100 protein-coding genes, 5 pseudogenes and 1 other annotated feature (2 of these 106 cut by a window edge) are annotated in these 115,343 nt (G+C 41.0%); of the genes and pseudogenes, 19 read left to right on the forward strand and 86 right to left on the reverse strand.

Annotated features, from left to right (window positions below; translation table 11 throughout):
• From AC04Q6_RS05480 to AC04Q6_RS05530, 11 genes are all read right to left on the reverse strand, one after another.
• Positions 1–538: the 5' portion of a VWA-like domain-containing protein gene (locus AC04Q6_RS05480; protein ID WP_476389572.1), read on the reverse strand. 833 nt of this gene lie to the left of the window's left edge; 538 of the gene's 1,371 nt are visible here — the first part of the coding sequence; it begins with the start codon at positions 536–538; its stop codon lies beyond the left edge, outside the window.
• A complete protein-coding gene (locus tag AC04Q6_RS05485) occupies positions 535–1,545 on the reverse strand; it encodes a leucine-rich repeat protein (RefSeq protein WP_476389573.1) in 1,011 nt (336 codons plus the stop codon). The genes AC04Q6_RS05480 and AC04Q6_RS05485 overlap by 4 nt, the downstream gene beginning before the upstream one ends.
• A gap of 188 nt (positions 1,546–1,733) precedes the next feature.
• Positions 1,734–3,143, reverse strand: coding sequence for a serine hydrolase domain-containing protein (locus AC04Q6_RS05490; RefSeq protein WP_110102971.1), 1,410 nt, complete (start codon positions 3,141–3,143; stop codon positions 1,734–1,736).
• On the reverse strand, positions 3,136–4,515 hold the full coding sequence (locus AC04Q6_RS05495) for an APC family permease (protein WP_110102972.1): 1,380 nt from the start codon (positions 4,513–4,515) through the stop codon (positions 3,136–3,138). The genes AC04Q6_RS05490 and AC04Q6_RS05495 overlap by 8 nt, the downstream gene beginning before the upstream one ends.
• Before the next feature lie 176 nt (positions 4,516–4,691).
• A complete protein-coding gene (locus AC04Q6_RS05500) occupies positions 4,692–5,336 on the reverse strand; it encodes a GntR family transcriptional regulator (protein ID WP_173739759.1) in 645 nt (214 codons plus the stop codon).
• Positions 5,337–5,478: 142 nt separating this feature from the next.
• A complete protein-coding gene (locus AC04Q6_RS05505) occupies positions 5,479–5,871 on the reverse strand; it encodes a VOC family protein (RefSeq protein ID WP_015526181.1) in 393 nt (130 codons plus the stop codon).
• A gap of 1 nt (position 5,872) precedes the next feature.
• Positions 5,873–6,148, reverse strand: coding sequence for a PfkB family carbohydrate kinase (locus AC04Q6_RS05510; RefSeq protein ID WP_476389574.1), 276 nt, complete (start codon positions 6,146–6,148; stop codon positions 5,873–5,875).
• Positions 6,149–6,325: 177 nt separating this feature from the next.
• Entirely contained in the window at positions 6,326–7,489 is a 1,164-nt protein-coding gene (locus AC04Q6_RS05515) for an RNA-guided endonuclease TnpB family protein (protein ID WP_476389575.1), read from the reverse strand.
• On the reverse strand, positions 7,419–8,075 hold the full coding sequence (locus AC04Q6_RS05520; RefSeq protein ID WP_288720047.1) for an IS607 family transposase: 657 nt from the start codon (positions 8,073–8,075) through the stop codon (positions 7,419–7,421). Before AC04Q6_RS05520 ends, AC04Q6_RS05515 begins: the two co-directional genes overlap by 71 nt.
• A gap of 81 nt (positions 8,076–8,156) precedes the next feature.
• Positions 8,157–8,624, reverse strand: a complete 468-nt coding sequence (locus tag AC04Q6_RS05525; RefSeq protein WP_476389576.1) for a PfkB family carbohydrate kinase — start codon at positions 8,622–8,624, stop codon at positions 8,157–8,159.
• A gap of 36 nt (positions 8,625–8,660) precedes the next feature.
• Positions 8,661–10,277 (reverse strand): mannitol dehydrogenase family protein, encoded by a 1,617-nt coding sequence (locus AC04Q6_RS05530; protein WP_476389577.1) that lies wholly within the window; start codon positions 10,275–10,277, stop codon positions 8,661–8,663.
• Positions 10,278–10,684: 407 nt separating this feature from the next.
• Between AC04Q6_RS05530 and AC04Q6_RS05535 the strand changes: the two are divergent.
• From AC04Q6_RS05535 to AC04Q6_RS05545, 3 genes and pseudogenes are all read left to right on the forward strand, one after another.
• Positions 10,685–10,819 (forward strand): annotated as a pseudogene (locus AC04Q6_RS05535) (hypothetical protein); the annotation flags it as partial.
• Positions 10,782–11,879 (forward strand): RNA-guided endonuclease TnpB family protein, encoded by a 1,098-nt coding sequence (locus AC04Q6_RS05540; RefSeq protein WP_119248409.1) that lies wholly within the window; start codon positions 10,782–10,784, stop codon positions 11,877–11,879. The pseudogene AC04Q6_RS05535 and the gene AC04Q6_RS05540, both read left to right, overlap by 38 nt.
• Positions 11,880–12,072: 193 nt before the next feature.
• Positions 12,073–13,206, forward strand: a complete 1,134-nt coding sequence (locus tag AC04Q6_RS05545; protein WP_476389578.1) for an ROK family protein — start codon at positions 12,073–12,075, stop codon at positions 13,204–13,206.
• A 112-nt stretch (positions 13,207–13,318) separates the two neighbouring features.
• On the opposite strand, the gene udk is transcribed toward AC04Q6_RS05545, so the two are convergent.
• From udk to AC04Q6_RS05585, 8 genes are all read right to left on the reverse strand, one after another.
• Positions 13,319–13,939: a uridine kinase gene (gene udk, locus AC04Q6_RS05550; protein ID WP_021976352.1), complete on the reverse strand. Its 621-nt coding sequence runs from the start codon at positions 13,937–13,939 to the stop codon at positions 13,319–13,321.
• Positions 13,940–14,114: 175 nt separating this feature from the next.
• Positions 14,115–14,747, reverse strand: coding sequence for a methylenetetrahydrofolate reductase (locus tag AC04Q6_RS05555; protein ID WP_256137233.1), 633 nt, complete (start codon positions 14,745–14,747; stop codon positions 14,115–14,117).
• A 10-nt stretch (positions 14,748–14,757) separates the two neighbouring features.
• Positions 14,758–15,309, reverse strand: coding sequence for an MATE family efflux transporter (locus tag AC04Q6_RS05560; protein WP_118071783.1), 552 nt, complete (start codon positions 15,307–15,309; stop codon positions 14,758–14,760).
• A 135-nt stretch (positions 15,310–15,444) separates the two neighbouring features.
• A complete protein-coding gene (locus AC04Q6_RS05565) occupies positions 15,445–17,763 on the reverse strand; it encodes a PfkB family carbohydrate kinase (RefSeq protein WP_118071784.1) in 2,319 nt (772 codons plus the stop codon).
• Positions 17,764–17,767: 4 nt separating this feature from the next.
• Positions 17,768–18,610 carry a carbohydrate ABC transporter permease gene (locus AC04Q6_RS05570; protein ID WP_118071785.1) on the reverse strand — a complete coding sequence of 281 codons (843 nt, stop codon included), beginning with the start codon at positions 18,608–18,610 and terminating at the stop codon, positions 17,768–17,770.
• 2 nt (positions 18,611–18,612) lie between these two features.
• Entirely contained in the window at positions 18,613–19,488 is an 876-nt protein-coding gene (locus AC04Q6_RS05575) for a carbohydrate ABC transporter permease (protein WP_118071786.1), read from the reverse strand.
• Between the two features lie 66 nt (positions 19,489–19,554).
• Complete coding sequence (locus tag AC04Q6_RS05580) at positions 19,555–20,895, reverse strand: ABC transporter substrate-binding protein (protein WP_118071787.1); 1,341 nt, start codon at positions 20,893–20,895, stop codon at positions 19,555–19,557.
• 13 nt (positions 20,896–20,908) lie between these two features.
• Positions 20,909–23,374: a GH116 family glycosyl-hydrolase gene (locus tag AC04Q6_RS05585; protein ID WP_118071788.1), complete on the reverse strand. Its 2,466-nt coding sequence runs from the start codon at positions 23,372–23,374 to the stop codon at positions 20,909–20,911.
• A gap of 63 nt (positions 23,375–23,437) precedes the next feature.
• On the opposite strand from AC04Q6_RS05585, the gene AC04Q6_RS05590 reads away from it, so the two are divergent.
• Positions 23,438–24,979, forward strand: coding sequence for an extracellular solute-binding protein (locus AC04Q6_RS05590; protein WP_144093697.1), 1,542 nt, complete (start codon positions 23,438–23,440; stop codon positions 24,977–24,979).
• 276 nt (positions 24,980–25,255) lie between these two features.
• Here the strand turns inward: AC04Q6_RS05590 and AC04Q6_RS05595 are convergent, their stop codons facing one another.
• The 15 genes from AC04Q6_RS05595 to AC04Q6_RS05665 all read right to left on the reverse strand — a co-directional run bounded on the left by AC04Q6_RS05595 (position 25,256) and on the right by AC04Q6_RS05665 (position 43,474).
• Positions 25,256–26,134 carry a methylenetetrahydrofolate reductase gene (locus AC04Q6_RS05595; RefSeq protein WP_118071790.1) on the reverse strand — a complete coding sequence of 293 codons (879 nt, stop codon included), beginning with the start codon at positions 26,132–26,134 and terminating at the stop codon, positions 25,256–25,258.
• 41 nt (positions 26,135–26,175) lie between these two features.
• Complete coding sequence (locus AC04Q6_RS05600; protein ID WP_021976351.1) at positions 26,176–26,796, reverse strand: methylenetetrahydrofolate reductase C-terminal domain-containing protein; 621 nt, start codon at positions 26,794–26,796, stop codon at positions 26,176–26,178.
• 1 nt (position 26,797) lies between these two features.
• On the reverse strand, positions 26,798–28,762 hold the full coding sequence (gene rsxC / locus AC04Q6_RS05605; protein ID WP_118168771.1) for an electron transport complex subunit RsxC: 1,965 nt from the start codon (positions 28,760–28,762) through the stop codon (positions 26,798–26,800).
• A gap of 419 nt (positions 28,763–29,181) precedes the next feature.
• On the reverse strand, positions 29,182–29,706 hold the full coding sequence (locus tag AC04Q6_RS05610) for a hypothetical protein (protein WP_118752731.1): 525 nt from the start codon (positions 29,704–29,706) through the stop codon (positions 29,182–29,184).
• A 113-nt stretch (positions 29,707–29,819) separates the two neighbouring features.
• A complete protein-coding gene (locus AC04Q6_RS05615) occupies positions 29,820–30,446 on the reverse strand; it encodes a response regulator (protein WP_476389579.1) in 627 nt (208 codons plus the stop codon).
• Positions 30,394–31,737 (reverse strand): sensor histidine kinase, encoded by a 1,344-nt coding sequence (locus AC04Q6_RS05620; RefSeq protein WP_476389580.1) that lies wholly within the window; start codon positions 31,735–31,737, stop codon positions 30,394–30,396. The genes AC04Q6_RS05615 and AC04Q6_RS05620 overlap by 53 nt, the downstream gene beginning before the upstream one ends.
• Positions 31,734–33,401, reverse strand: a complete 1,668-nt coding sequence (locus tag AC04Q6_RS05625; RefSeq protein WP_216419231.1) for a histidine kinase N-terminal 7TM domain-containing protein — start codon at positions 33,399–33,401, stop codon at positions 31,734–31,736. Before AC04Q6_RS05625 ends, AC04Q6_RS05620 begins: the two co-directional genes overlap by 4 nt.
• 145 nt (positions 33,402–33,546) lie before the next feature.
• Positions 33,547–34,449 (reverse strand): DUF4428 domain-containing protein, encoded by a 903-nt coding sequence (locus tag AC04Q6_RS05630; protein ID WP_476389581.1) that lies wholly within the window; start codon positions 34,447–34,449, stop codon positions 33,547–33,549.
• Between the two features lie 344 nt (positions 34,450–34,793).
• Positions 34,794–35,729, reverse strand: a complete 936-nt coding sequence (locus tag AC04Q6_RS05635; protein ID WP_476389582.1) for a hypothetical protein — start codon at positions 35,727–35,729, stop codon at positions 34,794–34,796.
• Positions 35,730–35,740: 11 nt separating this feature from the next.
• Positions 35,741–36,832, reverse strand: coding sequence for an AAA family ATPase (locus AC04Q6_RS05640; RefSeq protein WP_118655925.1), 1,092 nt, complete (start codon positions 36,830–36,832; stop codon positions 35,741–35,743).
• A gap of 12 nt (positions 36,833–36,844) precedes the next feature.
• Positions 36,845–38,104: a DUF262 domain-containing protein gene (locus AC04Q6_RS05645; RefSeq protein ID WP_118655923.1), complete on the reverse strand. Its 1,260-nt coding sequence runs from the start codon at positions 38,102–38,104 to the stop codon at positions 36,845–36,847.
• A 110-nt stretch (positions 38,105–38,214) separates the two neighbouring features.
• Entirely contained in the window at positions 38,215–39,777 is a 1,563-nt protein-coding gene (locus tag AC04Q6_RS05650; RefSeq protein ID WP_237998333.1) for a recombinase family protein, read from the reverse strand.
• A complete protein-coding gene (locus tag AC04Q6_RS05655) occupies positions 39,770–41,425 on the reverse strand; it encodes a recombinase family protein (protein WP_055282411.1) in 1,656 nt (551 codons plus the stop codon). Before AC04Q6_RS05655 ends, AC04Q6_RS05650 begins: the two co-directional genes overlap by 8 nt.
• Complete coding sequence (locus tag AC04Q6_RS05660; RefSeq protein ID WP_055282408.1) at positions 41,426–43,099, reverse strand: recombinase family protein; 1,674 nt, start codon at positions 43,097–43,099, stop codon at positions 41,426–41,428.
• Positions 43,100–43,228: 129 nt separating this feature from the next.
• Positions 43,229–43,474 (reverse strand): DUF6870 family protein, encoded by a 246-nt coding sequence (locus tag AC04Q6_RS05665; RefSeq protein WP_008369874.1) that lies wholly within the window; start codon positions 43,472–43,474, stop codon positions 43,229–43,231.
• A gap of 645 nt (positions 43,475–44,119) precedes the next feature.
• Here AC04Q6_RS05665 and AC04Q6_RS05670 point away from each other — a divergent pair.
• On the forward strand, positions 44,120–44,695 hold the full coding sequence (locus tag AC04Q6_RS05670; RefSeq protein ID WP_055282406.1) for a helix-turn-helix domain-containing protein: 576 nt from the start codon (positions 44,120–44,122) through the stop codon (positions 44,693–44,695).
• A gap of 150 nt (positions 44,696–44,845) precedes the next feature.
• On the opposite strand, the gene AC04Q6_RS05675 is transcribed toward AC04Q6_RS05670, so the two are convergent.
• The 11 genes from AC04Q6_RS05675 to AC04Q6_RS05725 form a co-directional block, all read right to left on the reverse strand.
• Positions 44,846–46,312: an RNA-binding domain-containing protein gene (locus AC04Q6_RS05675; protein ID WP_173906617.1), complete on the reverse strand. Its 1,467-nt coding sequence runs from the start codon at positions 46,310–46,312 to the stop codon at positions 44,846–44,848.
• A 15-nt stretch (positions 46,313–46,327) separates the two neighbouring features.
• Entirely contained in the window at positions 46,328–48,211 is a 1,884-nt protein-coding gene (locus tag AC04Q6_RS05680; protein WP_237998329.1) for a UvrD-helicase domain-containing protein, read from the reverse strand.
• 3 nt (positions 48,212–48,214) lie between these two features.
• Positions 48,215–50,110, reverse strand: coding sequence for an ATP-dependent nuclease (locus AC04Q6_RS05685; protein WP_237998328.1), 1,896 nt, complete (start codon positions 50,108–50,110; stop codon positions 48,215–48,217).
• Positions 50,111–50,140: 30 nt separating this feature from the next.
• Complete coding sequence (locus tag AC04Q6_RS05690) at positions 50,141–53,242, reverse strand: type I restriction endonuclease subunit R (protein WP_237998327.1); 3,102 nt, start codon at positions 53,240–53,242, stop codon at positions 50,141–50,143.
• On the reverse strand, positions 53,239–54,519 hold the full coding sequence (locus tag AC04Q6_RS05695) for a restriction endonuclease subunit S (RefSeq protein ID WP_182438918.1): 1,281 nt from the start codon (positions 54,517–54,519) through the stop codon (positions 53,239–53,241). The genes AC04Q6_RS05690 and AC04Q6_RS05695 overlap by 4 nt, the downstream gene beginning before the upstream one ends.
• Before the next feature lies 1 nt (position 54,520).
• Positions 54,521–56,281, reverse strand: a complete 1,761-nt coding sequence (locus AC04Q6_RS05700) for a type I restriction-modification system subunit M (protein WP_022358511.1) — start codon at positions 56,279–56,281, stop codon at positions 54,521–54,523.
• On the reverse strand, positions 56,274–58,004 hold the full coding sequence (locus tag AC04Q6_RS05705) for an N-6 DNA methylase (RefSeq protein ID WP_243107303.1): 1,731 nt from the start codon (positions 58,002–58,004) through the stop codon (positions 56,274–56,276). The genes AC04Q6_RS05700 and AC04Q6_RS05705 overlap by 8 nt, the downstream gene beginning before the upstream one ends.
• A gap of 111 nt (positions 58,005–58,115) precedes the next feature.
• Complete coding sequence (locus AC04Q6_RS05710; RefSeq protein WP_476389583.1) at positions 58,116–58,847, reverse strand: DUF6040 family protein; 732 nt, start codon at positions 58,845–58,847, stop codon at positions 58,116–58,118.
• The gene (locus AC04Q6_RS05715; RefSeq protein ID WP_243865948.1) at positions 58,762–60,003 is read right to left on the reverse strand and encodes a relaxase/mobilization nuclease domain-containing protein; all 1,242 of its coding nucleotides are present in this window, start codon (positions 60,001–60,003) and stop codon (positions 58,762–58,764) included. The genes AC04Q6_RS05710 and AC04Q6_RS05715 overlap by 86 nt, the downstream gene beginning before the upstream one ends.
• Positions 59,952–60,332 (reverse strand): plasmid mobilization protein, encoded by a 381-nt coding sequence (locus tag AC04Q6_RS05720; RefSeq protein ID WP_016286647.1) that lies wholly within the window; start codon positions 60,330–60,332, stop codon positions 59,952–59,954. Before AC04Q6_RS05720 ends, AC04Q6_RS05715 begins: the two co-directional genes overlap by 52 nt.
• 752 nt (positions 60,333–61,084) lie before the next feature.
• On the reverse strand, positions 61,085–61,348 hold the full coding sequence (locus tag AC04Q6_RS05725) for a hypothetical protein (RefSeq protein ID WP_055158244.1): 264 nt from the start codon (positions 61,346–61,348) through the stop codon (positions 61,085–61,087).
• Between the two features lie 106 nt (positions 61,349–61,454).
• On the opposite strand from AC04Q6_RS05725, the gene AC04Q6_RS05730 reads away from it, so the two are divergent.
• A complete protein-coding gene (locus AC04Q6_RS05730) occupies positions 61,455–61,688 on the forward strand; it encodes a helix-turn-helix domain-containing protein (protein ID WP_015540886.1) in 234 nt (77 codons plus the stop codon).
• 53 nt (positions 61,689–61,741) lie between these two features.
• Here the strand turns inward: AC04Q6_RS05730 and AC04Q6_RS05735 are convergent, their stop codons facing one another.
• From AC04Q6_RS05735 to AC04Q6_RS05770, 8 genes are all read right to left on the reverse strand, one after another.
• Entirely contained in the window at positions 61,742–62,194 is a 453-nt protein-coding gene (locus AC04Q6_RS05735) for a hypothetical protein (RefSeq protein WP_250842533.1), read from the reverse strand.
• Positions 62,191–63,135, reverse strand: coding sequence for a ParM/StbA family protein (locus tag AC04Q6_RS05740; RefSeq protein WP_055303559.1), 945 nt, complete (start codon positions 63,133–63,135; stop codon positions 62,191–62,193). Before AC04Q6_RS05740 ends, AC04Q6_RS05735 begins: the two co-directional genes overlap by 4 nt.
• Positions 63,136–63,331: 196 nt before the next feature.
• Complete coding sequence (locus tag AC04Q6_RS05745) at positions 63,332–65,170, reverse strand: DNA primase family protein (protein ID WP_243040587.1); 1,839 nt, start codon at positions 65,168–65,170, stop codon at positions 63,332–63,334.
• A 149-nt stretch (positions 65,171–65,319) separates the two neighbouring features.
• Positions 65,320–65,667, reverse strand: coding sequence for a TnpV protein (locus AC04Q6_RS05750; RefSeq protein ID WP_129258605.1), 348 nt, complete (start codon positions 65,665–65,667; stop codon positions 65,320–65,322).
• 195 nt (positions 65,668–65,862) lie between these two features.
• Positions 65,863–66,705, reverse strand: a complete 843-nt coding sequence (locus AC04Q6_RS05755; protein WP_476389584.1) for a S8 family serine peptidase — start codon at positions 66,703–66,705, stop codon at positions 65,863–65,865.
• A gap of 107 nt (positions 66,706–66,812) precedes the next feature.
• A complete protein-coding gene (locus AC04Q6_RS05760; RefSeq protein ID WP_005428244.1) occupies positions 66,813–68,405 on the reverse strand; it encodes a recombinase family protein in 1,593 nt (530 codons plus the stop codon).
• Positions 68,402–69,991 (reverse strand): recombinase family protein, encoded by a 1,590-nt coding sequence (locus tag AC04Q6_RS05765; protein WP_009245397.1) that lies wholly within the window; start codon positions 69,989–69,991, stop codon positions 68,402–68,404. Before AC04Q6_RS05765 ends, AC04Q6_RS05760 begins: the two co-directional genes overlap by 4 nt.
• A gap of 76 nt (positions 69,992–70,067) precedes the next feature.
• Positions 70,068–70,235 (reverse strand): hypothetical protein, encoded by a 168-nt coding sequence (locus AC04Q6_RS05770; protein ID WP_009245398.1) that lies wholly within the window; start codon positions 70,233–70,235, stop codon positions 70,068–70,070.
• Between the two features lie 343 nt (positions 70,236–70,578).
• Between AC04Q6_RS05770 and AC04Q6_RS05775 the strand changes: the two are divergent.
• Positions 70,579–72,435, forward strand: a pseudogene (locus AC04Q6_RS05775) (ATP-binding protein); the annotation flags it as partial.
• Between the two features lie 95 nt (positions 72,436–72,530).
• On the opposite strand, the gene istB reads toward AC04Q6_RS05775, so the two are convergent.
• Positions 72,531–73,307 carry an IS21-like element helper ATPase IstB gene (gene istB, locus AC04Q6_RS05780; protein ID WP_055057938.1) on the reverse strand — a complete coding sequence of 259 codons (777 nt, stop codon included), beginning with the start codon at positions 73,305–73,307 and terminating at the stop codon, positions 72,531–72,533.
• Positions 73,304–74,848, reverse strand: a complete 1,545-nt coding sequence (istA, locus tag AC04Q6_RS05785) for an IS21 family transposase (RefSeq protein WP_118071978.1) — start codon at positions 74,846–74,848, stop codon at positions 73,304–73,306. Before istA ends, istB begins: the two co-directional genes overlap by 4 nt.
• 84 nt (positions 74,849–74,932) lie before the next feature.
• Here istA and AC04Q6_RS05790 point away from each other — a divergent pair, with 84 nt between their 5' ends.
• A complete protein-coding gene (locus AC04Q6_RS05790) occupies positions 74,933–75,412 on the forward strand; it encodes a tetratricopeptide repeat protein (protein ID WP_476389585.1) in 480 nt (159 codons plus the stop codon).
• A 238-nt stretch (positions 75,413–75,650) separates the two neighbouring features.
• Here AC04Q6_RS05790 and AC04Q6_RS05795 read toward each other — a convergent pair whose 3' ends face one another.
• The 6 genes from AC04Q6_RS05795 to AC04Q6_RS05820 form a co-directional block, all read right to left on the reverse strand.
• The gene (locus AC04Q6_RS05795) at positions 75,651–76,508 is read right to left on the reverse strand and encodes an ABC transporter transmembrane domain-containing protein (RefSeq protein WP_015526198.1); all 858 of its coding nucleotides are present in this window, start codon (positions 76,506–76,508) and stop codon (positions 75,651–75,653) included.
• Positions 76,509–76,533: 25 nt separating this feature from the next.
• On the reverse strand, positions 76,534–77,628 hold the full coding sequence (locus tag AC04Q6_RS05800) for a S8 family serine peptidase (protein ID WP_009245400.1): 1,095 nt from the start codon (positions 77,626–77,628) through the stop codon (positions 76,534–76,536).
• 115 nt (positions 77,629–77,743) lie between these two features.
• Entirely contained in the window at positions 77,744–79,264 is a 1,521-nt protein-coding gene (locus AC04Q6_RS05805) for a DUF6034 family protein (protein ID WP_005428257.1), read from the reverse strand.
• Between the two features lie 401 nt (positions 79,265–79,665).
• A complete protein-coding gene (locus AC04Q6_RS05810) occupies positions 79,666–80,307 on the reverse strand; it encodes an ABC transporter ATP-binding protein (protein ID WP_009245407.1) in 642 nt (213 codons plus the stop codon).
• A gap of 12 nt (positions 80,308–80,319) precedes the next feature.
• Entirely contained in the window at positions 80,320–81,213 is an 894-nt protein-coding gene (locus AC04Q6_RS05815; protein ID WP_005428264.1) for a hypothetical protein, read from the reverse strand.
• Positions 81,206–81,961: a hypothetical protein gene (locus AC04Q6_RS05820; RefSeq protein ID WP_005428267.1), complete on the reverse strand. Its 756-nt coding sequence runs from the start codon at positions 81,959–81,961 to the stop codon at positions 81,206–81,208. The genes AC04Q6_RS05815 and AC04Q6_RS05820 overlap by 8 nt, the downstream gene beginning before the upstream one ends.
• Positions 81,962–82,498: 537 nt before the next feature.
• On the opposite strand from AC04Q6_RS05820, the gene AC04Q6_RS05825 reads away from it, so the two are divergent.
• The 6 genes from AC04Q6_RS05825 to mobQ all read left to right on the forward strand — a co-directional run bounded on the left by AC04Q6_RS05825 (position 82,499) and on the right by mobQ (position 87,634).
• Positions 82,499–83,416, forward strand: coding sequence for a ParM/StbA family protein (locus AC04Q6_RS05825; RefSeq protein WP_009245410.1), 918 nt, complete (start codon positions 82,499–82,501; stop codon positions 83,414–83,416).
• A 3-nt stretch (positions 83,417–83,419) separates the two neighbouring features.
• The gene (locus AC04Q6_RS05830; RefSeq protein ID WP_005428271.1) at positions 83,420–83,803 is read left to right on the forward strand and encodes a hypothetical protein; all 384 of its coding nucleotides are present in this window, start codon (positions 83,420–83,422) and stop codon (positions 83,801–83,803) included.
• Positions 83,804–83,827: 24 nt separating this feature from the next.
• A complete protein-coding gene (locus tag AC04Q6_RS05835) occupies positions 83,828–84,544 on the forward strand; it encodes a replication initiator protein A (protein WP_005428274.1) in 717 nt (238 codons plus the stop codon).
• A complete protein-coding gene (locus AC04Q6_RS05840; RefSeq protein ID WP_005428275.1) occupies positions 84,541–85,398 on the forward strand; it encodes an ATP-binding protein in 858 nt (285 codons plus the stop codon). The genes AC04Q6_RS05835 and AC04Q6_RS05840 overlap by 4 nt, the downstream gene beginning before the upstream one ends.
• Before the next feature lie 169 nt (positions 85,399–85,567).
• Complete coding sequence (locus tag AC04Q6_RS05845) at positions 85,568–85,789, forward strand: hypothetical protein (protein WP_005428277.1); 222 nt, start codon at positions 85,568–85,570, stop codon at positions 85,787–85,789.
• 135 nt (positions 85,790–85,924) lie between these two features.
• Entirely contained in the window at positions 85,925–87,634 is a 1,710-nt protein-coding gene (gene mobQ, locus AC04Q6_RS05850) for a MobQ family relaxase (RefSeq protein WP_476389586.1), read from the forward strand.
• Between the two features lie 411 nt (positions 87,635–88,045).
• Here the strand turns inward: mobQ and AC04Q6_RS05855 are convergent, their stop codons facing one another.
• On the reverse strand, positions 88,046–88,711 hold the full coding sequence (locus AC04Q6_RS05855) for a PBECR4 domain-containing protein (RefSeq protein WP_005428282.1): 666 nt from the start codon (positions 88,709–88,711) through the stop codon (positions 88,046–88,048).
• A gap of 309 nt (positions 88,712–89,020) precedes the next feature.
• Positions 89,021–89,401 (reverse strand): TnpV protein, encoded by a 381-nt coding sequence (locus AC04Q6_RS05860; protein WP_005428283.1) that lies wholly within the window; start codon positions 89,399–89,401, stop codon positions 89,021–89,023.
• Between the two features lie 156 nt (positions 89,402–89,557).
• Here AC04Q6_RS05860 and AC04Q6_RS05865 point away from each other — a divergent pair, with 156 nt between their 5' ends.
• Positions 89,558–89,728, forward strand: a complete 171-nt coding sequence (locus tag AC04Q6_RS05865; RefSeq protein WP_005428285.1) for a hypothetical protein — start codon at positions 89,558–89,560, stop codon at positions 89,726–89,728.
• A gap of 54 nt (positions 89,729–89,782) precedes the next feature.
• Here AC04Q6_RS05865 and AC04Q6_RS05870 read toward each other — a convergent pair whose 3' ends face one another.
• The 5 genes from AC04Q6_RS05870 to AC04Q6_RS05890 form a co-directional block, all read right to left on the reverse strand.
• Positions 89,783–90,619 carry a S8 family serine peptidase gene (locus tag AC04Q6_RS05870; protein ID WP_118071798.1) on the reverse strand — a complete coding sequence of 279 codons (837 nt, stop codon included), beginning with the start codon at positions 90,617–90,619 and terminating at the stop codon, positions 89,783–89,785.
• A 26-nt stretch (positions 90,620–90,645) separates the two neighbouring features.
• Entirely contained in the window at positions 90,646–92,160 is a 1,515-nt protein-coding gene (locus tag AC04Q6_RS05875; RefSeq protein WP_476389659.1) for an alpha-L-rhamnosidase-related protein, read from the reverse strand.
• Positions 92,081–93,415: a family 78 glycoside hydrolase catalytic domain gene (locus tag AC04Q6_RS05880; protein ID WP_476389587.1), complete on the reverse strand. Its 1,335-nt coding sequence runs from the start codon at positions 93,413–93,415 to the stop codon at positions 92,081–92,083. The genes AC04Q6_RS05875 and AC04Q6_RS05880 overlap by 80 nt, the downstream gene beginning before the upstream one ends.
• 73 nt (positions 93,416–93,488) lie before the next feature.
• Positions 93,489–94,877 (reverse strand): MFS transporter, encoded by a 1,389-nt coding sequence (locus AC04Q6_RS05885; RefSeq protein ID WP_118071800.1) that lies wholly within the window; start codon positions 94,875–94,877, stop codon positions 93,489–93,491.
• Positions 94,878–94,888: 11 nt separating this feature from the next.
• On the reverse strand, positions 94,889–97,180 hold the full coding sequence (locus AC04Q6_RS05890) for a glycoside hydrolase family 3 C-terminal domain-containing protein (protein WP_118071801.1): 2,292 nt from the start codon (positions 97,178–97,180) through the stop codon (positions 94,889–94,891).
• Between the two features lie 217 nt (positions 97,181–97,397).
• On the opposite strand from AC04Q6_RS05890, the gene AC04Q6_RS05895 reads away from it, so the two are divergent.
• Positions 97,398–98,600, forward strand: a complete 1,203-nt coding sequence (locus AC04Q6_RS05895; protein ID WP_178087528.1) for a helix-turn-helix domain-containing protein — start codon at positions 97,398–97,400, stop codon at positions 98,598–98,600.
• A gap of 107 nt (positions 98,601–98,707) precedes the next feature.
• On the opposite strand, the gene AC04Q6_RS05900 is transcribed toward AC04Q6_RS05895, so the two are convergent.
• From AC04Q6_RS05900 to AC04Q6_RS05945, 10 genes and pseudogenes are all read right to left on the reverse strand, one after another.
• Complete coding sequence (locus AC04Q6_RS05900; protein WP_118071803.1) at positions 98,708–100,405, reverse strand: carbon starvation CstA family protein; 1,698 nt, start codon at positions 100,403–100,405, stop codon at positions 98,708–98,710.
• Positions 100,406–100,500: 95 nt separating this feature from the next.
• Positions 100,501–100,749: a binding site (T-box leader), on the reverse strand.
• A gap of 326 nt (positions 100,750–101,075) precedes the next feature.
• Positions 101,076–101,438: pseudogene (locus AC04Q6_RS05905) on the reverse strand (macro domain-containing protein); the annotation flags it as partial.
• A 336-nt stretch (positions 101,439–101,774) separates the two neighbouring features.
• On the reverse strand, positions 101,775–101,996 hold the full coding sequence (locus tag AC04Q6_RS05910) for a hypothetical protein (protein WP_092069892.1): 222 nt from the start codon (positions 101,994–101,996) through the stop codon (positions 101,775–101,777).
• Between the two features lie 126 nt (positions 101,997–102,122).
• On the reverse strand, positions 102,123–102,728 hold the full coding sequence (locus AC04Q6_RS05915; protein WP_021977529.1) for a hypothetical protein: 606 nt from the start codon (positions 102,726–102,728) through the stop codon (positions 102,123–102,125).
• Between the two features lie 109 nt (positions 102,729–102,837).
• A complete protein-coding gene (locus tag AC04Q6_RS05920) occupies positions 102,838–103,335 on the reverse strand; it encodes a nitroreductase family protein (RefSeq protein WP_118061831.1) in 498 nt (165 codons plus the stop codon).
• A gap of 177 nt (positions 103,336–103,512) precedes the next feature.
• Positions 103,513–103,836, reverse strand: a complete 324-nt coding sequence (locus AC04Q6_RS05925; RefSeq protein WP_242997127.1) for an MATE family efflux transporter — start codon at positions 103,834–103,836, stop codon at positions 103,513–103,515.
• A complete protein-coding gene (locus tag AC04Q6_RS05930; RefSeq protein WP_178087529.1) occupies positions 103,776–104,471 on the reverse strand; it encodes an MATE family efflux transporter in 696 nt (231 codons plus the stop codon). The genes AC04Q6_RS05925 and AC04Q6_RS05930 overlap by 61 nt, the downstream gene beginning before the upstream one ends.
• Before the next feature lie 215 nt (positions 104,472–104,686).
• Positions 104,687–105,820 carry an SGNH/GDSL hydrolase family protein gene (locus AC04Q6_RS05935; protein WP_118071806.1) on the reverse strand — a complete coding sequence of 378 codons (1,134 nt, stop codon included), beginning with the start codon at positions 105,818–105,820 and terminating at the stop codon, positions 104,687–104,689.
• 44 nt (positions 105,821–105,864) lie between these two features.
• Positions 105,865–106,446, reverse strand: coding sequence for a hypothetical protein (locus tag AC04Q6_RS05940; RefSeq protein ID WP_118071807.1), 582 nt, complete (start codon positions 106,444–106,446; stop codon positions 105,865–105,867).
• Positions 106,447–106,472: 26 nt separating this feature from the next.
• Complete coding sequence (locus AC04Q6_RS05945) at positions 106,473–106,784, reverse strand: hypothetical protein (RefSeq protein ID WP_118071808.1); 312 nt, start codon at positions 106,782–106,784, stop codon at positions 106,473–106,475.
• A gap of 670 nt (positions 106,785–107,454) precedes the next feature.
• Between AC04Q6_RS05945 and AC04Q6_RS05950 the strand changes: the two genes are divergently transcribed.
• The gene (locus AC04Q6_RS05950) at positions 107,455–107,892 is read left to right on the forward strand and encodes a MerR family transcriptional regulator (protein ID WP_021975878.1); all 438 of its coding nucleotides are present in this window, start codon (positions 107,455–107,457) and stop codon (positions 107,890–107,892) included.
• Here the strand turns inward: AC04Q6_RS05950 and AC04Q6_RS05955 are convergent, their stop codons facing one another.
• From AC04Q6_RS05955 to tnpA, 8 genes and pseudogenes are all read right to left on the reverse strand, one after another.
• The gene (locus AC04Q6_RS05955) at positions 107,893–109,206 is read right to left on the reverse strand and encodes an MATE family efflux transporter (RefSeq protein ID WP_021975877.1); all 1,314 of its coding nucleotides are present in this window, start codon (positions 109,204–109,206) and stop codon (positions 107,893–107,895) included.
• 142 nt (positions 109,207–109,348) lie between these two features.
• A complete protein-coding gene (locus AC04Q6_RS05960) occupies positions 109,349–109,621 on the reverse strand; it encodes a hypothetical protein (protein WP_118071809.1) in 273 nt (90 codons plus the stop codon).
• Positions 109,618–110,586, reverse strand: coding sequence for a phosphodiester glycosidase family protein (locus tag AC04Q6_RS05965; protein ID WP_242997128.1), 969 nt, complete (start codon positions 110,584–110,586; stop codon positions 109,618–109,620). The genes AC04Q6_RS05960 and AC04Q6_RS05965 overlap by 4 nt, the downstream gene beginning before the upstream one ends.
• A 12-nt stretch (positions 110,587–110,598) precedes the next feature.
• A pseudogene (locus AC04Q6_RS05970) lies at positions 110,599–110,680 on the reverse strand (DNA-binding response regulator); the annotation flags it as partial.
• Positions 110,681–110,743: 63 nt separating this feature from the next.
• Positions 110,744–111,106, reverse strand: a pseudogene (locus AC04Q6_RS05975) (sensor histidine kinase); the annotation flags it as partial.
• The gene (locus AC04Q6_RS05980; RefSeq protein WP_021975873.1) at positions 111,091–111,801 is read right to left on the reverse strand and encodes a histidine kinase dimerization/phospho-acceptor domain-containing protein; all 711 of its coding nucleotides are present in this window, start codon (positions 111,799–111,801) and stop codon (positions 111,091–111,093) included. The gene AC04Q6_RS05980 and the pseudogene AC04Q6_RS05975, both read right to left, overlap by 16 nt.
• A 209-nt stretch (positions 111,802–112,010) precedes the next feature.
• On the reverse strand, positions 112,011–113,267 hold the full coding sequence (locus tag AC04Q6_RS05985; RefSeq protein WP_243003898.1) for an RNA-guided endonuclease InsQ/TnpB family protein: 1,257 nt from the start codon (positions 113,265–113,267) through the stop codon (positions 112,011–112,013).
• Positions 113,268–113,284: 17 nt separating this feature from the next.
• On the reverse strand, positions 113,285–113,695 hold the full coding sequence (gene tnpA / locus AC04Q6_RS05990; RefSeq protein WP_202030833.1) for an IS200/IS605 family transposase: 411 nt from the start codon (positions 113,693–113,695) through the stop codon (positions 113,285–113,287).
• Positions 113,696–114,095: 400 nt separating this feature from the next.
• On the opposite strand from tnpA, the gene AC04Q6_RS05995 reads away from it, so the two are divergent.
• Together AC04Q6_RS05995 and AC04Q6_RS06000 are read left to right on the forward strand one after the other, a co-directional pair.
• A complete protein-coding gene (locus AC04Q6_RS05995; protein WP_021975815.1) occupies positions 114,096–114,311 on the forward strand; it encodes a FeoA family protein in 216 nt (71 codons plus the stop codon).
• 51 nt (positions 114,312–114,362) lie between these two features.
• On the forward strand, positions 114,363–115,343 hold the beginning of the coding sequence (locus AC04Q6_RS06000; protein WP_118070916.1) for an EAL domain-containing protein. The gene runs 1,005 nt beyond the window's last position; the window shows 981 of its 1,986 coding nt (coding positions 1–981); the start codon lies at positions 114,363–114,365; its stop codon lies off the right edge, out of view.

Consider the following 115,343-nt stretch of genomic DNA (forward strand, 5'->3'; position numbering starts at 1 on the left):
CTTTTTCTTTCAGAAATTCTTCTTTCAGAATCTTGTAGATTCTCTCTGCATTCAGCGTCTTCTTTTCCTTTTCCAGAAGACGGTAGGTTTCCCTCCGGAGAAGACTTCTGGAATATCGGACTGAGCGGTGGTAGATCCCGTCGATCATATGCTCCACTGCAATATCGCAGCTTAAATTCCACAAACGCTTCTCTATTCCCGGCTTCCCAAAGTGCCGGAAAATGCAGTGAAATACCATATGGAGATATCCTCGATTCACAAGAATCCTGTTTTCTTTATAAAGCCCGCCAAGCTGTGCCGGATGGAAGTACATCACAGCCCCGTCTGTTCCAAACGGACTGACCGAACCATCCATCTGATAAATAAAGCTGCTCAGCGCCACATCCAGAAAACGCATGCCAAGATACAGCTCGTCTCTTGCCGCCCGGAGGATGCTGCTGCCGATGTCCTGGAGACGCTGGGCCGCCTCCTGGGGATTGGATCCCTGACCGGGCAGGAAGTTATTTTTATTTTTTTCAGTTGTTTCTATATCACTCATAACTGAAACTTCTTTCTCCTTTTAACAGGGCACCTCTCATTTTCTGTCTCCCCGGCAACCTTCTGCTCTTCCTTCAGCATCCGGCTGCGTTCATTCATCAGAAATGCGGAAATCTCCATATCCTTCTTCCCGGCCGCCACATCAATACTATGTTCCAGGCCCTCTCTGTTCCAGAGTTTTTCCCGAGAAAGCAGCTCCAGACCATTTAAGCTTCCGCTTTCCACCAGAAATCCCCCGATATCCTTAAGATTTCCCCGGATATAATCCTCATACTGCTTCTTCGCCTTTTCGCTCAGCTGCCACGGATAACGAAGCCGCCCGAAGCTCATATCCACCAGGACCTCCAGCTTATCCATCACCACTGCCATATCAAACAGGCTGTCATACTCCGCGAAATCCAGTTCTTTATTATAGAAGCATTGCCGGTAATTAGTCCCTGAGCCATGATACTCCGTAAACAAAATTCTCGCAGGCGTGTTCTCCACCGCCTCATCGTAATGCTCCGGAAAAACCATATGCGCACGTTTTCCACCTGCCTCACCATTTTCATACAGAAAATCCACATCGATCTTCTGCCACAGCTCCCCAAGGATTTCCTTTGCACAGGATTTGATCCCCTTTTTCTGATGGATTACAAGCTCCTTCAGCCCGCTGCAGCCCGTAAACGCCCCGGTTCCCACCTGCATCAGCGTATCCGAAAATTCCAGCCGTTCCAGTTTTTTGCATCCATAAAAAATATATCTTCCGATTTCCTTCAGCGTATCCGGGAAAACGATCTCCTGCACTTCCTCTCCGGCAAGAAGTCTCTCTTCTCCGAACGAAATTACATCTTCGCTCTCCCAGGTTTCTGCATCTTCTTCTCCATCCTTATGTGCAGAAAACGCATACGGCGCCGCACTGACTACCGGAAGACCATTGATCTCTTCCGGCAGCACGATCCGGTCATCGGTACCATAACACCGAACGATCTCTATTGCATTATTTTTAATTCTGTAATGTATTTTCATCGTACACTTTCTTCCCTATGTCACAATAATAAAAATTTCTGTTTCCTATTGTAGACTTATTCCAAACAAAAAACAACCCGTCGGACCACTGATGGCAAGTCAGTATCCTGCGGGTTGTTCGTTTCTTTTATCATAAGGTTGGAGGAATTGCTATATTTTTATCGGTCTATACTTTGAGTTTTTTCTCTTCAGGATTTAAAGTTTCCTGTAAACTTCCATACCATATCCGGCTGTTCCGGAAGATAGGTAACGTTAGGTCTCCAGGTCGCGATCACGGTATCTTTAGAATTGACCCAGAAGGAATACTCTTCCCTGTAGGAAGTGTTGAGCAGTCCCACAGACAGATATAACGTTTCCTGATCCATTCCATAAGCAATGCTGTGATATCTCTTTGTAAAATCATCCGGATAAAGATCGTTCTGTTTCCAGCTCTTAAATCCTGCATAAGCAATCTTTTTCTCACCCTGGACTATCATTTCCAGACGCAGTTTACATCCTTCCGGAATGATCTTTGCACTTTCAATGTTTCTCGGATTTTCTGTAAAAATAATCTCCCGGTTAAATAATCCACTGAGTTCTTTTTCCGCAGTTTTCAGTCTGCCTTCCGGCTGTGGCAGAGAAAGGCTTTTTATTTTTGCTTCCAGATATTTCTCTCCTTCTTCCCGTTTTTCTTCCGGGCAAGGTATGGAAACTGCTTCCTTCATATATTTAAGGCAGATATCTGCCGCAAGATATTCTCTCGCACCTGCGGTAATGCCAATGGCAACCGGAAGTTCCCGGAAGCACACCAAATACTGTCCAAATGCTCCTTCTGCCGCAAAGATCTCTTTTCCTGCTTTGATGTGATATGCATAATGAGTCAGTGCTTTTTTCTCATCTCCGGGAATTACGACTCTTGACTGTCCCATCTCTTCGATCCACCACTGTGGCACCAGCTGCTCACCCTTCCAGTTTCCTTTCTGGAGAAGGAGCTGTGCCAGTGTGGAAATCTGATCTGCGGTCAGATACATGCCCCAGCCGCCGGTATTATGTCCCTCAGGACTTGTAAGCCAGTTGATCTTTCCAAAACCAAGTTTGTCAAAAACACGTTTCTGCATAATGGACAGACAGTTTTCACCCATAACTTTGGTCACGATCCTGGAAAGTGTATAGCTGCATCCGGAATCATAATGAAAAACTTTTCCGATATCTTCTTTCAGCTTAGGCTGTCCAAGCCAGTTCTTCTCCCAGTCTTTTTCCAGTCTGGAAAACCATACATTATTACAGCATTCCGGGGAACCGGCCTGCATGGTAAGAAGATCATATACGGTAATATTTTCCAGGGCTTCATCATATTCATCCGGAAGATCTTCTCTCACATAATCCAGAAATTTATCCTCCAGATGAAGTTTTCCCTCATCCACCGCAAATCCAACACAGATACTTGTTCCGATCTTTGATAAAGAATGCATCATCTGCGGCTCTTCCATTGAGAAAGGTGCCCAGGCTCCTTCAACAACCTTTTCTCCTTTATACCGTACAGAAATACTGTGTAATTCTACGGTGTTCTCAAGTTCCTCAAGCATTTTTGCCAGCTTGAACGGATTTAATTCATTCATTTTTTTCCTCCTCTGCAGGCTGCCATATGGATGTCTCGATACGGATTCCACCTTTTCTGGTGAGATATACACCAATCAGGATCAATGCAACCATAACTATAACAGCAGATACTGCATATACAAGTTTAATACTGAAAATTCCTTTTATAAAAATAATCGTGTAAATGATGATACTGATGGTACAGAATACGTAAAGTCCTGCACTGGAAAGGTGAAATTTGTTCTTCTTCCAGGTATCCGGATATTTCTTCGGAAGACGTGAAATTGCATACACAACTGTAACATTCATAAAAAATGTGATCACCTGGAAAATATTTGTGATCGTCACGATACTCATATCAAAAATGATCGGAAGCAACACTACGATCAGTGTGTAGGTATAGATCAGGTACGGTGCTCCGAAACGGTTTTCCTTCAGAATTCCTTTCGGCAGCCATCCATCCTTGGCAGCCTGAGCGATCGGATATCGTACATCATTAAATACACCATTCAAAGTAGTGATGATTGCCATGATCGGTCCGCCGATCATAAAAAGTTTATACACAATACCAGGAAGGATCTCCTGTGCTGCCGGAAGGATTGTTTCCACACCTGCAACCTTATCGTGAGGAAGCACCCCACCTGTAACCATCGCAAGGCCCACATAAATAAAAAGCAGACATGGCACGCAGGACATTGCCGCAAACGGAACATCTTTCGTTGCTCTTTTCGCGTCTTTACCATACCACAGAACATTGTAGTAACCATTTGCGGAATTGATAAGAAGAAGTGCCGCCAGCATAAAGCCTTTAAAGCCGCCGGTAAACATCTTATCTCCTGAAAAATCAAAGATCGGCTGTCTGATCTGTGTAAGTCCGAAAACAACATACAGAACCATTGTGATCAGAAGAACCGTTGATAATATCTTGCTTACCTTTGCAAAAATATCCATTCCCAGAAGATTCAGAACAAACAGAATAACAACACCTGCGATTGCCAGTGCTTTCACTGTAATTCCCGGGAGGAGATTATTCAAATACAATCCCAGTGCCAACGCAAAAGAACTGTTGAGGATCGGCGTTACCAGTTTCGTATAAGCTACCAGACCTCCGGTGCTGACTCCGGAAAGGTTCGTTACGATGGAATACGGGCCTCCTGCCACGCGCATGGTCCCACCAAGAATAATATACGGAAAAACCATAAAGAATCCCATGACAATCGCTGTCAGATAAGCAAGCCATACAGAATAACCGGTATAAGCCATTGCCGGTCCGATCAGAGTTACCATTCCGGAGCCGATTACCATTCCTACTGCGATTGCAAAAAGATCACCACGCTCAAGTATACCCGGTTTCGGTTCCGGCTTGTTCACAATTATGTTCTTGTCGTTCATTTCATTGCGCCTTTCTTTACTTTTTTACTTTTTATTTTTTATTTTTTATATTGTATACATAAAGAATAGTGAAAAACGCCGTAACTGTCAATAACAATTAACAATTTCGGCGTTTTGTAAAAATTATCTGTTCTGTTTTTGTATACTTTTTACAGAAAAATGGTAATTTCTACAGCCTAATTATACCGTTGCACAAAGTTCTCACAACTGCTTTTTATATGTTTCTGCATACGCAGATAACATTCCATAGCATCACCTTTTCGAATACTTTCTACAATTTCCTCATGCTCTTTCAGAGATTTTCTTACGTACTCTTCTTCATTTACCAGTACGCCTCTGGACAGTCCGTTCCACAGTTCTGACAGCATATTTTTAAGTTTATCATTTCCTGCTGCTGTCCATAATTCCATGTGCAAAGTCTGATTGAGACTTGAATAACTTTCAAAATCACCTTTTTCTATCTCTTCTCTGGAAACCTTGAGGATCTGATCAATCCTCTGAAAATCGATCTTATTTTCACAACACAAAACACAGGCTTCACTTTCCAGTGCCGCCCGCACCTGAAAATGTTCGCGGATCGTTTTTTCATTCACTCCAAGAACTACTGCACGTTTATTTCGCTCCAGTTCCAGAAGTCCATCTCTTGCCAGAATCTGAAAGGCTTCTCTTGTAGGTGTAATGGACACTCCAAGTTCCTGCGCAGTACTTTCCAGTGTCAGAATTTCCCCCGCCGGAATTTTTTTTGAAAGAATTGCCTCTCTAAGATTCGCCGCAATCTTTTCTCTTATGGGTAAAGTCTTTATTGGTTTAAGTCCCAGCATGTATATACTCCTGTTCTTATAGATCTTTTTTATTTAGATGAATATTAACAGTATTCTATTCTAGCGTATTTTTACTGTATTGTAAATTCCCATTAAGACAGGTACCCACATTCTTGCAGGAGACTTAACTGACTTACACATTTTATAAATACTGGCTGAACTCCACCTTCTCCTTATTCGGTCCCTCAATAGTAAAGAACTTCACACCATTCTCCCAGAACGGCAGGAAATGGACTTCATCATTGGTAGTATTCAGTCCGGCTGCTGTCACCAGCTCGTGGACTTTCTCCACATCCTTCACATCAATGGCAACATGGTCAATGGCGCCGGATTCCATTTTTGCTGCTTTGTTCTCGTAAGTCTCGATCACAAGATTTCCAAGCTTCAGGAAAGCAACCTTCTCATTGGCAGCCTCGTTCACCGTCTGGAAAGCGATCTTAAATCCCAGTGCCTCATAAAATTTAATGGTTGTCTCAATGTCATTGGTCGGCACACCTACGTGCTGAACTCCGTTCATCTGATCTTTTAAATTCATTTCAAAACCCCATCCTTTCTTCCACCTGTGCAAGCTCCGGCATTGCCGGGATCGCACCTTTTTTCTCCACGCAGAGACTGGCCACTGCATTGCCGAAACGGGCAAATTCCTTCAGATCCTCCTGGGTCAGCTCGTCCAGATGTTTCTCTGCTGTGCTGACTTTGTACAGGAAACCGCCCCAGAAAGAATCTCCGGCTCCGTTCGTGTCTGCGATCTGTCTCACTGTAAATCCCGGTACCATACAGCCGCCATCCTTGCCGTAAAGATATGCTGCCACTCAAAATGTGATTAAACATACTCACATCGAGATAATGCGGATTCTCACGAATACCGCTTACTGTTTCTTTGTGTATGCTTTTGAGTAACCGGAGTTATCTCTACTCACAGATCCTAAGTACACTCCACAGCCGTTAATTCCCGAAATAGCCTTCGGTACATACTTACGTTTGCGGGATCATGCAACTTCGTAAGTCTCTGCATCTCTCAGATTCCGTGCTGCATTGAGATCTCTGTCCTCAATATATCCACATGTGCATCTGTAGATCCTGTCTGAAAGTTTCAGATCTTTTTTAATACAGCTGCAGCAGTGGCAGATCCTGGAAGATGGATACCATCGGTCAACTACCCTCAGTTCGATTCCATATTCAGCACATTTTGTTTTCAATTTTGTCCGGAATTCATAGAATTTCTGGGACGCAACTGCTTTTGAGAGATGCCGGTTCTTCATCATCCCGGATATGTTCAGATCCTCAATCGTTATATGAGACGGCTTGGTTTTCACTATCTCAGATATTACCTTGTTGATATGGTCTGTACGGATATTTTCTATCCGATGATGAAGTTTCTGTACTTTAAGCTTTTGTTTGCATATATTTGCTCCTTGAGTGGTCTCTCCTTTCTTTAAGTTCTCATATTTACGGGAAAGCTTTCGCTGTGCCCGTCTTAATTGTTTCTCAAGTTTTCTGATCCGTGCTGTTTTATTGATATTTCTGTATACAGTTCCATTTGACACAACTGCAAAGTCTTTCAGCCCCAGATCAATTCCGATCCCATCAGTGAAATTTCCATCTGCTTCCGGAGCAGGTATATCGACAAGTGCAGACACATAATATCTGCCTGCTTTCATGGAAACTGCCCCGCTTCGGATCACATATCCATCCTTAGAGGCCGGAATGTAACCTTTTTCTTTCAGCCTTACCCAGCCAAGTGTTGGGATCTTGATCCTGTGACGTTCACAGAGACAGTCTTTGAGATTATTCTTTACAAAATACATTTTTACATCAGATCTTCCTTTTTTCTTATATCTCGGGAAACTACTCTGATGATGAAAAAATCTTGAAAAAGCGGTACAGGCATTTTCGATTGCATTCTTTACCGATTTGGAACTGACTTCTCTGATCCAGAAATATTCCGGATGCCTTGGAAGGTATTCATTGTTCAGCCATACACTGAACGACTTGCCGCTCATAAATCTTTCACCGGCATCATAACGTTCTTTATTATGAAACAGGTAGAAATTATAAATATATCTGCATGTGCCGATTGTCTTATGTATTTTGATCTTCTGCTCTTCTGTAGGATTGATCTCTGTCTTGAAGCTCTTCAGCAATCTCCTCATCCTTTTCTATCTGTTTTTTATACTTACGAAGTCCATATAATCTACAGGAAAACACATGAAGGATGGAAATAATATCCTGTACAAGTTCTTCCTGTGGTGACAGTTCTTCATTGTTCACCACCAGTATCGTTGTGTGGAATTTCATGCAGAATCTTTCAAACCAGTCGTATCCAAAACGGATAAATCTGTCTTTATGCGTGATCACTATGGTTTTGACCTTCTGCTCCATGACTTCGTCCAGTAATCCATTCCATTTCTTGCGGTTATAATTAAGTCCGCTTCCATAGTCTTCAATGCACTGGTCTACGATCATTCCTCTGGCATTACAGAACTGACGCAGAAATGCTGTCTGATTTTGAAGATCATCCCTTTGGTTTTTGGTAGATACTCTTGCATAAATAACAACTTTTCGTTTATCATGTTCTATATTTATACCTTTAAATTGAAGATACTGATCATATGTGTAATAACGCCTGTCTGTTGGAGTTCGGTTTGCTTTTAAGATTCCCTCTCTGTCCCATCTCTGAAGCGTTTTTACAGAAACACCTAATAATTCCGCAAAATCTTTTGGTTTATAATTTGTGATATTTGATGTGTCCATAATATACCTCCATAAGTATATTTAAACACATTTAATATCTTTTTACAATATATTTAGTTACTTATATCATCCTCCTTCGCCGCCACGAGTAACTGCCACAACTTTCACGCCCTGGCTGTACAGTGCTTCTGCTGCTTCCCGGACATCCTTATGATCTGTCAGAAGCTCCGTTTCCTCATCTGAAATCTTCATGAGATCCACATAGGGTACCAGACTTCTCATATGCCTCTTCGCGGTCGCTTCATCCGGCCACAGAGATGCACGGTAATTGGGATCGTAAGAAATCACGCTGCCCTTGTTTTTCGCTCTTTTTACCGAATAAAACGTGGTATCTCTTGCAGGCTGATCCGTCAGGGACAGGGATCCGACATGAAAAATATGGGTATTATCCAACACATCCACGTCCACTTCTTCCTTCTGGATCTTTGTATCTGCTCCCGGTTTTCTTGCAAAAGAGAAGCTGCAACTGCAACATTGGCAGGTGCCCCGCCCGGATGTCTGACTGATTCCATGTCCAAAACTCTTATCGTGCAAGTACGAACGACTGTCTGACTTTTGAACTCTGATGTTTCATTTTACATATTTATGAATAGTCGCCTTTACAGCTCCAGATCCTGCGATCATCTCACGGAACATATCCTCGATCTTCTCTCCGACACCATCTTTATAAAGGTCTGTGAAGAACAATCTCTCATTGGAAAGGATCGGCTTCAGCTGATCCTTGAAGGTTTCCGGTTTTCCGATCACGATATCGCCAAGCTGCTCTGTGATCTCCTCATTCATCGGGTCCGGTGCAAGCTCAAATTTGTTTCCTTCGTCATCTACAGCCAGCATGTATCTCAGCCAGCCTGCGATTCCCAGCGGGATTGCTGTCAATCTGGAAGCATCTCCAAATTTCTTCACATATGCTTTTACAGTCTCACCGAAACGGATACCTACCATCTGGGACACATCTACAGCCAGACGAAGGTTTGTATCTCCAAGATACTCATTCGGGAAACGGTCATTGAAAAGCTCATCCACAAATGCCTGCGGGGAAAGGATTCCAGGATCTGCAACTACCGGAAGTCCCTCGTCATAAGCAACCATACGGGCCATTTTCATCATATCTTCGTTGGTGTTCAGCATGTGTGCAAAGAGATCATATCCAAGTACCACACCAAGAGGGCCGGTTGCGGAATGTACAGGATTCAGGCAAACGGTTACTTTCATTCTCTCGGAGAGATTGACGGTATTTCTGTCCGCCATATATACGCCGAAGCCTTTTTCCAGAGCAGGGCGTCCGTTAGGGAAGCTGTCCTCGATAACAAGATACTGTGGCTTCTCAGCATTGACAAATGGTGCAATGTATGTTTTCTTTCCTGTGATCACCGGCTGCATATCTTCAACGCCAAGCTTCTCAAGGTCTGCTGCGATCTGCTCACTTGGACGAGGTGTGATCTTGTCGATCATGGTCCACGGGAATGCAACCACCTTCTCATCCGTTACATAATCTACAAATCCATCATCTACAAAACCTGCTTTATGCCATTCCTCTGTCATAGTCAGCACGGACTCACGAAGCTTGGCGCCGTTCTGTGAGCAGTTATCCATAGATACCAGAGCGATCGGATATTTCCCTGCTTTATATCTCTCATTCAGCATAGCCACAAGAACTGCCATTGCTCCCGTTGCCTTATCCGGTCCGTTTTTAATATCTGCTTCCACAAACGGGAACAATGTTCCGTCTGCTTTCTGGAGTGCATAGCCCTTCTCTGTGATCGTGAAAGAAACCAGCTGCAGAGATTTAGCCGCAAAAATTTCTTTCAGGCGGTTCCATTGTTCAGCATCAGAAGACTGTGCTTTCACTGCTTCTGCAAGTGCCCCGAGAACTTTGTACTCACGGGTTCCATCACCGTGAAGAATGACATTTAAGCCAAGGTTGTCATATGGCGCGTAAATCTTATCTACTACATCATAATCAAAGGTCTCTACACATGTGATGCCTCTGTCAAGAACTCCCCCTTCCAGAAGACCATCTGCAATACCTCCGATAAATACACGGAAGATATTTCCGATTCCGAAATGTACCCAGCCTGGCTCCTTCTTCGCTTTCTCAGTAACTGCCTCTACATCGTATCCTGGAAGATTGATGCCTGCTTTCTCCCATGCTTCACGCTCTTTGATTCCTTCTCTTGTTAATTTCATGATAGAACCTCCTTTTTTTCGTTCATTTCGTTATTTATGTCTTTTACTTATGTTTATGTCTTAACTGTAAGTAGAGTATAAAACTTTCCTTTTTAAAAATCTATTGGCAAAGCGTCTAATTTTACTCTTATTTTTTTGTTTACTTTTACCCGTTCTCCCCTACATTGTATTTCCCGCAAATTTATACTAAAATACATTTAACAAATGTAGCAAGAATTCTCTCACCTCTTCAGGTGGTGAGATGAATTGCACATCGGAGCATGTCTGCTCAAAAAAATCTCTATAGTATAAAAGAAACACTTGTTCTCCCTTCCCTGATGTAGTATACTGAAAAGAACAATTAGTTCATAAATACATATCCGTTGATATAAGAAAAAGGATGATAAATATAATGGAGTTAGACCATGAAAGATGCATTCTGGGGTCAGATATTCTGTCTGCTCAGTGCAGGCGGAGCAACGATTGAAACGATACGGCAGTATATAGAAAGCCAGGGTGAGAAGAATGAACCGCGCCGTAAAAATAAGGATCTATCCAAATAAAGAGCAGAGAGTTCAGATAGAGCAAACAATCGGCTGCAGCCGCTTTATCTATAACCAGATGCTTGCAGATAAGATCAGCTATTACCAGAAAGAAAAAAAGATGCTCCGGAACACACCGGCCGGATATAAAAAGGAATATCCATGGCTGAAGGAGGTGGATTCCCTTGCCCTGGCGAATGCGCAGCTGCATCTGGAAAGTGCGTTCCGGAAGTTTTTTCGGGAACCAGCCTGCGGATTTCCACGTTATAAATCAAAGAAGCATGCAAGAAATTCATATACGACCAATGCACTAAACGGAAATATCCTTTTGCAGGATACCCATCTGAAACTTCCAAAGATGTCCGTCATAAGGATAAAACTTCACCGTCAGATTCCATCAGACTGGAAACTGAAGTCTGTAACTGTGAGCCGTGAGCCATCCGGGAAATATTTTGCCAGTCTTTTGTTCTACTGTGAGAACCAAACAGTGGAAAAAAGACCGGCAGAGAGATTTCTTGGGATCGATTTTGCCATGCAGGGAATGTGTGTATTTTCTACAGGAGAAAGAGCCGGGTACCCTATGTTTTACAGAAAAGCAGAGAAAAAACTTGCAAGAGAACAGAGAAAGCTCTCCCACTGTGAAAAAGAAAGCCGGAACTATCAGAAACAGAAAAAAAGGGTAGCTTTATGTCATGAAAAGATAAAGAACCAGAGAAAAGATTTCCAGCATAAGCTCAGCAGGGAGCTTGCGGAAAGATATGATGCAGTATGTGTGGAAGATCTGAATCTGAAGGGAATGTCCGGAAGGCTGCACCTTGGGAAAGGTGTGCAGGATAACGGGTACGGGCAGTTTCTGTTCATGCTGGGATACAAGCTGGAAGAATGTGGAAAACATCTTATAAAAGTAGACCGTTATTTTGCATCCAGCAAGATCTGCAGTCTATGCGGACATAAGAAAAAGGAACTGGCATTGTCGGATAGAATGTATGTTTGTGAATGTGGAAACAGGATGGACCGGGATGTGAATGCAGCAGTCAACATCCGTGAAGAAGGAAAAAGAATCTATAAAGAATGTGCCTGACGGCACAAGAAAAAAATCCGTAACCGGATAAACATAAAAAACAAAACCGCGGGACACGCGGGGATAGCCTGTTTTAGCTTTGCCCTAAAGGGTAATCGAGCAGGAAGCCCCCACTTCAAAATCGTAAGATTTAAGTGGTGGGAGCATGTCACGACTTAAACATATCTATAATTACTTTTATCAGGAGAATCTCATGAGTGAAAAAGGATTAACCACCATCAATTTAAAGAAAATAAACCGCTCCAAGGTTTACCAATATATATACCAAACACACCAGACTTCCAAAATGCAAATCGTCCAGGATCTTCAGATGGGGCTTTCCACCGTAAGCCAAAATCTGAACCTACTGGAAAAAGAAGGGCTTATTGACAGAAACGGATATTTTGATTCCACAGGCGGAAGGAAGGCACAGGCCATCCAGATCGCCTCGGATTTTCGGATTTCCATTGGCATCGGGATCCTGAAAAACATGTTCCATATCACAGCCATCGACTTATATGGAAATGCTTTTTATACAGAAACCATTGCTCTTCCCTATTCCAACACAGAAGAGTATTACAGACAGCTGACCGATAAAGTACGGGAATTCATCGCAGAGAATCACTATCCGGAAGAAAAGATCCTGGGTATTTCCATCGCCACACAGGGGATCACTTCTCCGGATAATTCCACTGTGATCTATGGAAACATCATGAACAATACCGGAATGAAGCTGGAGGATTTTTCCCGGCATCTTCCTTACCCCTGTCATCTGGAACACGATTCCAAATCCGCCGCTTTTCTGGAGCTGTGGAATCACCCGGAGCTCGACAGTGCTGTCGTGTTCCTTCTGAACCGGAATCTGGGCGGTGCCATTATCACCAATCATCAGATCCATCAGGGAAGCTCCATGCACAGCGGAACCCTTGAGCATATATGCGTGAACCCGGACGGCCCTTTATGCTACTGCGGAAACCGTGGCTGTCTGGAGACCTACTGCTCTGCCAATGCTCTGGAACAGTCTGCCGGGATGCCTGTGAAGGAATTTTTCCCGCTGCTCCGCAAAAAAAAATCTCCCCGGCTTGCTGAGCACTGGGAAGATTACCTGAACCATCTGGCCTTTGCCATGAAAAACCTGAACCTGATCATCGATGCGCCGATCATCATCAGCGGATATCTGGCACCTTATTTTACGGAAGAAGACATCACTTATCTGCTGGAACACATCAACACAGGCGCACCCTTTACCCTGGATAAAGATCAGATTCTGGTCGGTACCCACGGACAGTATACACCTGCCATTGGTGCAGCTTTATATTATGTAGAAAAATTTATACAGAGCGTGTGAATACAGGCAGCTTCACCTGAACCGCTCAAAAAAGCATGTCATACACAGCCAGACGGATATAACTTGATCCGCTCTGTCCTAAGGTATGACATGCTTTTTTTTATTTTACTTATTATTTTTTCAGTTCTTTCAGCAGCTGCCCGATCTTTGACACAAACAGATCAAAGGCCACATTATTCTTACCGCTGTTGATCACAATATCTGCTTTCGCCCGTGTAGGCTCCACGTACAGATAATGCATCGGTTTTACTGTGGTAAGATACTGATCGATGATTCCGTTTAAATCCCGTCCACGTTCCTCCACATCTCTGGAGATCCGTCTTAAGATCCTCTCATCTGCATCTGCTTCCACATAAACCTTGATATCCAGAAGATCTCGGATACGGGGATCTGCAAGAAGCAGGATTCCCTCTACCAGAATGACCGGTCTTGGTTCGATCTTCAGCACTTTGTCGGAGCGGTTGTGCTGACTGTAATCGTATACCGGACATTGGATAGTTTTGCCCTCCTTGAGTTCTTTGAGATGCTCGACCAGAAGATCGGTTTCCAGTGAATCCGGGTGATCGTAATTCACCTTCACACGTTCTTCAAAAGGAATTCCGTCCTGTCTGCGGTAGTAATTATCATGATAGATCACCACCACATCGTCTCCGAAATGCTTCTTCAGTCTGTTTGTAAATGTAGATTTGCCGGAACCTGATCCTCCGGCGATCCCGATAATAATACTTTCCATCGTCTCTTTACCTCTTAAGCTAGAATTCTTCCGCTGTGGATCCCGCAGGCTTCCCGAAGAGTTTTTCCGTATAGAGAAGCTTTTTCTTACACAAAAGCTGCCCGGTCGGTGTGCATCTCCTGCACCCGGTTCCGGACAGCTTTTCTGGTTATTTTTTATAAAGCAATCGTTCTGATCAGATCTCAGCCTGCTCCAGAAGTGCCGGGATCTTGGACTCCCATCCAAGTGCCATGATATGTACACCCTGGCAGTATGGCTTGCACTCTTTGATGATACGTGCAGCGATCTCAACACCAGTGATACCGGCTTTTGTTTTCTCTTTGTCTGCTTTCAGCTCCTCGATCATCTCATCCGGAACATGGATGCCGGCTACGTTGTTGTTCATGAACTTAGCCATTCCGGCAGATTTCGGAATGATGATACCAACCTGTACAGGTTTTCCGAACTGTTTTGCTTTTTCCATAAATTTGATGAATTTCTCCGGCTCAAATACAGCCTGTGTCTGGAAGTAGTCTGCACCTGCAGCAACCTTTCTTTCCATCTTTGCAAGCTGAGCGTCAACGGAATCGCTGCATGGAGATACAACGGCACCCTTGGAGAATTTCGGAGGCTCTCCAACCAGCTGGTTTCCTCCAAGATCTACACCGGACTCAAGAAGCTGTACTGTATGAAGAAGAGATACAGAATCAAGATCGAATACCGGTTTTGCCTGCGGATGATCGCCCATCTTCGTATGGTCACCTGTCAGACAGAGGATGTTCTCAATACCAAGCATCGCAGCACTTAAAAGATCAGACTCCAGTGCGATACGGTTTCTGTCACGTCAGCACTTTCATAAACAGCAGATCCAGGCTTAAATTTGTGACAATAACCCCAGCTGAAGAAATGGCAGCCAGCTTTGGCGCGCCGTCTGTCCGCACTGCAATAGAGAGAATATTATATAACACATAGATCGGGGCAAAGGCAAACACCACGTTCAGATACTGCAGTGCCTGTGGCAAAAGCTCCGGTGTGGCACCAAGCAGACTGCATAATGCGCTGCGAAATACGAGAGATACAGCTGCGAAAAGCACACCTGTTATCAGTCCTACACTTAATACGGAGCCGAAAACCCGATTTACACCTTTCAGATCTGCTTCGCCGAGTTTTTTCCCAATTAAGACGCCTGCACCGCCGCCTAAGGTGATTCCCATAAGTAAATAAAGCAGAAATACCGGTGTTGCAATGTTCGCCACAGCCAGGCCGGTACTGCCTATAAAATTTCCTACCAGAGTAGCATCCACAAGGGTGGATATGGTAACCCCAAGAGAAGAACATACTCCCCAGAATAAAAAGGTTCTGTATGCACTTTTTGCATAGTTTGTTTCCATATGATTTTCCTCCTGCCTTCAGCTGACTTTTTCATCAAAGCCAGGGGCTTTTGACCCCGACATCATTATATCAAAAAGGAGCAACTCCCGGTACTGCAGAGTTGCTCCTTCTTGCTGTCAATCGATCGGATTATGTTAGCTATTGATCCTCTTAATCACTTCTTCCATTACAGGCATCGCAGGTATTGCTCCTTCTCTCTCAACACATAGGGAAGCCATCGCATTTCCAAAGCGGACACATTCTATCATTTCCTGTAAAGAATATTCTTCTATACGCTTACCGGATTCACAAATCTTATATAAAAAGCCTCCCATAAAAGAATCTCCGGCACCGGTGGTATCCACAACTTTGCTGGAATAACCTGAAACATATGCTTCCTGCTGATCCTGCAGATATACAAACGATCCTTTTTCGCCTAAAGTAATGAGTACTATTTTTGCACCATACTCTGTTATGCTCTCTGCTGCTTTCCGAACATCCGTATAACCTGTTAAGAGCTCAATCTCTTCTTCTGATACTTTAACGATATCTGCATATTCTAAAATACTTCTCATCCATTTACAGGCTTCTTCCTGTGAATCCCACAAACTGGCTCTGTAATTCGGATCATAAGAAATAATTATTCCATTATTTTTCGCAGCTTTTAATGCAATAAACTCTGCATTTCTGGATAGTTCATCTGTTAACGACAAAGATCCTACATGAAAAATACGGCTTTGGCAGATTATATCTTTCCGTACTTCCTCAGCCTTCAGTCTGATATCTGCTCCGGGTTTTCTGGCAAACGCAAAATTTCGTTCTCCGTTATCTGCCAGTTTAACAAAAGCAAGTGTTGTAAAATAGTCAGCATCACTTATTAATCCTTCGGTTGATACACCGCATTTATCCAGTGTTTCCTTTAAGAAATCACCCAGGAAATCTTCTCCTACTTTTCCGATAAATGCTGTTTGGGCACCCAGCCGTTGTGCCGCGACCACAACATTAGCAGGTGCACCTCCCGGATTTTGTGTATAAGACAATGTTTGTCTTTCACTCTCTTTTTTCCCGGTAAAATCAATCAATATCTCTCCCAGAGAGGTAATATCATAATGCCGTTTTGCCCTATATTTTATATCTACGCCTATATTTCCTTGTGGGTATAATTTTCCTGTATAACGATACAGACCATGCTCCCACAATAATGTAAATGTATTTCCGTCTATGAGGATATCAATATCTGTTTCTTTTTCCATCATTTCACAGGAAACAGTTCGTATACCATATCTGGAAGCTGTGTCTGCCCGGTTATAATTCACGGTCATTTCTTTCTTTGAATAATCAAAGCATATTGTCACGGTATGTCTATCTGTATCATATAGATCAATGCACAATAACTCTCCATCTCCCGGCAGCTTTCCCTTCAATTCCACCATTACTGGCTGACTTTGCGGTGGTATGTTTTCACCGGTCCAATGTTTTTCCAATGTTCTGCGGAAGAGCTTCATCTCATCTTTCACTTTATCAGCCACTTTTGCACACAAACGCCTGTTATCATCTAAATACCATACTCGTGATACATCCAGTATTCCACGATACCCTTCCTTGGGACCGAAATCCCGGATCCAGGGCATCCACAACCAGCCTCCCAGCCAGGCAACAGACCGAATTTCCCCATTCAATACCGGATATGTCTGTGCTGCATAATAATGAGTTCCAAGATCCAAGGTTCCGCTTATCTTTTTATGGAATTCACATTTGTCAAAATCCACCTGTCCGGACAGATATAGCGTCGTTGCACTGTCTTTTTCATACATCGGCGAAGCTGTCAAAAACCAGACATCGTCAAGGCAGAAGGCATCCGGACATTCAAACATTCTGCCCTCACCAGGCTCTGCTTCGTACAAAATTCCGCTATACGTCCAATGATACAGATCGGTAGAAGAGAAAAGATAAATTCTTCCGCGGCTCTCTGGATGTTCAATTCTTCCGGTGGATCCTCCGCAGATCATTCTCCATTTTCCTTGCGCGAAAAACACCTTGGGATCTCGAAAATCTCTTCCTCCCTTTTCCGGGACTTCATTTATCAACGGGTTTTCTTCTATCTTTACGAAATGTCTCCCATCCTTTGACACCGCAAGATTTTGCGTCTCAAAAATACCGGTTTCATCTTCCGTTCTTCCTGTATAGAATAAAAATAGCTGATTATCCTGTACAACAACCGATCCGGAAAAGCATCCACCGTTTTTATCGTTATCATAGGGCATATCGGGGACCAGTGCCGGTTCCAATTCGTCCCAGTGTATCAGGTCCCGGCTTACCGCATGCCCCCAGTGCATACTGTCCCAGCTATCATGGTACGGATTATACTGATAAAATATATGATATTGTCCTTTAAAAAACACTAATCCATTAGGGTCATTGATCCAGCCTTTCTGTGGTGTAAAATGTAGGGATGGTCTTACGATTTCTCTCATTTTCTTATCCTTTCACTGCTCCTGCAGTCATACCACTTATAATATACTTCTGCAAAATGACATAAAATACTAATTCAGGAAGTATGATCATCAGACTCGCTGCAATGATCCCACTGTAATCCATGGAATATTGTCCTTTAAACATAGATGTCATTAACGACACGGTGTTTAAGACATTATTCTGAATAAAGGTTGATGCAAACGGGAACTCATTGTAAATATAAACTGCATTAAAAATAATGATCGTCACGAACGTGGGTTTCATAACCGGAATCACCACTTTGGTACATAGGTTAAATAGATTGCAGCCGTCGATAATTGCTGCTTCTTCCAATTCTCCGGGGATATCTCTCAAAAACCCGGTAAACAGTAAGGTATTGAACGAGATATTCACTGCAACATACGGTAAGATCAGTCCCAACCGTGTTCCAAGGATTCCCATCAGTGAATCAATCCGATATACCGGAAACAGCAGTACATAAATAGGGATGCCAATCCCGATCAGCAGGAAAAGATACAATGTTTCTGATGTCTTGTGGTTTCGAAAAACCATTCTGGAAATTGCGAACGAACTCATAAAAGTAAATAAAATACTGAAAAAAGTAGATACTACTACCAGTAAAATCGTGTTAAAATACATTCTGGAAAAATCAATAGTATCAATCGCACGCTGATAATTCTCAAATCTTATTGTCTGCGGCAAAGAAAGTGGGCTGTTGACAATCTCATTATTTGTCTTTAATGAAAGCAACATAGCCCACAGTATGGGCATGACCAAAAGAATAATCAATCCCAGCAGACATATGTAAAAAATGACTTTTTTTATCGATATTCTCTTGTTTCTCATATTTAACTCCTTTGCTTCCTCGTTGTGATCTTAATATAGGAAAACGAGCCCAGAATTGAAAGCAACAGAATTGCAACCGCAATTGCCATTCCATATCCATACCTTCTGGATGTAAATACTGTAAAATACATATATGAGGTAAGCAGCTCCGACTCATGAGCAGGTCCTCCGCCTGTCATCTGATATACCAGTTCATATATTTTAAATACGCCTGTTACCGCCAGAACAATATTAATAATAAAAGTCTCTTTCAGCATAGGAATTGTCACATAAAACAAGCGTTGTAACAAATTGGCTCCATCCATATCACAAGCTTCGTAAATATCTCCCGGTATTGCTTTGATTCCGGATAAAAAAATAGTTCCATGGAAACCCAGTACCTGCCATGTGAATACCATTGCCAACGACAATGGAGACCATTTAGTTCCACCGATCCATTCAATCGCAAGCATATCCAGTCCTATTTTACGCAATACACTATTTACCAGCCCATAATTAGGATTCAGGATATATCCCCAGATAATTCCTATGATAATAGGTGCTATGACGTAGGGAGCAAAAATCACCATTTTAAAAAATGCGTTTCCATGAAAATTCTTGTTCATCAATAATGCTGCCATAAAAGATCCAATGATCAGGAATATCACACTGAACAACAATACCAAAAATGTATTTTTCAATGCGATCAGAAATAGCTTATCATGGAACATAGCAATATAGTTTTTTATTCCCACAAAGGATGCTTTTCCAAGACCACTGTAGTCCGTAAAGCTATAATAAATTGCGATAAACACAGGAATAATAATAAATACTGCATAAATCATAAGAGTCGGAAGCAGCATAATGATTTTTGCTTTCTTTGTACTCAACCAATACATAGCTTTCTCCCTTTCCATTTTATAGAGAAGAACGGTATTACTTAATTTCATACCGTTCCTTTGATTTTATCTTTCAGCACTTTGTAAATTTTCTACATAATCAGCTGCTTCTTCCGGTGTGTAAACGCCGGTCATAACACCGAAGGTAGCATCAAAATATCCATATGCCACATTGGATGAAAGTGAATTAAACGGCTCCGTTACTGCTTTCCAATCATCATTTAATGCCGTGATCATCGTGGAAAGTACAGGATGCTGGCTCTCATCAATCTGTCCATTATATGTAGAGCACGGTAATGTCGCAGTATCCTCAGCAATGATCCTGGTTCCCTCTTCGCCGTAATAGAACTGCCAGAACTGCATAATTGCATCTAACAACGCAGGATCTTCTGCTGCCTTTGAAGATACTACATAAACACCGCCGGATGCCTTGATTCCGATCTGCTGCTCATACTGGCTGTCGGAAAAGGTAGGTCCCCAGAAGAATCCGATTTTAGAAGCCATATCACTTTTCTCAAATTCACCGATATCCCATGCTCCGGAATTGAACATTGCTGCATTTCCACCCAGGAACTGCTCTTTTGCTTCAAAATATCCCATATTGGAAATGTCCTTTGTGAAAGTTCCCTTTTCACGCATTTCTTCTACTTTTTCAAAATAGTGAATAAAATCTTCGTTATTCCAGGAAATGCTTCCGTCCCTCAGGCCGTCAAGCTTTTCAAAGAATCCATATCTTGCCAGCATTGTCTCAAATGCCCAGATACTGTAATTATCCTGCGCCCCCACGGTCAGCGGTGTGATTCCGGCTGCATTGAGCTTATCTACCACATCCAGGAACTCTTCATAGGTAACAGGCGCTTTTTCGATTCCTGCCTGCTGGAAGAGATCTTTGTTATAATAAAATCCTACCATCATAACTTCACTGGGCATTCCCATATCTTTGCCATCAACGGTACATGCATGCACCAGTCCGGGAAGAAGGCTGTCATTGATACCATACTGATCCAATGCATCCGTCAGATCATATAAATACCCATTCTGTGCAAACTCCTTTGCGGTTGCCTGCTCCAGCCAAAATACATCCGGAAGCTTATTTTCTCCTGCCAGTAAAGTCATCTGTGTCTTATGCTCGGACACTTCTTTGCCCGTAATATCAATTTTAATCCCCGGATGGCTTTCTTCAAAGGCGGTGATAATCTTCTGCAGATGCGGCTCCTGTGCCTGAATATCAGCAACATGCTCTGCAAACTCGATCGTAATCTGTCCGGACTCATCTGCGGTCGTAGAGCTTTCCATCGTCTCTGCACCGCCTTCAGTCCCTTCTGCATTTCCGCATCCTGCCATTGTAAACAGCGTAGCGGCCGCACAAGTCAGTGCCATCATTTTCCTCCAAATACTTTTCATCATAATTGTACCCCCCTTATTCTTGTAGATGAATATCATCTAACGTCCCATATAGGATGTCAATATGTTTGCACATTTTCCCATTCTCTTCCTTCTGACTGTAGATACCCCATGCTTTTCCACAAATGAAGAAGCTGGACATTTCACCTTCTATTGCAGGATGGAATGACAAGGTTCCGCGATACATATCACTTTGCAGTCCCAATAATGCATTCAGCACTCCCCAGCTTGCCATTGCCCTGCAATAATGATGACCGGACTCGATCTCGCTGAACGGATTCCTCTTGTATCCGTCATAACGATCCCGAATTGACTTTACCACCGTCAGACCCTCTTCTACACAACCTGAATAAATCAGATTAACGGCTACTTCATACTCTACTCCTGTCCACACCTCTCCGGCATAGGATAACGGGAATTTAGGCCTGCCGCCTTTCGGCCAGGTAGCTACTACCATTCCATGCTCTTCATTGATTGCATATGCTCTGTGCACACTGTCCGTATGATAAAAATCCGTTTTGTAATTATACTTGAATACGGATTCCATCGCAGATTTTACATGCTCTTTCGGTAAAATTTCCCCGATTCCGGCCATATATGCCAGAAACTGTCCGAGAAGCTGATCTGACAGGCAGCCTTTTCCGAATTGATATTTATATTTATCAATCTCCTTCTGTACCTGAATATAATATTCCCCGTCAAACATCAGTTCATCGGCTCTTGCAGCTCCTTTTGCGTAAGCATCTGCGTATAACTGATGATGTTCTTCATCCCCTACGATCTCAGCCATTTCTTCACAGCATTTCAGTGCTGCCAGGAAGATACTGTCCGTCATAGGATTCGGCCCGTAGAATTCAATATCATAGGTTGTATTCTGCTGACCATCCAGTACATCGTCTCCATCCAGATCCCATTGTTTCAGGGCATATTCCATTGCCAACACTACTTTGGGCCAAATGGTCTTTAAAAATTCCACATCCCCGAGATTCTTGAAATCCCGGTAGACACGAACAACACTTCCAAGTTCTCCATCACAGGCCGGAACCATTGCATACCGTTCCTGATCAAATACGGAAAACATTCGTGTAGACATACATCCTGTCTCATCTGTTTCTCTCAAAAATTCTACATTACGCATTGTTTTTTCAAGATCCGGGAACAGAAATGCAACCGTCTGTGCATAATTCCATACATGAGGCACACTACCGTAACCGCAGCCTATATAGTCTCGTATCCCTTCAAATCCGGCAAAGGTTCCATCTTCCAGCCGGAAACATAAATTACTTCGAAGATTCGTAATGTTTGCAGTCAGAGCATCCACCACATAATAAGGTAATGTAGTCTTATGGAACATAGCATCGGCAAATTTTCTGCTGTCGGATTCCAGTCGTTCCTTATTATGGTATACATATTTTGCTACATCCCATGCATCTGTAAATTTTGTTGCATAGTAATTTCTCACTGTTCCGTATTCACCGCGCTGGAATTTCTCGTAGTCCTCATCAAATTCAATCCATGCCTTTACTCTGTTAGGAAAATACCATGTAATGACAAATTCAAAAGTTCTTTCTTCTCCTGGCTGAAGTTCTTCCCAGGCTCCGATGGATCCGATCTTTTCTCTTCTTTTCAGGAAACTGAAATTATGAAATTGTGCAAATTCACACCCCACACTGTCAGATACGGTCTCTTTTTCCAATCGTCCATCACTGGTAAAGTCATCCCAGAAATCCTGTATTCCATCCACCCATTCGCCGTCAAACCATTGTGTTTTATAGGTTACTTTGGATCCACTGGTCAGAATCGCCATGTTTCCATACCGTAGATGATCCTCTTTCAAATGTTCGGGTGAATAATACAATCCCTTCACATCATCAAATTCCCGATATTCATTTTTTACGCTGTCGGCCAGCTTCAGGTTCTCAATAACATCATATCCTTCAAAACCAGATGCATTGGGAAGTGTGCCTACCAGGCTTACTTTGGTCGGACAGTCTGCAATATTTTTCACCGTGTATCGGATAATTGCACAGGGAATACTGGAATCATCTGTATTTAAAGGAATAAACGGTGTATATGCTTCCATTGACACTTTTACGGGCAATTCGGAATCTTTGAAATTCACTCTTGCAAAAGGATATTCACAAATCAGTTCCGAATCTTCCATTCTTGGCAGATTTACTAATTCAGCCTGAAGGTATCCGTGCGAGCTGGTATATGGCGGAACCATTCTCGATTCCAGAATTTTCGATATAGGTCTTTCCAGTTCTTTGTTTTCCGTACGGATTGCAAAAAAGGAAAGGGGAAATTTCGTATTTTTCGAAGGCCAGTTAAAGATTTCCCAGTCAAGGAACTTTCCTCTTGAATTTACAGAGAAATTACCTGTTCCGATTCCGCCCAGCAAAAAACGGACTTCCGTTGCATCCCGCTTAAAGACCCGCGGTGTTCTGTCAAACAATATCTCTTTTGAAAATGTTTTTTTCATCTTCTCCTCCTTTTGGTTGTTCGGTTGTTCGACTAACCAGTTTTATTTTTTAACTCTCCGCTTTTGCAGAGAGTTTTTTTATTTGTTCTTGTTTGTTCGAATAACTTATGCTATGATATTAGCATAGCAAAAATATATTGTCAATCACTTTTTCAAAATGCGAGGGATTTTATGAACACCAGAACACCAAAATACATGCTTATAAAAAATGAATTTGTCCAGAAAATCGAAAGCGGATATTATCGTCCCGGCGATCTCATCCCTTCCGACAATGAATTAATGCGTACTTTAAATGTAAGTAAAAGCACTGTTACACAAGCCCTGAAATGTCTGGAATCTGAAGGATATATTATACGTCAGCAAGGAAAAGGCACTTTTGTAACAGACCGCTCCAAAGATAAAATAAACCTATCAATTTATTTATGTCCTATGGAAGATAATGAGAAACATTTTTGGGTCTCTCTGATCGAACAATTTAATCTGACCTCTTCCGAATTTTCCGTAACACCGACTTTTCTCACCAACGATAAGGTTCCTCTGCGTGACTCGCTATTGCAGAGCTTTACTAGTGGAAATGCCCCGGATATTCTGTCTCTGGACGGTCCTGATGTCCCCTATTGGGCATATATGAATTCTCTGCTGCCGTTTGATGGATATATGGATTCGTCTTTCCTATCCTCTTTTCTGTCTCCCATTGTGACACAGGGAACCTATCAGGGAAAGCTATATCATCTGGGTTATACGGAATCCACTTTATGTATTCTGTATAACAAGGAGTTGTTCCATTCCCTTGGTATCCGCATTCCGACTTCTGCGGAAGATGCCTGGAGCTGGGATGAGTTTCTGAATGTCTGCCATACAATACAGGCCAAAACCTCTTTTCCCTATCCTTTGCTTATGGACTCCGGACGTGGTCTTTCTCCAAAATCCGGAGAATGGAACAGCTATGCAGGATTGCCATTTATCGTGCAAAACAATGGCAGTTTTTTTAACGATACGCTGACGGCAACCTCTGGATATATTAACTCTCCAGCCTCCGTCGCTGCCATGAATTGGCTGGGCGAATTATTTCATAAATATCATTATACCCATGTGGAAAATCTCAGTGCTCATTTCCCTGAACACTTTGCCATGAGTCTTTCCCTGCCCAGTGCTTATTTTCAATCGCGGAAAAGAAATAGCAATATCGGCATAATTCCTCTTCCCCATGGTATAAAAGCAGCTTCGCCCCATGGAAGCTGGGGATTATGCATGTCCAGACAGACACAATATCCCAAAGAATGTTGTGAATTTATCCGTTATGTTTTCAGTCTGCAGAACCAGTTGAAGATCAGTCAGTTAACGGGTATTCCCGTTTTAAAAGAGATTTATGACGTAATGGACAGCTTTCAGGCCGGTTCCGGCAACAGCAATATTTTATTTTCCCAATTACGGAATACCTCTTTTACCAGACCGCAGACCCCCGCATATCCTTTCTTCAGTAAGCAGTTTTCCTATGCGTTTTATAATGTTGCCATGGGTGCTGATGCACAAAAGGAAATGGACCACCTGGCGCAGCAGGTAGACGATCATCTTTACCGGCATAATTATTATCAACAAAGCTAATAATTTAGGCTAAGGATAAATAAATTCATTTACCCTTAGCCTATTTCTCATCATATTTTACTTTTTTCTTATAATCATAGATCTTAATATCCGCACAGATTTCCAAAGGGATAATCTTTTCCATCCCGGTACCTCCCGTTCACTTCCCAATAATAAAATTATATCGTTTATTTCTGTTTAAAACAATACTATTTTCATAGTAAGCAAAAAACGAGCCATCCTCCACAAACGCAGATTCCTGCATTCATGGTTCAGACGGCCCGTGTAATTTTAATTTTAGATTTCAGCTAATTTCAGCAGATCCGGAATCTTGGACTCCCAGCCAAGTGCCATGATATGAACACCCTGGCAGTATGGCTTGCACTCTTTGATAATACGTGCAGCGATCTCAACACCGGTAATTCCAGCTTTTGTCTTTTCTTTGTCTGCCTTCAGCTCCTCGATCATCTCATCCGGAACATGAATGCCGGCAACATTGTTATTCATGAATTTCGCCATTCCAGCGGACTTCGGAATAATAATTCCAACCTGTACAGGTTTTCCGAACTGTTTTGCTTTTTCCATAAATTTGATAAATTTCTCCGGCTCGAATACAGCCTGTGTCTGGAAATAGTCAGCGCCTGCTGCAACCTTTCTCTCCATCTTCGCAAGCTGTGCATCAACAGAATCACTGCATGGAGAAACAACAGCACCCTTGGAGAATTTCGGAGGCTCTCCAACAAGCTGGTTTCCACCAAGATCTACGCCAGACTCCAGAAGCTTCACTGTGTGAAGAAGAGATACGGAATCAAGGTCGAATACCGGTTTTGCCTGAGGATGATCGCCCATTTTAGTATGATCACCGGTAAGACAGAGAATATTGTCAATACCAAACATAGCTGCGCTGAGAAGATCAGACTCCAGAGCGATACGGTTTCTGTCACGGCATGCAAGCTGGAAAATGGGATTCATGCCTGCATCTTTAAGAACCTTACACATTGCAAGAGATCCAAGACGCATAACAGAAGACTGGTTATCTGTTACGTTAACTGCATGAACACCTGTAAGGTATGTTTTGGCTTCTTCTACCAGCTCATCTACATGGATTCCTTTCGGCGGTCCTACTTCTGCTGAAACTGCAAATTCACCACGATCGAATAATTCTTTCATTTTCATATTATATTTGCTCCAATCATTAAAAATTTAGGATTAACCTGTTATTTCACTTCATCATCTGTAGCAAAATTGTGGATCTGTGTCGGGCATTTCAGTGCGTCAAGGCGTCCGATCTCTTTCAGACGTCTGTAGATGCGTTCCCATCCACACTCCATGTCACTGTCCACTTCGCATTTACCATTCTTGGAACCGCCGCACTGGCCGTTGACAAGACTCTTGGAGCATGCTGTGATCGGGCAGATCCCGCCAGTAAGGTTCAGATAACACTCACCACACTGGTCACATTTATATTCTAACGGTGTTACACCCTGGAAACCAGGTACCGGGTATGTATCGCAGGCTGCGCATACCATTTTGTCTTCCAGATATTCTGCGATGGTCTGTACACCAACGCCACAGGAGAATACCAAGACCAGATCCGCTTCCCTGATCTTATCCATATGTTTCTGAAGACGTAACTGCATATTTTCCGGATTACAGATATAATCCGTTGTCATGATCCCTGTCACATTTCCTTCAGCGGAAAGCTCCTTCTGAAGTTCAACAGCTTCTTTTTCCGGAAAACGAACTTCCTTGCATCCATGGCAGTTGATGATAAAAACTTTCTTTCCGGCTGCCAGTGATACGATAGTTTCTTTTGCTTTTAACTGGGTAATCAACATATCACTTCATCCCCCTTACTGCATTTTTTCCGGCTTTGATACTGTTAATGATCGGAATCTTGGAAGAACAGATATACTGACAGCATCTGCACTCAACACAGTCCATGACATTCATGTCTTTCATGCCCTGCCAGTTCTCTTCTTTCGCATATTTAACGAAATACAGAGGAGAAAGTTCCATCGGACATACATCCACGCAGCGTCCGCACTTGATACATGGCTGCTCTTTGGTCTCGTCTGTATCAATGGCGATGATACCGTTGGAGCCCTTCATCATAGGTACATCCAGAGTGTTCAGAGGGAATCCCATCATAGGTCCGCCCATCTTGACCAGAACATCGTCATCTGTAAATCCGCCGCAGTAATCGATTAGCTCTTTTACGCTGGTACCGATCTTGATGATAAAGTTGCCAGGATTCTTGATCTTCTCGCCTGTTATTGTTGTAACACGCTCGATCAGAGGCATACCCTTCTGGATTGCATCGGAGATTGCTTTTACGGTACTGATATTATCTACGATAACGCCAACATCTGCCGGGAGACCGCCACTTGGAACTTTTCTGCCCATAACGCGCTTGATGAGAGTCTTCTCAGCGCCCTGCGGGTATTTGGTTCTTGCGACAAATACTTCCATGTTTCCGATATTGGCAACTTTTTCCTGCATTAATTCGATGGCATCCTGCTTGTTATCCTCAATGACAATGATACCCTTCTCGGCACCTGTTGTCTTCAGGATCGCTTTCAGACCAAAAATAATGTCATCTGCAAACTCAAGGAGAACCTTGTGGTCTGCTGTTAAATATGGCTCACATTCGCATCCATTGAGTAGAATGGTATCAACTGGTTTGGCTGGTTTCAGTTTGACACAGGTCGGGAAGCCTGCACCACCCATACCAACGATTCCTGCTTCTTTTACAATCTCAATGATCTCATCCGGAGTCAGATTATCAAGGTCACCATGTGGCTGTACGGATTCGTGCAGAGTATTTTTTCCATCCGATTCAATGACAACAGCCATGACTTCACTGCCTCTTGTGCCATGCATACGTGGCTCAACGGCAACTACGGTTCCGCTTACGCTGGAGTGTACCGGTGCGCTGATAAATCCGGCAGCTTCGCCGATCTTCTGTCCGACTTTTACAGTGTCGCCTACCTCTACGATCGGGTTGGCAGGTGCACCAAGATGCTGGGACATGGAGATCACTACAGTCTTCGGATCCGGGAATTTCTTCAGTGCGATATGCTCGCTGAATTCCTTGTGCTCTGACGGATGAACGCCGCCATAGTATCCGTTCAGTCTGTCTTCTCTGATAGACTTCACGTAATCGTTGATCACCTTGAAGTTAACCTTGGAGTAATCACGTACCTGTACCGGCTGGTTCAGGAACTCTTCCAGACGGCCCTGTTTTGCCAGTCTCTGGTAGATCTTTTCCCATGCACAGTCTTTATTCGGGTCTACTTCACATTTACCGTTCTTTGCTCCGCCGCACTGTCCATTCACAAGACTCTTGGAACAGTCGACGATAGGACAGACGCCTCCGGTAATGTTCAGATAGCACTGTGCACATGCATCACAGCTCTTTTTGGTAAGTGCCATGCCGTGATGGCCTCTGTAGTTAAGGGTATTACTTGCTGCGATCACCGGCTTACCGGCCAGATCTGCAACAGTCTGGATACCAAGACCACAGGAGATCACAACTACATTCTCTGTACCTTCCGGAAGCAGATCCTGTAATTTTCTTTCTGTGTGCATCTTGTTACACAGAAAATCGAATTTCGCACTGCCTGTGACGGTTTTTCCCTGCTCCGCAGCAAATTTCAGGAATTCTTCGCAATCCGGTTCGTCAACGGTCTCAAATTCCTTGAAACACTTGTTACAGGCGATTACAAACAGATTGTCCCTGCCGTTCAGCACTGATGCAAGCTCATCACTGCTTTTCAGCTTGTACTTAGTATAGTTTTCCAATTGCTCACCTTCCTTATAAAGATTATATCCTTATGATTATCTGCTCTTATCCGTTCCCTCCTTCTCTGCACTCCCAGGAAAGAAACAATAAAACCAAATAAATAAGTTCTATGTTATTTGTTCAGCCCCTCCGGAAATCCCGACCACAAAAAGGCCGCAGTATTTCCTCTGACTGCTATAATAAATGTAACATAATTTGAACATATTATCCAGTTTTATTAGCCATTTTTATAAAATTATTCTATGATTTCATCCCAATCGTCTATGGGTGTACGGATATTTGTACAACTTCTGTTATGCCGTATGCGTTAGTTATATGCAACTTATATAATTTTGTTTATAAAATATCCTTTTTATGCATTGAGCATATTGCACAAGGATTTTATCTTTAACAGGGCAGATCCGAAAGGTGTCTTTTGTCATGGGGTAAGACGCTGTCCGCAATATTCACAGGTGCTCAGACGACCTTTTATTACCTGATTCTTTGCACCGCAGCTGGGGCAGGTAACTGTAATATAGATCTTCTCATTTACGCGTCTGTTCGGTGCAGTGATCATAATATAATTTCCTTCTCTGTCTATCTGGATATTCCGGATATATCCCCCGGCAATAAATTTTTCCAGCTTTTTCACTGCACCTTTTCCCAGTTCCTGCTCAAGCTTTTCAAATGAGACGGTATTCTGAGCATAGGATTCAAACCAGCAGGCGATTTCTCCGGCTTTTTTCTTCTTTAATGTTTTTTGTATCTCCCGGAAGGTCGGATACAGAAACAGCAATCCAAGTATGATCTCTGTTGCTGCCATTCCCCAGCGCCCTTCACGGATATACTTCTCCGATGCGCCAATAGCTCCCAGGGAAAAAAGTATAAAAAAGCCACAAAGAACCCATTTCAGTTTCCCCAGTATTCCTGTTTTTTTATTTTTTTCTGTCAAAAAATCACTCATGTCTGTTTCCTCTTTCTTCTATTATTCAAAATTTTATGATGTATTTATGAATGCTCCGTCAGCTCACGCCAAATTTCCTCTGTCTGAATATGTTTCTGCATTCTGTGGATCTTCTATTTCAGTGTGGTTACGATCAGTTTACTTTCCAGTGCAGCTGCTATCAGATCCTCTTTACAGCTGTATCCCGCCTTGGCGATCATTTCCTGAAAATTCCATCTCACCCCAGAAGCAGAACAGTCCATTTTCCTTGCGATCTCGGAATATGACATCCCGTGAATATACAGGCGCAGCATCTCCAGCTGTCTGGGACTGATATCACCGCTTGTGATCCAGTTAAGTTCCACCTCCGGTGCCACATCCGGAAATACATGCTCCCCATTTAACGTTCTGTAGATCACACTCCGTATTTCCTCTTCACCGTGATCCTTATACCATAGACTGTCTGCACATCCGCTCTTTGCTCTTTCCAGCACCTTGGGATCGATCAGCGAAGTAACAACCAATACCCTTATATATGGATATTTTTCCCTGATGATCTTTCCGGCACTCAGCCCATCATGATTATGAAATGTCTGCACATCCATAAGTACAAGATCAATTGCCGAGTAAGAGCAGATCTTTACAGCTTCACAGGCATCCGAAACTGTCTGGACATGTCGGAATTCCGGTTCCCGCATAATAATACTTTCAAAATACTTCTGCATGATCCTCTGATCTTCTACTATCAGTATCCGTACCATAGACTCCCATCCTTTCTGTCAGTGGCATTTTCAACACCAGACAAAACTCCGGCGAAAAAGAAACCTGCATAATACATTTCTCTGACTCCGCAGCTTTTCTCAGTGCAGACAGACCACCACCTTCTTCTGCATTTTTTTCAGGTGCATCTCCATCATTCGTTATCCGGATGCTGTATTCATTTGCACCTTTTTCTATCTTCACCAGAACCGTACTTCCATGGGCATGTCTGGCACAATTTGTCACACATTCACGGATCGCTCTGTCTGTCAGCAGCCTGTAGGAGGGATGCTGAGGGAAATTCCCGCTGATCTGAACATAAATTCCAAGTTCTTCTGCATGCCTGATCGTATCCGCGCATAATTCTTCCATATTCTCAACAGAAGAATCTGTAAGAATATAGACCAGATGCTTTAGTGCAGATAGCTGTTCATCCATTTTATCCTGATTTTCTTTTCTTTCCAATATCCTGCGTATTGACAGAAGGCTTCGGCCAAAATTGTCATGAACCTGCATTTTCATGACAAGTGTCTCCTGCTCTCTTATTTTATCTCCGATTTTTTCATACATTTCCTCCAGCTTATGATTCAGGATTTCCAGCTTTTCATTATTTGCTCTGATTTTTTCACCATTGTAATAAATTTCTGATACATTAACTGCCACTGTCTGCAGATATCCTGCACAATCCGGCTCCTGCAGACGATATTCCTGAAACATCCAGACGGAATCATCCGGAAAATAAAATACATTACTGTCACTATTTAATCTGCGAAGTCCCTCTGCTTCGGATCCTCCATTTATTACTTTCCGCAATGCTTCATAATCCTGCAGATAGGAGCCTGTCATTATCCTGCTCAGTTCATGCATCTTGGTGTTGCATAAAACAATCCTTCCAAGAGGATCCGAAAAACACACCCCACAGGGAACATCATCAACAGCTTCATTCACAGACCAGTAAGACAGAGAATGATGATATCTACGTCTCTCTCTCCAGATTGCCCAGCAAAGATAAAGCAACAATACCACCATCGCTGCCATCAAAACACTGACCGGACACCCCCGGAGCATTGGCTGATATGCGCTTTCCCCATGACAATATCTGTGATCATTCATCAGGAACCCCATAAGCATAAAAGAAACTGCAAAAACAGTCACTGCTGTTATAATTTTCTTTTTCCCGTAAAAACAGGTTATCCTGATCAACAGAAGAATCAATTCCAGAATCAGGCAGATTTCAAGAAGGATCATCAAAAAATCCTGCATTGCCATACTGCATTCCGCAAAATCAGTCATCTTCCGCCTCTCTTTCTGAATACGATGCATCCGATAAACCATTCGTTTTCATCTTCCTGCTGCACATTTAATTCCGGTCTTTCTGACATTAATCCCCGAAGATCTGCTTCTGCTACAATATGAACCGAAATCCGCAGAGCATCATCGATCTGCGACACACGGTAAAAAACAGACTGCATTGTATCAAACAATCGTTCCACAAGCCATTCAAAGGTATCATAGCATTTTAGTATATCATCTGCATTCAGCTGCACTTCACCATTTTCTACATAATAAGCTGCCCGGATCTTACATAATTTTAAGCTGTCACAGGATTCCGCAAGACTCTGTCTGAGATCCTCCATTGTAAGCAGATTTCCGTCTGATGCATATTGTGTCAATACCAGATTTTTTCTTCTCTTTAAATATGTACCAACAACCACGATCTTTCCCAGGATCCGGTCATAGTGTTCCCTTGACTCCGTTCTTTCCAGCTCATCCATCAGCTGTGACAGCAATTCCAGCTGCCCAGCTGTCTGATTCTGTATCATGTTCAGCAGCCGGTTCTGTTCTTCTGTTTTTCTCCGCTCAGCCTCTTTCTGATAGGTTTTCTGCAGCAGACGATTTCTGGCAGTCAGCTCCTCCTGCTGTTCCCTGATATCCTGATACTGATCCAGAAGCACCGAAATATCTTCTGACCAGAACAAATGTCCTCCTCTTATAGGAATATGGTTGATCCGGATTCCCTGTTCCTGTACAGCTGATCTGTTTATTACAATTTTACGCAGTTCCGGTGACAGCTCCGGAAAATCACCGGAATGATAATATCGCTGAAAGGAATCATCCGTAATCTCTGCATCCAGTCCTCCGGAGGTCTGGAATAATTCAAAATATCGATTATTTGTCTGTATCAGGCCGCATAATATACACCCCTGATAAATTGCCGCCATCAAAAGGCAGCATACTGCTGTCATATCCCCGGCAATTGTTTTGATCAGGGGCAGACGGAGTAAATTCCCGATATTCCATCCCAGCAGCAATATTCCCGGAATGACAGGCAGCCAAAATTGCTTCCTTCCCGGAATCCTGCTTTTTCTGATCAGCATAATTTCCATCCATATCAGGCAAAATATGATCCATCCCTGGATCACTATAAAAAGAATACCATAGCTGTAATCTCTGTCCGAAAACGGAGGCCGCCCGGAAAACCGAAACACCAGCTGATGCAGGTCATTTGTAAAAACACAGACGATCATAATCACCGCAAAAACCAGCAAAACAATAATTTTTCTGCCCGTTTTCTCGCCGTCCTTTTCACCAAGAAACATCGCTGCTGCCAGTCCAAGGACCGGTATCAGGATCATCGGGATATAATACAGATACCAGCAGATATGTTCTCCAAGCGGATCATGAAGAATATGAAATTTTACCGTCCGCACAAAGAACCAGAATACCATCAGACAGCCAATTGCAGTCAGGCATCTGCGCGTTTTTCTATGCACTACATGCTTTTCCAGATAGATCACCCAGGCACAATACATTCCCAGATAAATACAGTTACGACACTGATCTGCCAGATTTCTCATAAAAACATTTTCCGGTCTTACCAGCCTGCAGAAATACGCCAGCAATACACTTATCAGGATTCCTCCATACGACAGTGCCCTTTTTTTATTGTATGTCATGAAAATTCCTCTCTCATTAATACATCCCTGTGACAAGTATACTATAAAACTCTATTTTATTATATAGTTTTCAGAGAAATCATCCATTCTCAACCCTGTTGTCACAAACAGAGTGAACAATTCTGTCCACTCTGTCTATCATCCCTCAAAATGGTCTTGGCTGGCCACAGTATTCGCAGAACCTTCCGGTATTCTCTGCACCGCACTGACATTTCCACAAACCGCCGGGCTGCTGCATTCCCGACTGCTGCATTCCGTTGTTCATATTCATTCCCGACTGCTGCATTCCACTATTCATGTTCATTCCGGACTGCTGCATTCCGTTGTTCATGTTCATTCCGGACTGCTGCATTCCACTGTTCATGTTCATTCCGGACTGCTGCATTCCATCGTTCATGTACATCCCGGACTGCTGCATTCCGTTATTCATCTGCATTCCGGGCTGCTGCATTCCAGCCGCATTTGGTGTCAAAGCGGCTATGATCTGATGACCTGTCTGCTCCACTTCCATCAATTCGCCTCTGTTATCGCTGCTTATGGAAAAAGTATTCAGACGAAAATCCATATCATCAAACCATGGAGTTTTTACTTTAATACGCATAGTATAATCAAATTCATACTTATATACCGGTGGCTGATAGCTTACGGTTTCTCCATCCTTTGTTGTATATGTTTCCTCGTTCTGCTGTCGCTCTACATCAACTCTGCACTGCACAACAGCGGATAAAGGAACTATGTCCGGATTTTCATTGACATCCAGCTTCCGTGCAACAGTAAAATTCCCCTTATTATCATCAATAAAAACATTATAATTTCTGGTATTGATCTGACGGGTTATACAAAAATCCATTACGGCTTTTTTGTTTTTTTCACGATATTCCAGTTGACGTTTGATATCCTCTACCGTACTGTGCCGCCGGTCTTCAAACCATGGTGATAATTTTTTTGCACAATCCTTACACAGATTTCCGTCATCCAGTTTTCTGTTTCCCAATAAACCTATTTTCTCTCCGCAGATATCACAGATCTTCTTATCAAATAAACCCATACCCAATCCTCCTTCTTTTTATATTTGTGTTTTTGTTTATCTACATTATGCGTGAATGCTTCGCCATTTGCACTAGCATCTCTGACAGTAACTGAATTCATCTTCATATCAATGTCAGGATCATAAGGCTCGTATCTAAAAATCCTGTCTGTTTCTATATGTTCAGGATATGCCGTATGGGATACTCTCTGCCAGACACAACCGTCCCGAGGATGTCAAGTCATTGCTACAAAAAATATGCGGCTTTTTTGCCACGAAAATGGCTTAAAACCGCATATTTCTGTATAGAGGACGTTATATAATTGTCACAAAATAGGTGGGGAGGATGTAACATAATTGCTACATTAAATGGTCGAAAATTTGGAGGTTGGCAAATGCTTTCCTATATATCCAACAATCCCCACTCTATGTTCCGGGTCTGGTAAAAAATGTATTCTGCTTGGATAATTTCCCGGAAAACTTATATGCCAATAAAAATATTCTTCTTTTCCATATGGTGTTACAAATTTTCTATACTCATTTAATTCTTTATCTTTCTTCACCGACTCGGATTCTGTCCTGCATCCAAAACCAACTTCATTTTTATCAAACACTCCTTCATATGTTGCGAAATAATCCTCTAAAATCTGAATTCTTTTCATGATAGTTTGAATTTGTATTGAAACACGAGCTTCTTCTAATTGCCTTTTCACCTCTTTGCAAAAAATTAAATGTGGATATAATTGTTCTCTTTTTTCCCATAGCTCAGCTCCTGAAGAAATAATTAATGACTGTCGTTCCCTTTCATTTGTAATCAATTGATCTACATGATCCAAAATCCCACAATTTCTTACTTTGACTGCTTCATCTTCTTCGTCATTAATGGATACATATTTTCCCTCCATCCATTCCTTTTCCCATAATTCAGATGATAACAAACTAACTATGTAGCTATCCCATTCATATGCCATTAAAGCACCCTTAGCAGAAATAGAACCTTCATTTTCTAGTTCTACAATCAGTTCACTCTCAAGGAAATCTCCTGTTTCTATTCTATGTCCTCTCTGAATCAGAGATCTAAAAAACTGCTTATCTTTTTGAGGCACATTTCGATCTTTCAACCAATCATGTATCGTATATTCATTAGCAATTTCTTCTGTCATTAATTCATCCGTATAATAGAAGTCATTGTCCTTATTCCTATGTTTCAATTCTTGACACACTTTTAAAAAGCCCGAAAATTGCTCAGTTAATGGTAATTTTGCAACCTGTTGTTTCAAAGAAATCTCATTAAATACCATTTATATTCCTCTTAAAATAATTCATCAATTGCTTTATCCCACTCATCAAAAAATCCCTCCGGCCAATTCGATAAACTGCCATCTTCTAAAATCTCCGGAGATGTTTTTTCATGTTTTTGAATTCCTTCTTCTGATAAATATTCATAAAAATAGTTTATTTTTACCTTATCAGATGATATTTTTTTATTGCGAACACTTAATCGAATTCCATTTAAAACATGATCGCTATGTGTTTCCATAAAAATTTGGACACCATTAGCAGCAGCTAAAGCAACTAATTCACCAATTTTTCTCTGACCACGTGGATGTAAATGTGCTTCTGGATTCTCAAGCACAAGTATGTCTCCCTCCCTTGCACTTAATAATGCAACAATAATAGGTAACGAATATGAAACTCCAAATCCCATGTTTAATGCATTTGTAGACTCTTCTCCTAAACTGTTACTTGTCGAATATCTCACTCCCATTAAATTCACATCTAAATAAGGAATTACATTTACCTTTATGTTTGGCGAGATTTCTGATAACCACGCATTTATCTGCAATTCAAGTCGTTCACTTGTTTCCGAACTATGCTTCATATTTGGATAAACTTTTACATCACTCCCTTTCTCATACAAGCATACTGCGGTTTTTTCACCTTTCACTCCAATTTCCGAATGCAAAGAGTTTTCATTTTCTATCGTGTCATAATAACGGCGAGGTCCTAATCTTTCTGCCGATATATACTCAAATTTTTTTGTAAGAAATGAATCTCTTTCAGATAAAGGTCCCTGACTTTCTGAAATCAAATTTCCAACTTTATCATACTGACACATCCATTTATGATCATTTTCCTCTACTTCTATAGAAAGCACATCATCTTTTCTAAACCAATACATAATATCAGTCTGAGTACCCAGTTCGACATATGATCCATTAAGAATTAAACGCTGATTTTCCAAACAATTATTTTTTTCATATGTTTGCCGCAATAATAATAATGCCTGAATCAATGTCGATTTTCCCATGCCATTAATACCTGTAAATAAATTCAATTCCCGACATGTAACATCAATTTTTTCAAAACATTTAAAGTTTTTTAATGAAATTTTTTCAATCATTCTAATTCCTCTTTAAATAAATTTATGGATTAATTCATCAACTGCTCTGATACGTGCGTATAATGCTTTTTTATCTGGAACTTTTAATAAATATAAATACTCTTGAGAGGCACATAACTGCATATATTCTTTTTGCACTTTTTCTTTTTTCTTTTCTAATAGTCCTACTGCCTCTGGTGTCAGTGTTTTAAATACATAACACCATGACTCAAAGATCACCTTATTAATTGGTCTTCGCCTTCCATCCTCACATATTTTTCTAAAACTGTTATTTCCCATTACTGCAAACATAGCCTTCATAACAAAGGTAAACTCATTCTTAATTTCTCTAATATACATTTCGTCAGCATGATTAAGAAATTTCATTCCTTCATTTAAGAACTCATCTATATTTCCATTATATAATTGTAAATCCAAATAACAAAATGAAACATATCTAAGGACAAATTCTCTGTCCAACATTCTTTCGCTTTTTATGCTTCCTGCGGTTGCCTTAATAAAACACTCTAATTTGGAACACTCTTGTAAAAATTTTGTTGCTTGACCTTGAAATAAAGCATTTCTTATTTCCTGCGGTTCAAGTGTCAACCCTCCTGTGTTAATTCTCTTAAAAATATTAAATTTCACATTTTCTGGTGTAGATGGATTAACTAGATAAACATTGATGACCGTTTCATCTATTCTCCTTTGAAACATTCTTGGTAATTTATCATAATTACAACCATTCAATTCCGGGAAAAATTCTAATTCTTGTAACTTTAAGCTTTTATCTACAACAAATTCTTTTAAAGTTGATACTCGCTGTAAACCATCAATAATTAACCACTCATCCTCATCAGTAGCATCAAAATAAAATGCCGGCAAAGGAATTCGCAAAAAAATCGACTCCAGCAATTGGCTTTTTTGTCTTTTACTCCACAATCCAGCTTTTCTTTGAAACGATGTATCAAATTCAATTTCTTCATTTTGTATTCTCTTTATTAATGCATCCAACGTCATAGGTTTCATGGTAATGCTTATTTTAGAAGGATCAAAAGGTCTAATCCGTTCACCTTCACATGAATATGCCGTAATATCTGGTTCAACATCCCCTTCTATCATTGTAATTCCTCTATTTTCAAAATATTTCATTACTTCTGCAAAATTTATTTTTTCCGAATCTATTATCATATATACTAGATTCAGATTAATATTATTCCCTTGTTCTTCAGCTATTTTTACTAACTTTTCTAATTCTTCAATATCCTTTTTTTTAAGTGTAGTATCTTCCATTTACTCGCCCTCATTCAACCATCAAATTCTATAATGTATGGCATATTTCCAATTTTATACACAATATTTTATCTTATATAACTTTAAAGAGCAATCAAATCCTTCTATATTTAATAACTATTTTTCCACTCCACCTCCACTCTCCCGTCATCATACACATATATTCCCTGCACATATTCTTCCAGCATCTCTCGTGTCATCTTTTCATAGCCTAAATACTTCAACATCTGCTCCACTGGAACATTCTTTTTCATCAGGATTTCTTTCTCACCATTTATCAGTTCTTCCAGTTCCTGTACACGTTTCTGCAGTCGTTCTCTTTCTTCTTCCAACTGCTTCTTTGCTTCCATAAACTGGTTCTGGTTCATCTGTCCCTCGTGATACTTCTCATAGTTCTGGCGGTTCTGGATTTTTATTTGTTCTTGACACTTTTCACAATCTGCACTTTCCGTCTTATAGGCTTCTATACTATCCTCATGCTGTTTTCTCATGGATTGCTGCATCTGTTCTTGGCTGATATTCTGACGTAAGTAAGCCTTTATTTCTGCCAGCACGATATGCTCCAGCATTTTGTTATCCGCTTTCCCGGCAAAACAACCTGTATCTTCTTTTCCTTTACTGTAAGCGCAGCTATAAAGGATATGACCATGAACCGGACTGCTTGAAGTCAGACTTCTGCGACAATTTCCACACTTCACATAGCCACCTAACAGTGTTGTTTCCCTGTCAAATTTACTTTTCTTTGTGTATCTGATCTGCAGGGACTGTGCTTTTTCAAAAACTTCTTTTGATACGATCGGCTCATGGTGATTTTCCATCACTTTCCACTGATTTCTCGGCACTGGTACTTCTTTCCCTGTTCCGGGATCTGGAATCTTTGTCTTTCCATAGACCATACAGCCTATATAAGTCTTATCATCCACAATCTTCCGTATCATATCACTCGTCCACTGCAATCCTCTTGATGCAGCTTTCTTGCTGTCTGATTTCTGTCGTCTGCTCATAGACTGCAAGGGAGTCAATACACCCTCTTCATTGAATAACTTACAAATCTCTATCTTGGAATACCGCTGATTGGTCAGTTCAAATACTCTGCGGATTACTTCCGCTTCGTCCTCTACAATCACCAGTTCTTTCTTATTTTCAGGATTGATTCGATACCCATACGGTGCAGAACCACAGCAATACTCACCTTTTCCTCGTCTGGTACTGACTGCCGCTTTTACCTTTACGGACTGGTCTTTCACATAAAAGTCTGCTATCAGTCCTTTAAACTGTACTTCAATATCCGAACTCTTTCCCTTATAATCTTTAGAATCATATCGGTCTGAGATAGAAATGAATCGTACTCCCAGGAATGGAAAAATCTGTTCCAGATAAGTTCCCATCTCAATATAGTTTCTGGCAAAACGGGAAAAATCTTTTACCACAATACACTGAACTTTATTCTCTCTGGCAAGTTCCAGAACCTGCTTAATTGCCGGGCGCTCCATACTGGAACCAGAATATCCGTCATCGTAAAACTCCTGAAATGGCATAGCAGCAAGCTCCGGAATATTGGAAATATAATCTTTTACCAGTTTTCTCTGATTGATAATGCTGTTACTTTCTCCCTCTGAATCATCTTCCATGGAAAGACGGTAATATCCAATAATCAGTTTCTGATCACTCATGTTCTACCGCCCCCTTAAACCCGAAGTTGATTTCCAGTCTGCCATCACCATACAGATACATACTTTCAATCAAGCCCTCTGCAAGTTCCGCATTGATTCTGGTTGTCCCATCCAGTTCCAACAGACTTCGTAAAAATCTGGCTTCTTCTTTCTGCTGTTTTTCCAGTTTTCGTATGGTCTGCTCCAGAGACTTCTTTCTCTCTTCACAAAACTCTTTCCAGTTATTACGGTCATCTTTCATTTCTATATAAGCTTCTTTGGAAAGTTCACCCTCTTTATATTTCATAAATGCCTGTGCCAGTTTTTCTGAACGTCTTTCCATATCTGCATCCAGTTTTCTGATCTCAGTTTGAATCTCATTGATTTTGGAAAGAAATACCGCACTGCTTATAGCAGACATATCCTTTTTCCGCAATCCAGATAACTGAAACTGTCTGGTCAGCTCCGAACGGACAATTTTCTGCAGCTTCTCCTCGGAAATAGATTTATGACTACATTTTCTTTCATCCCGATACCAGGCAGCATTGCAAAAGTAATACACATTGCCTTTGCATCTACGTGTACACATTTTCCGCTTACAATCACCACAATAGAATACATTGTAAAATGCTCTTTCATCATCCTCCCATCCTTCTGTAGTTTTTGTTGCTTTCTGTTGTGCTGCTTTTAACCTGATCTGTGCTTTGTCAAACAGTTCTCTGCTGATAATCGGCTCATGAGCATTTGGCGTAATAATCCACTGACTTTCGTCCAATATGTCACACCATTTTTCACCTCTTTGAAATCTGGATTCGTATTTTCTCTGAACCAGATCACCATAATAATTATTTCGATTTAAAACCGCACGTATCGAAGAATTTCCCCACTGATGAAGATTCTCTCCATCCTGACAGTACACATGATGATATTGGTTATAGTCCGAAATCCGATGTACCCCATCTTCAAACAGCCTGTCAATAATACTCTGTATACCATCTCCAGAAGCATATTCTTCAAAAATCCTACGAACAATCTTTGCAGATTCCGGTTCCACAATCAGCTTATAAATCCCATTTACCTTTTCCACACAATATCCGTATGGAGCTGTAGATCCCACATACTCACCGTTCTTCTGTGCAATACGTTTTGCTGCCCGTTCCTTTGCAGAAATGTCTTTTGCGTAAGCATCATTCACCAGATTCTTGATATTCATGGATAACTCCTGATTCTTAGCACCCAGTGCATAGGAGTCATAGTTGTCACATACAGAAACAAACCGCACTTTCATAAAAGGGAGAATCTTTTCCAAATAATTTCCGGTTTCGATATAATTTCTTCCAAATCGTGAGAAATCCTTTACCAGAATACCATTTATTTTACCTGCCCTGACATCATTCATCATCCGTTCAAATCCCGGTCTGTCAAAATTTGTTCCGGTTTTTCCCAAATCAGAATAAATATCATATACAGCAATCTCATACTCTCTGTCTGGATTTTCATTGTGCTTCTGAATGAATTCTTTTATCAGCGTAACCTGTGTTTCAATAGATTCTGACTTTTTTTCATCACTATCTACGGATAATCTGGCATAAATTGCAGCCATACATACCGGAATACCAGAAACTTTCTTCTCTGTGTTTTTCTTATATCTTTTTGCTGTTCTTGCCATTTATCCCACCTCTTTCCTGTACTCTGTCCTGTGTTCCGCATAAAACCGTCTTATGACTTTCATCTTCTCAATCATATCCTGATAGCGGATGTGAATTTTAATTTGCTTGTTCTCATAAATATAGATTTTATCTACAGTCAGTGCCAGCAATGTGCGATCCAGTTCTTTGATTTCCAGTGATTTCTTCCAGTCCTCCAACTGAACAGTTGCAGACACTCCACCCTCAAACATTTGCTTTACCAGTTTTTTCTGGTTTTCAATCATCTGCTCCAGTTCTTCACATTTTCTTCCGTAACTTTCCCGAAAATCATCGAACTCCTCTTTGCTGATCAATCCCTCTTTCAAGTCATCACCCAAAGATGCTTTCAGGCTGTAATAACGGTTATATTCTTCCTGCAACTTACTAATCTGCGTATCATAACCGATTACCTGATCGTAACTGACTTTCATTTCACAAAGTTCTTCCATAATCATCTGATAGTCTACGAAAAGTGCCGTATATGCCTGAATCTCTTTCAATACAATCCTTTTCAGCACCTCTTCCGGAATACTGTGTCTGGTGCAATCTCCACCTTTATTTTTTGTCTGGCAAATATAAAAGGCTTTTTTCTTTCCCTTATACTGATTTACCCTGCGTATCATCGGTGTATGACAATCTCCGCAAAATACAAAACCTGAAAAAAAGTTTGCACTGTCCGATGTTTTCGATGCCCTGCCATCATACTGAAGTAGCTTCTGCACCACATCAAAATCATTCTGCCTGATTATTGCCGGATGCGTATTTTCTACTTTCACCCATTCTGATTCTGGCTTATCCAGACGTTGCTTTACCTTATAGCTGATTCGTTCCTGCTTACCCTGTACCATGTTTCCAATGTAGACCTCGTTGGTCAGAATCCTTTTTATCTGCACTGCTGACCATTTCGGTGTGTCTGAACTATGGAATCCGGAATTGTAATTTTCACCATTTGCCTTTTTATATTCTTTTGGTGACTGCACATGACGTACATTCAATTTTTCTGCGATTGCTCCAAGACTGAACCCATCAATTTTCCATGAAAATATTTTTCTTACAATATCCGCTGCATAAGAATCAATCACCAGACAATTCTTATTCTCCGGATCTTTGCAGTAACCATACGGGGCAAATGCTCCAATAAATTCACCTTTTTCACGTTTGATTTTCTGGTGGCTTCGCACTTTACCGGAAATGTCCCGGCAATAGCTTTCATTTACAAAATTTTTGATTGGAACAACAAATGACTTTTCTGAAAAATCTGCTGTTTTACTGTCAAACTGGTCTGTAACTGAAATAAAACGCACATTTAAAGCCGGGTAGGTCTTTTCGATCCATCGCCCGGCTTCTATATACTCTCTTCCGAATCTGGATAAGTCTTTTACAATCACGCAGTTTACTTTTCCAGCTTCTATATCAGTTGTCATTCGTTTAAACTCAGGTCGGTCAAAATTTCCTCCTGAGTATCCGTCATCCACATATATATCAAAAATCTGAATATCCGGCTGGCTTTTTACAAAGCTCCGAAGTAACTCTCTCTGATTTGCAATGCTGTTGCTCTCTGACTTCGCATCGCCCTCTTCCATATCATCTTTCGATAATCGAAGATACAATGCAGCATCGTATATATCTGGCATATTCATTTGCATCTGTTCCATTTTACATCGCTCCCAACTTACTTATTCCATTGAATAGAAGTCAGAAACCATGTATCACGTTCATTTTCCCTGACCTCACATTAACATAACATCTGTAGCTTCGCAAGATGTTTTTTTCAAGACTTGCATCTAATACATCAACTCCGTTCTTTTTCTAAGATAATCGCTAATGGCATCTGTGGCATCCATTTCTCCTGTCATCTCCACAACCACTACATATCCTTCATTCATGTGGGCATACGGCTGATCGCCGGATTTATCCAGAAAAGTTTCCACTTTCTCAGAAATAGCTTTATCCATATCAGGAATTAAATCTTCAATGTCCTTTAACTGCTCCAGATCAACACTGGAGTCTATTACTGACTGATTCACCATGATGCTCACCTCTTTTCCAACATATTCTTTGTATCAGTTGTCCTATACCTGCAATTTTCTCAATTGCATCACCTTACCTTTTCGTATTTTGTTCTCACAGTTTATCTATTGTTATAGCATTGCATATTCCGTTCGGCGTGTTGGCTTCCATTCGTATAATCTGCTGTCAGCGTTACTGCCAACCTCTATCAGAATATTTCTGAATGCTGGTAGCTTCTTCGCAAACTTACCAGCCGTTTCCGGAGTATCTTTGACGCTCGCCCGTAAAATCCTTTACAGGGTTATGGCATCTGTGGAATCAGATTATACAGCTCATGTAATTTTCAAGGTACAAAAGAGAGTTTTTTGAATATCCTTTCACTTATTACAGCCTAGAAACACCAAAATGTTGTTCTCTTCAAAAAAATCCTCTCACTAATAAAGCCTGACAGAAGGATTTTACAACCTCATTTTGCAATAATTTGCAAATAGTATTTATCCTCATCTGTACATTCGCTTTCATGCGAACCTTTATCGTACTGTCATTTTAATTCGCATTCATGCGAATGTCAAGTGTTTTATTCGCTTCAATGCGAATCTTTCTGTTTACATTCACTGTTTTTGGTAGTAAAATGGATTTATCAAAAAGAAAGTGGGAAATCTGATATGACAATCGGTGATAAAATAAAAAAAATCCGGACATTCCGGAATATGACACAGGCAGAACTTGGTGCTGCCCTCGGCTGGGGCGATAAAGGTGCAAACCGCCTTGCCCAATATGAAACGAATTACCGGGTTCCCCGCAAAGATCTGGTAACTGAAATGGCTAAAATTCTGGATGTGAATCCACTGGCACTGCATGAGCCTACTACTATGGATGCTTCTGAACTTATGGAAATCCTGTTCTGGATTGACGAATTTAATCCGGCAGCTATCAATCTCTTTCAGTTAGAAACTTATCCCGGAGAGAAATGCAATTCCAGCGAAGATACCTCTGTCCGTTACCATGATTCAGATAACTGGCCTGCTCATCCACCTGTTGGTATGTGGTTCAATTATGGAGTTCTCAATGATTTTATGAAAGAATGGGTTCTCAGAAAGAAAGAATTAAAATCTGGCGAAATTACCAGAAATGAATATTTTGAATGGAAAATCAACTGGCCGCAGACCTGTGATGGGTGTGAGAAATTTGAGCCGAAAAGGCAGTGGCGATCTGTTAATGCTGAACTTAGTGAAACTTAGCAAAACTTAAATTTATTATGTTTTTTCTCGTTAGTCAAAGAGAAGGCACTGTAAAACCAATAATTCAGTGGTTTTCAGTGCCCTTTTTCATATTGCTCTATTGAATTTTCCTCATCCCGCCTATATAAGTGAAACTTAGCGAAACTTAAATTATGCCCAATATGGAATATACTTTTTATACCTTGGCGCAGTATCCGGATCCATTACTTTAATATAGCCTCCGTCAACAGCACTGGTAAGAAGTCGAGAGGCTTTCGCCTTCTCTTTTTCTCCCAATCCAAATATTTTTCGAATATCTGAGTTAGAAATCCCCTCAAAATTGACATATGCCAGACATGCCTGCATATAACAAGTACGCATCCGATCTTCTTTCGTGGTTAATTCAAACGGTACTTTCGCAAACAATATTGCTTTTGTAAATTGATTGTTTTGATTTTCAATCCTCGGTGCAAGTAATTCATTTTTGCCGGTTGCTTCAACAATCTTATCATATCCACTGCCACGTTCCTCACAGATACCACATTTATGCATAAATCCGGCAATATTTTCATTTCTGGACACCGGCACCGAATCTACAATTCTTTCAATTGCTACCAGTGGTGCACCAGCATTTGAAAATTCAATTCGATTTTTAAACACTTCTACCATCGGATTTGTACCTCTTTGCTGCAGATCCTGATGTATCATAGCATTTGCCAACAACTCACGGATAGCAATTTCCGGGAAACTGACAACAGATTTCCTTGTTGCTTCTACAATAACCTCTTCCTGCGGAATAATTGTCATAATATACTGCACGATTTCTTCATGCGAAAATGCATAGCCCGCACAGAACTCTTTTTCTCTGATAGCATCCAGTCTGGAATTCTCCTTATACCATATCACCCTCACAGTTCTTCTATGCAAAGATTCAAATTTCTTCAAATCCTTTGCGATCATCAATGCTCCCATATTCGTGATATCCCATGTACCGGCATCATTTCTCTTTATGAACTTTTCATGCTGTAAATCTTCCAATACTTTATCCCGATTTCTCGGAATTGGCATTTCCAGTTTATCATAATACTTTGAGTAATCCAATAATAACACCATTTCATCTTCATCTAAATTTCCCATCGCAATTCGAAGTTCATATGGTGTAGAATCGAATGTTCTCCATAATTCTCTTTCTTTGTCAGGATACTCTTTTAAATTCTTTTTGTTCGTTCCAATTCTTATAAATTCCCCACCAGCGAACTGTACCGGCTGTTTTTCTGCACAAGGAATCTCCATCAGCACAACCATTCCTTCATCCATCGGGACCTCAAAAAATCGGAAATTAATTCTTGGTGAAAGCATTCTGGAAAGCCATGCTTCCAATTCCTCATTTCCCTTTTTCATTTTACGATACTGAAATTCAGTTCCAACAATTTTATGTGTTGTGTCATCCACGCCCCAAACTAAATATGCTTTCGGTCGTTCGCACAACGCAGCTGAATTACTGAGAGCAGAAATATATTCGCCAATCATCTGCGGTTGCTTGTTATTACATTTAAATTCTACCCACTCCGTCTCGTCCGGAAGCTTTGCAAGCTCTCGCACAAGACTTTGCAGATACTCTACTGATCGTATTGCCATGACATCACCTTCCTATTAAACCACTTCTAAGTTCCACCCAAAATTTTCTAATTCTTTTCGTACTTGATCACTCACACTTTTTCTCGGTATTGCCAAGCAAAGCAATCCTTTCGCACGTGTCATTGCCACATAATGACATTTTAATCTCTTTTTATTCCGCACACCTAATTTAGGACGTTTTCCCGAAAGCCATGGTAATATAGATGAAAGATTATCTTCGTAATACTTTGTCTCCACTACTAATGTTGCCAAATGTGTTCTACCCTTTGATGAATGTATACTTCCAAACTTTATGTTTATTTTATCTCCAGATTCATTCTCATATTCTTTTTCATTCACTCTATTTCTATTTTTCGTATATTCTTCTGGTTTCTCGCTGCCATTCCAGAACAAAAATTCATCTTTTCTTGCATCAGTATATTTTATAACATCTGACAAAAGATGTAAAATTTGATCAATAACATTCTCCCATTCATTCTTTGTTTTCCAATTCATGCACATAATTTCCAGCAATCCACTTCTTATTTCTTCTCTATTCTCTGGTCGCACTGTTTTAATAATAGAATTAAATGCTGAAGAAGATTTTTCAATTTCTTTCAACGGATATTTCCTCATTATCTTACATATTCCTTTTGATATCCATTCAACTTTTAAAGACAGTTCTCCTTTTTTTTCCATCTGTTCTTCGGCGATCCAAAAATAATCTATCAGATGGTTGGGCGTTTGTTTTTTTACTTCTGGATTATACTCTTCAAAATAGTTTTTTACACTCATTTCTTTATCTATTTTGTGAACCATCCCTAATACGTGACACCCATATTTCTGGTATTCTTCTAATTCATCATGTGAAAAACTTCTGAATATTAGTTCTGCAAATTTATCTACTACGATATTCTCTTGACCATTTTCAAATAAAAATATTGTGTTTTGTATATTATTATTCGAAAATGGCCGCCCTTCTCCTATCATATTACTCTTATCCAGTGCTACTCCATTAGCTAACTTTGCTATTTCTGCTCCAAATCTTTTGCTATTCAGCATCTGCAGTGCATTTGCTCTTGGAAAATATTCGACATCCTCCATTTTTTCATAAGAATTATAAATTGCTTGATTACTATCACCGTATGCCTGATAAAAACTATTATAGAGCGGTTTTTCATAGATTTTATTTAGCAATTCCCATATTTCTTTTTTCGTATCTTGTGCCTCATCTATAAAAATAACAGGAAATCTCATCTGAATCAGCTCAGCAAGTGTTGAAATGCTATCTATTCCTTTTGCTGCATACAATTCCATTTCATTAAAAGTAAATTCTCCTCTGCGCCTTGATTCAGTAACAGATTTTACGACATTCTTATATGTTGCTGTTCCCGTTCCTAATTTAACATCTAATTTATACGGTAATTCCAGTGGATCGCATACATATTTATCTTTTCCATGTGCTTCTAACCATTTTTTTATTCGTATACTTTTCCATCGACGCTCCAGTACATAATCTGTGTCAATTATATTTACCGGACAGCCACAGCTTCTCAAAAAAGGCATTGCAATAAATGTATCCAAAAAAGCTTGAAATGTCCCGATAAAATGCGGATAAGATAATAGTTTTTTCCCAACATTCAGAGTTCCTAATCGCTCTTCGATTTCTTCTCGTGCAACATTTGTATGAGATAACACACATATCCCACGATTTTGCCATTTCCATTTACGGGATAATATTGCCAACTTCGCTACCAAAATGGTCGTTTTTCCACTTCCTGGACAGGCATGAATATCCACTGAATTCATATTTTTCAAAATTTGAATTCTGCATTCATCCAATTCAATATCAGGCATTATAGTTCTAACCCATTCAATGTCCTCATCTGTAATTTGCAATCCAAAATTTTCTTTATCCATACTCTATATTCCTTCAATGTTTGTTGTCACATATTCTATAGCTTTCACCAAATAATTTGGCAATACTGTCACTATCTCTTCAACTGTTTTTCCCTTAAATATGTTTTCCAAATCAAAACTAAATTTTTGCGCAAACTCCGCTTTTGATACTATCTTATGCGAAAAAAACGAGTATACATAAGATGCTTTAGCCTCTTTATTCTTATATTCATTATATTCTTTTGTGTACTTTTCTAATAGCTCCGCTTTCTTCTCCTCGTTCTTTTCTTTGTCCTGAATTTTTTCTGCAAGCATAGTTGCAATAGTTTGCAACATTTCTTCGCCTAATCCATTGGCAGCTAGCTCATATTCCAACGTCCACTGCTCTGGAATAAATGTTTTAACATTTTGACCATTTGCCTTTTTTTCAATCTCTTGTATATACTTTTCTTTGTCTTTTATTTCAGACTCTACTTTCCATTTTCGATTTTTCTTTGGCCAATTTTCTTTATCCTTATATTTTTCATCAAGACAAATTGCAGGTGCGCATTCTGGCATTACATCTCTATCTGTAATACACGATACAGGAATATTTATTTCATCTCCCTCTTTTCTCTGAAAAATCCTTGCATATCTTCGAAGACCTGTACTTTTAACATCAACAATAGATATTCCATAATCTGTTAAATTTCTGTTCAATAATTGCGCAAGAGTTGGTAATAATAAAGCCTCTCCTGGTCCTTCTACAATGATTACACCTTTGGCAAAAAATAAATTGGCTTTCGTAGCATCCAAATAACGTTCTAAAAATTTATAATCAGAAGAATCCAACATTGTTTCTCCCTCTCTCATCGAAAAAGCTTTCCGATTTTGTATCAAAAGTAAATTATTAAGTTCTACCACTGATGCCAATAAAGGAGAATGCGTTGTCATTATTACTTGTTGATTTTCTCCTTTCTTTTGCATAGACTGTATAAGCTTCAATTGTCTTTGAGCATGTATATGCGCTTCCGGTTCTTCAATTAACATGAATGTACTTAATTCATTATTATCCTGATTCAGTAACATTTCACATGCCATACTCATTAAATTGCTTGTTCCAAGTCCCACATTACCATAATTTGATACTGAATCTTTTTGAATATTCAAATCCAATTTTTCCAACAATGAATATATCTTCTTTTCATCCGTGTTACCATCACCAGCGACTGTAATTTGTGTTTTTACAGCATCATTATTTAGCATTAACTCTGTATTTAAAATATCACCTATTCCCTTATTCACAGCTTTAATCACTTTATGTTCAGCCAGTAACTGATTGGACAAATCAAAAATTCCCGCGAGAGACAATGAAGTTATATCTATTCCTTCTTTATATTCTCGCTCACCTAAATTCAAATCTGGTATACTACTTAATATTTGAGCCAAACGTGATCCTCTTCCCGATCTCATTTGTGCTTGTGCATCTCTCAGTGGCTTTAAATATGTCACTCTTAACAATTCACGTGCTTCTGCTGAAGGTGCTGCTACATCTGCATTTCTTCCGCAATTCACACTTACAAATGTCCTATGTGGATTTACATTAGTCATATACTTTGCTGACCAATTAATTATTAGTATTTCTTCGTCTTTTGTGTACGTTAAACACTCCAAAAAAGCTGCTTTTTCTCTAACTGTTAAGTTTGAAAATGTAATAGTAATATGTATTTCATTATCGGTATTTTCTTGATGATAATCAGATAACTCTATACGCTGCCACGATTGATCTGTTGTTCCTAACACATAACGAATCGCATCGATAACAGTTGATTTTCCACAATCATTTTCTCCGATAAGTACGGTAACTCCTGGATTAAAATGAAATACGGTCTTCTCTTTAAACGCTCTAAAGTTTTCAATTGAAACTGAAGAAATATACATAAAACACCCTCCACGCTTTATAATTCTTACTTATTTCCCATATTTAACTGGTTCTTCCGCTACCATTTGCGCTTGCTCATCTCTCTCAATTTTCCGGTAATCCACAGTCTTTTTAGAACGCATTTCCCTGTAAATCACTCCCGCCAGTGCACTCATTACAGCATCATACTTACTTTTGTCCTCAAATAGAGAACCATAGCTGTCCTGCGCTTCCATATAACTTTCCATTGCTGCATTTCCAAAAGCAGAAGGAAAAATGCTTTCCGTAAAAATTCTTGGATCTGAAGTACGTGCAGAACTTGCCAGTTTATCATCAGCAATCAGCTTATCGTGTAACGCACCAAGCATCACCCGATCTCCATCTGTAAACTGTCCTTTATACTTCTCGTTAATCTTATCCAAAATTTCATCCAATGTGCTTTTCTGTCGGATCCCCTGTGCCCCCTGCTTTTTAGATGGAACATACTGCCCGTCAACTTTTTCCAGTTTTATTGCACCCTCAAAAGTCTTCTGCAATTTATAGTATTCCAATTTCAGCTTTCCATCTAAATCAATCGGTTCTTCCTTTTCTTCCGGCAAGAGTCCAATTAAATAGCTAAGGAAGAGATATTCCTTATGCATATCTGCGTCAAACATACGAACTACTTGTGTTATATAACTATACCATCGTAATAATTTTCTTACCTGTCTTCTGAATTGATACCGTTCTTCTGGGTTTTTCAAATTATATCTGTCTGCTACCGGTTTTAATACACTTGTCATTTTTCCCATTGCAGTTGCATCCTGCTTACCAGGATGATTCCATATATCAATAAATGCCTTGATATCATTCTCATTATAAATTGCATAATCCAGAAGTTCTTTTTCCGTTTGATAAATCAAATCTACGTTTACTTCCTGCTCAAGGCTTGTCTCCTGATAAAATGGCTGAAATGCTTCCAGAATATCTTCTTTTTTATTCGCAAAATCCAACACAAATGTATCCACTTTTCCTGGACAGGTTCGGTTTAGACGAGATAATGTCTGCACTGCTTTCACATTTTTCAATTTTTTGTCAACAATCATTGTATGTAACAATGGTTCATCAAAACCAGTCTGATATTTTTCCGCTACTACCAGAACGTTGAAATTATCATGAAATTCTTCCTTTGTCTGACTTTCTGATATATGGCTTCCATCTTTTCTTACATTCAACCCGGATTCTGTATACTCTTCATCTCCATCCTGCACCGTTCCGGAAAATGCAGCCAAAATATCCATATCTACATAATGTTGTTCTCTTATATATCTTTTGATTTCATGGAAATATCGAACTGCTGCCAGTCTCGAGTCTGTGACAACCATCATTTTTCCTTTTCCACCGATTTTTTGTTTCGTAGTCTCTCTGAATGTTTCTACGATAATCTGTGATTTCTGGCTGATATTATATGGATGTAATTTTTCATATTTCTTTATAATTTTTGTTGCTCTGCTTTCTGGAAGCTCTGGATTTTCCGGTGTGTCTTTTGCAATTTTGAAGCAAGTACTGTAAGTCATATAATTCTGCAAAACATCCAGAATGAATCCTTCCTCTATTGCCTGTCTCATACTATAAATATGAAATGGATGGAAACTTCCATCTGTCCATTGACTTCCAAACATCTCCAGTGTTGCTGGTTTTGGAGTTGCAGTAAATGCAAAAAAGGATAGATTTGGATGTTTTCCATGTGTCAGCATCTCCTGCACAAGTTTGTCATTTCTATCTATTTCATCTTCTGCTTTTCCTTCTATTTCCGCATATTCTCGCAATGCTGCTTCTGTATCAGCCAACGCCGCTTTCAGTTTCATTGCAGAACTTCCTGTCTGTGAAGAATGAGCTTCATCGACAATAATCGCAAAATTTCTTCCGGCAACCTTATCCACTTCCTGATAAATCACCGGGAATTTCTGCAATGTAGTTACAATAATTCTTGCTCCGTTATTGATGGCGTCTCTTAAATCTTTTGAGTTCTTTTTATCATCAATCGTCTCTACCGCCCCTATCGTGTGATCAAACCCTGAAATGGTTTCCTGTAACTGTTCATCTAACACGGTTCGGTCTGTAACTACAACCACACTGCTGAAAACAGATTCATCATTCGAATCATGTAAGGAAGCCAGTCTATACGCTGTCCAGGCAATAGAATTGGATTTTCCAGAACCTGCACTATGTTGAATCAGATAATTACGACCTGCGCCTTCTTTTTTCACATCTGCAATTAATTTACGTACAACATCCAATTGATGATATCTTGGGAAAATCAATCTTTTCTTCTTCGTGACCTGCTCTGATCCGTCAGGCATTTGTTTCTTTTCTTCCTTTACCTGCAGATGAATAAACTTTTGGATAATATCCATCATACTATCTTTCTGGAATACATACTCCCAGAAATATGATGTCGGATATCCGTCTGGATTCGCAGGATTTCCCTTGCCGCCATCATTTCCTGCACCGTTCGCTCCCTGATTGAACGGAAGAAAATATGTATTTTTTCCTTCCAACCGTGTTGTCATCCAAACTTCCAACTGATCAATACAAAAATATCCTAAGATTCTCTTATTGAACTGAAAACATATTTCTCTTGGGTCACGATCATACATCCACTGACGCTTAGCATTATCAACGTTTTGTCCTGTATACTGATTCTTTAATTCAAGGGCAAATACCGGAATCCCATTTACCGACAGAACCATATCAACAGAATTATGTGTATCACTGGAATAAAACCATTGTCTGTTGCAAGTAATTTCATTCTTTTCGTACAGTGCTTCCGCTGTTTGATTTAAGCCAGATTCTGGTTTAAAATAACATACTTTGAACGGAATACCTCTATGTTTAAATCCATGTCGCAGTACAGAAATAAGTCCGTCCATATCACATGCATTGTTGAAAGCAAGGCAGAATTTTCGTTCTGGATCTACTTTATTCTGCAATAAAAAGCGTTTCCACTCTTTCGGTTGCGTTCTCTGAATAAATCTCAACAGCGTATCTTTATAAACACCAAGCTGAGGATCATACACATCGTTATTATGTGTATATCCACCTGCCGGTGATAAAAAGAATTCTTCAATGTCTGCCTCGAAGCGTTTTTCTGTTGTAACATCTATACTCAAGATTCTGGCACCTCCTTTTTCCCTGTTACATATTCGTAAATCAGGGATCTTTTATAACTTTTTAATTCATTAACAAATTTCTCTTTTTTTATAATCAACTGATCAATTTGCGGTATTTTTTTATTTAAATATACTGCAATTTCCTGTTGTTCTTTTCTAGGTGGAACTGGAAATAATATTGAAAAAAATCCCTGTGGATATAATCTAAGTCTTGACGCAGTTATTCCAGTAGAATATGCTGCGTATGTAGCTACTAATGGCGGGATACGTAACAAATACTCAAGATAATCTGCATCATACGTATCTGCTTTTTGTCTATATGTGTTATATGAAGGGCTTATTACTCCATAATATTTTGATACACCTATCGCACCTTGCCACATCCACATTGTATTAGCAGCAACATCTCCTTCATGACATATTTTATAATCAACTAAAGATTCCGACATAAACATATTTACATTTTTATTTTTTCTTGGTGTCACACCTGTTATATGGGATACCGTTAACAATTCCTCTTCTCCTGTCACAGAGCGCTCATTTGTTTCCCTAAACAATTGTTTTCCTTTTTTTACATCCCAGTTCTTTGGTATTCTTCCTAACCATTCAACACCACTTTCTTTCATTGAACAATTATTTCTAACTCCTCTGGTTATTGCTTTTGTAACAATTGATTCTCTTAATTCTTTATATTTCCTTATCGAAATTTCTGTTTTATTAATAATAGTATCTATATAATTACATTTATTTTCAATAAAATCTGCAATTTTAATTTGTTCTTTGCTCTCCGGATATGGTATTCTAAAATTTGCAAATGAAAAAGCTGATATTTCTTTAAAAGTAGTTCCTGTCCCCAACAATTCAAATTCTTTACTTAATATGCTCATCAGGAAATAAAAATACTTTTCACTAATATCTCCTTTTTTTACACATGACAAACATCCTTGGTTAGTACATAATTCATTTTTTGCTATGGCTACACTTCCAATAGGAGCTCTCTTTGAAAAAACTATGCTTCCCGCAGGAACCAATGTTGTATTACATGATTCATACCCTACTATTGACAGATTTCTTCTACCTGATGAAACATATTTATCTGATGTTTTATAATCAGCCGGTGTTATCCATGTTACATTCCCATCAAAATTTCCCTCCTGTTCACTTTTAGGCGTTGCACCGGCAACAACATAAAAAATACTCTTAATTTTTGTTATCTTCCATTCCTCTGGAATTTCTCCCAACCATTCAACCCCGGAATCTTTCATCTCTCTACTCATATTATTTCTCCCCAAACAAAGCATCCAAACTACTCTGAATATCCAGTTCCAGTTCATGCAAGCGTGCCGCAATTTCTTCCACTGGTTCCGGTGCCTGATATTCATAAAAGTACCTTGTCATTGGAATCTCGTATCCTTTTTTCGTTTTCTTTTCATCTATCCATGCTTCTGGTGCATATGGTAATACTTCTCTCTTAAAATATTCCGCAATATCTTCTGTCAGCGGTACATTTTCTGTATCTCGCAGAGACACATCAGCCACTGGCTTTCCCTTCTTTAATATAACTTCGCCATTTTCATCTTTCTGTGGCTGTTCTACTACAATCTTCTGATATCCAAATTCCTCTGTGTCAAAAATCTTGCTCTGACAGTAAATACCATCTTTCTCACCATATACAGTTCCATTTTCAAATGCACCATATGCCTTTACAATCAGATCACGGCATTTATCAGTAATGTCATTTCTTTTTGTTCCGATACTTTTTCTTCTTGCTTCAAAACAATGCGAAGCATCAATCAACTGTACTTTTCCAGCTCTGTGTATTGGTTTGTCTTTAGAACAAATCCAAATATACGTGCTGATACCAGTATTCATAAACATATCTGTACCTAACTGCACAATCGCATCCAACCAGTCATTTTCCAGAATATATCTTCTAATCTCTGACGGTCCACTTCCTGCATCTCCTGAAAATAATGGTGATCCATTCTGAATGATAGCCATTTTTCCATTTGGAGCTAGCTTAGAAAGTCCGTTCAATACAAACAACTGCTGTCCATCTGATATCTTCGGAAGTCCGGGTGCAAATCTTCCCAATTCACCTTTTTTCGCTTCTGCTTCTACTGCTGCTTTTTCTCTTTTCCAGTCAATTCCGAATGGTGGATTTGAAATAATATACTGAAACTGATATCCGCTAAACTGATCTTCAGATAGGGTATCTCCAAATCTCATATTATTTGGATCACCCCCACGAATCATCATATCCGCTTTTGCAATCGCAAATGTAGAGGGATTAAACTCCTGACCAAAGCAGGTAACTCCTATCTCCGTGTTTAGCTCCTGAATTCTTTCTTCCATGCAGCTAAGCATCTGAGATGTTCCCATCGCCATATCATACACTGTTACATTTCCACCCTTACTCAGATCTGCATCTGATAAAAGTAAATCCGTCATTAAATAGATAATATCTCTACTGGTAAAATGTGCCCCAGCCTCTTCACCAAAAGATTCGGAGAATCGTTTTACTAAATCTTCAAAAATATATCCACAGTCTACTGCACTGATTTTATCTGGTCCCAGATATCCTTTTTGTGAATTAAATTCTTTTATGACAAGATACAAGGTATTACTTTCTACCATTCTGCGGATAATGTTATCAAAATCAAACTTTGCCAGCACATCCTGAACATTTGCTGAGAATCCATTCAGATAATCTCGAAAATTTGCTTCGATATTTTCCGGATCAGCTAATAAAGATTCAAATGTATATTTGCTGATGTTATAAAATTGATAACCGGAAGCCTTCGTCAGAAATCCATCAATTACAGCAAAATTCTTCACCTTTTCATACTGTTCCAATACTGCTTTATGTGTCGGTAATAAACAATCATGAAATCTTTTTACTACTGTCATTGGCAAAATTACCAATCCATATTCATGCGGTTTAAATGGGCCACGGAGCATATCTGCTACATTCCAGATCATTGTCGCTTTCTCTGCTATATTAGTTCCAACTACATCAAATTTATTATTTTCATCCATTTATTTTTTCCTCCGTATAAATATGTTCTAATTCTGCTGTTGCCTTTTCTAATTTGTATTTCAATTCTTTTATTTCATTTATCTTGGCGTAATATTTATCTGCAATTATCTTCTGACTTTTTAAGTCAGGCAATGGAATTGTTATTTTTTTCAATCCTTCAACCGGCAAATTTAATAAAGTAGCCCCTACTGCTACTCTAGATAAGGCTGCTTTTCCATTTTCACTTTCCAAATATGCTTTCAAAAAGTAAGGATTTATCTTATCTTCATCTAACTCAATAACATAAAGATTACCATTTGCTAAAATCTTATTTCCTTCTTTTACGGATGCAATTGCCATTTTTACCGGAGATACATTTTTGGAAATTACGAGACTTCCATTTTTAATACAATATTTCTCGTATTTAGGATTCATTTCTTTCAAATAAGGAAGATCATCACTAATAATACCATCCTTTATATTTGCCAGCATCAAATACTGCATGTTTGTTGGTTCATCAGATACAATTTCATCTAAAATCGTTGCTTTAATCTGTGCTCCTCTTGTTATGTTCTTTATCACAGATTCAAATGCTACACCGTTTTTTATGGGCATCTCTTTTTGAAGATATCTTGACGGATTAAGAGTGTATTCATTTTTTTCCACCTCTTCACCCAAAACTAGCTTTGAGTTATCGTCATCTGTATTCAGCAATTCAATAATTTTAGAAATATTTTCATCACTAAGAACATTCTGTCTTCGTCCAACTGAAACCATCTTCGTTGCATCTATCATTCTTATATTTTTATTATTTCTGCTTAATACCAGTAATGAACAGGCAATTCCAGTATTCGAATACAAATTGGATGGAAGTGCTATCACCGCCTCGACAAATCCTTTTTTTACAAATTTTTCGCGGATTACTGTATTGATTCCTCCGTTCCAAGTCACTCCATTACTCACCGAAACAACCGCTTTTCCATGTTTGTTGAGATGATTCATGACATTTATAATAAATACCCAGTCTCCCGCAGCTACTTTCTGTACTTCTGGTATAACATTATATATCGCCTCTAATTCCTCGTTGTTTCCAATACTCTCTTTCGCCCTTATCCCCCAAGGATAATCACAGAATATTTTATCAAACATCATATTGTCATCAATGTTCAGAACTGATTTTTGCTCAATTTTCACCCGATCAGAAATTAATTCCGTTCTGATTTCTGCCACTTCTTTGACCTCAGTTACAAGCTCCACACCATAAAACTGTGATTCTGGATTTCTTTCTATAGCATTCACTAGAAATGTTCCAATTCCACTACAGAAATCTGCTGCCTTATCATTTGAAATTTGAAGTATCTCATTTGCCAACTTTACAACACTCTGTGGGGTTTCGCATTCTCCCATAAATTTATTTCCTTGCAATGGCCACCACAATACTACTGCTAAAAGTGTTTCTTCTGAATATGCTTCTCCGATTTCTATTGCCACATTCCATAAATTTTCAATATTTCCTTTTATGAAACTGACTCTCTCCGGTGAAAAAGTCAGTTCCACATATTCTACTAACTGATATACATCGTTTATCTTATTTTTTAAAGATAAATACGCCACATACGATAAGCAAAAGCCTCCATATACGGATGTATTTCCAAGTTCTCTCATCCTATTTGAAATATTCCAACTAATCTCTTCAACTTTCGAGCCTTCTTTTTCTTTTAACTCTTTAACTGAAATATTCAACCCTGTTTCCTCCTTTGGTTATTCACAATCAATTCTCTTGTATTCACTATAGCATTTGTTTATTTGATTGTCAATAATCAAATTTGGTTTTTCATAACCATAAATATTTTTCTAATATAATTCCCTTTTATTATGACAGTAGATTTTTATTTCCATAGCAGCAATATTTATAAGTCCCAAGAGCAATATAAGATTTATCGGAAAATATTTTCTCACTACATCACCTGTTACAGCAATTGATGACACGCTGATAAGCAGAATCCATATAGAATATTTATCCCATGCTTTTCGATACTGCTCTATCTTCCTCAACACAAATATCTCACTACTTATTCCTAGTCCAAGAAAAATAAGAATAGTCATAATTCTCAAAAAATACGACCATCCTGCTGAAAAATACTCTCGCTCACCTAAAATATTTAATTCTGATGGATGGATTAACCACTCTATATATCTATACCAAAACCTCAATGGAACAGTTATGCAAGCAAATAGATCTTTTTGAAATACTGTATTTTTTATTACTGCCAACAAAACCAAGATCATATAAGCTATCATCCAGAATGTTTCCTTTTCTTTCGCTTCATTTTTCAACTTTTTTATTTCACAATCTGTTTTTTTCTTCACAGTCTTTACTTCTTCTTGTGCCTTATTAAACTGGTATTCTATTGTTCTAGCCTTTTTCTTTGCTTCTTTCTGTTTCTTCTGTGCTTCATCTACTGCCTCAACAGATGATTTATTCACCTGTATCTGCAATTTAGAGTTCTGGTCCCGAACGTCTTTTATTTCTTCTTCGAGCTGCTCTTGTTCGCTCCTGCTCTTCAAGCCGTTTCTGTTCCTCAAATCGTCGTTGCTCTGCTGAAGCGATCGATTCAACTTCTGCGTTTCGGACAGTTCGGTTGTCAAACGATGAATTTCGTCGTTTAATTTCCGAATTTCGTCTTGCATTTCGTGATTCTCGAAGAATAAATTCTGTTTTTCCATTTTCAGCTTGTGTGTCCTTTCCTGAAATTTCTGGATAAACTCGTTCATCTTCTGATTTCTCACCTGTAACTCGTCTCTCTCTTCCGTCACTAGCTCCAGTGAAGCCGCCTGCTCCTTCGCAAGCTGCTTCCACTTGTCGGTAGTATCCGGCAAGCTCTTCATCTGCTCCGTTTGTTCGTTCTGCTTCGGCTCGTACCCTTTCGTAATTTCCATTAAATTCATTCTCTAGTCCCTCCTTGCTGATATCAAGATGAAATGTTTTTGACAGATTGCTGTCTCGCACTTTCTTTCCATCCTGATTCTGAAATGTGATGTGCTTCCGTTTATCTGTCCAGTTTACGTTCCATCCAAACTGTTTCATTTTTTCTATAAACTTTTCTTTGCTGATACAATTTTCCAGTGCCTTTAATACCGCCATTGCACAGTCCGCTACAAAACTTTCCTTTACCTGTTGACGGAACAAGTTATATTTATCTTTGCTCCATGCAATGACTTCCCCTTTTTCAATCTGGCTTCCATCAAAGTGCTTTCCTTTCTCGGCAACTGTCAGTCCACGTTCCCGGCACATCTGGTTGGTAAGCTGTTTCATACGTTCCAGATCTTTTCTGGTATTATGCAGTTTTCTTCCATCTTCATAACTCACTGAATTAGTAACCAGATGGAAGTGGATATGATCTTTATCCTTATGCACAGCCACTAAGGTCTGGAATCCACTGAACCAATTTTCTGCAAACTCTTTTCCAAATTCTAATGCCTGCTCCGGAGTAATCTGCTCGTCCTTATGCCAGGAAATAATGTTGTGAGCGTACATTCTCCCAGAATCTTTATCCCACATCTTCTTTTCTTCTAAAAAGGTTCTATACACCAGATCATAGTTAATCTCATCATGGCAGTACGGACCTGTTACATAAGTAAGCAGTTCACTTGTCTTGTCCTGTCGCAAAACATATTCGATGCAGTTTCTCATTGCTCCATGTGAATTTGTCCGCTTATTAATCGTCTTATTAATAGCCATATCTTTTCACTCTCCTTCCGGTACTTAAGAATATTTTTATTGAGGAAATACAGTGTACTGTCATTTGGAACTTCTCCATCTGTATGCAGCTTTCTTGCAATCTGATTGATATTTGTAGTAGCTCCACGAAGCTGACTGAGAATATCTGCAAACATCTGGTTCAATCTTTTCAGTTCTTCCACTTCCTCTGTAGAAGCTATCTTCAAATCTGCGATTGCTTTTATTACAACTTCCTGCTGTGTTCTTCCGGATTCTTTCACTTTGTTTTGAAGCAGATTATATTCCTCGTTATTCATCCGTATGGTTACTGTATGATTTCGTTTTCTCATAGGCTTTTGTCTCCTTTCTTGCTTCATTTTCATTCTTTATCAACAGACACAGCGTTTCGGCTAAAATTTACAGGGATTCCATAAGGGGCAACGCCCCTTTGGTGGGTGCAGGGTGAAACCCTAGTCAATCAGTAAGTGTTCCGTAGGAATGTCCGGTGGACATTTCGCAGGGATACTTACGCCATTGACGTGCCGGGGTTCCAAGGGGCAGAGCCCTCTGGCAAGTTTAGGAACAGCCCAAAGGCTGGCTCCGGTGCAGAGTGGCTTGCCACTTTGCGAAACTTGCCTGTCATCTCCCCACCACTGAACCGACACCCACCAAGCCATATTTTCCACCCTACGTTATCAGATCAAAATGGAGATGACGGTGGTTTTGTGGTGCAGGGACAGACTGTGGAAGAAAGAGAAAAGCTCCCATTTCGATAGATTTTCTCTTTCTGAAACAGGCTGTTCATGCATCACTCCGATGCGAAGTATCGGACAATCATGTGCCGTATCCGGCACTCTATATTTCTTCTTTGCCTTGCTTATACAACGTTTTCCATCTGCAAATGCCTCTCTGCCATATTTCGCTGTTATTTCTGCTTTTCTTTTTCTGAATCACTTTCCATTTCTGCTGAAAAGCATAAAAATAGCAGTCATGAACATTTCACTGATTTTTACCAATAGAAATGCCATCACTGCCATTACCTTTTTCTGCTATTCTGTTTCCGTAAAGCTTTCCTTACTGTCAGTCTATTTTTCTATTACTGCTATTTTATTTTGTCGCAAATTTCAAACAGGTCATGCAATAAATTCTCCAGTTTCATAAGTCTGCGATGCTGATACCAGATCAATCCGGGAAGTCCCACTGCAAGGAAGAACGAAGCACATAAAATCTTTATTGCCTGTCCTCTGCTGCTTATCCCTCCATATCCAAATCCACATACCAGATTCACGAATAAAACATAGAAATATCCACAAAATAAAACAAATTCAAAAATCCACACCAGCACCTTTTTCACTTTCTCTTTCACTCTGTACTTCTCCCTCCTGCATTTTTAAATTCAGTGTAGCGAATTTCTCGCTATATTTCAATAGTGAATATCTCGCTAAGTTATTATTATGCAAGAGGTGAAACGCATGTATCAGAGAATACGGGATCTGCGTGAAGATCGTGACCTTACGCAGAAGAATATGGGTGAAATTCTGAATTGCAGTCAGCGTATTTACAGTAATTATGAATGTGGTGATGTCGATATCCCTACTCACATTCTGATTAAACTGGCTGAATTTCATAACACCAGCGTTGACTATCTGCTAAACCTGACAGATGATAAACGTCCTTACCCAAGAAAAAAGAATAGCTCCACTTAAGGCAGTCCGATTTATTTTATGCAAACCGGACTGCTTTTCCTTTTTACAGACAGCTAAAAACTATCCGCAAAATCCAGTGCTGCATCCATATCAGCTTCTTTCTCCCAGTCCAGATTATCTTCTGCGATCTCTCCATCCGTTTTCTCCATTGTTAGTGTTCTGTCCAGCAGATTAATTTCTCCTACCGATTCTTTTACAAACGGTACAAGCATTTCCATCAGATTCTTCGCTATAGCCATCGGGACGGATTCTTTCACTCCATCCCGGATAGCTGTTTCCACCCTTTCCAGAAACACATCTTCCTTTTCTCTGGTTTCCAGATACGGATCTGCTTCATTCCTGTACTCTCTGGAAAAATAATCGTTTAAAGCAACTACAACTGCTCTGGTGTACGATTTATATTTTTCCCTGTCCATCGTCTGCAAATATTCCCATGCCTGCCTGTCCTGTTCATCACAAAGATTCAAACGGATATTTGTATTGATGATTTTCCGTTCTTTTCTCATACAAGCATCCCTCCGTTTCTCTGGATTTTCCTTACGGTCATTGCTTCATAGCCTTTCGCTGTGGCACAGATGTCCCGTACAATTGTCACCCGGCTCTTGTCATATTCTCCAAAATTCTGGATCATACAACCGCCACCGCCGACCACATACAGACGCATCAGTTCTGGATTATATTCCCGTTCTCTCAGCTTATGAAAGATTTCTTTCGTATAATCTCCGGCAGCTTTACGAATGACTGTCAGATATTTCTCACCAATATCTGCTGTCCCGGTACGGATCACCTGCTCAATCACCAGATCGTCCACCACTGTTCCCAGTTCTTTCAGCAGGGATTCCCTTACAGCAAGCACACACTGATGCGTTCCATATTTCTCTGTAAAGCATTTCTTCTCTAATGGACGGGAATTATTGATATACATAATATTCATAGTTCCATTTCCAATATCTGCCAGCATATTGATTCCTTTGAAATCCTGTAAGCGATAGAAGGCTGCTGCAAATCCCTGTGGGTAAATATCAGCTCCTGCAAACTCTACATGATACTCTTTATTGCGGAATATAAAATCCACGCTTTCATTCTGGAGAAGATATTTCTGGAAATCTTCTTTCTGTGTAGCTACCCAGGTAAGGGGAAGTCCGGCTGCGATATGTACCGTTGCCCGGTTCATACCTTTCCCATCCAGTTCCCTTGCAATAGCTGCCAGTGTCAGCACATAATAGTCCTCATCCTGCGTTTTCTCTGCACAGAACTCCTTGTGTTCCTCTCCGATCTGGTAATACATGCCATTGTAAACAAGAAGATTGTTCTGAAAGATTGGCTCCTTGTCATATCTGGCTACACCGGATGGAAAGCATCTGGTGGCAGTTTTCATGTTTCCATAACCATGATCAATCCCGATCACCATAACTGTTTCATTATTGTTGTTTTTCATCATTCTCATAATCATACCTCACACTTTCTTAATTTTTATTTTTTTACTTTTTCCAAAATTCGGGAAAAACCTATATTTGTATCAGCTAAAACGTTGATACCTGAAAAAGGGCAATCAGTGTAAAAAAAGCAAAATTTTATGTACTCTGGCAGCTATCTTTGTTATTTCTCCTGCTCCGGTAACATTTCTTTTTGCTTATTTTGCCCTAAATGCCCTTAATTCCCTGATTCATATTTAATTGTAACTGTTTATAATCTATATCTGTTTCTTCAAAAGGTATTCTTTCTTCTGGATCTACAGGACAAAAATCTTCTTCCTTAACTGCAATATCCTGATAATAGAACTCACCATTGTACTGCTTCAGAAGGAAACCTTTATCTGTCATATTCCTGAAAAAGTTGGATTTACCATGCCCCTGTCGGCCATTCTCTTTGCAGTATTCCTCATACATATGGAACACTTCACTTCGTTTCAGACGTTTTCCTTTAGCACGCACCAATGACTCATCAATAAAAGCACAGATACTATCTGACGTCCGTTGCACTTCTCTTACACATTCTTTGCTGTGTTCGCTCTCCGTGAACTTTCCCTGTTCGTACAGATTTTTCAATGCAATCATCGCCATATGAATTGCATAATCGGATTCTGCCTGTACCTTTTCCTTTAAGTGCAGATCTTTTTCACCACTTTTTACTACCCGGTTCATATCGAGAATCAGTAGTCTACGGTAAAAAGCATCTGACTTGTCCTCAAGATTTTGCGGCATTTCATTGGTAGAAAAAAGTAGCTTTGCATAAGAGTGAAAATGAATTGCATCCTGTCCTTTTTTCTCATAAATCAGTGTGTCCTCACCGACTGCTTTCTTTAATACATCTGTGTTCTCCATTGCTTTGCAGGGAATATCCGCACAGGCATTTAACAGCTTTCCATACATTCCAGTCGCATAGAATCGTTTATTTAAATCCTGTAAAGAAATGCTGGACATATTGTTGATTCCAACTACATGCTGAATCAGCGATACTGCCACAGACTTTCCGGTTCCACCATTTCCTTTCAGTGTAAGGAATTTCTGAAACTGCGTATCCTGTGTCATGCAGTATCCAAAATACTCCCAGAACGTCTGCTGTTCTTCTATATTTGGAAGAGAGGATGCAAGATATTTTTTGATATTTTCGCCACCCTGCATCACCTGCTCTCTGTCTTCCGGATAATAGGGAAATGGTATCTGATTGATTGTCAGATAATCCGGATTGTGTTCCAGCATTTCACCCGTAATCGGATCATAATATCCATTTTTAAAATTAATCCACCGCACAGGCTGCTTATTTAGTTCATATGCCTCCCGGTGAACTTTCGGCTGTGTAATCAGCAGATTATAAATTCTTTTAATTACGCCACTCTGTATCTGATCTCGATAGATCAGCTTCTGTATACGGTATTTCATTCTCACCCCATTATGATCTTCCCAATAGGCACCATGTTCATAATAATAAGGTGTGATTCCTACCACAAAAAACTGAACATTCTCCACCAGATAATCTACAATCTCCATATCCCGGACGCCTTTCACATTCCCTTTTGCATCAAATAAATGAAAACGGCTCAGTTCCGGTTGTTCTTTCGGTTCTCGTTCAAACCGAAGAATATACTGTTCCAGTAGTTTCTCAACTTCTTTCTGATTATCCAATTTGCCAAGATACTCTTTCTCTTTGAACAACTGCCAGCCTGCTTTTCCATCAAGACCAGCGTCTTTGAAAAATGTCTGTAACTTATCATTCATCCACTTCACCGTACAGGCAGTCACATAATGATAGGCACTCTGACAGCTTCCTGTAAACTGAATAGCTCTCATTTCTTCTATAAAGGAATCTGCACTGAAATAATATCCGTCATCTTCCTGCACCAGACAAAGTGCCTGATAACCTGACATCACAATATTCAGTGCGATATCCTGATTGTCCACCAGAAAGATATAGGTCTGTGCTGTCCCTTCTGGATTGGTTTCCATATAATGCTTCAAAAACTTCTTGTTCAAACTTATCACTTCCTTTCAGGCAAAGAAAAAGACGCAAGCCACATTTCTATGACTCACGCCTTTCTCTGCACTTATTTACTTTACTGTGAACTCTGCAAAAAAGTTCCGATTTACAGTTGCAATTCGCTACGCACTGTGTATCCTTTTAGAACTTGCATTTAAACATAAATCAATTCCTTGAGAATAATCTCTTCCGCAATCGCTCTGTGTTGATTAGCAGCTCTTACCCATGCCATTTGATCTGCTTTTTTATCCGGCAGTGGTTCTTTTTCTTCCAGCTGCTTCAGGATCACTTCTTCCCGTTCTCTTGCTGCCTTATCTACTTCCAGAAGGTGTTCTCCAATTATATCCTGTAAAAGCATCACCTGATAGGTTGAATTTCGATGATTCTTCAGATAATCTCTGCGAAGAAATCCATATTTGCCAAGTTGCTCCATCTGCTCACCGGATTTATAGGTGAGATTCGGAATCAGGTATCCATTTACATTTGTATAAGTCAGTTTCATATCCCTATGACCTCTCTTTCGTTTAAACTTTTATCTGTAACAGAACCAACTGTTCATGTTACGTCATTGCTACAAATCTTTCTTTCCATATCATTTTGAATCCAACCCGGGCAGATTTTCTTCAAAATCATGGTAAAAGTGCTTCGTTTCTGTGTTGGGAAAATGAACGGAAACACTTGATTTTACTGACTTTCTTCAATGTAACCTTATTATAACGTCCTCCCCCCACCCCACCTCCACATTCGGATACTCCTCATACCCGCCCACACGCTGTGCGCCTTTCCGCAGGTATGCCTTCACCTTTTCTCCATAAAGAAACGGATCATTTCCTTTCACGATTCCCCACTCCATAAGCAGAGCTGCGCTTCCGCTGACAAAGGGTGCCGCAAAGGAGGTTCCGGTGACAGTGGCGTAGCCACCGCCTGGAACCGGGGCGGTGATGGATACGCCGGGAGCTGCGAGGTCAGGCTTCCGGATCAGCAGGAACTGACTTCCCCTTCCGGAAAAATCTGCGTAGGCATTCTGTCTGGAATCATAAGCTCCAACAGAAATAACTTTTCCAGCAGTGGAAGGAATCGTCAGGGTTCCCACTGCCCGTGGAGAATAAAACCCGGTTCCACGATTCAGTACATTTCCGCCCGGCAGCCAGAGGAAATACTGGCCGGAACGCACATGTTTTCCACTTAAAAGAACTTTCCAGACACCGCTGTCCACATAATTACCTTCAGGAATGAAATCTATGTAGATTTCCTGGGACAGCTGATATGGACCGGGTTTTCCATAATAGATCAGAAGCTCTGTATTTTCCAGCAGATGCCGCTGGGGGCCCAGCCGTTCATATAATGGGCCAATCTGTTCTCCAGACGGACTTTCCAGATAAATTTCCATCTCATCTTCATAATCCTTCCATAGCTGTACATTTAATGTGGGCTCAAAAGCTCCCACTGCCAGCTGGATTTCTTCTGTTTTCCCCTGCTGCAGGATTCCTCCTGCATGCCAGGGCTGGCTGCCGTTATTTCCGGTTCCTGTAACGATCACAGTCCGCCCCATGGCCGCAACTGTATCAATATAGTTTTCCAGAAGGGAATCCCCTCTGTGTGTTCATTATAACTAGGGGAAAATTACTGTAAAAAAATTTGCAGTCTTTACACTGCCTGTTTTTCTACCGGATAAGGCGACTGATACTTAAATACAATATCAATGCTCTTATCTCCATTCACAACAATTTTTTCAATCAATTCTGTCACAATTTCTCTTGTCACTTCGGATAATGTTCCATACTTGATAAATTTCTCTATCCAGTTTTCATAAGATTCTTCTGCCTCTCCAAAGCTGTCTTTCTCTTGTTCTGCCAACTGAATCTTCGCCCTGATATCTTTATCCTGCTTTTCATATTCTGCCTTATAGGAGAGATATTCTTCTTTATCCAGAACACCATCTACATAATTTTCGTAAGTTTTCTTTTTATACTTTTGGACAGCCGCAAGTTCTTTTTGTAACCGTTCAATCTGCTGGTCTGCTTCTGCACATCGTCTCTGCACCTCCTTCTTCCTATCTGCTACTTTTAATATTTCATCCTTATCACTTTCTTTCAGTGCCAGTTCCGCTTGTCTTTGGATTTCATTTTTTACAATAGAATCCAATACTTCTTTTTTAATGAAATGAGAATAACAAACTGTGTTTCCTTTTTTGTGATAGGTACCGCACTCATAACCGTCCCGACAAGTAACCCTCTGGAAATTATATCCGCAATCTCCACAAACAATAATTCCTGCGTATGGATTTACCTTTCTCACTTCGCTATTAAATCCCGGTGTCCGTGTTCTTTTCTTCATAAGTTCCTGTACCTGCTCAAAAGTATCTTTGCTAATAATTGCTTCGTGCATTCCTTCCACAATATACTGCTGTTCCTCTGGAATATATTGATACTTTTCCACTTTATAGGATATCTTTTCTGATTTATGCTGTACCATAGCCCCTGTATAAACTCTGTTTCGCAAAATTACATTGATCGTAGGATATGCCCAGCCCTTTGCACCCGCTTTTTCTAATGCATTGGCATATTTCAATCCCTGCACCTTTCTCTTATACTCTGACGGTGTCAGAATTCCTTCCTGATTCAGTTTCTTTGCAATACCATCCCTGGAATATCCTTCCAAACTCATATAAAAGATTCTCCGTACCACTTTAGCTGCTTCTTCATCTACAAGAAAATGATGCTTATCTGCCGGATCTTTTACATATCCATATGGGGCAAACCCAGACATAAACTGTCCCCGTTTCTTCTGGGCGGTCAATGCACCTCTGATTTTCTTAGATATATCACGACTATACATATCATTAAACAACGTCTTAAACTGTGCCAATTCTTCATTACTGTGATGAACAGAATCCACGCCATCCAAAATTGCAATATAACGCACACCCAAAGATGGAAAAACACGCTCAATATAGTTACTGGTTTCAATATGTTCACGCCCAAGCCGGGAAATATCTTTCGTAATAACGCCTTGAATTTTCCCTTTGTAGATATCCTCCATCATCCGCTGAAATTCCGGTCTATTCGCAAAATAAAGCCCCGAATAACCGTCATCAATATAAATATCTGCGATTTCCAGATCCTCTGATTTAGTCACATACTCACGAATCAGTTTCATCTGATTTTCAATACTCTCACTAACTTTATTCTCTCCATCATCCTTCGACAGACGACAATATACACCCATCTGATACATCATATCACCCCATCTTTCTCAAGTATTCTATCTGGTGAACTCTCTACTGAAGCAAACTTAAAATATATATCTATTTTCTGCTCTGGATATACATAAATTTTATCAACTAACTCCACAAGCGCTTCTCTGGTAAGCTGCTTTACCGTTATTCTTCTGCGATTAAAGTGCTCCAACCATATCTTTGTTTCATTGACCGCCGCCCGCTGCCTTTGCTCTTCATGGTTCAGTTCTGATAATTCTTTTTGATATTTCTGATTCTCTGTTTCATACATCTGTTTTAATTCCAGATATTCCTCTTTGGAAAGTACTTCATCCATAAACTGTTCATATGCTCGTTTCCGGTATTCCAGATTTCTTTCTATTTTTGCCTGCAATTTTGCAATTTTACCATCCAGTTCCGGCTGTTTCTGTCTGATCTGAGTTTCCAGATTCTTCATATCCATCTTCATCTGTTTCAATTGCTGGTTGATTGCAAATACAACCAGTTCATCCAGCTTTTCAAATGTAATATGATTCAGCTCACAGTAATTCTGCCCCTGCTTCTGATGAAAACCACACATATATCCGTCATAGTCTTTATGAGATGCCAGATAACGTTTTCGCATGGCTGTTTTACATTTCCCACAAAAGAGCAGTCCCACATATTTATGTGGTTCATTGTTTTTATCAAAATAGGAAACTCTGCGCCCCTTTCTTATTTGCTGAACCCTATCAAACTCTTCTTTAGAAATGATTGCCTCATGTGCATCCGGCACCAGCTCCATTTCTTCCAGGGGAATTGCCTTTTTGTATTTCAGCTTATAAGACGGTCTTTCATGTTTCCGAATCACAACCGCCCCAGTATAGACCGGATTCTTTAAAATTCCACTTACAGTAGACGATGTCCACAGACCTTTTCCCGAATCCCATACATAATTGGTTTTTAAAACTTCCTTTTTATATTTTGCGGGACAAGGGATTTCATCTTCATTCAAAGTCCTGCAAATAACCGTACAGCCAAATCCATTTTGATACATTCTGTAAATTCTTCGAACAACCTCGGCTGCATAAGGATCAATTTCCAGATGATTATGAATTGTTTTACTTTTCACATATCCAAAGGGGGGCTGTTTCGGAGTATATTCGCCCATACTTCTTTTGGTCTGAATCGTTGTCTTAATCTTTCTGGATGTATCTCTCAAATACATATCATTCAGCAAAGTTTTTATTTCTAACATTTCATCATAAGTTCCAACGGCTGAATCATAATTATCCAGAATCGAAACAATCCGAATCTGTTTCTCCGGGAAATATTTGCCTAGATAATAGTTGGTATCAATATGTTCTCTTCCAAGTCGAGATACGTCCTTAAAAATCACCATATTGATAACACCAAGCTCAATATCTGCCAGCATCCTCCGAAATTCAGTTCTTTCAAAATTACTTCCAGAAGCCCCATCGTCTACATAAACTTTTTTCTCTGCAATATCTTTATTCTCTGCAATATAATCTCTTGCCATCTGAATCTGAGAGTGAATACTATTGCTGTATTCACCCTCTTTATTTTGCTCTTCAATGGAAATTCGGCAATAAATTCCTGCCTGATACATTCTATCCCTCTTTTCATCGGTCTTGCGTAGTCATTGTCTTTAATTGTCTTTATTTTACAACAAGAACTTAAGAAAATCAACCTGCAATTTTTCGTTCAGTAAGATTCTGAATGCACTGGATCAATGTCTTTTCCCCATTAAAATGCACTCGAATCTGATATCCTGCATGTTCATAGCTTACATTCTCTTTTTGGATTTCTTTTTTTGTATCCAGAACTTCTACAGAATCAAATAACGTATTCATGCTATATGCCTCCTTCAGCATACAGTTCTCTCTACATCCTATGCCGGCAGGATTGTACAAAAGTTCTGTATGAATTGAATTCGGCTTTCGAAAGCCTGATTACATTCTAAAATTATTCTGCACCAATCACATTGAATTGAAATTGACCGCAGATTGAGTTTTTAAGATTCATTTTCTTCCTATACAGTATCAATTCCTATTGTCCGGAACATTTGTTCGTGTTATAATAAAAAGACTTTAAGAATATAAAACACGAAAACCAAAGGAGGGATTTCTGTTGGAACGATGTGATTTTTCTTCTATTAGCACATGCCTAAAAAATCAAATCAGTGAAAGCAATCAGATGAACCAACCTGATTTTTTATACGAATTATTTGAAGATTTTATGAATGATCCGATAAATGAAGATTTTTCTATGGATAATGGTCTAATTTGCCGCTGGATAACCGGACAAGCAAAAATCAGTCCCAAAATAACCTCATATTATGCAAAACCCAGCAATCAGAAAAAACTGGCAACAACCATTCAGCGGAACTTACTTCCCTTAATGGCAGACTGCAACATGGTTATACAGGACATTTACACGTTATTCATACAGGACGATACGATTTCGGATACAAAAAAGCAGGAACTTGTATCTCTATATAAACCTTCTGATTCAAGGCTGTTGTTTTTAGCAAAAGTACTTTCTTTTGGTATGGAACGGCAATTTATTAAACGTGATACAAGAAATCAAAAACTGATTGCAGGAGGTGTTCTATCTCCGATTGTTCTGGATTACATTATGGACAGCGAAGTCCCAAAACCATGCCGTCATTTTCTAGGAAGAGAAGAAGAACTGGATGAACTCCATACTTTGTTTGAAGAGAACCGACATATATTTCTTTATGGAATTGCCGGAATTGGAAAAAGCGAGCTTGCTAAAGCCTATGCAAAGCAATACAGAAAACAGTACACCAATATTCTCTATATGGAATACACCGGTAATCTATATCAAGATATTGTAGACATGGATTTTATTGATGATCCACCAGAAATCAGTGAGCAGGAACGTTTTCAAAGACATAACCGTTTCTTACGCTCTTTGAAATCTGATACACTGCTGATCATAGACAATTTTAATGTCACATCCACACAGGACAGTTGCCTGTCAGTCGTATTAAAATACCGTTGCCGGGTTTTATTTACAACCAGAAGCCAACTGTCTGAATACTGTAGTTTTCAATTAAAAGAACTGAAAGATATACCCACTCTTTTTCAACTGACATCTGTATTTTATTCAGAAGCAGAGGAAAACCGGGCAATCGTAGAAAAAATCATAGAAACTGTACACTACCATACTTTTGCTGTCGAACTGGCAGCCAAACTTCTGGAAAATGGAATTTTAACTCCAGAGCAATTATTGATAAAACTTCAAGAGGAAAAGGCTTCTCTTCATAATGAAGATAAGATTAAAGTAATGAAAGATGGTCAGAGCAAAAAAGCCACCTATTACAACCATATCCATACCCTGTTTTCGTTATACTCCTTATCACGGAAACAGCAGGATATTATGTGCAATATGTGTTTTATGCCTTCATCTGGTATTTCTGCCCGTATATTTTCCAAATGGCTGGAGCTGCCTACTTTAAATGACGTGAATGATCTGATCGAGACAGGTTTTGTACAGTCAAGTCTCCGGCATACTATTTCTCTGCATCCAATGATTCAGGAAATTGCAGTTTCCGAGACCGCACCTTCTGTTACAAGCTGCCACACGTTATTGGATTCTCTGCCAAAAATATGTTTGATGCATGGCATTGAAGTTAGCTATTATAAAAAATTATTTCAAACAGTAGAAAACATCATGCTTTTCATTGAAAAGGACGATATTCCCCAATACCTGTTATTTTTAGAAGATGTTTTTCCATATATGGAGAAGTACCACTATCAAAAGGGTATGAAAAAAATCATCCAGGAACTACAGCATTTTATAAAAGCAAATACTTACGGGACTGCATCTGACCGTGCCTTACTATTGGATTATCAGGCAACTCTGGAACCCAAAACAGAAAAAGCGATAAAATTAGAAAAAGAAGCACTTGCTCAAATAAAAGAAACCACAAAAGAAAATGCCCACCTGGTTTCCAACCTCCATTCCAATCTTGGAGGGCTTTACCGAATCAACGGACAACTTGATCTCGCTAAAAGGCACATGAAAATGGGTTGAATATTACGGTGCGGCAGAGCCGCCAGTCCGGTGTGGCGAGAGCCACCTGTCCGGACTAACGGAGCCACCCCATTTTGTTTATTAAGTTACTTTGCCATTGCTGGATCCAGTCCATATACTTCTCTCATAGAGAGGTCTTTAGATGGGTCAACACTTTCAATATCGATCTTATAGGAATCATACGATATACGATCCATGATGGCATCGGCAAGAGTACTTTCACCATCACAGATTTGCTGGTACCATTCACTTTCACGGAACTGAGAACAAAAGATCGTTGAAGATTTTTTTCGTCGTTTATGTATCAGTTCAAAAAGATTCCTGGCTTCAGCTTCTGTCAGTTTAAGAAGCAGCCACTCATCAATGATCAGTACTATTGGCTTGGTGTATTTCTTCAGGACAGTTGAGAAAGTTCCATTGTCCCTGGCAGCCTGTAAGTCCAATAATAGATCAGGAAGCCGTACATACCGTACTGAGTAATAGTGCTTGCATGCTTCCATGCCAAAGGCACAGGCCATATAAGTTTTACCACTTCCGGTTGCTCCAGTAATAAAGATGTTTCGGTATTCTGTAATGTATTCACAGGTTGCCAGACGGTTGATCAGTGCTTTGTTCAGCTTTCGTCCAGAATGGTAATCAATCGCTGCGATGCTGGCATCTGGCTGTTCAAACTCAGCCTGGCGGATCAGCCTTTTCAGACGATTGTTTTTGCGGTTGCTGTATTCGACATCAACAAGCATGCCGAACCGATCTTCGAATGGAACTTCCTTCATTGCAGGATCATCCATCTGGATGCGGAATGCATCTGCCATAGCAGTCAGACGCATTTCAATAAGTTTATCGATTGTACTTTGATTTGTCATGATTTTTTACCTCCATAGTATCTGGCTCCTCTGGTTATGCCATGTGGTTTTACTGCTTGAAATGATTCTGATTCGGTATCAGGTGCATCCTTTGTTGCAGCCAATAGATTTTTGATACTTTTATAGCTGGGTTTACCGGAATAAGAGAGCGCCTTAGCGCAGACCTGTTCCAGTTTTTCTGGCGAATATTTTTCTGCCAGTTTCAGTAATCCCATGCAGCTTCTGTAGGATTGCTGTTCAATCCTGCCGGAGGTAAGTATTGCATCGACAACCTTACTTGTGTTAATTCCAATCGAATCAGCCCACTTACGGAATCGGTCACCGTTCCATTCCAGATATTTCTGGTGTTCCTGCGGCATATGTTCTGTCACTGTAGAATACTGACCGCTTCGTCCATAGAGTCGTCTGTGAGAGGCAATACGATTGTGATTATAAAATATTTCAACCGTTGTATCTGTTATACGCACATCAACCTTATTTTTGATATACTGATAAGGCACGGAGTAGAACATTCTGTCTACTGCGATGTGATAGTTAAACTGGACGGTGGCTTGTTTCCACTCAGCCAGTTCAAAAGGTGTAGCAGGCAACGGAGCCAGTAATGGCATTTCTTCCCCAAGAAATAAACTGAGTCTGCTACATTCCTTTTTCTGGAATTTACGGGCGTTGTAGGCATCCAGTTTTTCACGGATTGAAGCATTCAATTCTGCAAGAGAGAAAAACTGTTCATTGCGAAGGGCTGCTGTTATCCATGTGGATATCTTTCCTACCGATCCCTCTACATTCGGTTTATCTTTGGGTTTCCGGACTCTGGCCGGAAGGATGGCAAGATTGTAATGTTCTGCCATCTCATGATAAGTTGTGTTTAAGGCAGTGTTGTACCAGTCACTCTTTTTATGATTCACTGCGGTTGTGCAGTTATCAGAAACGAGCATAGGTGTGACACCGCCAAAGAAATCAAACATCTGGACATGAGCTTTGATCCAGTTGTCGGTTTTCTCATTCATATATGCTTTTACAAAAGCATACTGACTGTAAGTTAATACACCTACAAATATCCATGCATTTGTGATTTCTCCGGTGTCCGGATCAATGATGTGAGCAGGGTCACCGGCCCAGTCAACTTCAATCTGTTCACCTGGTTTTCTAGGGATATGCATGGTAGCCCTGCGTTTTTCTTCATCCTTCTGGATGTAGTAGCAGAACTGAGAATACATTAGAGGCTCTTCGCTGCTCATGCGGCACTCCTCACAGTATTCTACCCAGAGAAGTTTTTTGTTTACGCCGTTCCGCAGAAGTTCTTTGCGGATGTAGTCAAAGTTTGGCATACGTTTATTCGTTGCCGACTTATCTTTAGGAAACATCAGCTCCTCTAGCGCACTGTCGGTCATGTCAAAATCCAGCGGCCATGAAAGATTGATTTCCGCTGCTTTTTTCAAAACCTTGGCGACTGTGTTTCTGGATACACCGCAACTTTGTGCGATGTTCCTCTCACTGAATCCTAAGCTTTTCAAGCGTAGGATTTCACGATACTTGGTCATAATTTACGACCTCCTTTATCTGTATTCACACCAAAGGTGTGTATTTACAGTATAAAGGAAATATATGTAATAGAGTCCAATAAGGTGGCTCTGAATTACCGGAATATATGGCTCCCATTCTCCGGCATGGTGGCTCTCAAAGTCCGGACAGGTGGCTCTGAGAGTCCCGGAATAATCATGGGTATCTCTCTTTTACAACAATACCAGCTTCTTTATACTAATGACAGTATTCCTCAGATTAATAATTATGCTGTCCTCTTAATTGAAATACAAGAACCTGACCTTGCCCTGTCTGCTCTTCAGAAATTAGCACAGATTATCAAAGAATATAATTCAAACCACTGTTTGGATTATGCCCAGGTACAGGAATCCCTTGGAAGTATCTGCCTGATCACTGCAAATATTTCGCAAGCGAAAACCCATTTTAAAAAAGCCTTGAAAATTTATGAGGATATATGGGCAGACGAACCCGAATTGATTGAAGAAAAATATCAAGCAATTCAAGAATTGTATCCACAAGCTGGAATTGCTCTGGCAAAAAGTATTCTTCTCACCAAGCACTAACGGTTCCTACAAACACTTGTAAAATATATTGCCTCAATAATGTAAACGCCTAGTTTTGAGATACACTCCAAGACTAGGCGCTTGTCCATTTCCATTTTTTCTTAGACATGGAGCGTTTACATAAGGATCACTTTTCTTTTTTTGACACTTTTCGCTCCTCCTATCTCAAATTTTTTATAGTCTAGGTATATTGCCTTCATCAATGCCTGAGAACTTGTAAATATGCTCCTCTGCTTGTTCAATATGTAATAAAAGCAAATGCTCCGCCTATAGTGAATTCTCCTTTTATTATAAAAAGCCCACTTAATATATATAATAACGCATTTACAACCGTGTCTATTACTACAACACTGACAGTACTATATTCATCTAGCATTGCGTTCTTTTTATATGAATCCATCAAATCTTTTTGCAGACCTTCAAATTGAGATTTTTTTACCTGAAACAGATTCCAGAGCTTCATTTCATGAATTCCATTTATACACTCGGCAAACCAACTCATAAACTTTCGTTTATCCTCAATCCACTGTTCAAACACTTCCCGTTTCTTGTTTGCACAATAGGACACTATTATAAATTTCAGTGGAATAATTGCTTCTATCAATATTGCTAATTTCCAGTCTAATAAGGACAGCCCAACTACTCCTCCTATTATTTGGAGAATTGATGATATAGAAAACTGAGTAATCTGATCCACAACAGATGACACATTATCAATATCCATACCAATTGTATTTATAATCTCTGCACTTCCTCTTTCAGCAAAATACTGTATTTTCATCCTATTGATTTTCCAGTAAGTCTTTTTATAGAGAGAATGTGTAAACTGATTATGTACATTTGAAAATAATTTTGTTTGGATTATATTTAACTCTTGCTGGGTTAAAGAAATTATTATTAATATAACAGAAAATAAAAGAATGTATTTCATGTTTTTCTGCAATATACCACAATCTGTTATTTGTCTTATAAGCAGTGGGTGTATAAACGTTATGAATGATGAACCCAAAAGGCAACAGATAATCCCTGGAAAATACTTTTTATATTCACACAACATTTTACAAATTCGATACCATGTTTTCCCATTTTCTCTCATATCCAATTGCCATCCTCACTATTCGTTAAGCAAAATATTGACAAACAAGCTCATATATATCCTCTATATTGTAAGTTATTCCTATTCGATCTTCTGCATACAATTCATACATATTATTTTTACGCACAATATACATATCTATATCTGATGCCTTACTACTTTCAAATATTTCTTCCTCTTGATTCAAAAGAATAATATCAGGTTCATAAGCTATATATACTGTATAAAGGATATCGTTCAATGACTCATTGGAATCGTCATAATATTCTAAAGGAATTACATTTTCATCTAAAGGATTTTTCTGCAGATTTATTGCGTAATAACCGTTCTGACTAAACATCACTTTTAGCTGTATCATTTCCTCGTAATCTAAATCAATACCGGCAATTACCGGTATCTCTATATTGGTTTTATCCCTTATTACATTTTCTAGTATATCCGGATAATCAGATTTATGCGTTGCTATAGTCATCAAAAAGTCCATAACATCATCAAATCCTGCTGTGGGCTTTCTGTTTAAATATGTAGCAATATGTCCAGTGACAACAGGAGCCGCATAACTATTGGCTTGATTTACGATCCCATTCCACGAAAAATTTGCTATAATAGAATTCTCAATATTATAACCTTTTTGTTCTTGAAACAGAATTTGACCATTTCCCAAAAGACCATAACGATCCTGCCTGACACCAAAAACACCTGGATATGCAGCTGGATAAGTCTTTATATTTCTGTTATGATATGCTGCTACTATAATCGCATCAGCATCAAGTAATCTTTTTATTTGAATCCATAAGGGTTTAATATCAAAATAATTGATTGTTCCAAGACTCATGTGAATTAACTTTATTTTATTTTGAATACACCATTCCAAAGCTTCCAGCAAAACTGTGATCTGTGTTGTTCCTGCAGAGTCAGTCACATTCAAGTCCCATAATTCTATATCACTACATATGCTTGTGATAATTCCGACGCATACAGCGCCATGGAATGATTTATCGTCTTTATACTCACTTGGATCGCATTTAGAAGCCAAAAAAGATTTATGAACAATCCTTTGATTCCTGTTATTTCTCATATGATAAGGTATACCGTTATCAATCAATGCGAGCTTAATCATTTGCACTATTCCTATTCTTACCTGTTATATATCCAAGCCAAATATCGCATATTTATTATTCTCATGATAAACCTTGTAATTCTATGGTCAATAAAAATTCAAGTGTCGCTGAACCCTAATATGCTTCTCCAATCACACTGCCATCATAAGCATTGATCACATAAGAAAGCTCCTGTAGAGAATTTCCACCAATACTTTCCCTGACAGTAAAAATCCATGCTGGAACCAACCATGCGTGTTTCGGCTCCTGATAGGCTGTGGTATAAGTATACTGCAATTTTGCGTTTACCACATCATACTCCAGTGCGGTAGTGTCGTTGGCAGACTGGCCTTTTCCGGAATACCAATAAAAAATCTGATCTGTCAGCTTTGCCTGTATTTTTTCAAAAGGCAGAAGCTTTGTATTTTCCGTCACCGTACAGACTTCTTCCGATATCCCATCCCATTTAAAATATTTAATTCCTTCCTCTGTTATCAGAATAGAGATTGTTTCTACCTGGAACGGAGGCACATAACTATCCACTGTTTCTTCCGCAACCACGCCATCAGGAACTGAAGTAATACCCTCTACACTTTTCGAAAAACAATACAGATATCCCGGTAATCCTCTATCCAGATCTCCCTGCCACAAAGCATCACTACCAAGTCCCAGACCATTGCGCTCTGAACATGCGCCATTCGGGAACCACACGGTACGATCAGAATCTACAAGGCCCATTCCATCGATACCTAAATCCTCTAAAACTTGTTCTGCCTGTTCCTTTCCATCTTCCTCTGTAAAGGTGATCTTGTCCATGCACTTTCGATACGCATCTGCCAGTTCATGAAATTTCTCTGTATAGCCGTTGGTATCCATGCCAAAGCTACTGTAATACTCACTCTGCATTTCCTCAGTTTCTATTGTTTCTTCTTCTATAAAATTAGAACCCTCCATCCAGAGAAAACTACTGTCATTGTCAATTTCCTGATTATACCGCTCTGCTTCTATATATGCCTTCCTGTCCTCGCCCACATCTGCAGTAAAATAATCCTCTGTATCTGTGTTTTCCAATTCAGTACTCATCCAACTCCGTGCCGCTTCCACACCGTGATCCTCTGTTTTTTTTTGAAATTTTATCTCCATCTTTTCCGGTGCAGACGCTTCATCCGGTGCAAGCTCCATCCCCTCTCGGGTTGCGTTTTGAATCCCTGCAATCGATGTAGAATATGCTGATTGCAAGTAACTTCCTTCCTTGCTGGAAATCCTGTCTAACACTTCCTGATACGCATCCTTTGTCACCATCTGTGGCATATATAGTTCCTCACCGTCCGTAAAATAATCAATCAATCCATTCAGTTCTTCCTGCGTTAACTCGTGATTTTGCATCTCTATGACTGGAAGATTGCCAATGCTTTGTTCGCCCAACTTAATATCTGCCTGGATAACCACACGGTCGTTGCTTTTCTTTTCTTCAAATTTCCAATGCGTTGGAACATTTGTCTCTCTCTTTTCTCCTTTTTTAAGAGGTTCACAGACAGCCGCCTCGCTAATCCCATCCACTTTGCTGACTACCGAACTCTCCTCTGGTGTTTCCTGACAGCTGGAAAGAATAATACACAACGCACCTACCATAATTGCTAGAACACTTTTTTTCATTTTTCCTCCATATATCTTATAGAATTGTCGCTTTTTCACGAAACTTCAATTATAAACTCTTTAACTTATAAATACCTTCCTGACACTATTAACGTTTTCGTATATTTTTTAGAAACAGACTACCTTATTTATTTTAATGTATAAGGCAGTCTGTTCTATGTACTAGTAACTATAACTTGTTAGTACATTACGCTATTGTCATTACTAATAACCACTCTTGAAGCATCCGCATTATGCTGAGATAACCAAGTCGCAGCACAATATGAACATGGGCAACCACATCCACAAACGCACCCAAAAGACTCAATCGTGTTCCTGTTTTTCTTCATATTTTTGTTGAGTTTCTTCGGTGTTTGAATGCATTTAATTAATACCTTTCCCATATTCTTTCCCCCGTATTTTTATTTTATCTGCGTCAGGACACCTGCATCCATCTCACAGATCGTATCGCAGAGCCATTCGATCTCCAGCATGTTATGTGCTGCGATAAGAATAGTCTTCCCTCGTTCCTTTAATCCCCGCAAAAGCTCGCAGACCTCTCCTGCCCCCTGCTTGTCCAGACCATTAAAAGGCTCGTCCAATATCAAAAGCTCCGGATCTTCCATGATTGCCTGTGCGATACCAAGACGTTCACGCATTCCAAGAGAATACTGTCCTACCTTCTTTTTAGACAGAGGATCAAGCCCTAGGGCACGCATCGTCGCCCTCACATCGTCATCGGAAATACGGTGTTTCAGAGACGCCAGTCTCTTTAAATTCGCAAAACCGCTGAGATCCAGAAAGAAGCCAGGGTTTTCAATGATAATGCCTACGGAATCTGGAAAGTCCAGCTCCTTCCCGATCTGTTTTCCCCCTACGAGCACTGTGCCGCTCTCAGGTTGTAAAAATCCACAGATGCATTTAAACATTACGGTTTTCCCTGAACCGTTAAACCCCATAATCCCATGAATCTTCCCTTTTTCAAAATCATGGGTAATGTTCTTTAATACTTTTTCTTTTTGAAAGGATTTTGTCAGTCCCTTCAACCTGATTGCATATTCCATTTTGCCCTCCATTTATTCGTTTGTCTGCGTAAAAGAGAAATTATAGCCCTTAATTCGGACGGCTGACAAGCCGATCAGCGCTATGATTAATATTGCAAATATGAACATGCTCATCCCGATCCCTGGCAGGTAATCATAACCAAAGCTGTGCATGGGAAAGGTAGCTTGGTTCAACGGAGACAGCCAGCCGCAGAACACGTTCGCCCTATATTCCTGACTTTCTGTAAAATGAAACAGTTTCCGGAAAACATCTGGGTTCAGCAGGAGCCCATACAGACTGACTGCAAAAGCACCGATCACCCCTGCCATATTTCCCGCAGCCAGATTTAAAAACAACATGAGAACTGCGATAAAAAGAGTATATAAAAGTACAAGTCCAAACACTATTGCTGCGCACATATAAGGAGTTGAGCTTTCCATTGTTTTTATGGAAACAGGAACGGTTATGCTCTCCCCACCGCCATAGCCCAACATTGCCGCTGTTTCGCTCCACACATTTCCCGTAAAGGAAAAGGGAGCTCCCATAATTCCAAGCATCACAGCCAAAAAAATATTATAGATCACAGTCGCCAGGATCACATAGATAATCTGACCCGCAAGCCATATCTTCCGTTTTGTGCGTACAAGCCAATACGGAGTTGCCTGACTGATAAATGGCATGTCCGCAAAGAGCAGGATTAAAAGCAGGGAGGACAGCATAACAGAGGATGCATCCCCATATGTCCAAATAAACGGCTCGAATACCTGAAGGATTGTCTCATATTTTATCGCATGGGAAATAATCTGATCCGACAGCATCAGACATAATATAGCTGCCAAAATAAAGGTCATCCAGATCCTCGGACTTTTTTTCCATCCATAGAAATTCTGGCCTGCAATCCAAAAAGCCTGTTTAATATCACGCATACCGCAACCTTCTTTCTATTGCGCACATAAAGATCAGTGCCGTTAAAAAACTTCCAACCGCTAATATAGCAATGCAGAAGATATCATTGTAGTAAATAGACGCCGCCCAATAGCGGGGACTCAGAAAGAATGCTTTTTGATAGTAACGCTCCTGAAATACGGTCAGGACATAATAAAGAATAAAAGGAACGGCATAGGACATATAGCGATTTTTTGTTATGACAGCCGACGTACCGCCAATTAGCGCCCAAAAAGCGCCATTTAAAAACAATCTCAGAAAGCTTACCGCCGTTCTGCCCACAAGCACTGCCATCTCATAATTTCCGTCAATCAGAGAAGGATACTGACCGAACCTCAGTATACAGATTACAAGAAGGAACACCATGGCTAAAAAAGCTGTCAAACCTCCGGAGACCAACAATCCTGCTGCTTTTCCTACGAGATACTGTTTTCTCCCTGAACGGATATAACTGAACAGAAAAAAACGACTGTGCAGCTCAGCCTCCGTATTCTCTCCACCCGCAAAAGCAACGGCAATGGGAACAAACAGAAGCATATTAACGCTGTTCATACAATAGGTGTATGCTACGAACCAGCCTGGTCCTTCTGCAGATCCGCCTGCATTTATGATCTTCTGCAACATCTCATGCTCAGACATCAGGGTAGCCGAAACGATTAGAAAAATCCCCAAAATAAAGCGAATGCTTCGAATATTGTTTTTTATGTCCGTTGCCAACACATTTCTCATACGCTTTTCTCCTCACTTCAAACAGCTATAGACTTGATTTTTTTATTTTTATAAAATCCTAGTTTTTTGCAATAATATCACTATTTGTATAAAACTACACTCCTTATCAAACAACAGTTAAGGACTTGCAAAAACTGTTGTTCCTACTGAAAGCATTGCAACAGCTGTAAAAATTGATAATATTTTAAATTTTCTATTATTCTAAGTTCTACAAATACATAAGCCGCCAGTTAAGTACGATTAGTTTTATTATAATTCAATAAATTCCATCCAACTTTCCACATTTTATTGTACAATTTTACCATTTATATAATAACATGTCAACATTTAATGAACGTTTATAACAAAAAAATGCAGGGCTATAAAAAACTAAAGAAATTGCTCTATTTTACAAAATTATATCCTATTTTTCAATTCCAACTCAATTTTCCCTCAATGTCTTTTTCCTCCAACTTTCGTATGCTTATCTCACAGCAAAGCAGTACCACACCGGTACAGCCTGCTGAATTAATCAATACGAAAATGGAGGTGTTTTTTATGCGAGAACTCAGAAACACAAAAATCATTGCTGTAGATCACGGCTACGGCAACATGAAAACAGCAAATACCGTCACACCAACCGGAATCAAAGCCTATGAAACAGAACCCATCTTCACCGGGAATATTCTGGAATATAACGGCATTTACTACCGGATTGGCGAAGGACACAAAGAATTTATCCCAGATAAAGCTATGGACGAAGAATATTATCTTCTAACTCTCATGGCGATTGCAAGGGAACTGAATGTCTTTTCCATCCGTGAAGCAGACGTTCATCTGGCTGCCGGGCTTCCTCTGACATGGATCAGAAACCAGAGAGAAGATTTCCGTTCCTATCTGCTCCAGAATCCAGAAGTCCATTACCGATTTAACAGCAAAGAGTATCATCTCCGTTTTGTGGGATGCAGCCTTTACCCGCAGGGATATCCGGCTATCGTAAACCGACTTGGAGATTTCAAGGGGACAAATCTTCTTGCAGATATCGGCAACGGAACCATGAACATTCTGTATATCAATAATAAGAAAGCACAGGAAAGCCGGTGCTGGACAGAAAAGTTTGGCGTAAACCAATGCATGATTGCCGCTAAAAACGCTGTTCTGGACAACTTCGGAGTAAAGATTGAAGAATCTACCGTAGAGCAGATTCTGCGGTTTGGAACCGCTGACATTTCAGCGTCTTATCTGGATTGTATTACTGCTGTTGCCAGACAGTATGTCACAGATATTTTTGCCACGCTCCGCAAATATGAATACAATCCTGGCCTGATGCGCCTGTATGTGGTCGGAGGCGGTGGATGCCTGATCCGTAACTTTGGAGCGTATGACAAATCACGAGTTACCATCCTTGATGATATCTGTGCCACTGCCAAAGGTTATGAATCTCTGGCTTATATGAGCCTGAAAAGGAGGGGATAAGCCATGCAGAACCATATCCGCAACACAAACCTGCGATTTAATCTGGACAAAGACCAGCAGCGGAGAGCCTGGGAATATTTACAGACGATGGACAGACAGAATTTTAAATCTTACAGCCAGGTAATCTCCCTTGCACTGGTCGATTATTTTGACCGCTACTACCGCACTCAGGCTGATCCCTATCTGGAAACAAGGGAACGGGAAGAACTTTTTGTGAAACAGATTGTAGAAGCAGTAGAACACAGCCTGAAACAGTCATTGCCGATTTTTCTGTCCGGGCTGACTGCAGGCATGTTGGAAAGGGAATCCCCCATCAGGATGCCCTTTCCAGCTCCTGAAAAAGAACAGCCGGATCGTGATATAGACTGGGATTTTCTTGGAGAATAAACCATTGTGATTGGAGGTGAACACATGACGGACTTTCTGACAGCAGACACAAGCCTGCCATCTTATATGATGTTTCCCCGTTTTCTTCTGGACATGGAAATAAACGAAACTGCCAAAATGCTTTATATGATCCTGCTCGACCGTGCAAGGCTTTCCCAGAAAAATGAGGGCTGGTCAGATACAAATGGTCATGTGTTCCTCTACTTTACGATTGAAGCACTGGCAGAAGTTCTCCACAAAAGCCAGATGACGGTGAAAACTGCTCTGGCAGTACTGGAAAAACAAGAGCTTATCTTCCGAAAACGGCAGGGACCCGGACACCCTAATCGGATCTATGTAAAAATCCCGAAAGAAACCCTCAGCAATACAGACAGAATTCTTTCCTCAAGACAGACAGAAAACTGTCCTATTGACAGACAGGATTCTTTCCCTGATACAGACAGAAAACTGTCCAGTAATAAGAAAGAGATAAAAAAGAACCATTTAACAATAAGAGGGAGTAAAGAGCCACGCTCACCCTATGGAACATTTCAAAATGTTTTTCTGTCAGAGACGGAGCTGGAAAATATCCGGCAGACAATCCCTGACTGGCAGGACTATATGGAACGCTTATCCGGTTATATGGCTTCTACCGGAAAGCAATACCAAAACCATGCAGCTACCATCATCCGTTGGGCAAGACAGGATCATCCTGTTTCCCGGCAACGAAATTATGAAAGTGAGGAATACGAAACATTATGACAACATTTACAGAAAAACCAACAGCTATCACACCAAACAGAGAGCTTCAGTCTGATGAATATTTTAACGAAACAAATCACCTGATCTACTGTTCCAAATGCAATACGCCAAGACAGTGCAGGCATGAATTACAGGGAAAGGTTCTTATTCCTTCCATCCGCTGTAAGTGCCAGCAGGAGATCTTTGAACAGGAGGAAGCCCAGAGAAAACTTCATGAAAAGCAAATGGAAATAGAGCATCTCAAAACCAGCGGCTTACAGGACAAATCACTTTATGACTACACCTTTGCCAAAGATAACGGCAGCAATCCGGAAATGAAACTTGCACACAATTATGTAAGTAACTGGGAAGAGATGAAAGCAAACGCTTCCGGACTTCTCATCTGGGGCGATGTCGGTACTGGAAAATCTTTCTTTGCAGGCTGCATTGCCAATGCCCTTCTGGAAAAAGGCGTCCCGGTACTGATGACCAACTTTTCCCGGATTCTGAATACCCTTACCGGAATGCATTTTGAAGACAGGAATCAGTTCATCCACAGCTTAAACCGCTACAGCCTTCTGATCATTGATGACCTCGGAATTGAACGGAACTCTGACTTTGCACTGGAACAGGTATTCAATGTGATTGACAGCCGTTACCGCAGTAAAAAGCCCCTGATCATAACAACCAATCTCACTTTATCAGAGCTGAATAACGCCGCTGATATCGCACACAAGCGAATTTATGACCGGATTCTGGAGAGATGTGTTCCCATCCGTATCAATAACCGGAATATCCGTCAGGACAATGCAACAGCTAATTTAAAAAAAACGAAAAAAATTCTGTTAGATAATCACACTTCAAACCAGAGTTGAAACAAAGCAGCATCGCACAATAACTATTTTTCACTGACAGTAGTACTACTTTCTTTTCTTATTTATCACCAGAGACATGCCACTGTCAGTTATCTAAAACTATAGTACTAAACCACAAGATTTTAAAACTAAATCGCCCGGATACGGGCATAAAAAGGAGGTGCCAGATATGGCAAATAAAAGAATTATGACACCAGAAGAAAAAGTGCTTTTACAGGCAAAACACAGACTGGAAGAAATCGAAGCAAGAAACCGTAAAAAGGAACGTAATGCCAGAACACGCAGATTGATTCAAGAAGGAGCGATTCTGGAAAGCATTGCTCCACATATTAAAGAAATGGATTTAGATACCCTAAAGCGGGAGCTGATGCTCCGGCTAAGAGGAATGTAAATACACAAGTTCTACTCCCGAAGGGCGCACTTACTCACCACCCGATAAATCGGGCGGTGGTATCCCCTACGGGGCTCGTGCGCTCTGCCGAGGGCTATCCGCTGTTGCAGGCAACATCGAAAGGAGGTGCCAGATATGGCAATTTATCATATGCAAGCCAAGGTCGTCAGCCGTGGTTCCGGGCGGTCTGCTGTCGCTGCATCTGCTTATATGAGCTGTAGCCACATATACAATGATTACGATGGCATCCAGCATGACTACACCCGAAAACATGGACTGATCTATCAGGAAGTAATGCTTCCCCCTATGGCTCCGCCTAAATGGAAAAACCGGGAGCAACTCTGGAATGCTGTAGAAGCTGCTGAAAAAACAAAAGACAGCCGACTGGCAAGAGAATTTGTTGTCGCACTCCCTATTGAGTTGGATAAAGACAGCAATATTTCTCTTCTTCAGAATTTTATTCAAAAGAATTTTGTAGATATGGGAATGTGTGCCGATTTCGCCATTCACGATACAGATGGTCACAATCCCCATGCACACATTCTACTTACTGTCCGTCCATTAAACGAAAACGGAACATGGCAGTATAAAACCGAAAAAGAATATCTATGCATCAAAGATGGAGAGGAAAAGGGATTTACTGCTTCTGAATTTAAGGATGCTCAGAAAGAGGGCTGGGAAAAACAGTATCGTTATAAAGCTGGGAAAAAGAAAGTATATCTGACTCCCTCGGCAGCACAGGAGAAAGGTTATGAACGTATCGACAAACATCCAAAAAGCACCCGGTATGGCAGACAAAACCCGATTTCCGAACAATGGAACAGTGAGGAACAGCTCTGCCTCTGGAGAGCAAACTGGGCAGATGCCGTAAATAAAATGCTTGCCCTTAATCAGATAAATGCCGCCATTGATCACCGCAGTTTTGCAGCTCAGGGAATCACTGAACAGCCAACCATCCACGAAGGCTACATTGCCCAGAATATGGAAAAGAAAGGCATGATAGCAGACCGGTGTGAAATCAACCGTCGGGTTCGTGCGGATAACAGAATACTACGGGAATTAAAAACACAGATAAAAAAATTGGTTCAAGCTGTCGAAAAATCTATTCCGGTAATTGCAGAAACATTAGAAGCAATCCGCAATCATATGATTTTTACACAATATCATTTACTTCATAATGAAATGCAAAAAGAAGTGATCCATGACTGGATGCAGCATTTTCGTCCTATCCTAAATAAATATGATACCATTAAGAAAAAGCTCAAAGCGAAAGTTACTGAAAAGAAAGAACTAAATGTGCAAAAAAGTAAAACCAGTATTCTAAATCCTTTCCAGCATATAAAGTTAAACCAGCAGCTTACAACCGTAACAGAAGAAATCGAGGAACTGAAATCTGCCAAAGAACAGCTGCTGTTTCAGGCTGAATGCTCCACAGAGAAAGATATGGCGAGCCTTTCCAGAAAATACGACCAGATGGATAAGAATCTGGATATTCTCGATTCTCAGGATATGGCTCTCAAAGAGCAGCTTGAAAAAGATGCTGTCGCTTTCCAAGAGGAAAAACTCCGGCCTAAACCAGAGCAATATACAGAATTACTGGATGCCAGAATCCAGATACGACCTACTTTCCGAGAGAAACTGATTGAGCAGCTCAAAGGTACTTTTGGTGAATATTATGACTATCACTATCGTGATATCGCAACCCATGAAGTGGATGATCTCAATATGGAAGATCCCTATAGCTTCTCTCATCGTACCTGGGAACTTGAATATCAGAGGAAACAGGAATTGCAAAAAAAACATCCTGTTCAATCCAGGCAAAAATCGCACAACACAGAACTATAATGTTTAAACTACTAATATAAAAAATATCCCGTTTTCTCAAAACAGTTATATTGCTTCATCCCAATAATTCACAAACTGCTAACCACCGAGCAAAAGTGAGGCACAAAGTGCGTAAGCATAATTTGATTTCTTTCCGCTTACGCACTCTCTTTTTATCTTGAGCAAAAAATTCCTACTTTGTAAAGCCAACAAATGGGGTTTGGGGGGCTCCCAAAGTGCGTTTGGATATCCAAACGCTATGCTTGCAAAACCAGTTCCACTAATTTCCCTCGATACTCCCTTCTTCTAAAATCAATGATAATTATAACATTGCCAATTTTGTAAAGTAATAATCAACTTAAAATATAGACGACAAACAATAAAACCATGATACTGTTACAAAAAGCAGTAGCATGGTTTCTTTATATTTCATTATAGATTTTCTCTATCTATCATATTTTCTATTGTTTCTGAGAAACAACACTCTTTCAAATCAATACTTTTGTCCATCTTCACAAGATTTGTATATTTCTCATCTGTATAGTGTTTTGATATTACAGCAAATACTTTATATGTAGGCTGTGCTGTTACATCTCTGATGTCCTTTTTCAGCAATGTGTTCGGTACATTTAATTTCGTATTTTTATCTTTTACGAAGCCAATACAACCACATATATTCCCGGCAGCTTTTTCTGTATATAATTTCGGTCCTCGATCTGTAAATTCTCCTATCATTGTTACGTTTTTCTTAATAAGCATCATACGTTCCAATATATCCAATTTTTGCCCCGTAGAGCCATCTTTTGCAAAAACAAAATCATTTTCTGTTAATCGCTTATCCAGGCATTTCTGGTAAAAATGAATTGCAGAAGCTGTCTCTTTTTTATTCAATCGAACTCCTGTCAAATGTAAAAAATTGTATCTATGGAAAACAACTTCATATCCCTGTACAGATGACAAAATCTTATTACTTTCCTGTAATTGCTTATTCACCTCTTTCGGTAAGCCATATAGGAACAAAACCTTCTGATCCTCAAGATGTTCTTTATATAGTTGTGCCGCTTTTGTCATAATCTGAATTGCACGTCTTTTGTCCATAACTTAATCCTTATCCCATAAAATTTAGAGAAGGGAATGTTCACGCCGCAGCACTAAACATTCCCTTCTCATGGTTGATTTTTCCGTTGTCTGCCAACCTCCAGCACCTTCGTCTGGAAAATATCAGGTTTTTCCGTTGCCTGCCAACCTCCGACACCTTCGTTCGGAAAACGTATCAGATTTTAGGTGTCAACCCACCGCTGATGCACAGCTTTTCTAATTACATTTTACACGAACTATGTGGAAAATGCAATTACAATTTTATCTTATGATGCCCTGCTACATTTTATACACTATTTATCTTACATTTCATTCTTGATAAATTATCTCTTTATCCACAATCTCCCTCGCACATACTTGTATATTGTTCATTCTTCCTATCCATTCCAAGACATTTTCCACCTTTAGCTGTTCTGTAATGCCTTGTGCCTGTTTCATCTGTTCTACAAGTCTTTCAAAGCGTTCCTGTGCCTGTTCTTCTATATCAGCCAAATAACCATTCAGCCTGCCGCTTGTAAGCATATTCAGATATAGCAATCTGCGGTATTCCTTCAAATACCGCAAATGTCTTTGTCCCCATACACCGACAACCCTTTGTTCTTCTTCCTTCGGTAAGGTAAGAGCAGGGATAAGATAATCCCCATGTCTGATATAAGTACCGCCCATCTCTTCAAAAATTGTTTTCTTCATTGTCTGTTCTACCTTTCTTATCGTTCTCTATTCATAGATTTTCTTTACGACCGTTCCAATTTTACAGTAACAATAATTCTTCAATTTTCAGTTCACATTGCCCCTCCCGAAGAAGTATGATAGAATAATTCTATTAAATTGAATCGGAGGTGCCACATGGCTATCAGTTCCAACAATATTCAGGTCTATACTACTTTGTCCAAAGAACTGGTTGCTGAGATTGATAAGGATGCAAAAGCGAACTATCGTACACGTTCCCAGCAGATTAACATGATCCTGACCGAGTATTATAAGACTCAAACAACAACCAAACATGAATCCGAGTAAAACACTGAATTGCCTGAAAACACAGGAAATATCAGTGTTTTCTTATGTTTTCCCTTAATTATAAGGTTCATGTGAACCATAATTATTCCCAAAGCTGATGTTTATGACCATCGGTTTTCTCATCTTCACTGCCTGCCGTATCAGGTAATCAATACCCTCCATCAGCTCCGTTGTCCGCGGAAATGAATTTTCCCGTGGATTTCCCATTTTTACCACCAGAAGATCACTTCTATACGCAACGCCTCGATTCACTCCATCCGATGCTCTCCCGTTTCCTGCTGCTATTCCAAGAACTGCTGTTCCATGTCCGCTGAAATCTCCAGACGGAACAAGGCGCCTGCCTTCGGTTTCCCCGAGTGCAAGCGCCTCATCAATTTCTTCCTTCGTATATTCAGTTCCTGATACATAGTTTTCCGGTGGATTTCCAGCTACACTCTGATCCCACAGTCGCAGGATCCGGGTACTGCCATCCTCGTTTCTGAAATCCGGATGGAAATAGTCCACTCCGGAATCCACAATGCCCACCAAAATCCCTTCGCCGGTTAAGCCATCGACTCCATTCTGCACCGGCAAAATGCAGCTTGCTTCCCGCTCTTCAAAGGTCTCAAAGTAGAGTCTCTTGGGCTTTTCTATAAACTCGATCTGCTCTCTGCCTGAGTATGCAGCAATTTCCGATTCCGGCAATGTCACTACTGCATAGCTGCCAAGCAGCGGGACCACCTGAATCCTCTCACCACCAAGTCCGCTTTCCGGGCCACTGTACTTCACGATCACATCCCACAGCCTGGTGGTGGGATCATACCCCACATTCAGATTTTCCGATTTCTCCCGCTCATGTGGCAGGGCATTCATGGCAAGATTAAGAAGATTCTCTAATTTCTGGTCTGGCATAAGGCTTTCATTTCCATTGATACATTTTATTTATTATATGCATAGCTTTCAATTAAAGAACCAGCTTCTGCTTCCTTCTGATTCAGTGCATTCACAACTGCCTCATAAAGCGGTTTCGCCTGCGGTGCAGCCCCAAGCAGCTCTGCCAGTGTCATTCCATTGGCAAACTGGATCATCGGTCCCTCCAGCATTCCTGGTGCCATCTGGTTGAACAGTTCTACTGCCAGCGGTTCTGCCACGATCTCACCAAGGGTGCTGTCCATATTGAATCTCTCTACCGCAAGGCATGTCTCTGTTTCATACTCATAATCATAAATTCCGGAACCAACTTCCTGTACTTCCTCTTTCTCCGGAAGTACGATCACAGCTGTAGTGTTTGCCGGTACTTCTACATGCACATGGATCTTTCCATTTTTGCAGGATGTCTTTGCCACGATCTTTCCGTAAACGGATTCAAATTCCGTCCCCCACTCTTCAATGCCTTTCACAAACATGGGTTTTACCTGGAATTTCTTATATCCCGGCTCTAACTGGGATAAACCGGCAACCTTGCGATACATCCAGTCTCCGATGGAACCATATGCGTAATGGTTCAGGGAGTTCATACCGGATTCATCAAAGGTTCCGTCCGGTTTGATGGAATTCCAGCGCTCCCAGATAGTCGTTGCTCCCATATTTACTGCGTAGAGCCATGATGGATAATCTTCCTTCATGAAGAGAGTTGCCGCCATCTCGTGCTCTCCGTTTTCAGAAAGTGTATGGCAGATATATGGTGTTCCCACAAAGCCTGTAGCCAGATGATTTTTGTGGTTTGCAATATTCGTAAGCAGTGTATTTAAAATACGTTTTCTGTCTTTTTCTCTTGCAAGATCAAAATACAGGGAAAGGATCGCTCCTGTCTGTGTCTCACTTACAATACGGCCTGTCTCTGTATAATATTCTCTCTGGAATGCATCCAAGGTTTTTTCGTACAGATCCGCATATTCTTTTGCTTCTTCTGACTTACCAAGCACCTCTGCTGTTTTCTTTACAAGATCTGTCACATACAGATAGTATGCGTTTGCGATCATATACTTATCTGTTGCTCCGGTTCTGTCTGCACTCTCTTCTTTATCCAGAGCAAGCCAGTCTCCATACTGGAAACCACTCTGCCAGAGACCGCTCTCTTCACAGTTGTTTTTGATATAGTCTACCCATTCATGCATACATTTCCAGTTCTCTTCCAGGATACCTTTATCGCCATAGATCTGATAGACAACCCACGGAACGATAACTGCTACATCACTCCATGCAGAAGCACTGTACTGTCCCAGGATATCCGGCACAACATGGGGCACTCCTTTTTCCAGTGAAGATTCTGCTGCCACATCACGCATCCATTTTGTGTAGAATAATGCTGTATTTCTGTTAAATGCTGCTGTCCATGAAAATACCTGCGCGTCTCCGGTCCATCCAAGACGCTCATTCTCTCTGCGGGCAATCCGTGGGGATATCCAGGAAGTTATCTCTCTGGCTCCATGTAATATTGCTCTGTAACTGATTTACCTTCTGATCAGAGCAGGTAAAATCTCCTGTTTTTTCCATATCAGAATGTGTCACACAGGCAACAAACTGATCTGCCGTAAATTCTTCCAGTCCTTCCACGCAGATATAGCGGAATCCGTGGAATGTGAAATGCGGACGGAAGATCTGCTCTTCTCCGTTGCAGATAAATGTATCAATGGATTTTGCCTGGCGAAGTGTCTCCGGGTAAAAGTTTCCGTCTTTATCCAGAACCTCTGCATGACGGATCACGATCTTCTGTCCCTTTTCCCCTTTCACATGCAGCTCGACAACACCTGTGATGATCTGTCCGAAATCAACCAGTCTTTCACCCTTTGGTGTCACAATCAGCTCTTTGCCGGCAATTTTCTCTGTGATACGGACAGGCTCATTTTCCTGTGCAGTCAGAACTGCTTTGTCAAACTCTTTGACAACAACGTTTCCTTCTGTGATCTCCGGTGCATCTGTGTCGATGGTCTCTCCCATATAGATTTCGCTGTAACGGATCTCTCCTGTCTTTACAGACCATGTTTCATCGGTAGCGATCACATCCTTACTTCCATCTTCATATTCCACATGAAGCTCTGCAAATGTTCCCACCTGTGTGCCATACTGATTTGGCATACAATAGAAGCCAAGGATTCCTTTATACCAGCCATTTCCAACTGTGATCTCAATTTTGTTTTCTGTATCAAGCAGTTCTGTCACATCATAGATCTGATACTGAAGACGGTTGTGATAGCTTGTCCAGCCCGGTGCCATACGGTAGTCTCCTACAGTCTGTCCGTTCAGGGTCGCCTCGTATACTCCGTGTGCAGTTGCATACAGACGGGCTTTCTTTACCTTTTTATCCAGTGCAAATGTCTTTCCAAATATCGGGCAGGCAGTCTCCTCTTCAGGGAAATCACTTGTGATCATCTGCGCTTTAAATTCTGTATTGTCCAGCACACCAGTCTCAAAGCTTCCTGTAATCTCTGATATATTTCCGTGATTATCTGCTGCATTTACCTTTACTTTGTAGAGCTTTTCATCTGCCAGTGTTGTACCTTCATAAGGAATCAGAACCGACTGATCAGACGCTCTTTTTCCACTGTTCCAGACAATTTTTCCATCCTCATCTGTCACATTAATTTCATATGCAGTTTGTAAGGTATCCTTTTCCTGTGATTCCATTTTCCATGAAAATCTGGGTGCTTTAGCAGTTAATCCAATAGGGTTTATCCGATATTCGGTTCTTAAATCATATAATCTCATTTCATTTCCTCCAATTAATAAATCCACAAAAGGACAGAACCTTATTATAAGCCCCGTCCTTTAGTCTCAGTATTTAGTTTGCCTTTTCTCTTTTCTGCAGCTCTGCCATGATCTCAGGATATCTCTTCTCAAGGTCATTCTTCATAAGACAGATAAACATGATCACAAAGATCGCAAGCGGGATATAGATGGAAAATGCAAAGATTGCAATATCAACGGAGCCTGGCTGAGTTGCCAGAGATGCTTTATATCCTGCAGCTGCCAGCAGCCATCCGATCAGAGATGCTCCGATACCGGATCCGATCTTCATTCCGAAAGAGTTGGCACTGTTTGTCATACCTACGATGCGTTTTCCGAATTTGTAATCATTATATTCCACACAGTTATTTACCATTGCTCCAAACAGACACATCATAGGGATGTTGGCAAATGTAGTTACAACTCCACCTGCAATACAGGTTGCAATGCTGTACGGTGTAAAAACTCTTACCAGGCAGGCTGCTGCTCCAAGCACACAGGAAATCTTACATGTTTTTGTCATTCCAAACTTGGAAGTCAGAGGACCTGTCAAAATAAATCCAAGGAATGTAGGAACCAGTCCCACTGCTCCCAGAAGTGCTACGATATTGTCATTTCCAAGAATGTATTTTGCATAGTATGTTCCACCGGATGTAGTTAAGCTGTAAGAAATATTTATCATAAACTGAAGTGCAAGCATGATAACCCAGTACTTATTTTTGAAAAGCATTTTGATAGCTTCCACAAACGGTACATCATCGTCTTCACTTTTTTCTACGATCTGCACGTTTTCTCTTGTTACTTTATAAAGAATCATCAATGAAAGCAGGGAGATGAGACCAAAGATCACTGCTACCTTGATCCATGCACTCTGTGTTCCGCCAAGCATATTTGTGATAGGGATAAGAAGGATGGCAATTACCATTCCTGCAATGTATCCGAATGCTGTACGGAAGATTCCCATTTTACCACGCTCTTCAAAGCTTTCAGTACGGATAGCCATCAGGGCACCATAAGGGATCGCTACTGCTGTATATACGATCGCTGTGATCAGTACGTTCGTGATCAGTACATAGGCAGCCTGAAAACCACTTCCTATATTTTTAGGTACAGTAAACAGTAAAATAATAGCTACAAGTGCAGGAATTGCCATTCTCGAAAACCACGGACGACATTTTCCCTTTGGTGATCTGCCTGCATCCATGATCTTTCCCATTGCAAGATCTGAAAATGCATCAAAGATCTTTGCGATCAGAAGCATGGTGGCAACCATTCCTGCTGCAAGGCCTACCTTTTCGGTATAAAAGTAAGTCAGCTGTCCCACAAGGCTGCTCATGATATTCAGCGGCAGCTGTCCGATACCATCTCCAAGATAATCCGTTAATCTCATTGACTTCTGGATTCCCATGGAATCCAGACCAAGTTCCTTCTTTGTCCTTCCCATTCTTTCTCTCCTTAAGCGTTTAAAGCATCAACCATCTGTTCCAGCATTTCTCTTTTGATTCCGGGAACGAAGCTTAACAACTGACGAAGGGGCATTCCTTCCATCATCGCAGCCATCATTTCCTGATTTACGGCTCCGGATGTATCGTTCTCCTGTGCTTCTGCCATATCTTTTGCTGCATCATTCTGTGCCATTCCCTGCATGAAAGGTCCCATCACAGCCTGTGCTTTCGGATCACGCATCAGCTCTCCAAGACAGGTATTTAATGAATAGGTCTTTGGAAGTTCTTTCGTAGTATGTACTGTGATCTCTTCACCTTTGCACATCTGATCTGCATTTTCACCGATCATCACTTTATAAGTTCCTTCCTCTGCATACCAGTCATGGATCAATGTATTCCAGTAAGCGAATGCTCTCTCATCCAGTGTAAATGTAACTGTCTTCTCTTCTCCTGCTTCCAGGAAAATCTTTTCGAATCCTTTCAGTTCTCTGACCGGACGGACAACTTCTGTCTCCGGTGCTTCTACATAAAGCTGAACTACTGTTTTACCTGCACGGTTTCCGGTATTCTTTACCTTGACGCTTACTTCTAAAGTATCTTTATCAGACATTTCTTTTTTATCAAGCTGAAAATCACTGTATTCAAAGGTTGTGTAGGATAATCCGTAACCAAACGGGAATGCTGTTTTCATTTTTCTGGAGGTGTAATAGCGATAGCCTACAAACACACCTTCCTGATAATCAGCATTGTCAAAGCCTTTTCCGTAAGTCAGATAGCAAGGGGTATCTTCCAGACGAAGAGGGAAGGTTTCAGCCAGGCGTCCGCATGGATTTTTTTTGCCTGCGAGGATCTCTGCCGTTGCTCTTCCAACTGCCTCTCCTCCAAGATATGCCTCAAGGATACCCTCTACCTGATCCTTCCATGGCATAAGTACAGCAGAACCGTTGTGAAGGACAACTACCACATGCTTCTGCACTTCAAGGATCTTCTGTACAAGTTCATTCTGGCAGTTCGGAAGCTCCATATGCTTTCTGTCATAGCCTTCTGATTCGAAGTTGTCCGGAAGCCCCAGGAACAGAACTGCAACGTCAGCATCCGCCGCTGTTCTGACTGCTTCATCCTGAAGATCTTTTACAACCTCATCTTTTTCATCCTGATAGCCTTCTGCAAAGGTTACATTTGCAAGCTCCGGAATTGCTTTTGCAGCTTCCAGTGCGGATTCCACCTTCCAGCTGTTGATATGAGAGCTTCCGCCGCCCTGATATCTCGGTTCTCTGGCATATTTTCCGATAAAAGCGATCTTTTTTTCTGCATTCAGAGGAAGGATATGGTTATCATTTTTCAGGAGTACCATACATTCCGCTGCGATATCGGCTGCTGCCTTGTGATCCTTTTCATATTCGAATACAGCGTTTTCATCACGGTTCTCTGTATAACGGAAAATCACATCCAGGATTCTCTCGCATGCCAGATCCACAGTCTTTTCATCAAGCTTACCTTCCTGAACAGCCTTTACGATCAGTCTGTCATTTTCGTAATCCCCCGGAGGCATCTCCAGATCCAGTCCTGCTGACAGTGAAGAAACCCTGTCGTTGACCGCACCCCAGTCGGAAACCACATATCCGTCAAATCCCCATTCCTCTCTGAGGATATCTGTCAGGTATTCCTTGCTGTCTCCGACAAATTTTCCATTGATGCGGTTATAGGAGCTCATGACAGTCCATGGCTTTGATTTTTTCATAGCCCCCTCAAAGGATGCCAGATAGATTTCTCTTAATGTCCGCTCATCCATATCAGAGGAATTTGTCATCCGTCGTTTTTCCTGATTGTTTGCCACAAAGTGTTTTGCGCTTGTTCCCACATGCTTACTCTGCACACCTTCGATCATTGCTGCTGCCATTTCTGCAGACACAAATGGATCCTCTGAATAATACTCGAAATTTCTTCCGCATAATGGGGAACGTTTGATGTTCATTGCCGGTCCCAGGATCGTGCTGACATTCATTGCCTGGCATTCCTGGCCAAGGATTTCTCCCTGTCTGCGGATCAGATCTCGGTCAAAGCTGGATGCAGTTGCACAGCCGGCCGGGAAGCAGACTGCCTTCTCGCTCTCATTGATTCCAAGATGATCGGCTTCTTCTGCCTGTTTTCTGATTCCGTGAGGTCCGTCTGTTACCATCACCTGGGGAATTCCAAGGCGTTCGATCCCCTTAAGATGCCAGAAGTCGGCTCCGGAACACATTCCTGCTTTTTCTTCCAATGTCATCCGGGAGATCAGCTCCTGGATTTTCTCTTTCTTCATGCTATTACCTCCGTTTATTACGATGCTATATGTATGATTTCGTTCTGTCCGGTCTTATCTTTATCGTGATTTTATAATAGCCTGAAGCAGCATATATTTATTTCATATTTAAACTATTTTTTATATTTTTATACTTTTATTGAGCGTTTTTTTATTGACTTATATGGAAAAATTAATTACGATGGAACATATAAAATGCATGATATGGGGGGTTGTTATGAAAGATTCATATAATCTGATAGATTTTATTAAAATGTATTATCTGGATTCCAACATTCCGATGTATCTTTTTGAAGGTGGAAACTGTATCTTCTGTATGCCGAAACAGACGGACCTGACCTATCCCCCGGAGAAATATACAGAGGAGCTTCTGGATTCAGGAAAAAGAATTTCATACTGCACCACGAAATATGGCATTTTTTTCTGTTCATTGAAGATAGATCATCTGAAAAACGGAGCCCTTATTTTCGGACCGGTAACTAATATTCCATACACAGAATCTGACCTGCAGCAATTATACAGGGATTACACAGTTCCAAACAGTGAGCGCAGGGACTTTAACAGCTTTCTCCGCCAGATTCCCTGTCTTTCCATGAATTCCTTATTAAAAAAATGTCTGTTCCTTAATTATTGTATCCATGAAGAATTACTGACTCTTGAGCATCTGACAGCTTCAGAGTCGGACACTTCTATGCAGATATCGCTGACAGATGCTTCCTTACTGGAGGAAACCTACCAGACCAAGGAGAACGAACAGCATAATCAGACTTATGCAATTGAAGAACAGATCTTGCGACTTGTACGGACCGGTAACTACCGGGGATTTAAAAATATTGAATTCAGTGACAGCAATTATCATCTCGGTATTACCGGCTCTACTGCGCTTCGTCAGCTTAGGAATGACATAATCATTACCACTACCATCTGCACCAGGGCTGCAATAGAGGGTGGCCTGGATTATGACAGCGCTTATAAGCTTTCCGATTATTTTATCCAGTCCTCAGAGAGGCTGAACAGCATTGAGAGACTGTATGACCTTCTGTCAAAAATCGGATATTCTTTTGCGGAAAAAGTAGCAAATTCAAAAGCACCCGTCTCCACAGACGAATGCATTCAGAAAGCGATCCGTTACATTCAGCAAAACACAAACCAGCATCTTACGGTAGGTGATGTTGCAGCCTATGTCGGATTCAGCAGATCCTATTTCTCTGCTTATTTTAAAAAGACCCTTGGTTTTTCTGTCAGCGCATTTATTTTGCGCTGTAAGCTGGAAGAAGGTAAAGAATTGCTGCAATATACCAACAAATCCATCAGTACGATCAGCACCTTTTTATGTTTCTCCAGCCAAAGCCACTTTCAGACTGCTTTTAAGAAGCAATTCGGAATGACTCCCAATGAATGCAGGCACATGAGGTCATAAATCGTCTCTAGATATCTCAAGGTTCCATGGATGCAAAAAGGCATGAGCCTTTTATATGACTCATGCCTCTTCAGCTAAACAGATATCCGTGATCTCATCCGATAATATTATGCTGTTGCTTTTTTATCATCTGTCTTCTCAAGCAACTTCTTCACACCCTGAATCGCTACCAGTACACCAAGGATCAGCAGTAATACTGCAAATACAAGCTGTAAGGTGTTTCCAAGATCCAGCCCTGTTGTTACCAGTGCCTTTGAAAGCTTTGTGATGGTCATGCCAAGTGCTGTGAAGGTAACTGCCATCATGAATACCATCGGGATCCAGAGCATGCAGCCCTGACGTTTTGTTTTCTTTAAGAATACCGCGCAGGCTACAAGAGCGAGTACAGATAACAGCTGGTTTGCGGAACCGAACAGCGGCCAGATCTCCGCATAGCCTACTTTTGTAAGCATGTAGGCAAGTACCAGTGTGATAACTGTTGCAAAATATTTATTTGTTACCACCTTCAGGAACGGGCTCATGTTTTCCTCATCTGTATCAGAATCAAGGAAAAATTCCTGGAATGACAGACGTCCGACTCTGGCTACAGAGTCAAGAGAGGTCAGTGCAAATGCAGATACTGCAAGGTTGATCAGGGTAAATACCAGTGAATGTGGAAGGCCAACTACAGAAAGGAAGTTTGCGATAGCACCTGCAAAAATCTGCGGCTGTGTTGTAAGCCCCTGTGCTGCTGCCTCACCGTCTGCAAAGGATGCAACTGCGATCAGTGCGATGATGGCAAGCATACTTTCCATCAGCATTGCTCCAAAGGAAACAGGAAGCATATTTTTCTCATTTTTGATCTGCTTGGATGCAGTACCGGAGGATACCAGTGAATGGAAACCGGAAACAGCACCACAGGCGATGGTTACAAACAGGATCGGGAACATATACTGTCCGTCTACGTTAAAGCTTGTAAATGCCTTCAGGTTACAGGAAGGATTGGCTACAAATACACCGATAACCGCACCAACGATCATAAAGATCAGAAGATAACTGTTCAGATAATCACGTGGCTGAAGCAGTGCCCATACAGGAGCGACACTGGCGATCAGGATGTATACAAAAATGATGATATGCCAGGTTCCAAGGCTTACATACATCGGGAAATTAAGTCCCAGTACAATTGCTGCTACCAGAAGTAAAATTGCAACTGCAGTGTTGATCCATTTATTGAACTTTGTATATTTAAGGAAAAATCCAAGTGCAACAGCCTCAAATATAAATAACATGGAAGTGGTTGCAACAGCTCCGTTTGCCGCTACCTTTGTAACAGCTCCTGCATCATTTGCGACAAATCCGTTAAAGGTTCCTGCTACAACATCTGCAAATGCTGCAACGACCAGGATACAGAACAGCCAGCAGAATAAAAGGAATAATTTTTTTCCAAGCTTTCCGATATACGCTTCGATGATATATCCGATGGTACGTCCTTTATTCTTTACAGATGCGTACATGGATGCAAAATCCTGCACAGCTCCGAAAAATACACCACCGATGAGGATCCAGAGCAGAACCGGCAGCCAGCCGAAAATTGCGGCCTGGATAGGTCCGTTGATCGGGCCTGCACCTGCTATGGATGCAAACTGATGGCCAAATACTACATTTGTATCAGCCGGTACATAATCAACTCCGTCCTCCAGCTCATAAGCAGGAGTTTTTGCTTTCGGATCAATACCCCATTTGTTCTGGAGATAACGGCCATACAGAAGATATGCGCCTCCGAGAACTACAATGGCTATGATCATCATTGTTATTCCGTTCATAATATCAACTCTCTTTCCTTTGTGTTTTTTATACATGATACAATGACCGTAAAACAGTTATTGCATCAAAAAACGCCCTTGCTATCCTTTCGGATAACAAAGGCGGAATGTTCCGTGGTACCACTTTGTATTATCGTATTTATTGCTAAATGCGACCACTTATTACTGTCATATCAAACAGCCTCTTCTGTAACGTGAAGACTACGTCCCGGCTTACTTAACCTTTCTATTCAGCGGGATGCTCCCAGGTGATATCACAAAATACCTTCTGCCGCTTCTCATCAGCCTGCGGCTCTCTGTAATCCGGCATGCTTTTTGTGGTCTGTCCTGTTCCATGCATTTCTCTTTTTTATTTATCTAATGTTTTACTCCTTTTTTTATAAAATTTCAACAAATAATTTATACATATTTTATAAATTTGCATACGTTTTTTTGTGCAGATTTCAATTTCAAAAATAAAAGGCATCTATTTCTCGCAGAATTTTTCTCTTTACTTTTCCTGAAAAAATCTGCTATAATAATCCTCGCGCAAATTGAATATGGATTTTTCTGACACTAAATATCGCTTTGGCTGATGTCTGATGGCCGGGGCATATTTGGTGTCTTTTTTTGTGCTGAAATCCTATTTCATACTTTCATTCAATAAACAAGGAGGGCTCATCATGCCAAAAACAAAACACCCCAGCATCTGGGAGTTTGCAGCATTGACAATAGCTCCCACCTGAAGTCTGGTAATGTCTCCCTGCCAGATAGAGATTTTTTCTGCAAAAACATCTCTGCTGTTGCAGCTGTCTTTTACTGTGGGAATCTGGTCCAGAGTCACGATTCCTTTTTCCCGGGCATCTTCCTGAAGAAATGCATCCTGTACTTCCTGCACCTCAGCATCCAGATGACGGGGCATGCGGATATTCATTAAAGACCGGAGGATCCTTCGTTTCTCCGGCTCGGAATCCGGTACTGCAAGATCACTGTATTCTCCAGAATCCTCTTTAAATTTTTCTACAAGATAATCGAGACGTTGTTTCTGCTCCATAAGATTCTCCCCTCCTATTACATATTCTTCCTGATATCATCCAAGCTCTCACAAAGATCCCGGTTGATCCCGATTCCCCTTTTACCAAAGCTCTCCGGTATCACTGCCTCATCCAGGTTCAGCCGCACCAGATTTACATTCTTATTCTCCCGCACCATTTTTTCAAATGGAAAACGGATAATGGATGGGGTGTTAAAACCAACTCCAAGCTCCTTGCTTTAGGTCAAGGATTTTTTGGCCCGATCACGAAAAAGCAATAAAAATGCGGCATATATGTAAAACAGATCCATACTCCACTTTATGATCCGTTTTCCGTCACATACGCCGCATTACCCATTATTCAGAAAATGTATATCTTACCATGTATCCTTTTCCATCACCGGTCACGATCACAACCCCGCCGTCGGGATTCTCAATCTTATCAATGATTGGAAATCTTCCTTTTTCTTTGACATAAGCTTCCGGGCTCTCAATCTTTGCTTCAACGATCTCTTGCTGAGAATGGCGATCACCACCACAGGGATTAATAGTTTCAATAATGATCTCGTATTCCTTCATACCCTTCACCTCTTTCATAATGCAGTTTTTCGGTTCCTATACTTATATTTTATCGCAAAAATCCCGGCTCTGCAAAATGTATTTTGCACAAAATATCAGAAGATTTATTGGTGTCTTTCACTATATTCAGGCTTCTTCCGCATCCATCTCTTTTTGAATCTCATCTTCGCTTTCTGCCATAGCCTGAAGTGTCATAGTAAGAAGTTTCGCAAGATCCCAGCCCAGCTGATCTGCGCCTCGCTGGATCACTTCTCTGGAACAGCCTGCCGCGAAACCTTTGCTTTTATATTTCTTTTTCAGGGATTTCAGCTCCATATCCTTGGTACTCTTGGACGGACGCATCAGCGCCGCTGCCCAGATCAAACCGGTGAGCTCATCCGCTGCAAAAAGGACTTTTTCCATCTCATGCTCCGGCGCAGTCTCAATGGTAGCTCCACAGCCAACAGTAATTCCATATCCATGAGAAACCACCGCATGAATGATATCTTCTCCCACACCTGCCTCACGGAGAAGTTCCGGTGCTTTCAGGCAGTGTTCTTCCGGGTAAAGTTCAAAATCAATATCATGGAGCAGACCTACAATGCCCCAGTATTCTGCGTCATCGCCATAGCCCAGCTCTTTTGCATACCATTTCATCACTGCCTCCACAGTCAGTGCATGCTGGATGTGAAAAGGATCTTTATTGTATTTTTTTAATAATGCAAATGCTTCGTCTCTTGCTATATGTTCCATTTTTCTGTCCTCAATTCTGTTCTACTATCTATCACATCTGTCTTGCTGTACCAGAAAACCATATGTTCTGCCATTCTTCATTGTATTCTGACACAGCCCGATGCATACATTATTCTACAAAGTAGATCCTGCTCTCGTCAAAACGATCCTGCTGCTTCCTGCTCTCTGCCGGATATCCCAGGGCAAAGAGGGAAAAAACTTCCACATTCTCCGGAAGTTTCAGAATATCATGGACCAGATCCATGCGATCCTGCATCGGCGCGATTCCGATCCAAACGCCGCCAAGTCCCAGCGCATCCGTTTCCAGCCAGATATTTTCCTGGGCGATAGACATGTCGATCTGCGCCATGTCCTGCACAACCAGTCCCTCTTTCCGATATACCGGAACGATCACAACCGGCGCACCTGCCGCACATCCGGAATAAGGAGTCGCTTTGGAAAGTTCCCTGATCTTCTCCTTATCTGTCACAACATAAAACTCCCACGGCTGCTGATTACATGCACTTGGCGCCTGCATACCGGCTTTCAGGATCTGAAGGATTTTCTCTTTCTCCACGGGTTTATCTTCATATTTACGGATACTTACTCTGTGAAAAATATTCTCCATGATATTTCCTCCTCGTCTTTATGATCTACATTACTTTTCTGGTTTTATTTTGTCAGTGGGACTTCCACATTCTGTCTCTTTAATCATATCCTTCTCTGACAAAATCCTCTTTGCTCATTTTAGCACAGTTTTTTGCAGACGGACAGACCACATTCCTGAAAACGTTTACACGGTATCCTATACCCATTTTTTCTTTCTCAGATATAACATACATCCCAGGCACAGCACCAGCTGCAGGATCGAAGAAAACGGTGTTGCCAGCCCGATATCAAACAGCGTCGCACCGGCTCTGCGGCTCATAAACCATGACACCGGAACTCTCACACAGAAAGCACCTATGATTCCCTGGATCATTACAAACTTCGTCATACCGATTCCATTATAAAATCCGATATAGCAGAAAAAGATTGCCGTAAACAGACAGTCAATGGCATAAGCTTTCAGGTAATCTGCCGCTGCCTCGATGACCATTGCATCGGAGGAAAAAATTCCCGCCAGCACATTTCCATGGAAAAATGACAGGAAAAACATTCCAACACCAATGGCAAAAGAAACCGCCCCACCATTTTCCGGAGAGTCCGGCCGTGGACCCCGATATCCGTTTTATGCATTTCAAAAGGCAGCTCTTTTTTGCGGATAACGCCAAAGGAAACGATCACACTGATGATCTGTGCAAATACAGTTGCAAAAGCAGCTCCTGACGTTCCCATCTTAAATCCCGCACAGAGGATCAGATCCTCTGCAATATTGAATACACATGCAACGGCAACCGTAAACAGCGGCGTTCTGGAATCTCCGATCCCCCTAAAAATACAGCCGATCAGATTGTACGCCACGATCACCAGCATACCGCCGCCACAGATCCGCACATAAGCAACTGTTTTGTCAAAAGCTTCCTCCGGCGCATTCATAATGCTGCTTACCTGTGGTGCAAAAATCACAAGCACCGCAGTCATGACCAGTGCGATCACCGTAAACATCACAATAGCCGTTCCTACTGTCCGTCCTCCCTGTTTCCGCTCTCCACAGCCAATCTGCTGTCCCAGGAGCACTGTCGTTCCCATGGCAAAACTGCTCACAAGATTGGTAAGCGTCATCAGGATCTTGCCCTGTGTAAAAGTGTTGTTTTTTTCCATTCTTATCCTCCTCTTCTTAATAAACGTTAAAAAAGCTGGATAAGCAACAGACATCTCAGCCTGTCATCTTATCCAGCCATTGTTTCCGTCGAACAATCAACCCTCCGATGAACATCCACAGTATACTATATGCGATTTTTTACGTCAACCTTGATCTTACGCAATTCAGTTTCAAAAATATAATCTCTTTTGTCTGCAGCTGCACATTACGTATCTCATTTATTTTTATATACACCCAGCACATTTTCAATATAATCTGCCATTTCCTGCGCCATCTCAAACTGCTCCGGAATACGGGGATGCCCCGGCGTAGCCACACCGTTTCTGCTGAACAGAAAATGTGAGATCTTCTCATCTTTCACAGAATTTACAACCCGGTCAATAGCATCATCCCAGCTCTTATCATGCTGCAAAACAGTCGTACAGCAGACGATCCACGCCTCCGGATAAACACCACGGAGCTTTTTCAGAAAATCCCCATAGTGACTCCGCCACCTGTCAGCCATCTCACAACAATATGAATAACTCTTCTCCACCTGCGTCACCTGCTCCTGATCCGGTTCCTGTTCGTGAACACAGACACCCTGTGCTTTCTTCTCAGCCTCCACTTTCATATAATCCACCGGATAATTATCATTCTGGCCCAGAGCCACGATCACCACCTGGGGAACAAATTTCGAAAAATCCCACTCCGTCATCTCCCCAAGCATGGTGTTATAATGAATCTTATCCCACGCAGTCTCCATTCCAGTCTGCTCTGGCCTGTGAAACCACCCATGACCATCCATCAGCGCGATCCCGCCCTGAGCAATATCATGAAGTCGCGCCCCAAGCATCCTCGCCGTCATCCAAGGAAAAGAAAACCAGCAATTAGAAAAACCCCCTTCATGCTCCATATCCGTTTTACCAATAAAATCAATCGCCTCCACCGACTCCCCGGCAGAAACCGAATCCCCATAAACCTCAATCCTACGCTCCGAAACCGGAGGCAGCTCAATCAATCTCTCACCATCCCCAATCTCAAACCCCAGAATCTTCAGCTCATGACACCCATCCTGCCTCTTAAAAAACAACACATGATGCACCCCAGACTCATTCTCCGGCACCCTAACCTCAATAACCGTCTCACCGGACTTTTTCAAATAAAACGCCGACTGCACCTGATCCAGAATACACCCCAGATAATTCTGCCAGTACTCATTAAAATTCTCCACATGAATCCTCAGCACCTCCCCTGAAAACCAAAACTCCGCCGAAGACCCCGGAAACACCCAGACCGGCTCCGCCTCCACCCTACAGTCAATCCTCCCTGTATATCGAATCCTCTCATCATTGGCACAAATCCACATAAAATATCCCCTTAACTTTTTGTTTATAGCTCACACATCACTTATTACAGATTATACTCACCATACAGCTTCTGACGCCATTTTACATCCGTCACCACACGCTGCACTTCATCCGACCGCCCCTCCAGAAACAATCGATTGATCAGTGCACTCAATCTTGCTTCACCCTCTGCTTTTCCTTCCGCTTTTCCAATCGCCATTCCTTCCTCGCGAAGCCTCTCAGATTCCAACTGCAAAACTTTTCCACCCATAACCTCGCCAACTCCTTTCCGAACTTTTTCTTTATTCCTGAAAACATAATCCGATATTCTGATAATCAGCCTGTTCAGATCTGTATACAACTCTGACCTCCCGGAAATCGAAATTTCCTTCCCCAGTTTATTACGTATATCTTCATATTCACTTAATAATCTCTGAAGTTTTTCCGAATCTTTCTCTATTATATCCGCAGACTTCTCATATCTCATAATATAAAATGGAAGCAGCATCAGAAGCTTTTTCTCAAAAATACTATCTTTTGTATAATGCTCCACTTTCACAGTTGGAACCCGATATACACACATCTGAGAATCCGGAAGGATTAACTCTACCTCCAGAAAATCCGGTGTCCTTTTTCCGCTTCTCAAATATAGTACGCAAGATCTGGGAAATTCTACGCAATATCTCCCATCAACTTTTTTCTGTGTTCCAATGCAATCGCAAAGTCATACTCAACCATCCTGACCGCCATTGTTTCATCATCCAGGCTCTGGCATTCAATATGATACAACATATCGCCAATCCTCAGACAGGAGTCGGTAATAATCTCCCCATCTTCCAACTGATGTTCATTACGAAGCTGAACAATCTTAACATCCTCCGGATATGCGGTATGGAACACCTCATTAATAAGCGGAACCACCAGATAAGTCATCTTCTCCACCATTGTCCGGAAAACATCATCGAATATAGTATTGTTGGTCATTAACACTCCTACTGGTATATAAAATTATACCACATCACCCAAACATAAAAACCCCATAAAACGGATTTTCACAAACTCTACAGTAACTCCAAATGGAAAACGCTCCAGAACATGAAGCTCCAAGAATGTCCATACAGACAAAGATCTTATAAGATATAATAACCATACCACGCATCACCCCAAAAATCATCCAAAACTATTCCAAAAATTATCCCATAATCCGACATCCACTCCCGCCAAACCACAAGGAAACTCAGCCTTTCCACCCAGGCATCCAGCGCAGCGCTGATGCCTCATCCAACCCCCGAGCAGCCACCCTAAATCTCCCAACCTGAACACCCAACCGCGAAAGCCACCCAACCCTCCCGCCCTGAATAACCAGCCGTGGAGTGTGCATCGGTTCTGGCTGACTCTGCAGGAGGGGAGCTGATTCTTGGCTGGCGGAAATCTGCGTTGTTTTACAAAAGTTCGCTGTTTGAGCGGCTGCAAGACGCGAGTTCGGACTTTTGTAAAACGCTTTTAGCAGATTCCCGGCAGCCTAGAAGCCAGCCCCCGACGAAGCCCCAGCCAGAACCGATGCACACTCCACGGCGTCCTATTCACGTCCTATACTTGCATCCCCCCACCATTTATCATAAAATAAAAACAAAAACCCAAAGGAGGAATCCCCATGTACACCATCGGCCAGGTATCCGAGATGTTCCATCTCCCCGTCTCCACCCTACGCTACTACGACAAAGAAGGCCTCTTCCCCAACCTCAAACGCGAATCCGGCATCCGCAAATTCAACGACCACGAACTGGAAGCCCTCCGCATGATCGAATGCCTCAAAGCCTCCGGCCTGGAAATCAAAGGCATCAAACAATTCTTCGAATGGTGCAACCAGGGAAGCAGCACCTACCAGAACCGCAAAGAACTCTTCGAGACAAGAAAAAAAGCCGTAGAACAGGAAATCCTACGACTCAATAAAACCCTCGATATGCTCAAATACAAATGCTGGTACTACGACCAGGCCATGAAAGAAGGAAACGAAGACAAGATCCGCCAGATGCTCCCGGACAACCTCCCGAAAGACATCCAGCAGCTATACGACAACGGCCACAAATAACTACCACGTCCGCCGCATATAAACAATCCCCGTAACATCTGCCATCACCCAGCCAATGGGAATCGCCACCCAGATTCCCACCTCACCGAACACAACAGAAAGAACATAAGCCAGCAGAACACGAAGTCCCAGGGAGATCACCGTCAGCACAACCGACATCTCCGCCCGCTTGATCGCCCGGTAATAACCATACAGCAGAAACAGACAGCCAATCCCAAGATAAAACGCACCCTCGATCCGGAGATACTTCACCCCCGCAGCAATCACGGCCACCTCTTTCCCACTGACAAAAATCTTCATCAGCGGCCCGGCAAACAGACACACCAGCACTGAGATCATCACACTAAACCCGATACTCATGGCAAAAGCCACCCTGGTACCCTTGCGGATACGCTCCTGATTCCCGGCACCATAATTCTGCGCCACAAATGTAGAAAAGGCATTTCCAAAATCCTGAACCGGAAGATAGGCAAAAGTATCAATCTTCACAGCAGCCGCAAAAGCAGCCATCACCGTAGCCCCGAAACTGTTCACCAATCCCTGGACCATCAGAATACCAAAATTCATCACTGACTGCTGCAGACAGGTCAGAGAAGAAAGATTCACGATCTCACCAAGAATCCCCCGGTCAAAACAAAGCTCCTCTTTTCCAGGCAGAAGATCTTTGCAGGAATGCAGCACATAAATGGTAATCCCGATTCCTGACACATACTGAGCGATCACCGTAGCAAAGGCCGCACCTGCAATCCCCCAGGGAAGAACCGCCACAAACAAAAGATCCAGTCCAATATTCAGGACAGCGGAAACCGCCAGAAAAACAAGAGGCACCGTGGAATTACCAAGAGCCCTTAAAAGGCAGGAAAAAAAGTTATAAAGGGATGTTGCCACAAGCCCTGCAAAGATCACAAGCAGATATGTTTTCATCCCATCGTACACTTCTTCCGGCACCCGCAGGAACCAGAGGATCGGGTCCGTAAAAAGGTACACCAGCACATTTAACAGCACCGTTACACCCATGATCAGTCCAAAAGCATGGACAACAGAAAGCCGCAGCTCCCGGTCACTGCCCTTTCCCTTATAAATCGAAAAAAGAGCACCAGAACCCATACTCAGTCCCAGAAAAACAGATGTCAGAAACGTCATCAAAGTATAGGCAGAACCAACGGCTGCCAGCGCATTTTTTCCAAGCACACGTCCTACGATCAGGGTATCCGCAATATTATAAAACTGCTGCAGAAGATTACCCGCGATCATAGGCAGCGCAAACAGGATCAGACATTTGCCGATCCTGCCTTTTGTCAGATCATAATACATTTTGCTACACTCCATCATCCTCATACGCCAAAAATCAGGCCCCGATTTCTGACATACAGGAAAATGTCAGAGAAACTGAAACCTGATCTTCTTTGTATTTATAATCACAGGAATACCGGGGACGAAATTTTGCCCTGATACTCTACATAGGATTTATGATAAATCTTTCGGAATGATTATGCAACCTTCTTTCTTCAACATGTCTGCGGGATTTTCTTCCTGAAATGATACTTCCGCCTTCTGTCACTGCCAGCACTATCACCACAAAATATAACACCATCTGAAGCCCTCCCACATGTCCGTAAAAATCCATATACGGATTATACCAGTCCAGGATTTTTGCTGTTATGGAAACCAGGCTGCATACAACACAGACATGCAGGAGAATTTTTCTTATTGTGCTTAATATCTTCATAAAGATCCCTCCGTAATAAAAATTCCATCTTCGATCTCATGCTCCGGTTTGTAAGGATCATTGACCACTTTTCCGTTCATTTCCATAAAAGAACAGTGGCCGCCGTCAAGATTATAAGCCACCTTACAGCCAAGATCCTCAAACACCTTTGCCATCTCATCCAGGAACATTCCCCTGGAGTTCTGCTGCCGCCCGTCCACAAGAAGCAGGCAGTAATGTCCCGGTTCAAAATACCCGATGGCAGTCCGCGGATGAGACCGGCGAATGTAAGTCCAGATCCAGAATTTATCATTCGCCTTTCCATTTGCATCCAGCAGACTTGGCCCAAAGATCCAGCTCTGATAAGCACCTCTGCCGATCAGTTTTTGCTCATCCAGCTGCCCCGGCTGATAGATATCCATTGTTCCGTCCCAGTTGAGAACACAGGTTTCCTCACCGGACTGCTGGCTGCGGTAGATCACACCGTTTCGTATGATCGTACCATTATTCTTATGACGGTTGTTGCTGTAGGAATCTCCGTTGACCGACAATATGGATTTCATTCTTGCAGACATATCCGTAAGTTTTTCCGTATAGCCAATTCCATAGGTATCCTGTGCAAACGCAGTCTGGAAGCAGGTAATATCACCAATATAAATATCCGCCAGCACATAGGAAATTTTACTTCCGTATTTTGCATAACTGCCACCGTGTGTGTTATCCACAGTTCCGGAATCGTACTGATGATGAGAAATCTGAATGGACAGATTGGGACTTGTGTATGATGTATCTGTAGAAACCACTGTATCGGTAAATTTGTCCGCAAATTTCTTATGCCAGTCCTGGGTACTGAGGACCTTTCTTGTCTGTGTAAGTTCTGTTCCATCCGAATTTACAACATTTCCGGATGTTCCTGTCCCATCCTGCCCGGATCCGGAGATCCTGCACCTGGATCTCCTCGGACGCATCCGGTCCTTTGTTGGCAAATTTCTCCACCATCCGCTGGTACTGGCGCAGATTTGCATTCACTCTTGCCACCAGCTCCGCCGGGTCAAAAGGCTTCGAAATATAATCATCGGCTCCCAGTCCAAGGCCGTTTCCTTCTTTTTTGTTTCTGGACTCATCGCCTCTGTAAAATTCATCAAATACATAGGGCAGTTTTTCCTCCGGAACACCTACACCATTGTCACGGAAACAGATCTCCACGCCACCTTCTGTTCTTTTCAAGGAAAGTTCTGTTTTCAGCACATCACGTTCTGCATACTTCCGGCTGTTTTCCAGAAGATTGTCAAAAATACGCTGCAGCTGTTCCGGATCTGCATCGACATCCAGGTGAATATCCCCTGTTTCTGCCTGCATCTGCTCTTTTTCCTTATCCAGAAGTTCCTGCTTTCCGTTCACATAATTCCGGATAAAATCAGCAATCTCTATTTTCTGAACAGAAAGGGGCATATTTCCGGTTTCGATCTTTGAAACATAGAACAACTGGTTCAGAAGTCCGTCCATATCTCCGGTCCGACGGTATGCAGCCTGCAAAACTTCTCCTGCATTTCCGGAGTTGCCGCAATGCCGTCCATAAGTCCTTTGATCGTTCCCCGGATGGCAGTCAGCGGCGTACGCAGGTCATGGGAGATTCCGGCGATCATATCTGTTCTGGCTTTCTCATATTTCCGGTTCTTCTCCTGCTCCCGCAAAATGTGCTCCTGCATATGATTAAAGGTGATGCACACATCCTCAAATTCCGCATCTCCCACATACCGGATCTCCGTTGTCAGATCGTTGTGCCGGATGCGGTCTGCACCCTGTGCCAGAAGGTCCAGAGGCTCCATAATATTTTTCTCCAGATTCCGTGTGAAAATCTGGCTGATCAGTAAAAGTACAAGGATACAGATAATTCCATCTGCTCCAAATAAAAGGATAAACTCATTTCTGTGGATTGTCCAGCTTTCCAGAAAATCATCCAGATCTCCGAGAAGTTCCCGGCCATCCTTATGTTGGTATTTTACATTGTCAGAATCCGAAAAATTCGATGTGCCACTTCCATCAATAAGGTCTTCTATAGATGTCTTCAGTTCTTTTTCCACTGATTCCGCATAAATCTTCACCACTGCCAGATTAATAGCCAGAAAGATCAGAAGCGTCACCAGCACCATCAGTGCATTTGAAAGAAAAATCCTTCTTTTTACTGTTCCCTTTTCCATGTTTTCACCCTCCTGCAGTTATTTGGTGTAGAGCTACGCAGCGAAGCGGATTGCGAATATCCGCTTGACGCAAAACGCTTTTGTTCATCTTCCTTATACAGCGTTTTTGTGAACTACTCGGCAACTGAGTTACCAGAGCATCTGAATTAAGGCGGGATACCGCCTTTTCAGGGTGCGTCCATGACACCACTACTGTTTGCTCTTTAGAGCTATACAGCTACTTTTATTATTTCTGGCGTTTTTAGTCCGGTTACGGACAGTTCCTTTTTCTCTCCGGATACGGAGAGATATTTTCTCAGGATGTTATATGCACCTACAGCATCTGCGTTATACTTCCGGTTTCTGTCCCTGTACAGTCCCCTTTGTTTTCGGTTGCATGGCTGTGCATATCTTTTTTCCACCTCTGGTGACAGCGGACTGCACTGGCTGGTATAGCTTTCTTCCTGTCTTACAAAACGGATCCCGTACATCTTAAGCTTATATTCCATCATGCTATAGAGCCTGTTATACGGCAGATTGTGGAACTTCTGGTTTGTTCTGTGTCCCAGGTCTTTTCCTTTCCGGATATTCCGGATATCCCCTGCCACAACACAGGTAATTCCCTGTTCACGGCAGTATTTTGCAAAGTATCTTGTGATCTTGTGTAGATAATCCGTTACCGAGTTCTGCTTTTTCTGATATAATCTGCGAATATGTTTTGATGTGACTGGATGTTTTATTCCCTTCACAGACTGCTGTCCATACCATTGTGCCTGCACCCTTGCAATCTCTTTATGAAAATATCTTTCCAATGCAAGATATCTTCTGCCCAGGATAAATGTATTCCCATTCCCGGAATCATAGCATGTCATAAGATTATGAAGTCCCAGATCAACTGACAGATAGTGTCCATTCTGCGAAAGTTCTTCCCTCTCTGAAATCTCATAAACAACAATAACTTTACATTCACCTTTTTCCGGTGGGTAGATCCGCAACTGTTTGATCTGATCCATGCCCCTGAAAATCTTATTTTCAAGATAAAGAAAGTTCTCATGGATCTGATACGTTTCTTCCATATATCTTTTTAATGCTTTTGGAAGGGACAGACGGACTTTTTCTGTGTCCCATTCATGTACAATTCCCATCTGCATATAGGTAATGGGGATACTTTCCTGTTTAAACCGCGGTGGTCTGGGATTCTCAATCCCTCCGGATCTTTTCAAGGCGTAAAAAGATTTCCATGCTTTATCCAGCAGCTTGCAGACTTCCTGGGCTGTCTGAGATGGAAGCTGTTTATACCACAGATCCTCTCTATGGGATTTTTTCTGATAATACCAGTCCGGGTATTTCTCCATTCCCATTTCTTTGTAATGCTGACGTTCGTAATTACAGACATTCCAGAGCTTGGATGCCGCATAACACATATGTCCGATGACGTTTGCATATTCCTGACTGACCTTTATGGATGTTTTCTTTGACAACAGCATTTCCCACCTCTATGATCTCAATAAGCTTTACTCTGATGCTCAATATATCTGCGGATATTTTCTTCCGACACAGACCCGACCGTTTCCACATAATAGGAATGGTTCCACAGCTCTCCTTTCCAAAGCTGTTCTCTTATTTCCGGAAAACGTTCGAATAATTTCCTGCCGGTGATCCCTTTCAGATATTTCACGATCGCAGTTATGGATAATTTGGGAGGAGCAGACACAAAACAGTGCACATGGTCTCCTTCCCCGCATTCAAACAAATGGACGGTAAAACCTTTATCCGCTGCGATCTCCTGCACCAGCTCCTGAAGATATGCTTCAATCTCCGCATTCAATATCTTCCGCCGGTATTTCACTGACCATACCATATGGTAATTAATATTGCACACACAAGTGCGGTAATGTATAAGATTCTCCTTCATACATATAGTATAGCATAGTATTAAGAATATCACAATAAAATGCCGAACATATTTTCTTTTTTAATAAAGCTGGATACAGCATTTTTTAGTAAAAAAATAAATATATTTTACTTATAATGTGCAGATATGCACAGTTTACGCTTTCATCTCGGCAATTGAATTACCGAGGATTCCCGCTTATCTTCCTAAACTTATTTTTTATCTGCATTGGATCTTCTCTATGCTTTTTTATCATAACACAAACACCTTCACCTGTCGTCCTGTATGACAAAATGTTTCTTATTTTTCCAAAACCATTGACACAAAATCTCTGCGCGTTATAATGTTAGTTGTAACTAATTTATGTTGGCGGATATCTTTCCGCTTTCACTGTTCACATACAGCTTTTTATGGAGGAATCATGCCACTGAATTTAGCTGATATCAACACCGATTATATCATTCAGAAAATATGCGGGAATGAAGGGGACCGCCATTATCTGGAAACCCTGGGGTTTATCGAAGGCGCAACTGTACGGATCGTATCAATCCTTCTCGGCTCTTACATCGTCCGCATACAGGAAAGCAAAATCGGTATCAGTCAGGATTTTACAAAAATGATCATCGTGCAGGCCTGAAAAAGCCTGCTCAATTTTATTTATCAATAAACAAGGAGATTTATTTTACCCATGAAAAAAGAAAAAAGTGTACTTCATCTTTGCGAAGGCACCCTGCTTGCGCTTGTGATCCTGTTGATTATGGATCTTTATCTTCTGAAATTTCTTCAGGATCCGGAAGTATCCTACTATCCCATACTTCATCTTATGGAAGCAGCTCTGGCACTTCTGGTTGTGACCCTGGCGCTTTCCCTGATCCAGAGAGAACTTCTCTCCCGTCTTATCGTAAAGGCATTTCGGGATATCACCGGTGTCCACAACAAAACATCCCTGGAAAAGCTGGTTCAGGACTTAAGTAACCGCCCAAGCACTTTTGGCGTTGGCGTCATGATGTTTGATCTGAACAATCTGAAATATGTCAATGACACTTACGGACATGAAAAAGGCGATGAATTTATCCAGACCTTCACCTACTGTCTCACCCGGATCCTGGATTCTGACAGTTTTCTGGCCCGCTATGGCGGAGATGAGTTCATCCTGATCCAGCAGAACACCAGCCTCTCCGAGCTTCAGCATATGGCAGAGAAACTGGATTCCCTTGTTCAGGAATACAACACCAGAACTACACTGCCTTTAAGTTATGCCATCGGATATGAAGTCAGTTTCCAGAATCACTATTTTATGATGGAAGATCTGATCAATGCCGCAGACAAAAAAATGTACCAGGACAAAGCCAGCAGGAAAATTGCTGCTATCCGGGAACTTGCCCCTTCCACCCATTCCCGCAATACGGTAATCCCTGCCATCTCTTCGGAAGCCCTTTCTGAAAAGATCCGGCAGATCCAGAAAAGTACCGGAAGTTCCCTCTCCATCGCCCTGATCTCCACAGACATAGAAAATTTTCATTACATCAATGACAAATACGGATATTCCCTTGGAGACGAAATTCTGAATATTGTCTATGAAGAGCTGGCAGGAGCTTCCTTTACCATCCTTACCACCCGCTTTTTCTCCGATGTATTTGTCAGCATTGCAGATATTACGGACCTTACC

This window comes from Blautia sp. HA9023, assembly GCF_056504095.1.

Coding starts and splice junctions, on each gene's coding strand:
- AC04Q6_RS05485 (WP_476389573.1), bottom strand. CDS start 1,545: ATGAAAATACATTACAGAATTAAAAATAATGCAATAGAGATCGTTCGG.
- AC04Q6_RS05490 (WP_110102971.1), bottom strand. CDS start 3,143: ATGAATGAATTAAATCCGTTCAAGCTGGCAAAAATGCTTGAGGAACTT.
- AC04Q6_RS05495 (WP_110102972.1), bottom strand. CDS start 4,515: ATGAACGACAAGAACATAATTGTGAACAAGCCGGAACCGAAACCGGGT.
- AC04Q6_RS05500 (WP_173739759.1), bottom strand. CDS start 5,336: ATGCTGGGACTTAAACCAATAAAGACTTTACCCATAAGAGAAAAGATT.
- AC04Q6_RS05505 (WP_015526181.1), bottom strand. CDS start 5,871: ATGAATTTAAAAGATCAGATGAACGGAGTTCAGCACGTAGGTGTGCCG.
- AC04Q6_RS05515 (WP_476389575.1), bottom strand. CDS start 7,489: ATGAGGAGATTGCTGAAGAGCTTCAAGACAGAGATCAATCCTACAGAA.
- AC04Q6_RS05530 (WP_476389577.1), bottom strand. CDS start 10,277: ATGAAATTAACAAGAGAAGGAATCAAAGAGCGTGAAGCATGGGAGAAA.
- AC04Q6_RS05540 (WP_119248409.1), top strand. CDS start 10,782: ATGAACCGCGCCGTAAAAATAAGGATCTATCCAAATAAAGAGCAGAGA.
- AC04Q6_RS05545 (WP_476389578.1), top strand. CDS start 12,073: ATGAGTGAAAAAGGATTAACCACCATCAATTTAAAGAAAATAAACCGC.
- udk (WP_021976352.1), bottom strand. CDS start 13,939: ATGGAAAGTATTATTATCGGGATCGCCGGAGGATCAGGTTCCGGCAAA.
- AC04Q6_RS05560 (WP_118071783.1), bottom strand. CDS start 15,309: ATGGAAACAAACTATGCAAAAAGTGCATACAGAACCTTTTTATTCTGG.
- AC04Q6_RS05565 (WP_118071784.1), bottom strand. CDS start 17,763: ATGAGAGAAATCGTAAGACCATCCCTACATTTTACACCACAGAAAGGC.
- AC04Q6_RS05570 (WP_118071785.1), bottom strand. CDS start 18,610: ATGAGAAACAAGAGAATATCGATAAAAAAAGTCATTTTTTACATATGT.
- AC04Q6_RS05575 (WP_118071786.1), bottom strand. CDS start 19,488: ATGTATTGGTTGAGTACAAAGAAAGCAAAAATCATTATGCTGCTTCCG.
- AC04Q6_RS05580 (WP_118071787.1), bottom strand. CDS start 20,895: ATGATGAAAAGTATTTGGAGGAAAATGATGGCACTGACTTGTGCGGCC.
- AC04Q6_RS05585 (WP_118071788.1), bottom strand. CDS start 23,374: ATGAAAAAAACATTTTCAAAAGAGATATTGTTTGACAGAACACCGCGG.
- AC04Q6_RS05595 (WP_118071790.1), bottom strand. CDS start 26,134: ATGAAAATGAAAGAATTATTCGATCGTGGTGAATTTGCAGTTTCAGCA.
- AC04Q6_RS05600 (WP_021976351.1), bottom strand. CDS start 26,796: ATGTTGATTACCCAGTTAAAAGCAAAAGAAACTATCGTATCACTGGCA.
- AC04Q6_RS05610 (WP_118752731.1), bottom strand. CDS start 29,706: ATGAGTGATTTTTTGACAGAAAAAAATAAAAAAACAGGAATACTGGGG.
- AC04Q6_RS05615 (WP_476389579.1), bottom strand. CDS start 30,446: ATGGTACGGATACTGATAGTAGAAGATCAGAGGATCATGCAGAAGTAT.
- AC04Q6_RS05620 (WP_476389580.1), bottom strand. CDS start 31,737: ATGACTGATTTTGCGGAATGCAGTATGGCAATGCAGGATTTTTTGATG.
- AC04Q6_RS05625 (WP_216419231.1), bottom strand. CDS start 33,401: ATGACATACAATAAAAAAAGGGCACTGTCGTATGGAGGAATCCTGATA.
- AC04Q6_RS05630 (WP_476389581.1), bottom strand. CDS start 34,449: ATGGGTTTATTTGATAAGAAGATCTGTGATATCTGCGGAGAGAAAATA.
- AC04Q6_RS05635 (WP_476389582.1), bottom strand. CDS start 35,729: ATGGTATTTAATGAGATTTCTTTGAAACAACAGGTTGCAAAATTACCA.
- AC04Q6_RS05640 (WP_118655925.1), bottom strand. CDS start 36,832: ATGATTGAAAAAATTTCATTAAAAAACTTTAAATGTTTTGAAAAAATT.
- AC04Q6_RS05645 (WP_118655923.1), bottom strand. CDS start 38,104: ATGGAAGATACTACACTTAAAAAAAAGGATATTGAAGAATTAGAAAAG.
- AC04Q6_RS05650 (WP_237998333.1), bottom strand. CDS start 39,777: ATGAGTGATCAGAAACTGATTATTGGATATTACCGTCTTTCCATGGAA.
- AC04Q6_RS05655 (WP_055282411.1), bottom strand. CDS start 41,425: ATGGCAAGAACAGCAAAAAGATATAAGAAAAACACAGAGAAGAAAGTT.
- AC04Q6_RS05660 (WP_055282408.1), bottom strand. CDS start 43,099: ATGGAACAGATGCAAATGAATATGCCAGATATATACGATGCTGCATTG.
- AC04Q6_RS05665 (WP_008369874.1), bottom strand. CDS start 43,474: ATGGTGAATCAGTCAGTAATAGACTCCAGTGTTGATCTGGAGCAGTTA.
- AC04Q6_RS05670 (WP_055282406.1), top strand. CDS start 44,120: ATGACAATCGGTGATAAAATAAAAAAAATCCGGACATTCCGGAATATG.
- AC04Q6_RS05675 (WP_173906617.1), bottom strand. CDS start 46,312: ATGGCAATACGATCAGTAGAGTATCTGCAAAGTCTTGTGCGAGAGCTT.
- AC04Q6_RS05680 (WP_237998329.1), bottom strand. CDS start 48,211: ATGGATAAAGAAAATTTTGGATTGCAAATTACAGATGAGGACATTGAA.
- AC04Q6_RS05685 (WP_237998328.1), bottom strand. CDS start 50,110: ATGTATATTTCTTCAGTTTCAATTGAAAACTTTAGAGCGTTTAAAGAG.
- AC04Q6_RS05695 (WP_182438918.1), bottom strand. CDS start 54,519: ATGAGTAGAGAGATGAAAGATTCCGGGGTTGAATGGTTGGGAGAAATT.
- AC04Q6_RS05700 (WP_022358511.1), bottom strand. CDS start 56,281: ATGGATGAAAATAATAAATTTGATGTAGTTGGAACTAATATAGCAGAG.
- AC04Q6_RS05715 (WP_243865948.1), bottom strand. CDS start 60,003: ATGGCTATTAATAAGACGATTAATAAGCGGACAAATTCACATGGAGCA.
- AC04Q6_RS05720 (WP_016286647.1), bottom strand. CDS start 60,332: ATGAGAAAACGAAATCATACAGTAACCATACGGATGAATAACGAGGAA.
- AC04Q6_RS05730 (WP_015540886.1), top strand. CDS start 61,455: ATGTATCAGAGAATACGGGATCTGCGTGAAGATCGTGACCTTACGCAG.
- AC04Q6_RS05735 (WP_250842533.1), bottom strand. CDS start 62,194: ATGAGAAAAGAACGGAAAATCATCAATACAAATATCCGTTTGAATCTT.
- AC04Q6_RS05740 (WP_055303559.1), bottom strand. CDS start 63,135: ATGAGAATGATGAAAAACAACAATAATGAAACAGTTATGGTGATCGGG.
- AC04Q6_RS05750 (WP_129258605.1), bottom strand. CDS start 65,667: ATGAAACTGACTTATACAAATGTAAATGGATACCTGATTCCGAATCTC.
- AC04Q6_RS05760 (WP_005428244.1), bottom strand. CDS start 68,405: ATGATGTATCAGATGGGTGTATATTGTCGTCTGTCGAAGGATGATGGA.
- AC04Q6_RS05765 (WP_009245397.1), bottom strand. CDS start 69,991: ATGTATCAGGCAGGAATTTATTGCCGAATTTCCATTGAAGAGCAAAAT.
- AC04Q6_RS05770 (WP_009245398.1), bottom strand. CDS start 70,235: ATGAATACGTTATTTGATTCTGTAGAAGTTCTGGATACAAAAAAAGAA.
- istB (WP_055057938.1), bottom strand. CDS start 73,307: ATGACAAATCAAAGTACAATCGATAAACTTATTGAAATGCGTCTGACT.
- istA (WP_118071978.1), bottom strand. CDS start 74,848: ATGACCAAGTATCGTGAAATCCTACGCTTGAAAAGCTTAGGATTCAGT.
- AC04Q6_RS05795 (WP_015526198.1), bottom strand. CDS start 76,508: ATGAGAGAAAATGGGAAAACATGGTATCGAATTTGTAAAATGTTGTGT.
- AC04Q6_RS05800 (WP_009245400.1), bottom strand. CDS start 77,628: ATGATTAAGCTCGCATTGATTGATAACGGTATACCTTATCATATGAGA.
- AC04Q6_RS05805 (WP_005428257.1), bottom strand. CDS start 79,264: ATGAAAAAAAGTGTTCTAGCAATTATGGTAGGTGCGTTGTGTATTATT.
- AC04Q6_RS05810 (WP_009245407.1), bottom strand. CDS start 80,307: ATGGAATATGCAATCAGGTTGAAGGGACTGACAAAATCCTTTCAAAAA.
- AC04Q6_RS05815 (WP_005428264.1), bottom strand. CDS start 81,213: ATGCGTGATATTAAACAGGCTTTTTGGATTGCAGGCCAGAATTTCTAT.
- AC04Q6_RS05820 (WP_005428267.1), bottom strand. CDS start 81,961: ATGAGAAATGTGTTGGCAACGGACATAAAAAACAATATTCGAAGCATT.
- AC04Q6_RS05825 (WP_009245410.1), top strand. CDS start 82,499: ATGCGAGAACTCAGAAACACAAAAATCATTGCTGTAGATCACGGCTAC.
- AC04Q6_RS05830 (WP_005428271.1), top strand. CDS start 83,420: ATGCAGAACCATATCCGCAACACAAACCTGCGATTTAATCTGGACAAA.
- AC04Q6_RS05835 (WP_005428274.1), top strand. CDS start 83,828: ATGACGGACTTTCTGACAGCAGACACAAGCCTGCCATCTTATATGATG.
- AC04Q6_RS05840 (WP_005428275.1), top strand. CDS start 84,541: ATGACAACATTTACAGAAAAACCAACAGCTATCACACCAAACAGAGAG.
- AC04Q6_RS05845 (WP_005428277.1), top strand. CDS start 85,568: ATGGCAAATAAAAGAATTATGACACCAGAAGAAAAAGTGCTTTTACAG.
- mobQ (WP_476389586.1), top strand. CDS start 85,925: ATGGCAATTTATCATATGCAAGCCAAGGTCGTCAGCCGTGGTTCCGGG.
- AC04Q6_RS05855 (WP_005428282.1), bottom strand. CDS start 88,711: ATGGACAAAAGACGTGCAATTCAGATTATGACAAAAGCGGCACAACTA.
- AC04Q6_RS05860 (WP_005428283.1), bottom strand. CDS start 89,401: ATGAAGAAAACAATTTTTGAAGAGATGGGCGGTACTTATATCAGACAT.
- AC04Q6_RS05865 (WP_005428285.1), top strand. CDS start 89,558: ATGGCTATCAGTTCCAACAATATTCAGGTCTATACTACTTTGTCCAAA.
- AC04Q6_RS05870 (WP_118071798.1), bottom strand. CDS start 90,619: ATGCCAGACCAGAAATTAGAGAATCTTCTTAATCTTGCCATGAATGCC.
- AC04Q6_RS05880 (WP_476389587.1), bottom strand. CDS start 93,415: ATGAGATTATATGATTTAAGAACCGAATATCGGATAAACCCTATTGGA.
- AC04Q6_RS05885 (WP_118071800.1), bottom strand. CDS start 94,877: ATGGGAAGGACAAAGAAGGAACTTGGTCTGGATTCCATGGGAATCCAG.
- AC04Q6_RS05890 (WP_118071801.1), bottom strand. CDS start 97,180: ATGAAGAAAGAGAAAATCCAGGAGCTGATCTCCCGGATGACATTGGAA.
- AC04Q6_RS05895 (WP_178087528.1), top strand. CDS start 97,398: ATGAAAGATTCATATAATCTGATAGATTTTATTAAAATGTATTATCTG.
- AC04Q6_RS05900 (WP_118071803.1), bottom strand. CDS start 100,405: ATGAACGGAATAACAATGATGATCATAGCCATTGTAGTTCTCGGAGGC.
- AC04Q6_RS05910 (WP_092069892.1), bottom strand. CDS start 101,996: ATGAAGGAATACGAGATCATTATTGAAACTATTAATCCCTGTGGTGGT.
- AC04Q6_RS05915 (WP_021977529.1), bottom strand. CDS start 102,728: ATGGAACATATAGCAAGAGACGAAGCATTTGCATTATTAAAAAAATAC.
- AC04Q6_RS05920 (WP_118061831.1), bottom strand. CDS start 103,335: ATGGAGAATATTTTTCACAGAGTAAGTATCCGTAAATATGAAGATAAA.
- AC04Q6_RS05930 (WP_178087529.1), bottom strand. CDS start 104,471: ATGGAAAAAAACAACACTTTTACACAGGGCAAGATCCTGATGACGCTT.
- AC04Q6_RS05935 (WP_118071806.1), bottom strand. CDS start 105,820: ATGTGGATTTGTGCCAATGATGAGAGGATTCGATATACAGGGAGGATT.
- AC04Q6_RS05945 (WP_118071808.1), bottom strand. CDS start 106,784: ATGACCAACAATACTATATTCGATGATGTTTTCCGGACAATGGTGGAG.
- AC04Q6_RS05950 (WP_021975878.1), top strand. CDS start 107,455: ATGTACACCATCGGCCAGGTATCCGAGATGTTCCATCTCCCCGTCTCC.
- AC04Q6_RS05955 (WP_021975877.1), bottom strand. CDS start 109,206: ATGTATTATGATCTGACAAAAGGCAGGATCGGCAAATGTCTGATCCTG.
- AC04Q6_RS05960 (WP_118071809.1), bottom strand. CDS start 109,621: ATGAAGATATTAAGCACAATAAGAAAAATTCTCCTGCATGTCTGTGTT.
- AC04Q6_RS05980 (WP_021975873.1), bottom strand. CDS start 111,801: ATGGAAAAGGGAACAGTAAAAAGAAGGATTTTTCTTTCAAATGCACTG.
- AC04Q6_RS05985 (WP_243003898.1), bottom strand. CDS start 113,267: ATGCTGTTGTCAAAGAAAACATCCATAAAGGTCAGTCAGGAATATGCA.
- tnpA (WP_202030833.1), bottom strand. CDS start 113,695: ATGAAGGAGAATCTTATACATTACCGCACTTGTGTGTGCAATATTAAT.
- AC04Q6_RS05995 (WP_021975815.1), top strand. CDS start 114,096: ATGCCACTGAATTTAGCTGATATCAACACCGATTATATCATTCAGAAA.